Consider the following 112,307-nt stretch of genomic DNA (forward strand, 5'->3'; position numbering starts at 1 on the left):
TGCTTCGTCGAAGACAGCCTTGTTACGGGGCCAAAATGCGTAGGCGATGATCGCGAGAAAGATCGCGACGAACACCGGGGTCCAGATCGTCGTCACGAGCTCGGACGCTAGATTATGGACTGACAGGATAGCTTTCATCGTTCATGCCTTCTCAGCGAAGATTGGCTTTCTCGTTGTAGATCTTGAAGTCGACCAGCGTGCCGAGCATCTGCAGGTACGCGACCAGCGCGTCCATCTCGGTCGGCGTGCCGGCCTTGCCGTCGAAATTGCGCACGACGGCTTTGGCGTAGCGCTTGTTGAAGGCGTCGCCGCCGGAATTGTCCGGGTCGGCCTGGGCCTTCATGTCGGCGCCCGCGTTGGCGATCTGGTCGTCCGTATAAGGCGTGCCGACGGCCTTCAGCGTGCGCATGTGGTCGGCGATCGTATCCGGATCGACCTCGATCTGGCTGAGGAACGGATAGCCCGGCATCACCGACTGCGGCACGATCGCGCGCGGGTTGGTCAGATGGGTGACGTGCCAGTCGTCGGAATACTTTGCGCCGACTCGGGCAAGGTCGGGACCGGTGCGCTTCGAGCCCCACTGGAACGGATGGTCGTACATGCTCTCCGCGGCGAGCGAGAAGTGGCCGTAGCGCTCGACCTCGTCGCGCAGCGGGCGGACCATCTGCGAGTGGCAGAGATAGCAGCCCTCGCGGACATAGACGTTGCGGCCCGCCAGCTCCAGCGGCGTGTAGGGCCTGACCCCGTCGACCTTCTCGATCGTGCTCTTGAGGTAGAACAGCGGGGTGATCTCGACGAGCCCGCCGATCGCGATCACCAGCAGGATGCCGACGATCAGGATGATCGAGTTCTTTTCGAAGATTTGGTGGCGTGTCCAGAACGACATGGTGGAGCTCCTCATTCCGCCGGCTGAAGAGCGACGGGCATCTGGACTTCCGCCTCGCCGACGCGAACGGTCATCCAGAGGTTATAGGCCATGATCAACGAGCCGATCAGGAACAGCCCGCCGCCGGCGGCGCGGATGATGTAGAAGGGATGCATCGCCTCGACGGTCTCGATGAAGGAATATTCGAGGAAGCCGAGCGAGGTGTAGGCGCGCCACATCAGGCCCTGGAGGATGCCGGACACCCACATCGCCGAGATGTAGAGGACGATGCCGAGGGTCGCGACCCAGAAGTGCCAGTTGACGAGCTTCAGGCTGTAGAGCCCCTTGCGATTCCAGGCCCACGGCACCAGGCAGTAGAGCGCGCCGAAGGACACGAAGCCGACCCAGCCGAGCGCGCCGGAGTGCACGTGGCCGATGGTCCAGTCGGTGTAGTGGCTGAGCGAGTTGACCACCTTGATCGACATCATCGGGCCTTCGAAGGTCGACATGCCGTAGAAGGCGACGGAGACCACGAGCATGCGCAGCACGGGATCGGTGCGCAGCTTGTCCCAGGCACCCGACAGCGTCATCAGGCCGTTGATCATGCCGCCCCAGGAGGGCATCCACAGCATGATCGAGAAGGTCATGCCCAACGTCTGCGTCCAGTCCGGCAGCGCCGTGTAGTGCAGATGGTGGGGACCTGCCCAGATGTAGAGGAAGATCAGCGCCCAGAAGTGGATGATCGACAGCCGGTAGGAATAGATCGGCCGCTCGGCGCGCTTCGGGATGAAGTAGTACATGATGGCGAGGAAGCCGGCGGTCAGGAAGAAGCCGACCGCGTTGTGGCCGTACCACCACTGGAACATGGCGTCCTGGATGCCGCCCCAGGCGACGTAGGACTTCGAGCCGAACACCGAGACGGGAAGCGCCGGGTTGTTGCCGAGATGCAGCACCGCGATCGTCACGATGAAGGCGAGATAGAACCAGTTCGCGACGAAGATGTGCGGCTCCTTGCGCTTGATGACGGTGGCAAGGAAGACGAGCAGATAGACGACCCAGACGATGGTCAGCCACAGGTCGGCATACCATTCCGGCTCGGCATATTCCTTCGATTGAGTGACGCCGAGCAGATAGCCGGTGCCGGCGATCAGAATGAAGAAATTGTAGCCCACCACGACGAACCAGGGCGCGAGGTCGCCGGCGAGGCGCGCGCGGCAGGACTTCTGCACCACGTAGAAGGAGGTCGCGATCAGCACGTTGCCGCCGAAGGCGAAGATCACGGCGGAGGTGTGCAGCGGCCGCAGGCGGCCGAAGCTGGTCCAGGGCAGGTCGAAGTTCAGCGCAGGCCATGCCAGCTGCGAGGCGATGATGAGGCCGACGAGGAAGCCAGCAATGCCCCAGAACATCGCCATGAAGGAGGAGAATTTGATCGGGCCCATGTTGTAGTTCGGGCGCCCGTTGATCTCCTGTGGCGGCAGCGCCACCGGACGGTCGAGGTAGCGGTTGACGATGACGAACACCGCAGCAAGGCTCGCCGCCGCGCTGAGCGCGGCGTGGAAGGCGAACGGCGCATCGAGCGCCTTGGCCGAAGCGACCACGCAGAGGAAAGCGGTGACTGCGAACACGACAGCCAGGCCGCTTTCACCGATGGTCATGGATTTGGAAATGGAGGGCTGGCTCATGCGGATTCTCTCTGAAAGAACACAGCGCCAGAAACCACATTCACCCTCACTCGGAATTGATTGAAATCAAGAGCGGCACTTAAGTTCTTTCGGAGCAGGCGATGATCTTGCTGGTTCCCTTGAAATCTCGACACACGAGCACGCCGCCCGGCGTGACGCGCAAGCGGGAATAGCCTCCGTATGATCACGGAGGCGACAATGAAATCGATCAGGGATAGTGCGTCAGTCGCGCGCCGTCGCCTTCAGCGCCGCGATGACATCCTCACGGGCGATGATTCCGACCAGCTTCTGCGCACCATCGAGCACGATGATGCTCCTGATGCGGTGCTCCACCATGATCTGGAGCACGCGCGTCAGCCGCGTGTCGGGGCTGACATAGATGAACTCGGGCGTCATGACGTCGCCGATCTTGCGGCTCATCAGGTCGTGATAGCGCGGCAGCATCTGGCTCGGCGTGAAGGCGAAGCACTTCAGGATGTCGAATTTGGTGACGATGCCGACCACCTGCCCGTCGTCCTCGACCGGATAGGAGTTGAAATCGTCGGTCTCGAACATCTGGCTGAGCTCGAGCAGGTCACGGTCGCGCTGCACCGCCTTGACGTTGCGCGTCATGTAGCCGTCGACGGTCTGTTCAAGAAATCTGTACACGGCGCGTCCTCCTCGATTCGATTCTGGCCGGCCGTCAGTGCGACAGCAGCACGCTGCGGGCGGTCTGCGTGACCAGATATTGGGTGACGCCTCCCAGGATCAGTTCACGAAACCTCGAATGACCATAGGCACCCGCAACGATCAGTCCGGCATCGACGTCGCCGGCGACCTTCTCCAATTGCGCGGCGGCGGTTTCGTTCCGGGCGCCTTCGCAGATCCGCGCGGCCGCGGTGACGCCGTGGCGGGCGAGCCAGGCGGCAACGTCGGTGACGCCGGCCATCACGACCGAACGGTCGTCGTCGCGCTCCGGAATTGTGGCGATGGTGACGTCTCCTGCCTTGCGCAGCATCGGAAGCGCATCGGCCACCGCCCGCCGCGCCTCCGGCGTGTCCTTCCACGCCACCAGCACATTCCGCAGATCGAGCCAGTTGATTCGATCAGGCACCACCAGCAACGGTCGGCCGACCTGCATCACCAAGTCCCTGGGGCTTGCGAGCGAAAAGGCATCGGAGAAGGCCGGACTCTGCCCGCCGCTGACGATGATGTCGGCGCAGCGCGCCTGAGCCAGGACGAACCGCGTGGGAAAATCCGTGGCGCAGCGCCATTCCACGCGCCCGCCGCGAGTCCGGGTCGCGGCGCGGAATTCCGCCTCCAGATCGCCCAGACACCGCTTGACTGAGGCCTCCTCCTGATCGATCAGGCGCTGGGCCTCCGCACCGTCGGTGAAATAAAGCGGCGGCGTAAACCGGGCTGCAGCAACCCCGACGAGCGTGGCCTCGAATCGTTCGGCGAGTTCGCCCGCGACCTGAAGACGCGCTTCGTTGGACTGGTCGAGCGCCAGGCTGACCATCACCGTCGCGTATGTCATCGGTATTCTCCAGTGCAAAGACTTTGGGAAAATTTACGCCTGCCTCCGCACATCGGGATGAGATAGATCAAGGAGGGCGCCGGCGCCCGACTTGCCGTCAATCGGCAAGCCGACAGAACTTGCCTCCGGCCCGGCCTTAGGCGACATTAGGGGAGCGGTAACCGCGTCCGGAGCCGCCGCATCAGGATGAGGAACATCATTTGTCGCCGACCCGCGTAACGCACTCGCAGGACGACGGTGGGGGCGAACGTTTTCGCGTTCGGATCGAAGGGTTTGGCGTCGGCACCTGGGATCTCGACCTCGCGACACGGGAATTGGATTGGTCCGATACCGCCAGAGCCCTGCTCGGCGTCGAGCCGGGTCAGCCGGCGAGCTACGATCTCTTCCTGTCGCGGCTTCAACCGACGGACAGGGAGCGGGTCGAGAGCGCAATCAAGCGCGTTTCCGAGCGTGGCGGCAGCTTCGACGTGTCTTTCAAGGTCGCGAACACCTCAGGCAACGGGCAATGGATCCGCGCCCGGGCCGGACTCATTCGGGACGAAGCCGGCACGGCGCGTCATCTCAGCGGCATCTTTCTCGACATCGACGAGGAAAAGCAGGTCGAGGAGGCGCTACGCACGCGCGAGACCCACCTCCGCTCGATTCTCCATACTATTCCCGACGCCATGATCGTCATCGACGGCCACGGCATCATGCAGCTGTTCAGCACGGCCGCGGAGCGCCTGTTCGGCTGGTCCGAGCACGAGGCGATCGGTCAGAACGTCAGCATTCTGATGCCGGAGCCCGATCGCACCCGCCATGACGGCTACATCGCCCGCTACCGCTCCACGAACGATCCGCACATCATCGGCATCGGCCGCATCGTGACCGGGAAGCGCCGCGACGGCACGACCTTTCCGATGCACCTGTCGATCGGCGAGATGGAATCCGCCGGCGAGCCCTATTTCACCGGATTCGTCCGCGACCTCACCGAGCACCAGCAGACCCAGGCCCGGCTCCAGGAATTGCAATCCGAGCTGGTCCACGTCTCGCGACTGACCGCGATGGGCGAAATGGCCTCCGCGCTCGCCCACGAGCTCAACCAGCCGCTGGCCGCGATCAGCAATTACATGAAGGGATCGCGGCGGCTGCTCGCCGGCAGCACCGACGCGAACACGCCGAAGATCGAAAGCGCGCTGGATCGCGCGGCGGAGCAGGCCTTGCGCGCCGGTCAGATCATCCGGCGTCTGCGCGACTTCGTCTCGCGCGGCGAGTCGGAGAAGCGGGTCGAGAGCCTGTCCAAGCTGATCGAGGAGGCCGGCGCGCTCGGGCTCGCCGGCGCGCGCGAGCAGAACGTGCAGCTCCGCTTCAGCCTCGATCCCGACGCCGATCTCGTCCTCGCCGACCGGGTGCAGATCCAGCAGGTGCTGGTCAATCTGTTCCGCAACGCGCTGGAGGCGATGGCGCAGTCGTCGCGCCGCGAGCTCGTCGTGGCCAACACCCGCGTCGCCGACGACATGATCGAGGTGGAGGTCTCCGACACCGGCTCCGGCTTCCAGGGCGACGTCATTCCAAACCTGTTTCAGACCTTCTTCACCACCAAGGAAACCGGCATGGGCGTGGGACTGTCCATCAGCCGCTCGATCATCGAGGCTCACGGCGGCCGCATGTGGGCCGAGAGCAATGCATCGGGCGGCGCGACATTCCGCTTTACCTTGCCGGCGACCGCCGAGAACTGACTGACGAGAACCAATTCATGACCACCAAGGGACATATCTACGTCATCGACGACGATGCGGCGATGCGGGATTCGCTGAACTTCCTGCTGGATTCGGCCGGCTTCGGCGTCACGCTGTTCGACAATGCGCAGAGCTTCATCGATGCCCTGCCCGGCCTCGCCTTCGGCTGCGTCGTCTCCGACGTGCGCATGCCGGGACTCGACGGGATCGAGCTGCTCAAGCGGATGAAGGCGCAGCAGAGCCCGTTTCCGATCCTGATCATGACCGGTCATGGCGACGTGCCGCTCGCGGTCGAGGCGATGAAGCTGGGGGCGGTCGACTTCCTGGAAAAGCCGTTCGAGGACGACCGCCTCACCACCATGATCGAATCGGCGATCCGCCAGGCCGAGCCCGCCGCCAAGAGCGACGCCGTCACGCAGGACATCGCCGCCCGCGTCGCCTCCTTGAGCCCCCGGGAGCGCCAGGTCATGGAGGGGCTGATCGCGGGCCTGTCCAACAAGCTGATCGCCCGCGAATACGACATCAGCCCGCGCACCATCGAGGTCTACCGCGCCAACGTCATGACCAAGATGCAAGCCAACAGCCTGTCGGAGCTGGTCCGCCTCGCAATGCGCGCCGGCATGCTCAACGATTGAGGCATGTCGGATAGAGGCAAACGGGATTGAGCCAAGTCAAGGCCCCTTCCCGGCGCCGTGCTAGCCAAGCAGCATGATCGAGGTCGGTTCACATCACGAGCGGCCGTCGTCCTCAGCGCTCCCCACCGTCTACGTGGTCGATGATGATGCCGCCGTCCTGGGCTCTCTGCGGTTCCTGCTGGAAACCGACGGCTTTGCCGTGCGGACCTTCAGGAGCGGCACCGCGCTGCTCAACGCCGGCGGCGCGCCCGGGGCGGACTGCTACGTGATCGACTACAAGATGCCCGACATCAACGGCATCGAGCTTGCGGGCCGCCTGCGCGAGGCCGACCGCGGCGCCCCCGTGATCCTGATCACCGGCTATCCGGACGAGAACATCTCGACCCGTGCGGCTGCGGCGGGCGTCAAAGACGTGGTTTTGAAGCCGCTTCTCGACGAAACCCTGATCAAGCGCATTCGCCGCGCGATTCAGGACCGCTCCCGCGCGTGACCTACGGGATTCTACGTAGGTAGACCCCCTTAAGATATCGCTCGAAATTTTCGAAGCCCCCGATACCGCGTACCAAAGCGTCATCACAACGGAGATGGCGCAGATGCTCACCCAGACCCTCAACACCCAGGCGATCAACACCCAGATTGTTGGCAAGATCGCCCCCGGCCATCCCGTTACCGACCAGTTCGGCGCCATCACCGGCCATGTCGGCCTCGTCGCCACCGAGTTCTCCTACCGCAAGGACGAGGAGATCTATGGCGAGGACGAGCCGGCCGAATATGTCTACCAGGTCGTGTCCGGCGCAGTGAGCAGCTACAAGCTCCTGTCCGACGGCCGCCGCCAGATCGGCGCCTTCCATCTTCCCGGCGACGTGTTCGGCCTCGAATCCGGTCCCGCTCACCGCCTTGCTGCCGAAGCCATCATCGACACCACCGTGCGTCTCGTGAAGCGCGCCAGCCTCGAGAAGGCCGCAGGCACCGACGTCCAGGTCGCCCGCAAGCTCTGGGCCATGACCGCCTCCGAGCTGCGCCATGCCGAGGACCACATGCTGCTGCTGGGGCGCAAGACCGCGATGGAGCGCGTTGCGACCTTCCTGCTCGAAATGGACCGCCGCCTCGCCGTTGCCGGCATGATGGCGCTGCCGATGTGCCGCCGCGACATCGGCGACTATCTCGGCCTCACCCTCGAAACCGTGTCGCGCGCGCTGTCGCAGCTCCACGCCCAGGGCATTCTGGGCTTCTCCGGCGCCCGCCAGATCGTGTTGCGCAACCGCCAGCGCCTGCAACATCTCGACGCTTGAGCTTCGCCTGATCTTCCTCCTCCTACCCACTTGGCCGGCCGAACGCGTTTCGGCCGGCCTTTTTCTTTGGGCCGCGAATCATGCCGTGCGCCGCGTCTCCGGCATCACGAAGAGAATCAGCAAGAGCCCGGTCGCGGCCACACCCGACAGCCCGATGAAGGCGGTCGCATTGCCGAACTTGTCGCTGACATAGCCTCCGAGCACCGTGCTCAGCGACGCGCCGATGCCGGTCGCGGTGCCGACGATGCCCTGCGCCAGGTTGAAATGGCCGCTGCCAAAGGCGACGTCGGCCACGATCAGCGGAATCATCACCGCGAACACCGCCGCGGTGATGCCGTCAAACACCTGCACGGCGACCAGCAGATACGGATCGCGCACGGTCGCAAACAACAGGCCGCGAATCGCCAGCGCACCGAACCCGATCAGCAGCAGCGGCCGCCTGCCCCACGCTTGCGCCTTGCGGCCGACCGTCGGTGACAGCAGCGCCACGATCGCTTGCGGAACGACGATGCAAAAGGCGACGAGCACTGTCGCCCATTGGGCGGACCGCGCCGTCACTGCACTCGCCATCAGTGGCATCATCGCGGCATTCGCGAGTTGCAGCAGCAGCACGCTGAGCGCGAAGACGATGAGCGGACGCTGCCGGATCAGGTGCCAGATGTTGGTGTCGCCGCGATCCGCCGATTCGCGCGGCATCTCGCCATGACAGCGGGCGATGTCGACCTCATTCTCACGGATGCGCGAGAGCGCGATCAGGGTGGGGATCGCGAGCAGGAAGGTGACCAGGAAGACCGAGCGGCTCGACAACAGATAGCCCGCGGTACCCATCACCGCCGCGGCAACGCCATTGCCGAGGGAGGCAAAGCGCGCGTTGCGGCCGAGCCGCTCGCTGATCGCGAACGGGCCGACCAGACCAAGGCTGATCGCCGCAATCGCCGGCCCCAGCACGCAGCTCGCCGCCGCGTGCAAGGTGGCCGCGGCCACCACCACAGGAAAGATCGGCATCGCCGCATAGGCCAGCGCGCAAGCGCCGATGGTCGCGATCGCGAGGGCGGCGACCAGTCGCTCCGATTTCGCGGCATCGATGATCGCCCCGCCCGGCATCTGCCCGATCAACGCGACGATACCACCGATTGACAGCACGAGGCCGATCTCGACCTGGGTCCATTTCTGGGTCGTCAGATAGACCGCGATGAAGGGACCGAATCCGGTCTGCACGTCGGCGAGGAAGAAGATGAACCAGTCGAGGCCGCGCAGGCTCTGGCGCGACGGCGCAGGAATGCCCGCGGCCGATGGCGCGGCGACGTTGTCCTGCTCGGCGCGGCCGTCACGATCTGCATGGTTCGGCTTCCTCGACAACAGCACAGGCGGTCAGCCCTCCCGGCACCTCACTGGATCGCTTGCAGCGGTTGAAGGCTGCCGGATGCGCCGAGCACGACGATCGGCGTGTCTTCCTTGTATTCGGGCGCGGCCGCGACCTGCGCTTTGGTCAGTTCCAGCGTGATGCTGTCTTTCTTGTTGGCAATCTTGCCGAAGCGCAATGCGTTCCAATCCACCACGATCTTGCGGCTGCCGACGCCGAGAAATCCGCCGAAATCGATGGCTGCGGCGCGGACATGGCCGCCACGGTCGACGATGACGTCGACGATGCGGCCCATGTCTTCATCCGCGGCGCTACGCACGTCGCGGCCGAGCACGCCATGGGCCTCGCTCGCACCGATGATGGTCACCGACGGCGGCGGCGCTGCGTCCTTCGGCGTGACAGGGACGGCCGAGGTCGGCGACGGTACCGTCGGCGCTTTCGCCTCGCTCTGCCCTGCAGGCGGCTCCTCTGCGGCGCGCGACGTGGCCGCCGCCAGGCCCGCGACGATGGCTATGCCAAGGAACAACGCTCCGACCGCACGCATGACACTCTCCCCGCGCGCCGCTAGCGCGCCAGCACGATCGACACCTGGATCTGGCCTCGCGTGCGCAATACTTCCAGCGCCACGTCGTCGCCGTGGCGGCTGACGCGAAGATCGACGCTGGATTCGCCGAGTCTGAGATCGCGCAGGATCACCTCGTTGAGGAACGCCGGCAGATGCGGGTTGCGCAGGCGAATCTCGCTGCGCGCCACGTCGAACTCGATGCCGAGCGCCGCCTCCAGCAGCGTGAACGGCGTCGCGCTGGCCCAGGCCTGCGGCGCGCAGGCGACCGGATAGAGCGTCGGGCCGCGCCGCTTCTCGCGCCGGAAACCGCAGAACAATTCGGGCAACCGGCGCAAGTCCATATAGGTGGCGGCGTCGAACAGCCCCTTGAAGACATGAGCGACCGAATGCTTGAGGCCGTAGCGCGCGAGCCCGAGCGCGATCAGCGCGTTGTCGTGCGGCCAGATCGACCCGTCATGATATGACATCGGGTTGTAGCGCACTTCGCCCTGCGCGACGGTGCGGATACCCCAGCCCGAGAAGAAATGCGGCCGCATCAGATCGGCGGCGACGAGGCGGGCACGGTCCTCGCGGATCATGCCGCTGAACAGCACCTGGCCGGCGTTCGAAGTCCGCACCTTGCAGGGCCGCTTCCTGCCGTCGAGGGCGAGCGCGTAGGTGCCGAGCTCCTCGCACCAGAATGCCTTCTCGAAACGCTCGGCCAGCGTCCTGGCTTCGGCCTCGAGCTTGCGCACGCGGTCCGGCTTGCCGAGCCGCAGCGCGCAACGCGCGGCGAGCAGCTTGGCGGCGTAGACGTAGCCCTGGACTTCGGCGAGCGCGATGTTGCCTTCCGCAAGCTGGCCGTCGGCATGGAAGATCGCGTCGTAGGAATCCTTCCAACCCTGGTTGGCGAGTCCCTTCTCGGTGGCGCGCTGGTATTCGACGAAGCCGTCCTGGTCGGGATCGCCGGGACCGTTGATCCAGGCCAGCCCCGCCTCGATCGCCGGCCATAATTCGATCAAGGTCTTCTCGTCGCCGGTCCGTTCGAAATAGCTCCCGGCGAGCAGGACGAACAGCGCGGTCGAATCGACACTGCCGTAATATTGCGCGAACGGCACCTCGCGCAGCGCCGCCATCTCGCCGCCGCGCATCTCATGCAGGATCTTGCCCGGCGCGGCATCGGCGAGCGGATCTGTCGCCTTGGCCTGGAAATGCGCGAGCCGGCGCAAGACGCCCTTGGCGACGCGCGGATCGACCCACAGCATCTGGAGCGCGGTGATCAGGCCGTCGCGGCCGAACGTCGTCGAGTACCAGGGAATGCCGGCATAGGGATAACGCCCCTGCGGCGTCTCCGTCATCAGCATGTTGAGGTCGGCCATGGCCTGGCACAGCACCTCGTTGAAGATGTTATTAGAGGTCTCGATGCTGGCGGCGCCCATCGTGGACCGGCGCATCTCGCGGCGATGGGCGAGCAAGCCCCTGAAGAAGCGTGCGGGCTTCTCGGCGACCGGACGGTTGCAGGATACGGCTACGAACAGCGATTTCGATTCATGAGGGTCAAGCTCGAGCTGCCAGGTCGCGGCATTCACCGACAGCCGCGTCGGACGCGGGTCGAAATGCAGGCCCGTAGTGCGCTCGGTGTCGTCGAGGCCGCGATATTCGAACAGCACGTCGGTCGGCCCGAGCAATTTGCTCGTGCCGGTCCCGCGGCGCGGACGGCGCTCGCCGCGGACCTCGAACAGATCGGCAAAGTCGTTGTCGAACAGCAGCGTCAGCTCGAAACTGGCGCGGCCGTCGCCGTGGTTTTGCACGCCGATGCGCTGATAGGCCGTGCCGCGCCACAGGAAAATCGTGCGCACGATGTGCAGCAGGTCCTTCTGGAAGACGAGGCGGCCCTGCCGGTAGATGTCGGGATTGGTGAGATCGACGGTGAGCGCCGAATTGTCGTCGCGCAGGTTGGAGCCGAGCAACAGCGGCTGGAGATCGTCGAGCACGAGCTCCAGCCGCGCCAGATAGCGGGTGTCGTAGTGAAACAAGCCGTCCGGCCCGCCGGCCGACGCGCCGATGTCGCCATGGCTGTCGAGCACGATAAAGGTGTCGTCATGTTTCAGGGACCGCCGCGGCCGCGCGGCGGGCCCCGTCATCGGAATGTAGAACGTCTGCTCCGCGACGGCCTCCACCGTCTGCGATACGGAGATGATCTTGGTTACGGCTTCGGCTGCCATGAGCTGCTCCCCTGCGCCTTGTTTCGAAACGCAACCAACGCGAACGCGACTGTTGGGTTTACGCGGCGAACTTCGCGAGCCGGCTCATCTCCTGCGTCACCAGCTCACGGTAGGGACCGTGACCCTGCATCAGTCGGTCGGGCGCGCCGTCCTCGATGATCTTGCCGGCCCTCAGCACCACCACGCGGTCGAAATTGCGCAGCGTCGCCAGCCGATGCGCGATCGCGATCACCGTGCGGCCGCGCATCAGGCGGGACAACGCCTCGCGGATGGCCTCCTCCGATTCGCTGTCGAGCGCGGCGGTCGCCTCGTCCAGCAGCAGGATCGGCGCATCCTTCAAAAACGCGCGCGCGATGGCGATGCGCTGGCGCTGGCCGCCGGACATCTTGACGCCGCGGTCGCCGACCATGGTGTCGAGGCCATCAGGCAGGCTCTCGACGAAATCGCAGCGCGCCGCGATCGCCGCGCGCAGTACCTCGTCATCGGTCGCGTTCGGCCTACCATAGCGGATGTTCTCGCGGATGGAACGGTGGAACAGGGAAATATCCTGGGGCACCACGGAGATCGCCTCGCGCAGGCTGAGCTGCGTGACCTTCGAAATGTCCTGTCCGTCGATCGTGATGCTGCCTTCATCGGTGTCGTAGAAGCGCTGCAGCAGCGTGAACAACGTAGACTTGCCGCCGCCGGATTGACCAACCAGGCCGACGCGCTGGCCGGGCTGGAGCCGCAGGCTGAAGCGCTCGAAGATCTTCTCGCCGCCGGGATAGCCGAAGGTAACGTTATTGTACGCGATCGCCGCACCGCTCTTCACCAGCGGCTCGGCGTCGGGGTGATCGCGCAGATCGTGCGGCACCAGCAGCGTGGCGATCGCCTCGGTCAGTCGCGCAACGTGCTGGGTGACGTCGACCAGCGCCACCGCAAGGTCGCGCGTCGCGCTCAGGATGGAAATACCGAGCGTACAGACCAGCACCACGTCGCCGGTCGTCGCCTCGCCATGCTGCCAGAGCGTGACTGCCCAGGCCATCAGCGCGATCGTCAGAAGCACGGTCACTGCGGCATGCAGCAGCCGCAGCTTTTCCAGATAACGCAGGCTGCGGCTCCGCGCGGTCAGTTCCCGGTTCACCGTCGCGTCGAACCGCTCGTGCTCGTGGCCGATACCGCAGAAGGCACGGACCAGCGGCATGTTGCTGATGACGTCGATCATCTCGCCGTCGACCACGGCGGCCTTGTCGGCGAAGTCGTCGTGCAGCGGCTTGCCCGCGGCGGCGAGACGGAACATCGCAACCACCATGCCGCCGGCAATCACGATCAGGCCAAGTGCCATGTAAGGACTGACGGTTCCAATCAGGGCGATTGCCGCAATTGTGGCAATGCAGGGCGGCAACACGTTCCAGACGAACATGTTCTCGACCGTGAACACCGCGTTCGACGTCGCGGTGATGCGGCTCGTCAGCATGCCGGGCATCCGGTCCGAGAAGTAGCTGGGCGCGTGTCCGGTCAGATGACGAAATATGTCACGCCGTAAATCACCCGTGACACGAACGAAGGTGAAACTCGCCGTCCAGCTCGCGATCCGCCACAGGAAGTTGTCGGCGGCGATCAGCGACATGAGTAAAATGAATGCCAGCCATACGCCGCCGCCTTGCGAAGGACCCGCTGACAAGGCGTCGACGAGGGATTTGACCCCGTATTGGGTGCCTACGGAGCAGGCAACCGCTGCAACGACCGCGGCCAGGATCACCAGATGCGATGCGATTCGCATCCGAAGATAGCGCAAGACAAAGGCAAATGGCCTGCGCGCGTATCCAGAAAGATGATCCATATGGCTATCGCCCCGTTATGCTGATTTTCGTTTTGTTACTGATCGACTGAACATCGACCTCGTCGCCTCGGTTCCCGGGCCGGGCGATCACGACATGCGGATGCGGACGATCTGAGAAGATGTCGTGGCAGCATCGAGACACCCGCGGACGTGTCGAAGATGTAACGTTCGGAGGAAGGAACTTCGCAAGTGCGGGAACGTTCCCTTGTCTGGCATGCCGGTGCCGTACTGGCGGGGGGTTTCAACCTTTATGATCGCAAGGAGATGGTGAGATGCGCATCGCGCAGGTAGCTCCGTTGACGGAGGCTGTTCCACCCAAGCTGTATGGCGGCACCGAGCGGGTGGTGCATTGGTTGACGGAAGAGTTGGTGGCCCTTGGGCACGACGTGACTTTGTTCGCCAGCGGCGATTCACAGACCTCGGCCAAGCTGGATGCACTGTGGCCGAAGGCACTCCGTCTCGACGGTTCCGTGCGCGATCCAAACGCCCTGCACATGGTGCTGCTGGAGCGCGTGCGGCAAAAATGTGACGACGAGGAGTTCGACTTCCTCCACTTCCATCTCGACTATTATCCGTGGTCGTTGTTCCACCGCCAGCCGACGCCGTTCCTGACCACGCTGCACGGCCGGCTCGACCTGCCGGAGCATCAGCCGGTGTTCAACACCTTCTCCAAGATGCCCGTCATTTCGATCTCCAATGCGCAGCGACGGCCGGTGCCGCAGGCGAACTGGGTGACGACGATTCATCACGGTCTTCCGGAGAATTTGCTGACGCCGAAGCCGGCGAAACAGGAATATCTCGCCGTGCTCGGCCGCATCGCGCCCGAGAAGGGCGTCGACCGCGCCATCAAGATCGCGACCCATTGCGGCATTCCGCTGAAGATCGCGGCCAAGGTCGATCGTGCCGACCAGGATTACTACGACGAGTTGATCCGGCCGATGATCGAGAACAATCCGCTGGTGGAGTTCATCGGCGAGATCAGCGATCACGAGAAGTCGGACTTTTTGAGCGGCGCGCTCGGCCTTCTGCTGCCGATCGACTGGCCGGAGCCGTTCGGCCTCGTGATGATCGAAGCCATGGCCTGCGGAACGCCGGTGGTCGCCTTCAACCGCGGCTCGGTGCCGGAGATCATCGACGAGGGGCTGACCGGCTTCGTCGTCGAGGACATCCTCAGCGCAGCCGGCGTCGTCAATCGCCTTCCGCAACTCGACCGCACCGCGATCCGCAAACAGTTCGAGACACGTTTCACGGCGCGGCGAATGGCGCTGGATTACCTCGCCGCCTACCGCAGCCTCGCCGAGGAACAGTCGCCGCGGATCAAGCTGGTGAGCAGCGCGGAGTAAGCTAGCCAACCAACGGCGTCGCAGACCGACCAACAGTGTCGTCCCCGCGTTCGCGGGGACGACAGCGGAGTGTGACGTCCTCAGCGCGTCAACACGGCCTTCCCTACCTCACCACCGCCCGCTTCGGCTCCACGATCTCGAACATCCTGGGAAACTCGTCCATCAGGCCCATCAGCTCGGCGAGTTTCATCGGGTTGCCCGACAGCTTGACCCTCCCTGCAGCGACGGCTTCCGGAAAGCTCGTCAGCTTGGCGATCACCCCGTCGAGCGTTGCGCGCGTCAGCGTGAAGCTGGCATCGGCGCCCTCCACCTGCACGCCCTCGGTGTAGGTCAGCGCGCAGTTCTCCAGATTGAGCACGAAGGTCTCGCCGGTATCGGAAAAACTCCAGTTCAGCACGATGTGCTTGCCCTCGGCCTTGGGGCCGTTGAGGCGGATGCCGAGCACGTCCCAGAGCTGCGAGGTGCGCAGCGCCGCCAGCGTCTCGCGCGGCATCGGCGGGCGCGCCGGCACCTTCGGCATGCCCTGGCGCAATTCCTGCGCACCGAACAGATAGGCGTTGCGCCAGGTCGCGCTTTCGGCGACGTAGCCGAGCTGCTCCAGCGTGTCGGCGAGCAACGCGCGCGCCGCCACATGATCAGGCTCGGCGAAGACGAGATGGCCGAGCACTTGGGCGACGAAGCGGAATTCACCCTTGTCGAAATCCGCACGTGCCCGCGCCAGGATCGCATCCGCCCCGCCCATATACTCGACGTATTTCCTGCCTGACTCCACCGGCGGCAGCGGATCGAGATTGACCGGGTTGGCATCGTACCAGCCGAGATATTTCTGGTAGATCGCCTTCACATTGTGCCGGATGTGGCCGTAATAGCCGCGGCCGTGCCAGGCGCCCTCCAGGCTCTTCGGCAGCTGGATCGTCTCGGCGATCTCCGCCGCGGTGAGGCCGTGATTCATCAGGCGGATGGTCTGGTCGTGCGCGAATTTGTAGAGGTCACGCTGCTGCCGGATCATCGTGCCGATGCGCTCAGCTCCCCACACCGGCCAATGATGCTGGCCGCACATCGCCTCCGCCTTGCCGTCCCAGAGCTGCAAGGCCTCGCCCAGATATTTTGACCAGGCCAGCGCGTCGCGCACGTCGGCACCGCGGAACGGCAGCAGATTGTGGAAATTGTGCGTGCAGTTCTCGGCGAGGTTCAACAGCTTGTAGCGCGGGATGAAGAAATGCATCTCCGCCGGCGCTTCGCTGTTCGGCGCCATCTGGAATTCGAATTCGACGCCGTCGATGACGCGCCTGTCGCCGGTCGCCATGATCAAATCGGTCGGGCGCAGCAGCGCGACGGAGCCTGCCGCCATCGACTTGCCGAGCCCGCAATCGACCTGCCCCCGCGTCCCCTTGGCGAGCAGCGGCCCGAACTGGTACTGCGCCCGGCGCAGCATCGCGGGGCCCGCGATGATGTTCTCGGAGACGGCGTGCTCCATGAACAGGTTCGGCGCGATGATCGGCACGCGGCTAGTAGCGAGCGCGTCTTCCTCCAGCACGCCGCGCGCGCCGCCCCAATGATCGGTGTGGGTGTGGGTAAAGATGACGGCCGCGACGGGCTTCAGGCCGCGATGCCTAAAATAGAGATCGAGCGCGGCGCGGGCACCTTCGATCGAGGTCAGCGTGTCGACGACGATGACGCCGCTGTCGCCCTCGATCAGCGTCATGTTGGCGATGTCGAGCCCGCGCACCTGGTAGACACCGGGCACGACCTCGAACAGGCCGTGCTGCATGTTGAGACGCGACTGCCGCCACAGGCTCGGATTGACCGTGGGTGGCGCCTCTTCGGTGGACAGGAAGCCGTAAAGCGCGAGACTCCAGACCGTCCGCCCTTGCGGGTTCGTGATCGTCGCTTTCTCGATCGTGCCGAGGAAGCCGCGCGCGGCATCGTCGAAATCCCGCGTGTCGGAAAACGGCAGCGCCTTCAGCATCGCCGTTTGCTGGGCGATGACGGACGGCGTCGCGTCCTTTGGCTCGCCGCTGATGTCTGTCATGCTTGCTCCTCCCCGCCGGTTGCGCGGCATCTAACCGCATCTGGCGGGTGATTACTATCGGCGGCAGCAACACGGATGCTGTCCCCTTTTCCCCCTGTGGGAGAAGGTGGCGCGAAGCGCCGGATGAGGGGCATCTCTCCGCTCGCGAGAGCGTCCGCGAGGATAGATACCCCTCACCCGTCTCGCCGCTGCGCGACGAGCCACCCTCTCCCACAAGAAGGGGAGAGGGATTCAGAACTCGTCGCTACATCCCCAGCAGCCGCGGCAGCCACAACGACAGGCCCGGCCAGTACGTCACCACCACCAGGAATCCCAGCATCGTCAGCAGCCATGGCCACACCGCGACCGTGAGCTCGGTGATGCCCATCTTGGCGATGCCGGAGGCGACGTAAAGGTTGAGGCCGACAGGCGGATGGCAGAGGCCAACCTCCATGTTGACTGTCATCAGGATGCCGAAATGGATCGGGTCGATGCCGAGCTTGATCGCGACCGGGAACAGGATCGGAGCCATGATGAGGATGATCGAGGACGGCTCCATCACGTTACCCGCCAGCAGCAGCAGCAGGTTGACGAGGAGCAGGAAGCCGATCCACCCCAGGCCCTGGTCGATCATCCATTGCGCCAGCGCTTGCGGCACGTTCTCGTAGGTCATCAGGAACGAGAACAGGACGGCGTTGGTGATGATGTAGAGCAGCATCGCCGAGAGATTCGCCGACGACAGCAGCACCCGCGGCACGTCGCTCAGCTTCAGGTCTTTATAGATGAACACGGCCACGATGAAGGCGTAGACCGCACTGACGGCGGCAGCTTCGGTCGGCGTGAACAGGCCGCTGTAGATGCCGCCGATCACGATCACGATCAGCAGGATGCCCCAGATCGACTTGCGAAAGGCATCGAAGCGCTCGCGCAGCGTTGCCTTCGGCATCCGGGGATAGTCGTTGCGCCAGGCCCGATAGAATGTCGTGGCGCCGAGAAGCGTGGCCAGGACCAATCCCGGCACGATGCCGGCAATGAACAGCTTGCCGACCGAGCTGTTGGTGGAGACGGCGTAGAGAACCATCGGGATCGACGGCGGAATCAGAATTCCGAGCGAGCCCGACGTCGTGATCACGCCCGCGCCGAACCGCTTTGGGAAGCCCTGCGCGACCATCGCCGGCAGGATCACCGAGCCGATCGCCACCACGGTCGCCGGCGACGAGCCGGAAATCGCGGCAAACAGCGCACAGGCGACCACCCCCGACAGCGCGAGACCGCCGTACCAATGGCCGACCAGCGAGGTCGCGAAGGTGATCATCCGCCGCGCCACCCCGCCGTGGGTCAGGAAGTTGCCGGCGAGGATGAAGAACGGGATCGCCATGATCTCGAAGTTCTCGATGCCGGTGAACAGCTTCAGCGCCACCGATTCCGTTCGCACGTCGGTCAGTGTGAACATGAAGCTGAGCACGGTGAGACCGAGCGCGATCGAGATCGGCATGCCCGTCAGCATCAAGGAGAGCAGAAGCGCGAACACGATGAGGACGCGCAAGCCCTGCGGCAGCGTGATGACGTGACCCGCATGCGCGAAGCACAGCGCGACGATCAAGACCGGCAGCAGCATCAGGATCCAGCCGAGCGGGCTGCGCTCGTCCCGGACGACCTGACTATGCGTGACCGGCGCCGGATGCACCGGATCCGCCTCAACACCCTCGACGCCCGCCATGTCGTGATGCGGCAGCTCGCCGGTGCGGTGGAACGACCAGGCGACCTGCAGGAAGCGGAAGCACATCAGGCCGGAGCCGAGCGGGATGGTGAGATACACCATCCACATCGGTGCTTCCAGATCATTGGACTGCTGGCCGGTCTGCCACATCTGGCCGACGAACGCGGCCCCGAAATAGGCGACAATGGCGGTGAACAGCGCACCGCACAACAGACCGAAGGTGATGACGCGCCGGCGGGATCCGCCCGGAAGGATGTTGACGAGCACGTCGACGCCGACATGGATGCCGGTCCGCACGCCATAGGCGGCGCCGAACTTGGCCATCCAGATGAACATGTAGATGCAGAGCTCCTGCGCCCAGGACAAGTCGAGCGCAGCAAGCCAGGTGAACGTCGCCCGCGCCGGAACGGCCAGGAAGGTCAGGTTTCGGGCTTCCGCCCATTTGGCGATATCGATCGACAGCCCGGCGCCGTAACGGTGCAGCACGGCGACGAAGATGAGCGACGTCGCAGCCGCGATCATCGTCGCGATCAGCCATTCCTCGAGATGGTCGAGAAAACGATTCAGCACACGCAACAACTTGGTCCCCCAGCATCAGGTCGTCATTCAAGAGCGAAACGGCCGGGAGTGCGATCACCCCCGACCGTTGGTGTTGTTCTTATTGGGCCGCAGCCGTCAGTTCATCTTGACGTCGAGTTCCTTGGCGATGAGATCGAGCACCTCCTGCCCGACCCGTCCCTTTGCCCATTTATAAGTCGGCTGCATCGCCTCCTGCCAGGCCTTGCGATCAGCATCGGTGAGGTAATGCAGATTGGTCTTTCCCGTTTTCTTGATCTCGGCCAGCGCGTCCTCGTTCTCCTGGCGGGCGATCGAGTTGGTGTAGTCAGTCGCCTCCGCCATCGCCTTGTCGAGCTGGGTGCGGATATCGGGCGGGAGGCCCGACCAGAACTTCGAGTTGACGATCACAGCATACTGCAGGTGTGCATGATAGGAGACGGTGATGTCTTTCTGCACCTCGTAGAACTTCTGCGTCAGATAGTTGGATGGGGTGTTCTCGCAGCCGTCGACCACGCCGGTCTGCAGCGCCTGGTAAACTTCGGAGAACGCCATGATCTGCGGGATCGAGCCGACGAGGCGGAAATATTGGTCGGCAACCTTCGATCCGGAGATGCGGAACTTCAGTCCCTGGAAGTCAGTCGGCTTCATCAGCGGGCGATTCGAAGAGACCATGTGGAAACCATTGTCCCAATAGGCAAGCCCGGTGATGCCCTTGGTCTCGAGCTTCTGGAACAGCCACTTGCCGACCGTGCCCTTCATCGCGTTGGAATAGGTCTGGTCGTCCTTGAACAGCCAGGGCAGGTCGAGCGCCTCGAACTCCTTGATGCCCAGCGGCGCGAATTTCGCGGTCGAGGGCGCGAGCATCTGCACGGAGCCGAGCTGCAGCGCCTCGATCTCTTCCTTGTCCTTGTAGAGCGTGGAGTTCGGGTAGATTTCGACCTTGACCTTGCCGTCAGTGTATTTTTCGGCGAGCTCCTTGAACTTCAGCGCCCCCTTCCCCTTCGGGGTGTCGTTGGCGACGACGTGGCTGAATTTGATGACGATCGGAGTTTGGGCCAGCGCAGCGGCAGGGGCCAGAATCAGCGCGGCCGCCGCGACCGCAAGAAGCAGTTTGCGCATGAAGACCTCCCAACAACCTCGACAAACCGGGTGCTTTTTTGTTTTCCGGTTTGAGTAGTGGCAGCAATCCGCAGGCCGAACAACTAGACCTAAGCCCAATTTGCCGCAGCCAAGCTATCTTGACGAGCGCTGTCTACGCAACCCGGCACCTGCTTCTGTCCAGGGGAACGAGCGCTTATGTCGCATTGCGGCAGAGCATCAGCTCTTGCGCTGCGCAACCATGAAAAGGCGGCGGAACGGGAACAGGGTCTGCCCCGCAGCATTCTTCGGATAGGCCTTCGCAACCCGCGCGCCATAAGCGGCTTCGAATGCGATCTTCTCCTCGCCTGCGAGCACGTCGAGATAGCGCGTCAGCCAGGTCCCCTTGGTCCATTCCTTGACGGGGTTCTCGCCTTCGAGCACCTGCAGATATTCGGTCTCCCAGATGTCGATGTCGGCCGACATCGGCGCAAGAAGATCGTAATAGAAGGCCGGCCCCTCGACCGGCGTCGGCGTCACGAGATGCTCGAGCTTGGATCGCCACGGACCATCGAGCGCGGTCTCGCCGATCAGCACATGCGACGGCGCCAGAAAGTTGCGCGGCATCTGCACCGCAAGCATGCCGCTAGGCTTCACCTTCTCCATGACCGATGGAAACAGCGCCGCATGATTGGGCAGCCAGTGCAGTGCGGCATTGGAATAGATCAAGTCGTATTGCCTGGCGGGGCGCCATTGGCCGAGGTCCTCGTGGGACCATTCGACATCGGGTGCAGCCTTGCGGCCGGCGGCAACCATCTCGGCGGAGCCCTCGAGGCCGGTCACGCTCGCCTCCGGCCAGCGCTCCTTGATGAGTTTTGTCACGTTGCCGGCGCCGGCGCCGAGATCGGCAATCTCGCGCGGGCCAAAATCCGGAATCCGCATCAAGAGGTCCACGGCGGGCCGGAGCCGATGGCCGGAGAATTTTAAGTATTGCTGCGGATCCCAGGCCATCGCTCAACGCCTTTTCTTTTTCGTGTTTCCTTCAAGGTCGCTCTTGGTTACCACTGCTCGTCCCGCTCAGGCAATTCGCAAGGCCCGCGGGACGGGCAGGAAGCGGACAGCAATAAGCAAAAACCAGCAAGAGAGCGTGTCACCATGGACCTCGGGCTCAAATCGAAAACCGCTGTTGTCACCGGCGCGAGCATCGGCATCGGTCGCGCCATCGCCAAGGGCCTCGCCGCCGAAGGCGTGCGTGTGGTCGGCGTGGCGCGGCGCACCGATCTGCTCGCCGAGCTGGTGAAGGAGGAAGGCTCCGGGCTGATCACGCCGCTCGAGCAGGACGTGATGGCGAAGGACGCGGCAGAGCGGATCGCGGCGTTCGCGGTGAAGGAGCTTGGACATGTCGACATCCTCATCAACAATGCAGGCGGCAGCCGCCCCCTGCCGGTCGATGCGCCCGACAGCAAATGGGACGAGGCGATCGCGCTGAACTTCACCAGCTACCGCCGCATCGCGCATGCGCTGCTGCCGCAGATGATCGAACGCAAATGGGGCCGCATCGTCAACATCACCGGCAAGTCCGAGCCCGAAGGGCTCAACGCCGCGTTCGCAGCGAAAGCCGCCGTGCACGCCTGGGCCAAGGGCCTGTCGCGCGAGATCGGCGAGCACGGCATCACCATCAACTGCATCCCTCCCGGCCGCATCATGAGCGAACAGATCCGCCGCAACTATCCGCCGGATTATCGGGAGCGTTTTGCCGAGGAGGAAATCCCGGTCGGTTATTGGGGCGAGCCGGAAGATCTGGCCGCACTCGCGGTGTTTCTGGCGTCACCGGTGGCGCGGTACATCACCGGGACGGTGATCCCGGTGGATGGCGGGTTGCGGCGGTATCAGTTCTAGGGCTGGGCTCCTGTATCCACGACCCGCGAACGCACGCGATGTCCCAGGGCTATCGCATTTGGGAGTGATTTCGCCTGTGGCCATCCTTCGAGACGCCCGCCGTTGGCGGGCCCTCAGGATGAAGATCGAGTGCGCGGCTGCAGTTTCAACGAGCACCGATGCTGCTTAGCCTCATCCTGAGGAGACCGCGAAGCGGTCGCCTCGAAGGACGAGGCGCGCGCTCAGCTCGCGCTAAGCGCCAAATGCGATTGACCTGGGTTTGCCGCCAGACCTCACGGTTTGACGTAGCTCCAGCCCTGCTCCTGCAGCTCCATGACGCGGACGACGCCGGATTTCACGACCGTTGCCTGTGGGATCAGGTTGATGTCCTTGTTCTCCGCCTTGCGCATGTTTTCCTGCGTGTTGCCGCAGGCTTTGAACGAGATTTCGGGATGGCTCATCGCGAGCACCTCGATGCGCGGCTTTACCGGCGAGGTGTCGTCGCGCAGCATGTGAAGGCCGGGACCAAAGGTGACGACCTCGATCGACACTGGTTCACCGAGATCGCGATAATATTGCGCGACGTTGCTCGCATTGTTGAGCGTGAGGTTCATCATCGCAGGTTCGTTGGAATTGACCTGCAGCACCAGCCGGTGCGACTTTTTCGCGCTCTCGGTTTTTGTAGCCTGAGCCATCTTCGTGTTGTTCGGAGGATCCTGCCTGATCGCGTGAGTCTGCCGCGGCTTGCTCACCTGCTTCTGTCCACCCGGATGCTTCGCGTTGCTCGCTTGGCTCTTCTCGCGCGCCTGCGGGAACCACTGGTTGTCCTGCTGCGCCTGCGCGCTTGGTCCGACCAGAAGCCCTATCGTCAAGCCGCCGATGACTGCCATCGCCAATTTTGGATTGATCATCTCGTGTCTCCCATATCCTGACCATCACCTACCCGGCCTGGTGACGGCATGTGGCCATTTGCATGCGGCCGCCATTTTCTTGCGCACGTTTTCGAATCCGCTGAGCAGGAATTGTCCGTCTTGCGCCGGGCCAGTGCGGGTGAAAAGGCTCACGACGATGTGACCGTCGTCCGGTAGTGAGCTCAACAATTTTACGACGTCGCCGCCGAAAGCGACGCCGGAGCCGAATGACGGCGACGCTGCTGCGAGTTGCATTGGCGTATCCGCATTCAGCCGAAAGGAGATCACGTATTCGTTGGCGCTGCGTGACAGCGCCGGTCCGGCGACGATGACTTCCGTGCGGCCTCTGCGGCAGTGGATTGCGAGCTGCATCGCGGCACCGTCCGAGCGGCCGACAGAAGTGGCCGTGGCAGTGACGACCGGCAGATAATCGACTGGCGAAGTCGTCTCGCTGACGATCCAGCCGGCATCCCGGCTACTCCGGCTGGACGGGGGAATCTTGCGCGATAGGCCTTGCAGACATTCCAGCCGGGCTTGTCCCTCCATCGCCGAACAAGCCCTAAGTGTCTCCATGGGATCGCTCGTACTTTGCGCGTAGGCGATACCGCAGGCGACGTTGAAGGCGACAGCGAGCGGCGGAGCGGCAGTCTTCATGGCCTCGCCTGTACGCTGCGCGCTTTGCGATCCAGCCATTCCTGCGCGGCCTGGAAGCGGGTGAGACCCGGGACGGATGCCGCAAGATTGATCGACTGCCATTTCGGATCGAAGCCTGGTGCCTGCAGCCGGTCGATCCGCGAGAACAGGTACTCGACAAGGCGAGCCACGCGTTGGTAGCGATTGGAGCCTGGCGGCCAGTTGAAAGCGACCAGCGCTGTCGGGACCGCGATGGTCGAGACCCGCTCACCCTGCTTGATCAGATTGGGATACTCATTGGCGTCCAAGGTCGCGGGCAGATAATAGTCCTCGAATTTCTGGTCGTAACGGATCGGGAGGAACTTGAATCCAGCCTCCCAGCGGCCCTTTACGAAGGCGTCGACGGGTTTCGACGTGATGAACACAACGGCCGACATTTCGCCTTTGCGCATCTGCTCCAGGGCAACCTGATGTGGGATGAATGTCTTTTCGACATCGATCCCGAGGCGGCTGAAGATCAGTGGCCCTGAATAGGCGGCCGCGGTGCCCAGGGTGTTGAAGTTCACCCTCTTGCCGACAAGATCCTGCAGGCTTGTGATCTCAGGCCGCACAAAGATGTGCAGCTCGGATGGGAAGAGATTGAGCAGATAGGTGATGCGGCTCCGGATCTGCGGTACCTGAATCTTATACTCCTCGAGCGCGTCGGAGTTGATGATGGCAGTATCGACGCCGCGCAAATAGAGCAGCGCGTTCAGATTGTCGGTGGCCCCCCGGGTGACGATCGGCAGGAGATGCAGGTCTGCTCCGTCGTCGACGACGCGAGCCATTTCTGCGGCGAGGCGGATCGGCGCGCCCTCGAGCAGGCCCCCGGCGAGCCCGACCGTCCAGGCATTCATCCGGTCCTTTTCGTTCTCTTTCGGAAGCGGCCGTCGGTCGAGCTGTGCATCGGCCTTGGCATTTCTCGCCGTTTGCGCTTCCAGGCAGGCCGTTTGAAGCATCATAGCGACCGGCACCAACCAAGCGAGCAGGAGCAACGAGCGTGACTTTGGCGCATTGTTCATGTCGTTCCCTTCTGGCTCAGCCGCCGCAAGCTTTTGTCTCTCGGACACCAAGAATCCCATTCTCAGGGTCGGAGCGCATCCAGCCGTTCCTTGGCTTCGCGAATACCGCCCCTGTGTGCCTTCGCGTAGAATTCGCGCGCCTTGGCCGCTTCGCCGCGAGTTCCATAAGTACCCCAGGCGGAAAGAACCGCCGGATCATAGGTCTCGGCGAGCATGAAACTTGCCTGCGCAATGTCTTTCTCAGCTGCGAGCTCGAGTACAATGCGTGCTGCACCAATATTTCCCTGATCGAGCAGCGCCCTGGCACGCGGGAGCAAACGGGCCTCCGCCTCGTTCTGGACTGCGGCGGTCGGTGGCTCCGCTACTTCCACGCTCCGCGTCGCCGGCAGGACCGGCGCGTCATTTGCTTGCTCGGCGAGAGCGCGCTCACGGGTGGAGCGCCACCCCGATGCAAGATCTCTCTCCCTGGCCTCGGTTTTGCTCAGCTCCCGTTTCAGCGACTGTTGCAGCTCACTGATCTCTCGTTTCGCTGCCTGTCTCTGCTGCAAGGTCGCATTTTCGGCATCGCGCAATTGCGCGTTGCGGGCTTCGAGCTCCCGGCGCACTTCGGCAAGTTCGCTCTCCAGCGCGGCGGCGTGCGCCTGAGCCGCTTCGAGAGCGCGGCGTTGTTGATCGGCATCGGCAGCTGCTGCCTGCGCTGCTTTGGCTTCCGTGACCAGAATGGCGTTCTTTTCCTGCTCTTGCTGCAGGGACTGCCGCAGTTCCGCAATCTCCAGCCCCTCCGCCGGGCTTTCCTCCGCAGTCGCAGCTTCCGTCACAGGCAAGCGGCGAGGCATTCCGGCGAGTTCGCTCGCGAGCGCGGCGGCGCGCGACTGCGCCTCGTGGCGTTCCTGCTCAGCGCTCGCCGCCGCTGCCTGTGCGGCGTTCACCTGCCTTGCGCGGGCGGTGCTAGTTTCCCGCTCGCGCTGCAGAGACTGCTCTAGTTCTGCGATCTGCCGTTGCGCCGCTTCTCTCTGTTGCGCGGCCACATCCTCCGCCTTCCGCGATTCTGCGTCGCGGGCATCGACCTGCCGGCGGAATTCGGCAACTTCGTTCGCAAGCGCAGCGTTGCGCGCCTGCTCCTGTTGCAGCGACTGCCGCAACTCGTCCGCCGCAATTTTTGCCGCGTGCGCCTGCTGAACCGCCTCCTCAAGTTCCCTGCGCGCCCCGTCCGGTTCACTGGCGCGCGCATGACTGTGCAAAGCATCTCGATCGGGCCATGGCTCAGGCTGCACCATGCCCGCCGGCACCGTGTACGTCAGGGCTCCGCTCGCTTCGCGCTGAAGGAGCGCTTGCGACCCCGCCCCTATTTCCGGCCGTCGGTCGAAGCGGAGGGCATTCTCGCCGCCGATTTGCGCCATTTCCGGCATCGTTCGTGCGCTGAAAGCGTCGAACACACCCAGCAAGGCCGCTCCAACCAGGATCGCGGGAAGCAAAATGACAGCCGCTGCCAGCGGATTGCCCGATGGTTCGCCCTCTGGGTCAATGTCCTCAGTTTCGGGATACCAATGGGTCGGCTCGGCGTTGATTGGAGCACCGTCTTTGGAGACCCATTTGCCTGCTTGAGGCGACCAGCGAGCGACGTCAACGACCCCGGTCGCATCTTCCACCCAGATGTCTTCTCCGTCCCTGGGTGCAGTATCAATCGGTCGGCGCATCGATCACGCCTCTTTAGATAAAGGCTAGAGCGGAGCGATTGCTCCGCCTGTTTCGCGGTTCGGCATGGAAGAAAATCCCGAGATCGAAAGGACTTGGCAGGCACCAGCCTCACAATTAAATAATTAAATAAATTATATATTTTGAACCAAATGCGGAGTCAAATTAAATCAGCCGGGTCCGGCCTGAAAGGGGCGTCAAATCAGGCACGTCTGCTTCCTGTTGGCATCGTCTTCATTGCGCGGTCGGGTACGTTGTCGTCCACGGCAAACCAACCCTCGTACATCGTATGGAATATGGGCAGTGCACGGCGAACATGCGAAGCTGACGGCGTTTTCGCGTCTCGGAGCTGAGGAGTGACCGATGCGCCTTGCATTGCCCTATTTGGGAATTGGCGTCTGTTTGTCTCTTGCGACCTGGTTGGCGTTGGGGCTTGCGTTCGAGTGACGGTTTTCCACCCCGAGCGTTGACCTCCACGTCGCTTATTCCGCCGATTTCTTACCAGCCGTCTTGTCGCGACCTAGCGCAATTCATCATTCGGAACTACCCGATCTCCCGGCCCCCTAGTCGTCAGCCTGGGCGAGCCTGCTAAGGCAATACAGTGCGGGGGTGCGTGCAGGAGGCACCGACAACAATGTCGGCGACAGCGCGCCGAGCATCTTCCTTGCCTTCAAAAGCGGCCGATGATGCTCGTGAGAGGCGCGCGCACGATCACTGATCCGCCGCCGGCTTCTTCAACCACCACCTGCGGATCAACAGCCACTGCATGGCGCAAATCGTCACTCCCATGGCAGCAACCACTCCGTGGACGATGAAGAGCGAAACGAAATTGAACGGATGGCTCTCATGAGCTGCCATCTGATGACGTGATCCGTGCAGCGGAAATAAGTGAGCAGTGCGCCTGTCGTGCGCCAGCGCCACAGCTCGGAAAGTCCGAGCTACGCCATCAATGCGCAGCGACACCGATCGACGAACGTTCAGCACTCAGCACGATGAGTTTCGCAAGCGCTCTACCATTCTGCGCGTTCGAAGGCACTACTAGGTTCCCCGCAAATCTGCTCTGTTCTAATGCCGGAACGCCAAGTCCACCAACGCGTTATCGCCTGTATGGAAGGAGAAGATCATGAGCGTTGAAGGCAAGATCAAGGAAGGCGCCGGTTACATCAAGGAAGAGATGAACGAGCACGGCAAGGATCCCGAGAGCCAGCGCAAGGCTCAAGAGGGACGCGATCTTCGCAATGAGGGCCGCATGGAAGACGGCAAGCCCCCGAAGACCACCAAGCCTGGCACCGGCCACTGATCCGATTCAATTCGAAACCGCCTCCGACTGATGTCGGGGGCGGTTTTGCGTTTCCAACGAGTAGAACGCGAGGAACGCGTAGCCTCATCCCGCCGTTGCTCCAGCCCCGCTGGAGGAAAATTCATGTCCAAGACATCGCTCGCCGAGATCGCGAAGGAAATGGCCGACATCGACATCGCCATTCTTTCGACCCACACCGAGAACGGCGAAATCGCCAACCGCCCCATGAGCAACAACGGCGATGTCACCTACGACGGCACGTCTTACTACTTTGCCCATGACCGGACCCGCACCGTCTCGGACATCAGGCGAAATCCGAAAGTCGCGCTCGGCTTTTCGTCGGAAGCGGGCCTGTTCTCGAAGGGGATCTATGTCGCCGTCGAGGGGACGGCCGAACTGATCCGGGACAAGGCGGCATTCCAACAGCATTGGACGAGCGATCTCGACAAATGGTTCGACCACGGCATTGATACGCCGGGCATCGTGCTGATCAAGGTCAAAGCCAACCGCATCACTTATTGGAAGGGCCGTGAAGAGGGTGAGGTTGCACTCTGATTGGCTCGGTACGGCGATTCGCTGATTGGTTCTTCCGGAGCCGCGAAACAGGTGCCATCACCATCGCGCAGTGGCCGAATCTTCTTCTTTGGATCGTCCTCGTTGCCGGCGTTCTGCTTTGGATCTGGCCCGCCGCAGGCAAGGTCAGCGTCGGCTTGACGATCGTCATGAAGGGCGGACTCGTCGTCTGGGGCGCCGACGAGGTCTTCCGCGGCGTGAATCCCTGGCGGCGCTGTCTCGGCGCTGCCGTAGTCGTCTATGAGTTCATGACGCTTCTGCCGTGAACCCAACTACTTCAGTCCATCACCTGATCGGCACCGGTCAGAAAACTTTCGGAGATCACGAGGTCAAGAGCCTTGCCGGGCCGGCCCGGGCAGCGGCACCGCGATCGGCGCGCGATATCGTAGGTCAGCACTTGCCAAGCCGATACGTGGCCCGCCTTGATAGGCGGCGTCGCACGTTCACCGGCGTCGCTGGCACGTTAGCATCCTGCCAGTGTTTTGCCCGACGGGTCAACTTGATCGCAGCCGCGACTGCCGTCGCAAGGCGTTTCGAAAATCCCTTATCAATCAAGGCGACTTCTACTGTGCATGGGGTTGTTTTTCGACTTTTTGTCTTGGGCCCCGAGGAAAGTGTGCAAGCACCGCTCACTTTGCCTGCAGAATCTCCGCAATCGCCGCCCCTGCCGCGATCGTGCCGAGCTTGCCGCCGATGTCCCGCGTCGCCCTGCCCTCGCCAATCGCCTTCGCCACCGCCGCCTCGATCGCGTGCCTGGCCTCTTCATAGCGGACCGCACCAGTCTTCTCGCCGTGCCAGGCCAGCAGCAGCGCGGTCGACAGGATCAACGAGACGGGATTGGCGACGTCCTGTCCGGCAATGTCGGGCGCCGAGCCGTGCGCGGCCTGCGCCATCGCGTAGCGCCCGCCGACATTCAGCGAGCCGCCGAGGCCGAGGCTCCCCGAAAGTTCGGCGGTAAGATCGGACAGAATGTCGCCGAACATGTTGGTGGACACGATGACGTCGAAACGATCGGGACTGCGCACCACATGCGCCATCATGGCATCGACCAGGATGTCGTCGACGCTCAGTCCTGGATAGGCCTTCGCCGCCGCGCGGCAGATCTCGAGAAACATGCCGTCACCGATCTTGAGCACATTGGCCTTGTGCACGATGGTGAGGTGCCTGCGCCGCTTGATCGCGAGGCGGCATGCGGCATGCGCGATGCGCTCACAGCAGAGGCGTGTGATCCTTCGCAGCGAGATCACCACGTCGGGCGTGACCAGCATCTCGCCGTTGCCCTGCTCCAGGTTGCGGTCGGCGTAGAACCCCTCGGTGTTCTCGCGGACCACGACGAGGTCGAAATCACCGAGGCGGCCGGGCAGCCCCGCATAGGTGCGCGCGGGCCTGATATTGGCGTAGAGGTCGAGGTTCTTGCGGAAATACCTCGACGGATTGATCTCGCCATGCGCCTCGTCCTTGAAGTCGAAGGTCGCGGTCGGACCCAGGATCAGGCCGTCGGCGGCGCGGACGATGTCGAGCAGCTCGGGGCGCACGGTCGTGCCTGATAGCTTCAGGCTCGCATGCCCGACCGCGTGCTCCTCCAGACGCAAATTGAGCTGGAAGCGCTCTGAGGCCGCGCGCAGCACGCCCGATGTCGCGGTCGTGATCTCGGGTCCGATGCCGTCACCGGGCAGAACGACGATTTGCATGGCGATCCCCTGACTCTTGCAGCCGCGGCGCGATCATACGCCAGCGCGAGCCGTCATCGCCCTACCTTCGCGCATACACAGCATGCAAGCATATGCCTGTGGAAGGCGGCCCCGCCGTAGTACATGCGAAATGACCGATTTGAGCCGCGCCGCGGGAGCCACGCGCCAACGCAATGACGATCACGTTACCTGCCGCCGCGCGCGAGCCCGACCACACCATCTCTGATGGCCTCCCCGCCGCGCAGCGGCGCTGGGCGATCGCCGCGATCTTCACCGCGCTGGCGATGGCCTCGCTCGACACCGCGATCGCCAACATCGCCCTGCCCGCCATTGCTGCCGATCTGCATGTCTCGCCGGAGCAGTCGGTCTGGGTGGTCAACGTCTACCAGATCGCGCTGGTGGCGACGCTCTTGCCGCTGGGTGCGCTCGGCGAGATCGTCGGACACCAGCGCATCTATCTCGGCGGCCTCATCCTGTTCACCATCGCCTCGCTCCTCTGCGCGGTGGCGTGGTCGCTGGAGAGCCTGCTGGTCGCGCGCATGCTGCAGGGGCTGGGTGCCAGCGGCATCATGAGCGTCAACACCGCGCTGGTGCGCTTCGTCTATCCCGGCCGGATGCTGGGCCGCGGTTTTGGCCACAACGCGCTTGTGGTCGCGACCGCCTTCACCTTCGGGCCAACGATCGCCTCCGCCATCCTGGCCATCGGCCCGTGGCCGTGGCTGTTCGCCGTCAACATCCCGTTCGGCCTCGTCGCGATCGGCATCGGCGTTGCGATGCTGCCGAAGACGCCGCGCGCCGATCACGGGTTCGACTTTCTCGGCGCAATCCTGGCGTCGGCCTGCCTCGGCCTGTTCATCACCGGCATCGGCAGTGCCGCGCATAATCTGTCGCCGGTGATCGTGATCATCGAGCTGGTCACGGCCCTCGCGCTCGGCTTTATCCTGACGCGCCGGCACGCCGACCATCCGGCGCCGATGCTGCCGATCGACCTGTTCAGCCGGCCGATGTTCGCGTTGTCGGCCGCGACTGCGGTGTGCTCCTTCGCCGTGCAGGGCCTCGCCTTCGTCTCGCTACCGTTCTATTTCGAGGACGTGCTCGGCCGCTCGCAGGTCGAGACCGGCTTCTTCATGACACCGTGGCCGCTGGTGGTCGGCATCATGGCGCCGATCGCGGGACGCCTGTCCGACCGGCACGCGGTCGGCCTGCTCGGCGGCGTCGGCCTGGTGCTGCTCGGCCTCGGCATGGCGCTGCTTGCGACGCTTCCGGCCAACCCCGCCATTGCCGACATCATCTGGCGGATGGTGATCTGCGGCATGGGCTTCGGCTTCTTCCAGGCGCCGAACATGAAGGCGGTGATGTCAAGCGCGCCGCCGCATCGCAGCGGCAGCGCCTCGGGCATCGTCGCGACCGCGCGCCTGACGGGACAGACGACGGGGGCGGCCCTCGCGGCGCTCTGCTTCGCGCTCGCCGGTCACGACGGCGCAACCGTCGCGCTGGCGCTCGGCGCCGGCTTTGCCGCACTCGGCAGCGTGATGAGCTTCCTGCGGCTGGCGGTGAAGTAGACCGAACGCGTTGGCGCGCCTCATTGGCCGGCCCGCCTTCACGGAGCCTTCTGCGCGATGGGACGGCTCACGATTGCCGTGGCATCGAGCGGCTCGCATTTGATCGTCCGTGTCAGCTTTGGCGGGCCTTTCCAGCCCGCGGTCTCGCTCAGGGGCGCAAACGTGCCTCCTTGCGGCGTCAGGATGATCGGCTCCGACTTCAGGCAGAGATCGGGAAATGCGAGGCCATGGCCGCCGCCTTGGCTGAACCGCCCAACCAGCGTCTGGGAGGCCTGCATCCGCGTCGCTGGCGAGGCTCGCATCGCGCGGTCGGGGTCGAAGGCGCGATAGCACGGCCAATCGGTGTGGTTCGCTTCGAACTCATAGACGACCCGGCAAGCAGCTCCGGCCGATTTCACGAACGGCGCATCCGACGGCGCGGCGGCATCGCGTTCGAAAACCAGGGTCTGCAGCGTCAGCACTTCGGTCGTCGCGCGGGACACGTCGGGCTTGCCCGGTTCGATCGCTATTTTCCCACGGGAGAACACCAGCTTGGTCCTCGGTCGCTCCTCCCTGGTCTCCAGCACCAGCATGGGTCTCTCCGCCCACGAGCGATCCAGGTCCACGTCCCCGTCGCCCATCGTCAGCCGCGCATTGCCAACGGAAGGGTTGTCCTTGGCGAAATCGATCGTGCGAAGGTGCACACTCGACTTCGACGCCTCGAGGCTCAGGAATCGCAAATCGTCCACCTTGCGCGTGATCGGCATCATCGGATCGAAACGATCGTCGATGTTGAACCGGACGATCTTCTTCAGCTTGGCCGAGAGAGGCCCTTTGGCGGCGAGCGGCGGTGCAACGTCGATCACAAGCAGGGCACCGTCGGGCGAGAAGCTGTTGCCGAAGGCCCGCTGCCAGGCGGCGGTCAACAGCGAATCCGTCCGCTGATCGATGTCCCGCGCGAAATAGATCTGCTGTCCGGCGCGAACCAGCGGAAAGTTCTGGAATGCACCGAGCGCCGCGCCCTTGCGAACCTCCGGTTCGGGGAAGGTGACGCATTTGGACCGGTCGTCGCCTCCGGACTCCTCGACCTTCCTGGATGCAGAGCGGGAACAGAAGCTCAGATGCTGCTCCTTTGTCTTCTGTGTGCTGATCGACGTCGCGTAGACGAGATCCGGACTTCCGGGCACTTCCATCGGAAGCGGAGAGGTCGCGAACATGTCGACCTCAACCCTGCTGAGCGACGGGCCCGCATCGACGGAGCAGAGATCCCGGGCCGGCAGGGTATTGGTGAGGAGGCGCGCCGGATCGGCGCCGACGATACAGGACATGCTGTCCTGCGGGTTGTTCCGGCTCATCCAGATCAGATGGTCCTTGCCCGCTCCGTCGACGAGGAGATGCGGCGCCGCGTGTCGACGGCGCGGCGGCAGCCAGACCGGCATGGTTTCGGACAGCATGGGCTCGCGCTTGAGCAGCGCTTCCGGCAACCGCGTCACGCCGACCGAGCGCAACTCGGCGCTGACGGCGTTGGGATCGGTCGTCCACTCGAGAACGGGAACACTCGCGCAGGTGATGCAGGTCACCGCAAGATTGGAGCGGACGTTCTCGAACATGAGAATGACCTGATCGGGGTCGCTGCCGTATTTGGCCGGCGCGGCCGCCTTGAACGGATGATCCACCACACGGCTGACCAGAAATCCGTTCGACCGCGACGGGTCCGAATCGAACTCGAAATAGGTCGATCGGTCCCAGCCGCGATAGGCGTCGTATCCGCCTATGCTCACGCCGGCCAGAACCATCTTGGAGTCGGTCTGACAGCGCGCCGCGCTGCTCTCCTGGCTGCCGTTTCGTATGTAGAGACAGAGTCGAAAAGCTGCGTTCTGCAGAATGCGGTCGCAATCGTTCTGGTTATAGCCATAGGTCGCAAGGCCGTGGCGATAGCAAAGGTCGTGAAAGACGCACGCCTGCCTGAAGCGCTGCAGGACGAGATGGCGCTTCTGGTTGGAATCCCTGCCGCCGTCGAAGAATATGTTGGCCCAAGGCGGCAGGCTGCAGTTCAGGCCCTCGCCACTGCCACCGATGGTACTGACGACGTCCGGCCCCGATTGAAAGGCCGTGACGGTGGCGGGCATCTCGCCATCGGTGATGTCGTCGACATTCTTGTAGATGGAATCGGCGATGAAGGAAGGCAGATATGCGAAGACCAGCACCGCCACGACAATCAGCGCAACCGACCAGCGGATCACCTTCCTGAACATGGCCCAACCCCGCTAGAGCTTTTCCGGCAATGACGTCGGTCGCAATGGCAGACGAGCACTGAGCCTCGCGGGCCAACTCAAAATGCCCGCGCGGAACGTCCAGACGCCGAAATCGCGGCGGGCCCGGTGTCGTCCTGACGACGATCAGCTTGAGGTTGTCCTGCTGTCAAGCCGGGATCTCACACATGACAGCCAGTTTGATTGCCGACGGCACGCCGGGCAGCACATCAAAGCGTCGTGGGCGGTTCCATCGCTCTCCGGATGTCAGGCCAGATGTCGAGCCTCGGTCGCGCCCACAGCCACGGCCGGACTCGGGATTTGCTCGTCCAGCGCCGCCAGGCGCGCGTCAATGGCGGCGATGACCTTGCGCGAGAACGGTCCGAGATGGGCATAGGCTGCGATCATCTGCACGGCAATGCGCGCGGATGTCGTGTCGCGCTTGGCGCAGTTCATGAAAGTTTGCCACAACGGTCCACGCGCCTCGGGAAGGGCGGTGACCACCTTGTGCACCGTCTCCATCGCACCGAGCTTGGCGCGGATATCGCCTTCGGCGAGCTCGTGGCGCTGCCGGGACCGGTCGAGCAGCGTCATGAGGCGGTCGACGCGTCCTGAATAGGCAGCCGGGCTGTAGACGTGCTCCAGCACCCGCTTGTAGTCCGTCAGGATGTCGCGGAGCGGGCGCACCGGATCGAAATTGATTCCAGCCGTGCACTGATCAGCGCCGATGGTCGGCGCCACATCGTGGCCCGCGTGGAGCCGGCCTTCGCGCTCCAGGCGGCGCGTCAGCTGCGTGTTCGGCAAGGCATAGAGCAGCCCGACCATGCTGACGGGAATCGCCGCTTCCTCGATGAAATCGATCATGGCGTCCGCCATGGAGACCTTCTCATTGTCGAAACCGACGATGAAGCCAGCGGTGACGAGCATGCCGGCGGCGTAGATCTTGTGGATGCTCTCGGCGATGTTGCGCCGCGTATTCTGCTTCTTCCGCATCGCGACCAGCGTTGCCGGATCCGGACTCTCGATACCGACGAAGATGGCGAAGAAATTCGCCGCCCCCATCAACTCCAACAGCTCGGGATCATCGGCCAGGTTGACCGAGGCTTCGGTCGACAATTCGAACGGATAGCCGTGGGTCCGCTGCCATTCGGCGAGCTTAGGCAGGAATTGCCGCAGCGACTTCTTGTTGCCGATGAAATTATCGTCGACGAAGTCGAGATGGCCGCGGTAGCCCATCTGATAGAGCCTATCGAGCTCGACGAACATCTGCTCGATCGTCTTGGTCCGCGGCACGCGGCCGTAGAGCTCGATGATGTCGCAGAACTCGCAGGTGAACGGACAACCGCGCGAATACTGCACACCGAGATAGAGATAGTCCTCGAACTTGAGCAAGTCGAAACGCGGCACCGGCGTCTTGGTCACGTCCGCCTGGAATTTCGGTGCGGTGAAGGTGCCGCTCCGCGCGCCCCCCTCCCAGGCCGCAATGAATTCGTCGATGACGCTCTCGGCCTCACCGAGCACCCGGAAGTCGGCCCGCTCATAGATGTGCGGGCTCGAAGTCGGGTCGGGGCCGCCCACGACCACGGGCTTGCCGGCCGCGCGGCAGAGCTCGATCAGGCGCAGCGTGTCGGCCTGCTGCGGCATCATCCCGCCGGTGAAGACGACATCGGCCCAGGCGAGATCCTCGTCGTTGAAGGGCGCCGTGTTGCAATCGATCAGCCGGACCGTCCAGCTTTCGGGCAGCATCGCGGCAACGGTGATCAGGCCCAAAGGAGCGGCCGGGCGCTTTACGCCCAATACCTTGCAGGATTCGCCAAAGGTCCAGAAGGACTCTGCCGAGAACAGCGGGTACAGCATCAGTACGTTGGGACTCGGCACGTTCATGGAACTCCTTCTGGCGTCGGCGCAGTGTACCAAAGCGCCCGCCTCTTGCACCCCGGCAAAAGGGACAAACTGTCGCCGTGGCCTCGACCGGGCCTGGAACCGACGTTCACAGCTGGCGTCGCCTCAGACCCATGGATTGGCGCCCGCGGAAGGACGACCGAATCAACCATGATGAAGGGCGAGACAAAACACCACCCTCCCCACAATCTTCCCTCAGCGGCGTAATTCTTCGCATTTCACCCTCGGACTGTTGATTTGAACAGTTCCAGTTTGCCGGACACATTGCGCCCCTGAGTTCAATCGGTGGATTGGGCCAATCAGGGGACTTGCGATGGCAAACCTAACAATCAACGGAAAAACCTTCACTCTCGACGTCGAGCCGGATACGCCGCTGCTCTGGGCGATTCGCGAGAATGCCGGCCTGACGGGCACCAAATACGGTTGCGGCATTGCACAATGCGGCGCCTGCACGGTTCACATCGAAGGCGTCGCCACCCGCTCCTGCGGCGTCTCGGTCAGCGAAGCCGAGGGCAAGAAGATCACCACCATCGAGGGGCTCGCCTCCGGCGATGCGCTGCACAAAGTGCAGGAGGCCTGGATCGCCCAGGACGTGCCGCAATGCGGCTATTGCCAGAGCGGCATGATCATGGCGGTGGCGGCGCTGCTGAGCGAGAAGCCGAAGCCCACCGACGCCGATATCGACGAGGCCATCACCAATATCTGCCGCTGCGGCACCTTCCAGCAGGTGCGCGAAGCGATCCACACGATCGCAAGCGCGTAAGGAAATCCCCACATGAATAAGCATATCTCGCCGCGGCTCAACCGCCGCGCCTTCGTCATCGGCACGGCCGCGGTCGGTGCCGGCCTCGCCATCGGCCTCGACCTCCCCTTCGGCGGGCCCGCCGTGGTCCGTGCCGCCGACGGCTCGCCGGAGATCGGCGCCTGGGTCGTGGTCAGGCCCGACGACACCGTCGTGATCCGCATCGCCCGCTCCGAGATGGGTCAGGGCTCGCTGACCGGCCTTGCCCAACTCGTCGCCGAGGAGCTCGAATGCGACTGGACCAAGGTCACGACCGAATATCCGACACCCGGCCAGAGCGTCGCTCGCAAGCGCGTCTGGGGTGATTTTTCGACCGGCGGCAGCCGCGGCATCCGCTCCTCGCAGGACTATGTCCGCAAGGGCGGCGCCACCGCGCGCGTGATGCTGATCCAGGCCGCCGCCGATGCATGGAAGGTGCCGGCCTCCGAATGCGCGGCCGCGAACAGCGTCATCACCCACACGCCATCGGGCAGGACCACGACCTACGGCAAGGTCGCCGAAGCCGCCGCCAAGCTGACGCCGCCGGCGGACGTCAAGCTGAAGGATCCGAAGGACTGGAAGCTGATCGGCAAGGGCGTGAAGCGGCTCGACACCGTCGACAAGACCAACGGCGCCATGATCTACGGCGCCGACATCAAGCTGCCGGGCATGCTGAATGCGGCGATCAAGGATTGCCCCGTGTTCGGCGGCAAGCTGAAGAGCTTTGACGAAGCCAAGATCGCCAGCATGAAAGGCGTCAAGAAAGTCGTCAAGGTCGGCGATACCGCGGTCGCGGTCGTTGCCGACACCTGGTGGCACGCCAAGACCGCGCTGGAGGCGTTGCCGATCGTCTGGGACGAGGGCGACAACGCAAAAGTCTCCAGCGAGTCGATTGCCAAGTGGCTGGCCGAAGGCCTCAACAACGACCAGCCGGCCTATGTCGGCAACAAGAACGGCGACGCGAAAGCGGCGATTGCGAGCGCGGCGAAGAAGGTCGAGGCCGTCTACTCCTATCCCTATCAGAACCACGCCACCATGGAGCCGATGAACGCCACCGCGCTCTACACCGCGGACAAATGCGAGGTCTGGTGCGGCACGCAGAATGGCGAGGCGGCGTTCGCGGCGGTGCTGGAGGCGTCTGGCCTGCCGGCGGACAAGTGCGACGTGCACAAGGTGATGTTAGGCGGCGGTTTCGGCCGGCGCGGCCAGACCGACTATGTCCGCCAGGCCGTCATGATCGCCAAAGAGATGCGGGGAACGCCGGTCAAGCTGTTGTGGTCGCGCGAAGAGGACATGGCGCACGGCCGGTACCACCCGATCACCCAGTGCAAGATGACCGGCGCGTTCGATGCCAACAACAATCTGGTCGCGCTGCACTACCGCCTGTCCGGCCAATCGATCCTGTTCTCGCTGCGCCCCGAAGCGCTGCAGAATGGCATGGATCCGGCCGCCTTCCAGGGCGTCGCCCAATCCGGCGAAGCCGCGTTCGGCTATTCGGTGCCGAACCTGCTGGTCGAGCATGCGATGCGCAACCCGCACGTTCCGCCGGGCTTCTGGCGCGGCGTCAACGTCAATCACAACGCCATCTACATGGAATGCTTCATGGACGAGCTGGCCCAGGCCGCAGGCCAGGACCCGCTCGAATTCCGTCGCAAGCTGATGGGCAACCATCCCAAGCATCTGGCGGTGCTCAATGCCGTTGCCGAGAAGATCGGCTGGACGACGCCGGCGCCGCAGGGCGTCTATCGCGGCATCGCCCAGGTCATGGGCTATGGCAGCTATGTCGCCGGCGCCGCCGAAATCTCGGTGACTGACGGCAGCAAGATCAAGGTGCATCGCATCGTCGCCTCCACCGATCCCGGCTACGTCGTCAATCCGGCGCAGGTGGAGCGGCAGATCGCGGGGTCCTTCGTCTATGGCCTCTCGGCGCTGTTCTACGGCGGCTGCACCGTCAAGGACGGCAAGATCGAGCAAACCAACTTCGACACCTACAACTCGATGCGCATCAACGAGATGCCGAAGGTTGAATCGGTGATGGTGCCAAGCGGCGGGTTCTGGGGCGGCGTCGGCGAGCCCACCATCGGCGTCGCAGCGCCGGCGGTGCTCAATGCGTACTTCGCCGCGACCGGCAAGCGCATCCGCTCCGTGCCGCTGCGGGACCAGAACATCACCTTCGCCTAAGCACAGCCGCGGCGGCCACGACGGCCGCCGCGGCATTTTGCGGACAAGATTCATGAATGCGCTGGTGACGCGGCGGAATGCCGTTCTCGGCATCACCGCCGCGGCCACATCGTTCGTCGTCCCCTCGATCCTGCGCGCGCAATCCGCAGGCCGCATCGTCGTGGTCGGCGGCGGCTTTGGTGGAGCGGCCTGCGCGCGGGCGCTCAAGCGCGCGCAGGCGGGCTTGCAGGTGACGCTGATCGAGCCGAACAAGACCTTCACTTCGTGCCCCTTCAGCAACGAGGTGATCGCCGGCCTGCGCGAGATGGACGCGCAGCAGTTCGGCTATGACAGGCTCGCCGCCGAGGGCGTCACCGTCGCTGCTCAGGCCGCGACGGCCGTCGACGCGCAAAAGCGCAGCGTGAAGGCCGCCGATGGCGCCACGTTTGCCTATGACCGCCTCGTGCTCTCGCCCGGCATCGACTTCCACTTTGAAGCCCTGCCCGGCTATGACGACGCCGCATCGGAGAAGATGCCGCACGCCTGGAAGGCCGGCGCGCAGACCCTGCTGCTGCGCAGGCAGGTGGAAGCAATGGCTGACGGCGGCACGGTCGCGATCGCAATCCCCGCTAATCCCTTGCGTTGCCCGCCGGCGCCTTACGAGCGTGCCAGCCTGATTGCGCATTACCTGAAGACGAACAAGCCACGCTCGAAAGTTCTGATCCTCGACGCCAAGGACAATTTCTCCCAGCAGCGGCTGTTCGAGAGGGCGTGGAAGGAGCTCTATGGCGACATGATCGAGCGCATCGCGCTGTCACAAGGCGGCCGCGTCACCTCAGTCGATCCGGCGACCATGACCATCGTCACCGAGTTCGGCAACTACACGCCAGATGTCGCCAATGTCATTCCGCCGCAACGCGCGGGACGCATTGCCGAGATCGCTGGCGTGGCGGACCACACCGGCTGGTGTCCGATCGATCCCGTGACCTTCGAGTCGAAGCTCGTCAAGAACATCCACGTCATCGGCGACGCCTGCCTCGGCGGCGGCATTCCCAAATCGGCATCGGCTGCAAGCGGGCAAGGCAAGGCGTGCGCCGCTGCCATCGTCGCTTTGCTCGCGGGCCGAGCACCCGAGACGCCACGGCTGACCGGCGTCTGCTACAACACCGTCGCGCCAGGCTATGGATTTTTGCTTGCAGGCAATTATCAGCCGAAAGGCGACATCTTTGCCGAGGTCGAGGGCGGCGCGACGAGCCCAGTCGATGCCCCGCGCGAATTGCGCGCCCGCGAGGCGACCGAAGCCGAGCGCTGGTTTCAAATCATCACGGCGGACGTCTTTGGTTAGAGCGATGATGGGACCAAGTTGCCGCCACGAGCTAGGTGCGCTCCCTCCCCCGCTTGCGGGGGAGGGTTGGGGAGAGGGTGTCTCCACTCGCGAGACTCCCCAAGAGGAAAAAGCCCTCACCCGCCGCTGCGCGGCGACCTCTCCCGCAAGCGGGAGAGGTAAGCGGAGTTCGCGGCGGCACCGTGCACCCAGTCCGATTTCTGCGGTTGCTGCGTTCATCGCGGCGATCCTCGCCCTGTCCTCGCTTGCCAAGGCAGACGAACTCGCGCCCTACAAGATCGTAGGCGAAGGCATCCCGGCTTCTCTCACGGGCGCGCCAGGCGATGCCGTGCGCGGCCGCGCGCTGGTGCTGGCGCGCACCACGACCTGCATCCTCTGCCATTCCGGCCCTTTCCCGGAAACGCGGTTCCAGGGAGATCTCGCGCCTGACCTCACAGGCGCCGGGAACCGATGGTCGGTGAGTCAGTTGCGGCTTCGGCTGGTCGATGCGGCGCGCTTCAACCCGGACACCATCATGCCGTCCTATTATCGCAACGGCGACCTCGTGCGAGTCGGACGCAATTTCACCGGCAAGCCGATCTTGTCGGCGGCGGAGATCGAGGACATCGTGGCTTTTCTTGCAACGCTTCGCGACTAGGACTGTTCATGCCAACCACGCGACGACAATTTCTGAGCCTCGCCGGAGGCGTGGCGGCCGCCGGGACGATCCCGATCGTCACCCTGCGTCCGCTTCACGCGACGCCCGCGATGCTCAACACCGCAATCCGCAATGTCGTCGGCGAAGCACCAATTCGCACCGGCAGGGTGAAGCTCGACATTCCGCCGCTGGTCGAGAACGGCAACACCGTGCCGATGACGGTGAGCGTTGCAAGCCCGATGACGGCGGACGACCACGTCAAGAGCATCCACGTCTTCAACGAGAAGAACCCGCAGCCGAACATCGGCAATTTCTATTTCGGCCCCTCCACCGGCCGCGCTCAGGTCGCGACACGCATCCGCCTCGCCGACACCCAGAAGGTGGTGGCGATCACCCGCCTGTCCGACGACACGTTCTGGCAGGTCGCCGCCGACGTGGTCGTTACGCTGGCCGCCTGCACCGAGGAGATGAACTGATGGCCGCGCTCATCAACGTTCCCGCGAAGGCGAAGCGCGGCGACGTCATCGAGATCCGCACGCTGACCTCGCACATCATGGAAACAGGCTTCCGCCATACCACAGACGGCAAGCTGGTGCCGCGAGACATCATCACGAGCTTCACCTGCCGCTACAACGGCGCCGAGATCTTCCGCGCCGATCTGTTTCCGGCGATCGCGGCCAATCCTTATCTGTCGTTCTTCACGGTCGCCAGGGAAAGCGGCAAGTTCGAGTTCGAGTGGATCGGCGACAACGGCTATTCCTCCACCGCGTCGGCATCGATCATTGTCGAATGAGCGTTTGGCGCGCGATAGCAGCGGCCGCATTGTTCGCCGCAGCGCCTGCCCTGCTCGCTGGTGAAGTCCCGCACGATGCGCGCCGGTCCGGCTACTCCTTCATGGGCCCGGACACGCGCGCCATGCAGGACGACGACACCTCCAATCCCGGCATGCTGTTCGTGCTCGATGGCGAACAGCTATGGGACAAGAAGACCGGCAGAGCCGAGAAAGCCTGCGCGGATTGCCATGGCGATGCACGCACCAGCATGAAGGGTGTTGCCGCACGCTACCCGGCCTTCGACAAGGCGCTCAGTCGCCCCGTCACGCTCGACCAGCGCATCAATCTCTGCCGCTCCAATCATCAGCAGGCGTCGCCACTGCCCTACGAGAGCCGCGAGCTCCTGGCGCTGTCCGCCTTCGTCGCCCATCAATCGCGCGGTGTCGCGATCACTGCCGGCGACGATCCGCAAGCAAAGCCCTTCGTGGAGCAAGGCCGCGACCTCTTCATGCAGCGGCAGGGCCAGCTCAACCTCGCCTGCACCAATTGCCACGACGACAATTTCGACAAGCGCCTTGCGGGCGCGCCGATCACGCAGGGACAGCCGACCGGCTATCCGCTCTACCGCCTGGAATGGCAAACGCTGGGATCGCTGGAGCGACGGCTGCGCAGCTGCATGAGCGGCGTCCGCGCCCAGGCCTATGATTACGGCTCGCCCGAGCTGGTCGCGCTCGAGCTTTATCTGATGTCGCGGGCGCGCGGCTTGCCGATGGAGACGCCGGCTGTCCGGCCCTGAGACTAGTGCTTTGAGGCTTCCGCTTGCGGCGAGGTGGCTTCGGCCGCAGCCGCGGGTGTCGCGACCGATAGTCCATGGAGCCTCCAGCTACCGCCGACATCCTGAAACATCAGATCGAAATCGATCTGCAACGGCCTCGTCGGAATGGTGCCGCTGAGCCGCAGCATGCCGCGGCCATTGACGTTGGGTGCCGCCGACAATCGCGGGGCGAGAAGTGCGGCTCCAAACAGGTCGAACTTGCGGGCCCGCAGGTCGGAGAACGCAAGCGCGAGATCGGCGGCGCTATTCCTGGCCTGGAATTCAGGTGCGGCAAGGTCGCGCAACACCGAATAATTGCCGGAGCGATTGGCGTCATTCAACGTCAGGAGCGAGGAGCGGATCAGATAGAGTGCCTGCTCGACGGTGACCTGCGGCCCGCCCTGTCGTGTCGGGGCCGCGGCGGGCTGAACCGCCCAACGATCCGCAAAGCCGGAAGGCGGTGATTGCATCTCCGCACGCATGGGTGCGCAGGCTACGATGAGGATCGTGCCTACGATCAATCGTGGCGATACGACCATGCACTCACCAGCCCATGCGCAAGCCGACGCGTCCGCCGGCGACCCGCTGGTCGGGCCCGTAACCTATTCCGCCGTTGAACTGCATGTTCTGATTGAGACGTAGTGCCGCGTTGAACGCGAGACCGTTGGCCCGCTCGAAGGTCCCGTAGTTCATGGTCACGGCAAAACTCTCATTCGGCAGCAGCGTCGGCACGCCGGCCATGGCAAAGGCCATGGCGACGCCGCTGGTCACCTTGCTGGTCCTGCTGCTGAGGTCGTCGAGGCGGCCGTTGATGTTGGCGAGCTGGCCATTGATGGCGCTGAGATCGCTGGCCGAGGCGATGCCGAGATTGGCAAGCGTCGTGGTCGCGAGATTGCCGGCGCCATCGGAGGTGACAAGCTGGGTCGTGCCGCTCTGCGCAGCCTTGCTGGCCGAAGAGGTGATGCCGGCCATAGTGTAGGTGTTGCCGGTCGTCCCGAACGTCTGCTGGTTGGCGCGGGTCACTGTAGCGCCATTGCCGAAGGCGGCGGAATTGGCAAAGCCGGCGCTGGAATTGTTGCCGACAGCGAGGGCATTGGCCCCAGTGACCGAAACGGTGTTGCCGATTGCGATGCCGCCCGCGCCGGTTACGGTCCCCGCGTTCGCCATCACCAGCGCATTGGACGCATTGACGGTGTTGCCGGAGCCGAACACGGAGGATCCGGCAGCGCTCGCCGTGCCGGCCACCGCGTTGTTGGAGCCGACCACATTGACGTTGTCGCCCCGGCCGGTCTGGTTGGTGCCGTTGACGGTGTTGTTGTCGCCGAGCACGAAGCTGCCATTGCCGTTCAGCGTATTGGGGTCGCCGATGGCGTAGCTGCCATTGCCGCGCACGGTTTGACCCGTGCCGAATGCACCGCTGTTGGTGCCGGTGACGGTGTTGAACGCACCGACCGCGGTGCTGTTGACGCCGGTCACCGTGGTGTTGTTGCCGACAGCCGTTCCGCTCGTGCTGCCGGCGTTGACGACCGCCCACGATCCGACCGCCACCGAACTGTCGGCATACGCGTAGCTGTCCGCGCCGTAAGCTGAGCTGGCGAGGCCAGTCGCGGTGCTCCGGCCACCGGTCGCAGTTGCGAAGTCGCCGGACGCCCGGGAGGCGGCACCCACCGCCGTCGAGTACCAGCCGGGTGCACTGCTGTTGGCGCCAACGGCCACGGTTTGATTGCCGGTCGCACTGCTCACATAGCCGTAGGCGGTACTCTCGTAGCCGGTCGCCGCGCTCTGCGCGCCGGCGGCGGAGGCGTGCTGACCGATCGCGAGGGCGCCAAATCCCATCGCGGTGGTCTGCACGTTGGTCGCCTGACTAGAAGCGCCGACGGCGAGAGCATTATAGCCAGAGGCAGTGCTGGAGGCGCCATAGGCCGTGCCGGATGCACCGCCCGCCGTGCTGCTGGCACCGCACGCCGTGCTTCCGGCGGCAACGGCGACAGCGCCGCCGGTGCTGTTGCTGGCGTCGGTACAGACGAACTGTGCCTGCGCGGATGACACGTCGACGACCGCGGCCAGCGCGAGCGCCACCACGACACAGATCGCAGCCGGCCACATTTGCCGCCGCGTCGCTTCCCCCCGCGTTCGTCCCGCTGTCTCGCCGGTCCGCCCTTCGGCCAACCGCACCGCAAGACCCGCCCCTCGCCTATCCATCGCTCACCTTCACGTCATTGCAAATTGCTCGGGCCGGCAAACACTCACGTCTGGCCCGCGCGCGATAATATGAATATTCATGCCCGGAGACTGCGGTTCGACGGCGTGGAAACTTGCCTGATCGTCCCAATTTGCAGACCAACTGCCGGAGGGAGCGGCCTGGCATGACGAAAATTCCGTATCTGCGGTTCGATACAGCGGAGCTACCCGCCGCCGAGCGGCTCGATCGCTACCGCGCGATTCTCACCCATTACGAGGTGTCGGTCCCCGAAGGCACGTCCAGCGACGACTTCGAGGTTCTGGCCGAGGCCTGGCTGCTGGGCGGCCTGGTGACCGCATCCACCAAGATGGGGCCCGTGCGCTTCACCCGCACCGCCGCGCTGGCAAAGGCCGATGGCCGCAACTCATTCGCGCTGCTGTTGCTCCGTCGCGGCGCCTGGAGCGGCGAGGTCGACGGCGAGCCGATCTCGGCCGGCCCCGGCCAGGTGCTAGTGCTCGACCTGACCCGGCGCTTCGACGGCATCGCCACGGCGACCGACACGATCAGCCTCGACGTCGAGCGCGATGCAATCGTCAACGCCGCGCCCGATGGTCTCGACCTGCACGGGCTCGTCCTCGACGGCGCCGCCGGCCGCGTGCTCGCCGATCAGATGGGACTGCTGCGACGACGGCTTCCGGCGATGGACGGGAACGAGGCGCCCGAGGCGATCCAGACGACGCTCGGGCTGCTGCGCGGATGTTTCGGCATGGCCGCGCGGCCGCGCGAGCAAGGGCTCGCCCGGCGCGACATCGCCATCCTTCATCGCGCCAGCCGTTTCATCGATCAGAACCTCGGTCACCCCGATCTCTCGGTGGCAACCATCTGCCGCGAGATCGGCGTGTCGCGCTCGGTGCTCTATCGGGTCTTCACGCCGCTGGCGGGCGTCGCCGATTACATCCGCGGACGGCGGCTCGAGGCGATCCATGTGCTGCTGGATGACGCCGACGAAGACCGCTGGAATGCGGAGATCGCAGCTGAATTCGGCTTCGTGAGCCAGGCCCATTTCAGCCGCAGCTTCCGGCAACGCTTCGGCTACTCGCCGCGCGCAGCGCGCGACTCCCGCGATCTCGCAGCTGCCGTCGACGCTGGCCCGGAGCTATTCCGCGAGTGGATCAACCAGCTCGGTTGACTTGCCTTGTCGTGCGGCTTGAAAGGAAACGGCCGGGCAGCATATCGCCGCCCGGCCGCAATCTCCGCTTCGCTTCTCCTATTCCGCCGGCGCGGCCGACAGCTCCGGATGGGCGGCATAGTGTCCGCCGGCGCCAAGCTTGCTGGCCGCGAACAGGCCGGCGGCCATCGCGGCGTAGGCCAGCGCAACGGCGGGCGTGACACCGAATCCGCCGCCGATGCCGACGGCCTCGCCATGCATGAAGCCGAAATAGGTCAGGACCGCACCGACCAGCGCGAAGCCTGATGCCTTCTCGAAGTCGCGCTCGATGATGAAGACGCCGATCGCGCCCAGGATGAGGCCGCCGAGGATGGAGCCGCCGCCCATCACCTCCAGTCCGTGGTAGAACACGCCCTGCTGCGGCAGCGCGGCGATCGCGGCAGCCTTCACCGCGTCGGCCTTGTCGGCGGCCATGCCGCCGACGGTTGCCGCCGCATTCATGGTCGAGCCCAGCATCGTGTCGATCTGCAGCTTGGCCCAGGCGGCCAGATGCGGCGTCAGCGCCAGCACGATCGCGGGCGCGTGCTTGACCGGCGTGGTCTGGAACGCCTGGGCGCCGATCAGCATGCCGATGTAGAGCAGGATCGGCGAGATCGCGACCACGGGCACGAGGGCCAGCAGCACCGAGATGATGCCGAACCAGGCCAGCACGATCACCATGATGCCGGTTGCGGCGGAGTAACCGATGCGGCCGCCCATCGCCTTCCAGCCGGGATGGCCTATATAGACGGCGTTGATGAAAGGGTTGCCCATCAGGCAGCCGATCAGGCTGACGACGCCGTCCGCCGTGAGGACTCGCGTGGTCGGATATTCGTCGCCCGCTGCCTCCGCGCTCTCGACATTGTCCATGGCTTCGACGAGGTCATAGATGCCGAACGGAATGGCGGTGACCAGGATGATGCCGAGGAATTCGAAGCCGGAGAACACGTAGCCCACGGCGGGAATCGGCACCGAGAAGCCGAAATTGGCGAAGGCATCGCCGACACCTTTGACGCTAAGTCCACCGAGGCCAAGACCGAACAGGTTCGAGCCCCAGGCGATGATCATGCCGGCGGCGATGGCTACGAGGCCCGCGGGAATGCCGCGAGGATATTTCACGCCGCCGAACCAGCTCACCAGGATGATGGCGAAACAGACGAGACCAATCTGCGGCGTCATATACATCTCAAGCGCCGGCCGCATCGAGATGAAGGTGACCGAGACGCCGGCGAGCGTACCGAGCAGCGCCGCGCGCGGCGTGATCTTGCGGATGAATGGCGCTATGAAGCCGCCGATCATGAGAATGAAGCTCTGGAAGAACACCCAGACCAGGCCGGCCGACCAGCCCTTGAGCGGGTCACCGGTCTTCAGCGTGATCGGCAGCATGATGACGAAGGTGACGATGAACATATGCGGCACGCTGACGCCTGAGGGCAGCGCGCAGACGTCGTTGCGGCCGGTCTTCTGCGCCAAACGGTAGGCGAGGTAGGCGTAGTAGAAGGTCGAGAGGCACATCATCAGCCCGAGTGCGGGCAGGATGCGGCCGAACACCAGGCTGTCCGGCATCTTCAAGACGAAGCGCAGGAGCCCCGTGAGCACCAGCATGTTGACGAGGATGTTGGTGCCGAAGCCGAAGAACGCATTCCAGTCGCCCGATGTCCATAGTGCCGGCTTGAACTCGGACTTGTTCAAGTCAGATTTGCCGGCCGTCCCCGTCAACGTGCTCATGACAATACCCCTATGTGGTCGAAACCTTCATTGCCTCCAGGACTGCGGCTGAGGTTGCGACCCAGCCGAAGATGCCGCCCTGGGCCTTGATCATCTTCAGGCCCATCTCGTGAAACTCGGGGAAGTAGGATGCGCAGCCGTCCGACATGACGACGCAGCGATAGCCGCGGTCATTGGCCTCGCGCACTGTGGTGTTGACGCACACTTCGGTGGTGACGCCGCACACCAGCAAATTCTCGATGCCGTATTTCTCCAGCACGTCGCCGAGCTCGGTGGCGTAGAACGCGCCCTTCCCCGGCTTGTCGATCACGATCTCGCTGTCGAGCGGATAGAGCTCGGGAATGATGTCGTGACCGGCCTCGCCGCGAATGAGGATGCGGCCCATCGGACCGGGGTCGCCAATGCGCAAAGACGGCGCGCCGCGTTCGACTTTCGCCGGCGGCGCGTCGGAGAGATCGGGCAGATGGCCCTCGCGGGTGTGGATCACCAGCATGCCGGTGTCGCGCGCCGCCGTCAGCACGGTGCCGATCGGCTTCACCGCGCGCGCAAGCTGGCTGACGTCGTTGCCGAGCGTCTCGCCGAAGCCGCCGGGCTCCATGAAGTCGCGCTGCATGTCGATGATGAGAAGCGCGGTGCTCGGCCAGTCGAGCTTGATCGGCTCGGGCTCGGCGCTGATGACGCCCAATGTCGACTTGCTTGAGTCCAGCATGACGCCCGTCCCTCGCGAGAACTCTCTTTGCCGGAGTTCTGCAAGCGCCGTGCCATTGTGTACAATTGCGGTGGAGCGCCGGACGCGAGGGAATTCGTTGTGTAGTCAGAAGGTTACGCAAGCGATCGGCGCCTGCATATTACCTGTGCGACGGCTTCCCCGCGTGCATCTGCTTAAAGGATGGGCGGCCGATTGGCAGCATTCTTCCCTTCTCCCCTCACAAGGGGAGAGGGTGCAGCCATCGCTCTTACGCCCCATACAGCTGCCGATACTCTTCCTCGTACGGCGCATAGGAGTCCTTCATCGTCGCCATGTTCAGCAGCATGGTGGCCACCATGGTGCCCGCCTTGTCGAACACGCGTGTCCTGACCCAGGCGCTTTCGGTGCGGCGGCTGCCGGAGAGCGCGACCACCTCGCGCTCGACTTCGTACTCCTCGCCCTCGAAGAGCGGGCCCTTGATCAGCCGGATCTCCTGATCGGCGAACAGGCCGACGGCCGGGCCCTTGGCCGGGAGCGGATCGTCCTTCGAGCGATACTGGAACAGCACGCTCAGCATCTCCATCGGGATGATCGGTCTGCCCCAGGGGTTGTCGGCGCCGGAATAGTAAGGCGAATTCTCGGTGATGACGGCGAGCTTCTGCCGCAGCGAGAACGGATAGAGGTCGCCCATGGTCTGATCGAACGCCATGCGGACCGTCTGTCGCTTGCCGGTCTGCGCCACCTTGACGTCGCGCAGGATGACGGGATCGGCGAGCGGCTTGAGCTCGGCGAGGCGCGCCTCCAGCGCAGTCGCTGCGTGCGGTTCACCGACCGAAGCCGTGCCGCGCAGCACCTCGGTGCCGTCGCGCTTGACCATCTGGATCTGGCACTGGCTTGTCCCGGGCAGTGGCTTCGACAGAATCGCCTGCACCTCCTCGCCCTCATAGCAGACGCTGCGATAATGCGCGGACAGGCAGCCGGTTTCGAACCAGGTGTGTCCCCACAGCTGCGCGCAGAGCGGAGCGAACTGGCTGAAATGCGTCGGGCCTTCGATGGTGCCGCCCTTGAAGCCGAGCTTCTGCGCGGTGGCGTCGTCGTGAATGGACGCGTGCGCATCATAGGTTTGCGCTTGCAGCATCTGACGCGGCTGGCGCCACGGTCCAATCAGGGCCTCGGCCGTCGCTGTGATCTCGGTGTCGAATGCGTTTGCAGCCATGATGTTCTCCACTGGAAGCCATGACTAGCAGGAGCGCCACGGATGCGGCCAGCGATATTGACTTCGCCGGCCCATGCTCTTGACTGGCATCTCTCGCTTCGCAAAGCCGCAAGCCTCCCGCGGCGCAAAATCCCTCGCCGGACTACCACACAAGGACTGCCGAAATGACGCTGTTGCAGGTCGAGCTGGACGACAAATACCGGCTCGAATCGAAGCGGATCTTCCTGTCCGGCACACAGGCTCTGGTTCGCTTGCCCATGTTGCAGCGCGAACGCGACCGGCTCCAGGGCCTCAACACCGGCGGCTTCATCTCCGGCTATCGCGGTTCCCCGCTCGGCATGTACGACCACGCGCTGTGGCGCGCGAAGTCGCACCTCCAGCAGCATGACATCGCCTTCGTCCCTGGCCTGAACGAGGATCTGGCGGCGACTGCGGTCTGGGGCAGCCAGCAGGTCGGCTTGTTTCCGGGCGCCAAGGTCGATGGCGTTTTCGGCATCTGGTACGGCAAGGGCCCCGGCGTCGATCGCTCGGTCGATGCCCTCAAGCATGCCAATGCGGCCGGCACCGCGCTCAATGGCGGCGTGCTGGCGCTGGCCGGCGACGACCACGGCTGCCAGTCCTCGACGCTGGCGCATCAGAGCGAGCAGGTGTTTGCAGCTGCGCTGATCCCCGTGATCAATCCGGCGACGCTGCAGGACTATCTCGATCTCGGCCTCTACGGTTTTGCGCTGTCGCGCTTCTCCGGCTGCTGGGTCGGCTTCAAGGCGATCAGCGAAACCGTGGAGAGTTCGGCGTCGATCGACAGCGACCCTGAACGCATCAAGATCGTGCTCCCTGACGATTTCGAGATGCCGCCCGGCGGCCTCAACATCCGCTGGCCCGATCCGCCGCTGGAAGCGGAGCGGCGCCTGTTCGGCCCGAAGATGGCGGCGGTGCAGGCCTTCGCCCGCGCCAACCAGCTCGACCGCATCGTGCTCGATTCGAAGCCTGCGCGGCTCGGCATCGTCGCGACCGGCAAGGCCTATCTCGATCTGCGCCAGGCGCTGGCTGATCTCGGCATCACCGACAAGGACGCGCAGGACCTCGGTCTTCGCATCTACAAGGTTGCCCTGACTTGGCCGCTGGAAGAAAGCGGCGCCAAGCGTTTCGCCGATGGTCTTCAGGACGTGCTCGTGGTCGAGGAGAAGCGCGGCTTCATCGAAGACCAGCTGATGCGCATCCTCTACAACATCGATGCATCGCGGCGCCCGACGATCACGGGCAAGCGCGACGAAAGCGGCACGCCGCTGCTCCCGAGCGAGGGCGAGCTGACGCCGACCATCGTCGCCGGCGCGCTGGTGGCGCGCTTGCGCAAGCTCGGCCATCACAGTCCGGTGCTGGAGCAGCGCCTCGCGCGGCTCGAGGCCTTTGACAATCCGGTCACCACCGGCACGCAGATCAAGCTGGCTCGCACGCCGTTCTTCTGCTCGGGTTGTCCGCACAACACCTCGACCCGCGTGCCTGAAGGCAGCCGCGCCATGGCCGGCATTGGCTGCCACGGCATGGCCCTGAGCATGCCGACCCGCCGCACCGATCTGATCTCGCATATGGGCGCCGAGGGCGTGAACTGGATCGGCCAGTCGCCCTTCACGAGCGAGACGCACATCTTCCAGAATCTCGGCGACGGCACCTACACCCATTCCGGGCTGTTGGCGCTCCGCGCGGCATCGGCCGCCGGAATCAACATCACCTACAAGATCCTTTATAACGACGCCGTCGCGATGACCGGCGGCCAGCCCGCCGAAGGCGCCTTTAACGTCGCGCAGATCGCGCATCAGGTCTGGGCCGAGGGCGTCAAGCGCCTGGCAATCGTCTCGGACGATCCGGACAAGTATCCGCAAGGAAACTACTTCCCGCAAGGCGCGACCATCCATCACCGCCGCGAGCTCGATGCTGTTCAGCGCGAGCTGCGCGACATCAAGGGTCTTACAGTGGTGATCTACGACCAGACTTGTGCCGCGGAAAAGCGCCGACGCCGCAAGCGCGGGCTTTATCCCGATCCCGCCAAGCGCGCCTTCATCAACGAGCTGGTCTGCGAAGGTTGCGGCGACTGCTCGCAGGCCTCCAACTGCGTCTCGGTGCAGCCGCTGGAGACCGAGTTCGGCCGCAAGCGCCAGATCGACCAGTCGAACTGCAACAAGGACTTTTCCTGCGTCGAGGGTTTTTGCCCGAGTTTTGTGACCGTCCATGGCGGTTCGCTCAAGCGCATGAAGACTTCGGCCGTCGATTCCGGCCAGCTGTTCGCCGATTTGCCGCTGCCGCCCGCACGCGAGCTGGACGCGCCCTACAACATCCTCGTCACCGGCATCGGCGGCACCGGCGTCATCACCATCGGCGCCCTGCTCGGCATGGCGGCCCATGTCGACGGCCGCGGCTGCTCGGCGCTCGACTTCACCGGCCTGTCGCAGAAGAACGGCGCCGTGATGAGCCATGTCCGCATCTCACGGAGGCCTGAAGACATCTCCGCGGTCCGCATCACCACGGGCGGCGCCGACGTCATTCTCGGTTGCGACATGATCGTCTCGGCCGGCCCCACCGCGCTCAGCCGCGCCGAACGTGGCGTGACCAAAGCCTACATCAACGCCGATCTGCAGCCGACCGCGAGCTTTGTGCAAAACCCCGATCTCGACTTCGAGATGGGCACGATGCAGACCGTGCTGCGCGACGCCGTCGGCGACAAGAACCTCGACATCATCGACGCCACGGGCATTGCCGCCGCGCTGATGGGCGACAGCATCGCGACCAACCCCTTCATGCTCGGTTTTGCCTTCCAGAAGGGCGCGATCCCGCTGTCGCTGGAAGCGCTGCTGCGCGCCATCGAAATCAACGGCGCCGCGATCGAGATGAACAAGCTCGCCTTCACCTGGGGCCGCCTGGCCGCCCACGACATGTCGCGGGTGCGCAGCGTGCTGCAGTTCAAGAGCCGAGCGTCGGCGCCGACCAAGTCGCTCGACGACATCGTCGCGACGCGCGCGGAATTCCTGACTGGCTATCAGGACAAGACCTATGCCGACCGCTACCTCGCGGGCGTTGCAAAAGTGCGCAAGGCGGAAACGGCCGCCTCGCCCGCATCAACCGAGCTGGCCGAGGCCGTCGCCAAAAATCTGTTCAAGCTGATGTCCTACAAGGACGAGTACGAGGTCGCCCGGCTCTACACCGACGGCAGCTTCGCGAAGAAGGTCTCGGAGAGATTCGACGGCGACTTCACCCTGAAATACCATTTGGCACCACCGATCTTCGCACAGCGCGACAAGTCGACGGGCCGGCTGCAGAAGCAGGAGTTCGGCGGCTGGATGATCCATGCCTTCCGCGTTCTCGCCAAGCTCAAGTTCCTGCGCGGCAGCGCGCTCGATCCGTTCGGCCGCACCGAGGAGCGCCGGACCGAGCGCAAGCTGGTTGAGGATTATCTGGCGATGATCGATCAGCGGATGGCCGGGCTGAAGGCAGAGCAGATCCCGCTGCTGGCACGCCTCGCGCGCGTGCCCGAGACGATCCGAGGCTTCGGCCACGTCAAGGAGACCAACATCAAGCTGGCGGCGGCCGAGACGGTACGGCTGGAGGCGGAGCTGGAGAACAGCCGTTTTGCGGCGGCGGCGGAGTAGCGGCTAAGAACGCAGGTTCTCTCCACGTCATTGCGAGGAGCCCTTGCGACGAAGCAATCCAGAGTCTCGCCACATACTCAGTGTCATCGCCCGGCTTGCCGCCTTCGCTGAAGCTTCGGCGTGCCAAGCGCTCGTGTGGGCCGCGGCGTAGCCTTGGCGGAGCCGGGACCGGGCGATCCAGTACTCCGAGGCGGTTGTGATTGAACCGATGGGCCGCGGCGTACTGGATGCCCCACTTTCGCGGAGCATGGCAGCGGTGGAAATAGCTAAACCGACGCCGACACGCCTGCAGCGGTCTCACGTGTGACGCTTCCCTCCGCCAGATGCCTTCCTGCGATATATCCAAACACCAGTGCCGGCCCCAGCGTGATGCCCGGTCCCGGATAATTCCCGTTCATGATCGAGCCCATGTCATTGCCGCAGGCATAAAGGCCCGCAATCGGCGTGCCGTCCGCGCGCAGCACCCGGGCTTGCGGATCGACCTTCATGCCGACGGCCGTGCCGAGATCGGCCGGATGGATGCGCATCGCGAAGTACGGCGCGCGGAGGATGGGCGCGACGCAGGGATTAGGCTTGCGGCTGATATCGCCGAGGTGGCGCTGATAGATGGTGCTGCCGCGGCCGAATTCGCCATCGCGCCCCTCCTTCGCGCCTTGGTTGTAGCTCGCGATCGTCGCCGCCAGCACCCGCGGCTTGATGCCGATCTTCGCCGCGAGCCCCGCGATATCAGGCGCCTCGACCAACTCGCCGCTCGCCACATAGCGCCGATAGCTCCGCGTGAACGGCCTGATCCGGCCGAGGCCGTAAGCCCACAGGAACCGGCGATCGCAAATCAAATAGAACCGCCGGTCCGGCTCGCCATTGCTGTCGCGCAGCATGGCCAGCACGAATTCGTGGTAAGATAGCGCCTCGTTGACGAAACGTCGGCCCGCTGTGTTGACGGCGATCACGCCGGGCTTGGCGCGGTCGGCCACAAGGTGCGGGAACACGCCACGGCTGCCGTCGGCGCGGCGGAATAGCGAGGCCGGCACCCAATAGGCCGGGCTGGTCGCATCCGCATTGAGCGCGGCACCAGTCGCTGCCGCCAGCCGAAGTCCGTCGCCGGTGCTGGAAGGGCTGGTCGCCGAGACGAATCCAGCCGCCGCCGGGAAAAAGCGCTTGCGCAATACGGCGTCGTGCGAGAACCCGCCGGTTGCCAGCACCACGCCGCGGCGCGCTGCGATCGGCCGGTCGCGCGAGCCGTGACGGATCACCACGCCACTGACGCGGTCGCCCTGCATCGAGAGGTCTTCGACATCGGCGCTGAAGAGAACTTCAACCTGCCGCGCCAGCACCGAAGCATAGAGCTGCGCGGCAAGTGCGTTGCCGAGATACAGCGACGTGCCGCGCGGGCTCCGCAGCCGCTGCAGCGCATATCGAGAGATCAGCCGCGCCGCACGCAGGGTCGAGCGCAGCGATTTTCCAACACTGCGCAAATGCGGAACGTCGCGAGGATCGACCATCATCCCGCCGAACAGCGTGAACTCCGGCAACGGTGGCCGCAATCGCGCAAAAGCGCCGCCGAGCCGCGTGCCGTCGAAACCGACCGGCTCCAACACGCGGCCGCCGGGCGTCGCGCCGAGCCGCTCCGGATAACAATCCGGACAGGCCTTCACTGGCTGGAGGCGTACCTCCGTGTTGGCTTCGAGATAGGCGATCGCCTCGGGCCCGCGCGCGAGGAAGGCGGCGCGCAGACCGGCATTGGCGGGCTCGGGCACCGTGCTCGACAGATATTGGACGGCATCCGCGACGCTGTCGGAGAGCCCGGCCTCCCTCATTCTGGCATTGGCGGGAATCCAGACCATGCCGCCGGACCAGGCGGTGGTGCCGCCGACGAACGCGGTCTTCTCGATCACCAGCACGCGCAGGCCTTGCGCAGCGGCCACGGCCGCCGCCGTCATGCCGCCGACACCGGCGCCGATAACAATGACGTCGTAGGTCTCGTGTGCCGGCATCATGCGGGTTTCCGAAGGCGAGGCATGACACCGTCATACCCCGCCTCGCCCGTCCCACGCTAGCGCTGCGGCTTGCGCTCGATCGGGTCGATATCGATCGCCCGCAGGCGGCCGAGCCGCAGCACGTCCATGGCGAGCCGCCGGCCGATGCGGTCGCGGTCGAGCACGCGGATCAAATCGTCGACGCCGTTCATCTCAACGCCGTCGAGCCTGATGACGACGTCGCCAGGCAACAGGCCCGCCTTCGCCGCCGGACCATCCGGCTCGATCTGCGCGAGCAATGCGCCCATCTTGTTTTCGATGCCGGCCAGCACCGCATGCCGCCGTGGGATCGGCGCGGTCTGTCCGGCGACGCCGATATAGGCGCGACGGACATAGCCGTGACGGATGATCTCCGACAGCACGAATTGCGCGGTGTTGCTGGCAACCGCGAAGCAGATGCCTTGAGCGCCGTTGATGATGGCGGTGTTGATGCCGATCACCTCGGCATTCGACGACAGCAGCGGGCCGCCGGAATTGCCAGGGTTGAGCGCGGCGTCGGTCTGGATCACGTCCTCGATGGTGCGCCCGCTCACCGAGCGGATCGAGCGGCCGAGCGCCGAGACCACGCCGGCGGTCACGGTCGATTCGAAACCGAGCGGATTGCCGATCGCGATCACGAGTTGGCCGCGGCGCAGCGTCTTGGAATTGCCGAGCGCGGCATAGGGCAAATGGCGCACGCCGTTGGCGCGCAGCAGCGCAAGGTCGGTATCGGGATCGACGCCGAGCACCTGGGCGTCGCCGACATGGCCCTCGACGTCGCGCAGCCGGATCTCCTTCGACGTGCCGACCACGTGGCTGTTGGTGAGGACGAGGCCATCAGGCGAGATCACGATGCCCGAGCCGAGCCCGCCGCGCTCACGGCCGTTCGGCACTTTTGGCCCGGTCTCGACACGCACGACCGCGGGGCCGACCCGGTCGGTCACATCGATCACGGCATTGGAATAGGCGTCCAGCAACGCCCGGTCATCGGCCGGCGCAGATGCTGTCGTTCGCGATGACGCGCCGTCATCGACGATATCTGAGGTGAAATCCAGCATGGCAAGAGTCCTTGAAGGCTCACACAGATGGTGGCCTGTGCCCGGCCGCGCAAGGTGCCCGTCGGGCGCGCAGGGCTGGACTGCCCAGATGGCTAGGGCGCCCGCCGCAGCGTGCCTGCCCTCGCCTTCACCGGATCGAGCAGCGACCAGTCCCCATCCGGAAGCACATGGCCCTTCGGGAATGGCGCCCGCAGCTCGATCCCCAGCGAACCCAGCACGCGGTCGTCGCGGTAGTAGCATTGCAGCACGACACGGACGAGCGTCGCGGCGGCGACGCCGCCGTGCTTGCGAAACTCCTGCGCCACCGCATCGCGTCTGGTGGCATCGAGCTCGGCGAGCGGCGCTCCTGCCAGCCGCGCCAGATCATCCAGCGCGGCCGCGACCAATTTGGTATCGCGGCCAAGCGTTGCGAGCATATCTGCCTGGATCGCGGGATCGTCGGCGCCGGGCACCTTGTACTCGTCGCTGGCGGGAACGATCATCGCGGCGATGCTGCGGAGGTCGTCGCGTTGGGTGCGCGTGAGATTGTCTGCGGACATGGCGGCCTTAATCAAACAAATTGGCGAGGCGCTGCTTCATCTGGTCGGCGATGTAGAGCGCGAGGGCCTGGATGGTGGAGGTCGGGTTCACGCCGCCCGACGTGACGAAGATGCTGCCGTCGACGATGAAGAGGTTCTTCACGTCGTGCGTGCGGCCCCATTCATTGACCACGGAGCGCTCTGGGTCGGTGCCCATCCGCGCGGTACCGAGCAGGTGCCAGCCGCCCCAGGGGATCGGCGAATTGATGCAGATATCGGTGGCGCCCGCGGTCTCCAAAATCTCCCGGCCGCGCGCCAGCGCATGCTCCATCATCTTCCGGCTGTTCTCGCTGATGGTGTAGTCGATCTTCGGCGCGGGAATGCCGTGACTGTCCTTGAGCACGGGATCGAGCGTGACGCGATTATGCTCCTCCGGCAGATCCTCGCAGATCGCGGAAAATCCGAGCCGGTGGCCGTTCAGCTTGCGGAAGACGCGGTGATGATCCTCGCCCCAGGGCAGAATGCCCTTCTGCTCGCTGACGACAGCCTCGAACACCGGTCCGGCCCCGCGCACGAACTGAACGCCATAGCCGCGCACGAAACCGCGCGACAGGTCGGTGTCGTACCACTGCTTGCTCCACAGGCAGGTCGGCGGCGCGCGGTTGCTATCGGTCGGCTCCTTCACATAGCCGTAGATCTGCGCATAGGGATGGAACATCAAATTCTTGCCGACGAGGCCCGACGAATTGGCAAGGCCGTTCGGAAAGCGGTTTGACGCCGAGTTCAGCAATAGCCGCGGCGTGCCGACGCCGTTGCAGGCGATGATGACGACATGCGCGGGCTGGAACTGCTCGACGCCGTCCTTGTCGTAATAGACCACGCCGGAGGCCATGCCACTCTCGTCGGTGGTGATCTCGCGTACCCGGCAATGGGTGCGCAGCTCGACGCCGGCGCGGATCGCCTGTGGCCAATAGGTGATGTCGGTGGAGGATTTGGCGCCTTGCGCGCAGGCCGGCGTGCAATGGCCGAGATTGATGCAGCGCGCCCGGCCCTCATAGTCCATCGTCGCGACCGTCGTATCCGACGGCCACCAGTGCCAGCCGAGCTTGTTCATGGCCTTGCCGATGATGGCGCCGGACAATCCGAGCGGCTGTTGCGGCATCGGCGGATGCGTCAGCGGCGAGAGCGGATCGCCTGACAAGCCCGACGTGCCCATGATCCGATCGTTCTCCTCGAAGAACGGGGTCAGCGCGTCGTAATCGATCGGCCAGTCGTCGGCGACGCCGTCCAGCGTCCTCACCTTGAAATCGGAGGGATGCAGCCGCGGCCAGTGCGCGGTGTACATCACCGTGGAGCCGCCGACCGCGTTGTAGTTCACGACCTTGATCGGCGAATTGTCGTCGTTGATCGGATAGTCCTCGGGCCGGCCGCGCACGTTCGGGCTCGACGACCACTCGCCGTAGAACTTGGCCTCCCAGTCCCGGCCCGTGCTGGGATATTCCGCCGGGTTCATCCAGCCGCCCTGCTCCAGGCAGAGAATGTGCATCTTGGTCTCGGCCAGCGACCACGCCACCGCCGCGCCCGAAGCGCCGGCGCCGATGATCAGGACGTCCACGGGGTCTTTCATCGCAACCTTTTCCTCCCGCCCTCGCCGCTTCCCGGGCGATTCAGCCTGCACGGTCCGCAAGGCCTGCGAACGATAGGGTCAGAGCGGGCGGGGAGTAAAGCCGCGGGGCCGGAATGTCGCACTTCGCAGGGTGCAGACCATTGGTATCGCCACATCCGGATGCTAGGAACAGGCGCACGAGCAATCGATAGCGAGACCGCATGTCCTTCCGAAATGTCTTTGCCGCCGCCCGCGCTTTTGCGCTCGTTTTGTTTTTCGCCTTGTCCGGAGTCCTGGCGTCTTCCGAGCCGGCTTCCGCGCTGACCGCCGCCGCGATAGTCCGCGACGGCAACTCCATCCAGCTTGGCGACGTCACCTACCGGCTCGACGGCGTCGACGCGCCCGAGCTCGACCAGGTCTGCATCGACGACCACGCCGATTCCTGGACCTGCGGCATCGAGGCTCGCGACCAGCTGGCGAAGCTGATCAACAAGCGCTCCGTGCGCTGTGACGATGTCGGGCCGGAGAAGAGCTTTGGCAAGCGGCACCGGGCGATCTGCACGGCCGAGGGCGACAAGGCCAGCCTGAACGAACAGCTGGTCAAGCTCGGCTTTGCCGTCGCGCGGGAGCCGATCAAGGCGAACGTCAAGCCGGCCGTGGCCGAGGCCAAGTCGGCCGCCGCCGGGATCTGGAAGGGGTGTTTTGTTGCGCCGCAAGACTTCCGCGCGGGCAAGAAGGACGGCGCACTGCTGGGTGCCGCCTGCCGTCCGGACCGCGACAAGGAAATTCGCGCCGTGCTGTTCCCGGAGGAGCTGACGATGCCGCCGAGTTGCAGCATCAAGGGAAAGCTCGCGGTGCGCGCACGCGTCACCGGCAACATCGGCATCTATCATCTGCGGGGTTGCCCGAGCTACCCGGCGACCACCAAGCCGGACCGCTGGTTCTGCTCGGAGGACGACGCCCAGGCGGCCGGCTTCCGCAAGGCCTACAATTGCCGCCGGCCGAAGTGAAAAATTCCCTCACGCATCCGTGAGTAGTAGTCCATGACCGTATTGATCCGGAATTGAACCCCTTCGCGAGTTGCTGCACTCATAAAGGTACGCAAGCGCTTGCGCGGGCGTTTCCTTGGCAGCAATCCGGCTCCGGCCTGATTGCCCTGCTTGGGCGTTTCCTCCCTAGACTTGGGCCGCTTGTCACAACAAGCGGCTCTTCTTTTTTGGGCGGTGCTATCACTGCATCCGCATGATCTGGTCCATCGGCGGCATGTTCGCATTCAGATGCGCCATGATCCAGACCGTGCCGCCCACCACCAGGAAGACCACCAGCAGGCCGAAGGCCAGCGCCAGCACGTTGTTGGTGTTGTCGGGACCGGTCGTGATGTGCAGGAAGAACACCAGATGCACCCCCATCTGCGCGATCGCCAGCACGATCAACGCAACCGGGATGGAGGGCTGCCAGACCAGATCGGTGCCGGCGATGAAGAACGACGTCGCCGTGAGCAGCAGAGCCAGGACAAGGCCGACGACGTAGCCGAGAATACGGGTGCCGACACTGTGTTGCTCTTCCTCGCCCGGCGCGAGGTCGTGGTCGCTCCGCGCGTGGCTCTGATCGCTCATGCGGCACTCCCAAGCAAATAGACGACGGAGAATACCCCGACCCAGACGATGTCGAGCGCGTGCCAGAACAGCGCAAAGCACATCATCCGGCGCAGGACGTCGGCGCGGAAGCCCTTGGCAAACACCTGGGCCATCATGGTGAGGAGCCACAGCACGCCGGCCGAGACATGCAGGCCGTGGCAGCCGACGAGCGAGAAGAACGCGGTCAGGAAGGCGCTGCGCGACGGGCCATAGCCGCGCGCGACGAGGTCGGCGAATTCGCGGAACTCGATGACGAGGAAGATCAGCCCGAGCACGCAGGTCACGGTCATCCCGAGATAGAACCAGAACCGGTTGCGCACATCGGCCGCGATGCTGGCCATGCCGCAGGTAAAGCTCGACAACAGCAGGCACACGGTCTCGATCGCGACGTTCCTCTGCTCGAAAATCTCCGAGCCCTTCGGGCCGCCGGCCGTCTGCCCGGACAGCACCGCGTAGGCCGCGAAGAAGCAGGAGAACATCACGATGTCGGAGAGCAGGAAAATCCAGAAGCCGTAGGCGGTCACGATCCGCTTCGAAGCGGGTCCGGGGTGCTCGATGACGAGCCCGATGTGATGGGGATCGGCATGCGCGTGGCCGGCGGTCGCAGTCATCGCCATCAGACCGTCCCCGCCATGCTGACGAGGCTGCGTCGTTCCTCGAGATTGATGCGGTCGATCGCTGCGACCTCCTCCGCGGGAATGACGTATTCGTCATGGTCGCGCCAGGCGAAAACGACGAAGGTCGCGAACGCGCCGAGACCGCCCAAAATCACCATCCACCAGATGTGCCAGATCAGTGCAAAGCCCATGACGGTGGCGAAGAACGCGCAGACGAAGCCGGTCGGGGAATTCCGGGGCATCTCGATGTCCTGATATTCCGGCCTGTCGCGTTCGAGCGATTGCTGCTGGGCATGGATTTTCATGTCCCAATAGGCGTCCTCGCCGCGCACATCGGGATTGAAGGCGAAGTTGAACACCGGCGGCGGCGACGAGGTCGCCCATTCCAGCGAGCGGCCGTCCCAGGGATCGCCGGTACGGTCGCGCAGCGCCTCGCGGTTGCGGATGCTGACCACGAGCTGCATGATCTGGCAGATCACCCCGATCGTGAGCACGGCCATGCCAATTGCTGCAACGATCATCCAGGGCCGCCACGCCGCGACGTCATAATGCTGCATGCGCCGGGTCATGCCGAGCATGCCGGCGATGTAGAGCGGGATGAAGGTGATGAAGAAGCCGAGAAAGGTGAACCAGAACGCCAGCTTGCCCCAGCGCTCGTCGAGGCGGAAACCAAACGCCTTGGGAAACCAATATTCGAAGCCGGCGAAGGCGCCGAACAACACGCCGCCGATGATGACGTTGTGGAAGTGCGCCACCAGGAACATGCTGTTGTGAAGCATGAAGTCTGCGGGCGGCACCGCGAGCAGGACGCCGGTCAATCCACCGATGATGAATGTCACCATGAAGCCGACCGCCCACAGCATCGGCGTCGCGAAGCGGATGCGGCCGCCATACATCGTGAACAGCCAATTGTAGATCTTCACACCGGTCGGCACCGCGATGATCATGCTGGCGATGCCGAAGATGGCGTTGACGTCCGGCCCTGCCCCCATCGTGAAGAAATGATGCAGCCAGACCATGAAGGAGATGACGCAGATCGCCATGGTCGCAAGCACCATCGAGCGATAACCGAACAGCGCCTTGCCGGAGAAGGTCGAGACCACCTCGGAGAAGATGCCGAACGCCGGCAGCACCAGGATGTAGACCTCCGGATGTCCCCAGGCCCAGATCAGGTTCATGAACATCATGACGTTGCCGCCGGCCTCGTTGGTGAAGAAGTGGAAGCCGAGGTAGCGGTCGAGCAGCAGCATCGCGAGCGTGGCGGTGAGGATCGGGAAGGCCGCGACGATGAGGAGGTTCGAGGCCAGCGTGGTCCAGCAGAACATCGGCATGCGCAAATAATTCATGCCCCTGGTGCGCAGCTTCAGCACCGTGGTGACAAGGTTGATGCCGGCGACCAGCGTGCCGACGCCGGATATCTGCAGCGACCAGGCGTAATAGTCGACGCCGACGCCCGGCGAATAGGACAGCTCCGACAGCGGCGGAAAGGCGAGCCAGCCGGTGCGCGCGAACTCGCCGATCACGAGCGAGAGATTGACCAGCAGCGCACCGGTCGCGGTCAGCCAGAACCCGACCGAGTTGAGCGTCGGGAAAGCGACGTCGCGCACGCCGAGCTGCAGCGGCACGATCAGGTTCATCAGCCCGATCACGAACGGCATCGCCACGAAGAAGATCATGATGGTGCCGTGCGCCGAGAAGATCTGGTTGTAGTGCTCCGGCGGCAGGTAGCCCTGCGACTGGTAGGCGACGGCCTGCTGGATCCGCATCATGATGGCGTCGCTGCCACCGCGCAGCAGCATCACCGAGGCCAGCAGAATATACATGACGCCGATGCGCTTGTGATCGACGCTGGTGATCCATTCGCTCCAGAGATAGGGCAGATGCCCCTTCACCACGACCCAGGTCAGCACGCCGAGGATCGCGACCAGCACCACTGCGCCCGCGACCAGCGGGATGGGCTGATCGAACGGAATGGCCGACCAATCGAGCTTACCGAGCATCGTGGCCTCCACTGTGCGGACGGCCTGCATCGGAGAGCAGTTCCGGCCCCGGTCCCGGCGGGATGTGCTGGGTCGCGATCAGGTCGAACAGGCGGGGATCTTCCAGGCGATAGATCGGCCTGCCCTTCTCGACGCCCTGCTGCATCAGCTTCTTGTAGCTGTCCTCATTCAGCACGGCATCGGTCTTCGCCGTGGTCGCCACCCATTCAGGAAAGGCGAGCGGCGAGACCACGTTGACGTCGAACATCATGTCGGGAAAGCCGTCGCCGGAGAAATGCGCGGACAACCCCTGCAGCTTGCCTTCGTTGTCGGCGCGCAGGTTCAGCTTCGTCACCATGCCGTTCATGGTGTAGATCATGCTGCCGAGCTGCGGGATGAAGAACGTGTTCATCACGCCCGACGACGTCAGCTGAAAGTTCAGCTCGGCGCCGGCCGGCACGGTCAGCGTGTTGACGGTGGCGATGCGCTGGTCCGGATAGATGAACAGCCATTTCCAGTCGAGCGAAACCGCTTGGATCCGCACCGGGCTTCCGGTCCCCCGCACCGGTGCTGCGGGATCGAGTTGATGCGAGCCGATCCAGGCGACGCCGCCGAGCAGGATGACGGTGAGCGCAGGGATCGCCCACACCACCATCTCGACGCGGCCGGAATAGACGAAGTCGGGCTGGTAGCGCGCTTTTGGGTTCGAGGCGCGAAACCAGAACGCAAAGCCGAGAATCGCGAAAATGGTCGGCACCACGATCACGAGCATGATGAAGACGGAATCGACCAGAATGGTGCTGTTGGCCGCAGCCACGGGCCCTTGTGGGTCGAGCAGATTCATCGGCAAGCCACTGGCGGTTGGGAAGCCCCGGGACAGAGCCTAGCGCGGGAAAGGCTCCGCAACAAACGCGGCGGCCTCAGAACGGTTCCTGAACCGCAAGGGCCAGCCATGCGCGTTGGGCCGGCGCAACATGCAATTCCATGCGATGTCAATGACATGAACGCAAAAGCCGCGCCCTTCTCCCCGGTCGGGCCGATTGCTAATCTGCACGAAAATAATGAGAAATACGGGATCAGGGAGTGAACCGAGATGCGCTTGAAGGACAAGGTCGCCATCGTCGTCGGAGCCGGGCAAAGCCCCGGCGAAGGCATGGGCAATGGCCGCGCCACCGCGCTGACCTTCGCGCGCGAGGGCGCAAAGGTCTTGTGCGTCGATCATCATCTGGAATCGGCGCAGGAAACGGTGGCGATGATCACCGCGAAACATGGCACCGCCGCGGCCTTCAAGGCCGACGTCACGAAGTCGGCCGACATCAAGGCGATGGTCAAGGACGCGCAGTCGCGCTGGGGCCGGATCGACGTGCTGCACAACAATGTCGGCGTCAGCCTGTCCGGCGGCGATGCCGAGCTGCTGCAACTGACCGAGGAAGCGTTCGACCGCGTCGTCGCCATCAATCTGAAAAGCTGCATCCTGGCGGCAAAAGAAGTGATCCCGATCATGCGCGCGCAAGGAAGCGGCGCCATCATCAACATCTCCTCGATGGCGGCGATCACGAACTATCCTTATGTCGCCTACAAGGCGACGAAGTCGGCGATGATCGCCTTCACCGAACAGCTCGCCTACCAGAACGCCGAATACGGCATCCGCGCCAACGTCATCCTGCCCGGCCTGATGAACACGCCGATGGCCGTCGACACCCGCGCCCGCGAATGGCACAAGACCCGCGCCGAGGTCGAGGCCGAACGCGACAGCAAGGTGCCGCTGCGCAAGAAAATGGGCACCGGATGGGACGTCGCGAACGCTGCCCTGTTTTTGGCGTCGGATGAGGCAAACTTCATTACGGGCGTGACGCTGCCGGTGGATGGTGGAGCCAGCGTGAGACGGGGGTAGGTCTTCTCCCTCTCCGTTCTTACGGGGCCGCGACCAGCTTCGCTCGCGCTGAGAGCGCCGGGGTGAGGGGCCACCTCCGCAAACTCAATAGAAGGACTCGCGGAGACTCCCCCTCACCCGCCGCGCTCTGGCGCGCAATTGCGCTGCCGAGCGCGTCGGCCTCCCCCCGCACGCGGGGAGAGGCTTAGAGAGCTCGCTCAGCGCGAATACGTCACCCGCCAGATCGTGCCGTTGCCATCCTCCGAGATCAGCAGCGATCCATCCTTCGCCACCGCGACTCCCACCGGCCGCCCCCACACTTCCGTGTCGCTGACGACAAAACCCGTGACGAAATCCTCGTACTCACCCGTCGGCTTGCCGTCCTTCATCCGGATGCGGATCACCTTGTAGCCGGTGCGCTTCGACCGGTTCCAGGAGCCGTGCTCCGCGGCGAACGCGTCGCTCTGATACTCGGGCGGAAACTGCGTGCCCTGATAGAAAATCATGCCGAGCGAGGCCGAGTGCGGCTGCACCAGCACATCGGGGACCGTCACCTTGTCCTTGATATCCGGCCGCGCACCGGCGTGGCGTGGGTCTTCGTTGGCGCCGATATAGAACCAGGGCCAGCCGTAGAACGCGCCTTCCTTCACGCTGGTCACGTAGTCGGGCACGAGATCGTCGCCGAGGCCATCGCGCTCGTTGGTCGAGCACCAGGGCAGACCGGTCTGCGGCTGGATCGCAAGGCCGACGCAATTGCGGATGCCGGTGGCGTAGATCTTCCGCTCCTTGCCATCGGGATTGAAAGCCAGCACCGCCGCGCGTTCGGTCTCGCTGGCCCAGGCTGCGCCGAGCGGTTGCGTTTTCGCCCACGCCTCCATCCCGCCCGGGGGCGTGCCCATGCCTTCCGCAACGTTGCTGAGCGAACCGACGGAGACCAGCATGCGCTTGTTGTCGGGCGTGAAGACGATGTCGCGGGTGGAATGACCGCCGTCATGCGGCAGGCTCGGCACGATCGTCTCGGCCTTGCCGCGCGCCTTGAGATCGCCGGCCTGATAGGGAAAGCGGACGACGCTATCGGTGTTGGCGACATAGACCCATTGCGGATTGTCCCCGTTCGGGAAGAAGGCGATGCCGAACGGCTGCCTCAGGCCGCTAGCAAACACCTCGTTGGTCGCGAGCTTGTTGCCCTCCCCGGCCCGCAACACACGGATGGTGCCGGCCCGCGTCTCCGCGACGAAGACGTCGCCATTCGGCGCAACCCTGATGATGCGTGGCGCGCGCAGTCCTTCGGCGAACAGCTCGATCTTGAAGCCCGCCGGCACCCGAAGCGCAGCCTCGGCCGGGCGCGGCACCACGCGCGACGAGCTCGCAACCGACCGCGTGGCGCCGGGCCTGACCAGATCCCGCGGCCGGATCAGCCTGACCGTGCCGGGCTTGTCGGCCCGCCAATCGCCATAAGCGTCCTTGCCCTGCAACACCGGCTCGGCCTGCGCACCGGTAGCAATCAGTAGCCCCGCGAATATCGCGACGGACAAAATTCTGCTCTTCAAATTGTCCTCCCGGCCTGCAATCTCGACCATCGATACCACCGCGGCAGGTCGAAGCTCTGCCGCATCCCACGTCAGCTGATGCCCGCACGATGTGCATCAGCTGCGCCCATCGTACTGGAAAACACCGCGGATAGGTGCGACACATTGTATGGGCGGGGGTTGCGGTCATCAAAGCTGCGGCATCGCTGTCGCAATCGACGGGATGATCATGTGGGGATCCATCATATCGGAATGGGCGAGCCTGCTGCTGCGCTGGCTTCACGTGGTGGCGGCGATCGCCTGGATCGGCAGTTCCTTCTATTTCATCGCCCTCGACCTCAGCCTCAGGCCCAAGGGCAACCGAACGAGTGACCTGCCCGACGGCGTCCAGGGCGAAGCCTGGCAGGTCCATGGCGGCGGCTTCTACCGGATCATGAAATATCTGGTGGCTCCAAAGCAAATGCCGGACGAGCTGACCTGGTTCAAATGGGAGGCCTACACCACCTGGCTGTCCGGCTTCGCGCTGATGGTGGTGGTGTATTATCTCGAGGCCGATCTGTTCCTGGTCGACAAGTCGATCCTCGATCTCACGCCGTTCCAGGCCGGCCTGTTCAGCCTCGCGAGCCTGGCTCTGGCGTGGCTGCTCTATGAAGCCGCCTGCCGCACCGGGCTCGCCCAGCGCGAGCTGCCCTTCGCCATCGGCGGCTATCTGTTCCTGGTCGCGCTGACCTATGCCTTCACCCATGTGCTGAGCGGCCGTGGCGCCTTCAACCAGATCGGCGCCATCATCGGCACCATCATGGTGGCCAATGTCTTTGCGCTGATCATCCCCAACCAGAAGAAGATCGTGGCCAGCCTGATCGCGGGACAGGCGCCGGATCCGAAGCTCGGCAAGGCCAGCAAGGAGCGCTCGGTCCACAACAACTATCTGACGCTGCCCGTGGTCGTGCTGATGATCAGCAACCACTATCCCCTGCTCTATGCCACGCGCTTCAACTGGATCATCGTCGCCATCATCCTGGCGCTGGGGCCGGTGATCCGCCACTTCTTCAACGAGCGCCACGCGGGACGGAAATCGCCATGGTGGGTGTGGGGCGTCGCGGCAATCGGCGTGATTGCGATCCTCTTCCTCTCCGCCGCCGGACCGCGCGAGGTCAAGTCCGGCGCACTGCCGACACAGCCGACCCTTGCCGCTGTCGAGGAGATCGTGACGTCCCGTTGCAGCATGTGCCACGCCGCCGAGCCGGTCTGGGCCGGCATCGTGACCGCACCGAAGGGCATCCTGCTCGATGCGCCCGAGCACATCCATCGCAACATCCGCCTGATCGGCCGTGTCGCGGCCTGGTCGAGCGCGATGCCGCCCGGCAACATCACCGAAATGACCGGCGAGGAGCGCGCGATCCTCGCCGCCTATCTTGAGCAGGCCCGCTGATGCTGCCCGCGCGGCGACAGATCATTTCGCGGAATGAAATTCCGCATCTCCTCCTGAATTGAAAATGACTTGACCGCCTATCCGGCGTAGACAGGACCAGCGGCCGCCGACGCGGCCCAAAGTCATTTGCATGCACGGGGAAAGAACAGTGGCCCTCAAGAACGTCATCGGTATCGACCACGCTGTGGTCATGGTTCAGGACCTCGACAAGGCTGCCGAGAACTATCGGCAGCTTGGCTTCACCGTGTCGCCGCGCGGCACCCACAGCGCGCATATGGGCACCGGCAATTACACCATCATGTTCGACCCCGATTATATGGAGCTGCTCGGCGTGCTCGTCGCGACCGAGCACAACGCACCGGCGCGCGCCTTCCTCGACAAGCGCGGCGAAGGCATCGAGCGCATCGCCTTCACCGCGGTCGATTCCGCCGCCGGCGCGGAAGAGATCCGCGCGCGCGGCCTGGCGCCGATCGGCCCGACCGATTTCGAACGGCCGGTGACGCTGCCTGATGGCACCGTCTCGGCGGCCAAATTCCGCACCTTCATGTGGCCGACCGCGGAAGCGCCCGGCGGGGTGCGCATCTTCGCCTGCCAGCACAAGACGCGCGAGACCGTGTGGATTCCCGAATTGATGAGGCACGCCAATGCGGCAAAGCGGATCAGGCAGACGCTGATCGCAACCCCGGAGCCGGCAAAGGACGCCGCGCATCTCGGCCGGCTGATCGACCGCGAACCGGCCGCCGAGGCCGACGGCGCAGTCACGGTGCCCTCCGGCGGCGATCGTGCCGACTTCATCTATCTGACGCTGGACCAGCTCGCCAAACGCTATCCGGGCGTGCCGCTCGCGGGCCTCTCCGAGCGCGGCGGCGCGGCGCTGGTGCTCGTCAGCGGAGATCTGGCTTCGACCGAAAAAGCGCTGGGTTCAGCAGCGATGCGCAGCGGGCCGGCGATCTGTGTGCCGCCGGCCAAGGCGAACGGCACCCTGCTCGCCTTCATTGCCGGCTGATTTGAACTAATTCTTCAACGCGTGTTTACCCGGCGGCTCTAGGATTCCCTGCAATCCAAGCCACCGGGGCCAAACGCATGTTCAAAGAGGGATCGCCGATCGCCTATGACGCGCCGGCCGAACTGAAGAAGTGGCCGTCGCTGAAGGGCGAGAGGCAGAAGGACCGAGGTCCGCCTTATCTCGTCTACAACGGCACGCTCGCCGACTGCGTCCGCGAGCTCATGGGCAAGCCGATCAAGGGCATCTCGCTCTACGACATCATGACGAAGCCGCAAGCGGCCTTCGATCAGACCGTGCTGTCGCCGGGCGATGCCGCCGAGATGGCGATGCGCAAGGATTTCCCCAAGGACTAGCAAGGACTAATTCGCGGCGCGCTTGCCGGCCGTCTTGCCCTTCTGCTTCGACGACGATTCCGTCGGCGCATCGAGGAAGACGACGGGCGTACCGCGCTTGGTGTTTTCGCCGAGCACACGGGCGTCCCAATTCGTGAGCCTGATGCAGCCGTGTGACGCCGACTTGCTGACCCTGTCGGGCTCCGCCGTCCCGTGAATGCCATAACCCTGCGCCGACAGCCCGATCCAGTACGATCCCACCGGATTGTTGGGACCCGGCTTGATGTCGAAGGGTCTTTTGGATTTCACACTCTTGAACTTGTACTCCGGATTGTAGTGATAGGTCGGCTGCTCGTTGGTGCCGGTGACCTTCAGCGTCCCCGTCGGCGTCGGGCGATCCGGACTGCCGATTGATGCCGGGTAGAACGCGACCAGACGACCAGAGCCCTCGTAAGCCTTCAGCGTCGCGCGCGTCTTGTCGATCTCGATCCGAGCGATGCGCGGCAGCTCCCGCCGCGCCGGCACGTTGGCCACGGCAATCGCCTCGCCAGCCTTGTCGAATGACTTGCCCGGATTGAGCGCCTTCAACAGCTCTCCGCTCATGTGGAATTTTTCCGCGAGCCCTTCGAGCGGGCTGGTGTAGCTCAGCGCCTCCAGCGACTTCATGTCATCGAGCTTGGCCGGTAGCTTCTTGAGGAACGGCCCCTTCACGTCCGCGTCGGTGATCTTATAGTCGACAACGACAGGCCCCTCACTCGCTGCGGTCAGCTTGTCCCAGAGTTCAGGGGCAACGACCTTGTCGAAGGCCATTCCGTTCTGCTCAGCGAACGCCTTCATCGCCTTCTGCGCGTTCTCGCCGAACTTGCCGTCGATCTGGCCAGGAGAGAATTGCGCACGATCGAGCAGAATCTGCAGCTTCGTCACCGGCGCGTCGACCTTGTCCGCGGCCGGCTGCTTTTCCGGCCGCGCAGCCTCGTTCACCGCTTTCGCATCGAGATGGCCCGCGAGCACCGGGCAGACGAACCACATCGACATCACCGCGCCAAGCAGCCACCGCCTCATGATCGCTCGTCCCATTCTAAAAATAATGATCCGCAAAAACCGCGGGGAGTTTCTGTTCGGGAACACCGTAGTAACACCGAAGGAACCAACGAGACCGCAGCTTTGCCGCAATCAGACGGTTAAGAACTTCTTATCGCCGGCGCACCGCTGGCCGTTCATCCCACAGTTCGAGGTTGTCTCCGCAAATGCGATTTGTCATCGCGGCTTGCGCCGCGTTCATGATTCTGATGTGCGACCTCGATCCGTCGGCGTCCCGGCAAACATCAACTTTCGACCGCGCCGTTATTCAGAACAATCGGGCCTCCCCACTTGTTCCGGTGGTCGAGCTCTTCCTCGCAAGTGTGCAGGCCATCGAGCTCGCCAACGCGCGCGCCGCCTATGAGCAGGTGATCGAGCCGCCCCGGGCGGACGAGCCAGCCCTACAGGCACCGGTTTCCCCGACCGAGCGATTTTGCCACGCGCTTCGCGAGGCCGCCGAGGCCAGCGGCATTCCCGTGCCATTCTTTGCCCGCCTGCTCTGGCAGGAGAGCCGCTTCAGGTCCAACGAGGTGAGCCAGGCCGGCGCCCAGGGCGTGGCGCAGTTCATGCCCGGGACGGCCGCCGAAGTCGGGCTCGACGATCCCTTCGATCCCATGAAGGCGCTGCCCGCATCGGCAAAATTCCTGCGCAAGCTTCGCGACGATTTCGGCAATCTCGGCCTCGCCGCGGCTGCGTATAATGCCGGTCCCGGCCGCGTTCAGAAGTGGCTCGCCAAGGAGAGCGAGCTGCCGCGTGAGACGCGCGACTATGTCCGCATCATCACCGGTACCAAGGCTGAGGACTGGACCGAGCGGTCCGAGGCGCTCGCGATCAGGATCGACCTGCCGCGCGAGGCGCCATGCGAGGGCATCGGCAGCCTCTCCAAGGCGAAGGATATCGCCTGGGTCCCGGTCAACCTGACACCCTCGGTCGCGACCATCATTCGCAAGGCCGAACAGCTTGCGGCGCGCCTGTCGACAAACCGGGCGCGCAAGCGGTTCGTATCCCTGCTCCACAAGAACGCCTCGGCCCGTGGCAAGGCGAGGGGCATGATTGCAGCGCGCGCGGCGAAGGGCACCAAGGCTCGCGCCATCCGCATCGCGGCGCGCGAACGTTCGGCGATCTGACGCACAAATCGAGAAGCCGCCCGATGGGCGGCTTCCGACGGCTGTGAACTAATCGATCTCCTCGATCACGCGTCGTTCGCGAGGCTCGATGACATAAGTCCGGGTATCGCGATGGATGTAGCGGTACTCCCGCAGGTCGGGCGCATCCCGATAAACCGTGCTCGGAAATTCCTCGACCTCGACGCTATCAGGGACGCGATCGCCGACATGGATCTCGGTGCGAGCTGTGCTTCCGGTGGTCTGCCGTTCGCTCCTGCTCTCGGGACGCGCTTTCGCATGCTTGCGGATCGCATCGCGATCGCGGTCGGAGAACTTGCTTGCGCTGCGCTCGCGGGTGGTCGACGTCGTCGTTGCCGTGGATTTCCCCGAATACGGCAGCACCGTCACGATCTTGTAGGTCGCCGGATCGACCACGACGATCTCATCCTTCACTAGCGCGAAGCTGTAGCCGCGATATTGCGGCACGATCTCGACGACATCAGGCGGAAGAGTCGAGAGGTGCACGTCGCGCGGAACGACCGTGCCGACATTCAGCGAGAAATTGACGCTGGTCAGCGGCCGGACGTTCAGATGCGAGATCGAGGTGCTGATCTTCGTCTCCTGCTGGCGGTTCAGATTGACGTTGGTCTGCGCGGCCGCCTGAGAGTTGGTTCCGGACCGCTCGCCCTGCGCCTGATTGCTGGCTGGCGCCGTCGGCGCCTGCTGAGCCTGGTTGGTCCCGGATGCAGCGGGCTGCGCCTGATTGCTATTGGCCGGTGGCGGATTGGACCGATCCTGCGCCTGGTTCGTGTTTGCCGGCGGCGGGTTGGCGCCCTGCTGGGTGGCGGGCTGGTTACCGGTCGTGTTCGAGCTTGCCGTGCCGCTCTGCGGCCGCGAAGTGTCCGTGCTGTTCGCAGCATTGTTGGATGTGCCGGAATTGGCGGCCCCGGAGGATGGCGCGGTGCTCTGCGTCGTCTGTGCCGAGGTTCCTGTCGACGGTGATTGCTGCGGCTGCGATGTGGTCTGCTGCGTGCCGGCCGCGCCGGATTGCGAGGTCGTCGCAGGCGCTGTGGAATTGGATTGGGATTGCGGCGTCTGCTCGGACTTGGTGGGCGATTGCGCGAAGGCGGCGTTCGCCAGCACCAGCCCTAATGCGGTGGTTGCCAACAGGCGGATCATGGTTCACTCCCTTTTATCAAATGAACGTTGGTGACTAACCTGCGCTAAAACGGCCGGTTCCACTTTTTCCCGAGACAAAGCGGACCGCTTCTGCACGGAACCTGCGATGCCATCGAAGAGTGCGGGGATCATTGCCTATCGCAAACGCCGGGCGATTGAGATCCTCCTCGTTCATCCCGGCGGGCCGTTCTGGCGCAACAAGGATCTCGGCGCGTGGTCGATTCCCAAGGGCGAATATGCGGACGAAGACGATGCGGAGGCCGCCGCGCGACGGGAATTTTCCGAGGAGCTGGGATTGGAGCTGTCCGTGCCGCTGGTCTCGCTTGGCGAGGTCAAGCAGCGCGGCGGCAAGGTCGTCACCGCGTTCGCCGCCGAGCTCGATATCGACGTGCGCAGCATCCGCAGCAACACGTTCGAGATGGAATGGCCGCCGCGCAGCGGCAAACGGCAAGTCTTCCCGGAGGTCGACCGTGCCGAATGGTTCACGCTCGAGGAGGCGCGGGGGAAGATCAACGCAGGACAACGCCCGCTGCTCGATCGGCTGGCGCAGCTGGCCGGCGGCGAATAGCGATGGAAGCAGGTGCGCTCCCTACTCCGCCTTGATGTCCGCGGCTGCGACGACCTCGGCGAGCTCTTTCGTCTCCTTCACGATCTTCGCGGCGTACTCGGCGGGGGTCAGCACGCTGACCACGCCCTGCGAGCCGAGCTTCTCCGCGACCGCCGGATCCTTGGCCGCCGCGGCGATCTCCCGGTGCAGCGTCTCCAGGATCGGCGCCGGGGTCGACTTCGGCATGAAGAAGCCGACCCAGAACGAGATGTCGAAGCCGGGGAAGCCGGCTTCCGCGACGGTCGGCACATCGGGCAGTGACGGCAGCCGCTCGGCCGACGACACCGCGAGCGCGCGCAGCTTGCCGGCCTTGACCAGCGGCACGGCGGAGAGCGGATCGAACACCGCCAGCACCTCCTGCGCGAGGATGCCGACCTCGGCGGCCGAACCGCCGCGATAGGGCACGTGGATCAGCTTGATGCCGGCCTTCTGGCTCAGCAGCTCCATGGCGAGATGGGCAAGATTGCCGTTGCCGCCCGAACCGTAAGCCAGCGCGCCGGGTGCCGCCTTCGCCGCGGCGACGAGATCGGCGACGGTCTTGATACTAGCCGTCTTTGGATTCTCCGGATTGACCACCAGCACCAACGGCGCCGACACGACGGTGGTCAGCGGCGCGAAGTCCTTTTCCGGATCGTAGCGGATATCCTTGAATAGCGTCTTGTTGAGCGTGATGGTGGACGAGTTGCAGGCGAGCATGGTGTAGCCGTCGCCTTCCGCATGGGCGACGCCTTCGGCCGCGATCATGCCGTTGGCCCCGGCGCGGTTCTCGACCACGAAGGGCTGCCCGAGCTTGTTGCCCAGGCGATCGCCGACGATGCGCGCGACGACGTCGACCGGCCCGCCGGCGCTGAAGCCGACCATGACCTTGACCGGCCGCACCGGATATTTCTGCGCCATGGTCTCCGTCGACAGTACAGACGCACACAATCCGGCGACGACGGCGAGCAGGCGGGCGGTTCGTTGCATTGGTTCTCTCCCCAGACATCAGCAGCGCCGCTTGTGCAGGCTTGTTGGTGCGACGCATGTGAAGATCATGAATAGCGGCCATCCCGGATTTCGCAATCGCGTTTGGTCGCCGGCATTCCGCCCCACGGCACGTGTTGCATCGCCTACAGACAAAAAATGCGAAAACAACCCCATGCACAGTAGACGGCCCTTGTCCGAACAACGACTTACGCCAGGCAGAGACCTTCGGATGTTGCGAAATCGATTTTGACTCGTCGGGCAAAACAGGGGCATAATGCCATCATCGCGATCCGCGTGAGCAATCGGCCTCCACAGCCATGTGGGCCTCGCTTCGATCGCGAACAAGCCCAGCATCGACATTTGAATACGCAACCGCCGCACGGCAACTGAGAGGTCTTCTCGCACCAGAGAGGCCTGCTCGCGCGTGCCGTGGGCTCAAGGGAGACATCGACATGACAACAGCCATGACACGCAACAGCACGACGCCAGTCGTCAGGTACGGCAGCAGGCCCGCCCCGCGGGTCAAGCTCACCGGACAACGGATCGCAATTCAACATCCCGACGCGGAGACCGGCGAGCATTTGCTGGGCGAGGCGCTCGGTGCCGTCGATCAAGACGCTCTGCATGGCATCCTCAAGCAATTGATGAAAGCCAGCGTGATCCTGCAGAAGCCCGATGAGGACAATCTCGCCTTCATGATCTCGATGATGAAAAGCATCGCCCCGCGGGATTCCCTCGAAACCATGCTGACGGCGCAGATGGTGTCCGTCCACGTCGCGACCATGCGCTTTGCCTGCCGCCTCGCCTTCGCCGAAGGCATCCCGCAGCAGGAAGGCGTCGCCCGCACATTGACCCGGCTGGCTCGCACGTTCGCAGCCCAGATGGAGGCCCTCAACCGCCATCGCGGCAACGGTGAACGTCCGATCACGGTGCAGAATCTGTCGGTGCAGGACGGCGGCAGCGCGATCGTGGGGAATGTCACGCAACAGGCACATCTGATCGCTGCCGAGCCGGGCACCGCGACAGAGGCAGGGCTGGTCCCGCCCCGCGACGCCGGCGAACGCGACCGGACCGAGGCGTTGCGAGGCACCACCGCATGAGGGCCGGTCACATCCGCAACACGCGCGCGATGGCGGCGAGCCCGCGCTGCGGCGCCCGTACCCGCAGCGGCCTCCCCTGCCGCGCGCCGGCCATGCGCGGCAAGCTCCGCTGCCGTATGCACGGTGCCGCGCCCGGATCGGGCGCGCCACCTGGAAACCGCAATGCGCAGAAGCATGGCGCCTTCACACAGGAGCGGATCGCGGAGCGAAGGGCGATCCGGGAGCTGCTCGATGAGGCGGGAAAGCTGCTGGAGGAGATGGCGTCAGACGATCGGAGGGATCAAACCGCTTAGTCCAAAAGCGTGCCGTCAATGGACAATCATTGCCTGCGGCACTGCATCATGACTTCATGAATTCGTCGCCCATTTGCGACCTGTTCCTGAGGAACGACCGCCGGCGCATTTTGTTGGCGGCCTATCAGCGATGGAGATTTCCATGAGAGTCAGCGATGTTATGACTCCCGACGTGCAGCTTTGCACCCCACAGGACACCATCAAGGACGCAGCCGAGGCGATGGCGGCGCTCAATGTCGGCCTGCTGCCCGTGGCTGAATATGACCACCTTGTCGGTATGATCTCGGACCGCGATATCGCAACGCGAGGGGTCGCGATGGGCCTGGGGCCGGACGCGCCAGTGCGGAACGTCATGACCACAGACGTCAAATACTGCTACGAGGACCAGGACATCGAAGAGGTCACCCGTAACATGGCCGACATTCAGGTGCGGCGCCTGCCGGTGCTCAATCGAGACAAGCGGCTGGTCGGCATCATCGCGCTCGGCGATATCGCCGGGTGCAGGCCCGGCGACGGTGCGGCGAAGGCGCTGCACGGAATTTCGCGAGCAGGCGGACAGCACGCAGGCGCGATCTCCGGCTGAAGCAGGCCGTCGCGCCTTGGAATGCCGGCGCCCCGAGCCGTACGTAGGCCGCAGCAAGATCAACCGCAATCGGACTGTGTCGCAAAGGAACTGCACAGGCCGCCCGGCTGCGCGCCGAGCCAAATCGACGAGCGTAGGAGAACCGACATGACCTGGGTCGGCGATTGGCGAAATCAATTCGGCTCCATCTTACGCATCACCGATGATGCGAACGGCCGCATCGAGGGGAATTTCGAGACCGCGCTCGACGACAGCGGCTTCTACGGCCAAGCAGTGCCCATCACCGGGTTTCATAAAGGCAATTGCATCGCCTTTGTCGCAGTGGGCTCGTCTGTGACGGGCGACCGCGCCGTCTCCTATACCGGATTGCTGCGTCACGGAAAGATGGAGACCGCCTGGTTCGTGATCGCAGACCAAGCGCTGAGCGCGTCCAGAGAGGGCGACCCGGCGAAGCTCAAACCAGTGAACTGGTGGCGCGCCGTGACAACGAACGTCGATACGTTCGAACGGACCTGAAGCACGAGGAAGCGGGTCCCGTTGCCGCCATTGCCGCCCGTCCTTGGGCGCCCGTCCTTGCCGTCGACAACAATTGCGCGAGGCGTTCACCCCGCACATCACCGGTTGCCAGCCGAAAAGCTAGCGCGGCGCGCTTGTCGGATCGACTGGGGAAATCTGCAGCCCTGCCTCATCCAGCGCCTGGGCAATCTGCTTCGCCAGCAGCTTTGCCTCTTCGGTCCCGATCTGCGCGTCGGGATGTCCCTTGAAGAACGCGCAAATGGTCGTGGCGATGATGGTATTCACCTGGTGCAAATCATCCATTTGATGCACGCGAAGTTACCAAATGCTTCACCCAGACAGGGTGGCGCGTCGGCTAGTAGAAAAGAAAGCGGTCAACGCAAGCCAAAGAATGACAGAATGGCCGCGATCACGACGACTAATCCTATGAGGTAAATCAGGCCGTTCATTGCAGTTCTCCTTTTCTATGGAATGACTGAATCTATCCTGGGAACGTGAGGCCACTCTTGGCGCTGCACTGCTCCACCAGTTCGAGCTTTTCGAGCTGAACTTCCTTCTCTATCGCCGTCAGAGAGTTGCCGATCTTTTCGACGATCCTGATCAGGTCGGCATCGGAGATCTTGAGGCGCCTTCGAACGGACTTGACCTGCTTTGCGTCCGCAAGATCAAGCGTCGTGCGAATGACCCGTGGCGGCCTTGAGCACAGCATGAGCAGCTCTCCTTGCTAGAGTAAGAGCGATGATGTCCGTTTTGTTCCGATTCTTCCCGAACAGCGCCGGCACCGAATGATGGAATAAGCGAAACGGCGACGAGAGCGTCACGATCGACAGAAGGATGTGTAGTCGGGGCGGAGAACTTCGACCGCGCCGGAAGCCCATGCACACAAGCAGAAGTTGATCCAGGCGGCTCCTCCCCTCGATCCGTTGGCATTTGCGGGCCGATGCGTCGCACAGATCGACAGCGGCAGCTTCAGAGGGCGCCTCATCCTCGCGGCGCGCTCGCCGCGCCTCGAACGGTTTCGAAATTGGCACGCTGCAGCGCGGCTCGTCTCTCCGCGATGGCGCTGCTCAACAGGCCAAGCACCAGACCGAATGCTGCGAGTTCCTCCTCCTCGATAGCGCCGTCGTCGTAGCATTCGAGCGTTTCAGCTATGATGGCGTCGGCCTCGCGCTGCAGAACCAGAAGCTCCTGGCTCGATCCCGCGGTTCGCGCGCTGGACACCATGGCCAGGATTCTCTTGCGATGGTCGTTGGTTTCCTCTCTTTCGTCGCGATTCAAATAGCGACGCAACCAGGCGGCGGCCGAGCCGATCCCGGAAAGAAGCAGCAGCCCGAACCAGAAGTAATCGCCGTATCGGTCGAGGAAGGTACGTTCGTTGCCGTCGATGACAGCCGCCGCTCCCCGATGCACCGGTAGCTCCGTGTCCTTGTCGACATCAGGCTTGATAATATGCGCAGCACCCGGGACCTGTCTTGCAATCGCCTGGCGAACGGCAAAGAGCTGGCGGAAAAAGGCGGCGACTGTCGTTTCAGGCAGGGACTTTCTCGCGACGATGAGGTGGCTGACGCTGACGGTCTCGACCTTGTCACCCGGCCAGGCCGGATCCGCCTTGAAGACGCTGGGCGGAATTTCCTCCGATTCATACCGCGGATGCTTCAGGGCGATCGCTTCCGATGTCTCGATGGCGAGAAACCTCGGCTCGCCGCGCAGGCGCGCCGTTGCAGCCACGGCATCGGACGTGATTTTGCTGTCGAGCGGCCCGACCGCCATGAAGGCATCGATGGTAAGATCGCGTGCCAGCTCCTCGGTCTGGTCCGTGCCGAAGTGTGTCACGACGACCTTGTCCGCCTCCACTCCGGAGGCGCTCAGGATGACGCGTAGCAATGCGGCATTTGCCGGGGTCCGGCCGATCACGCCGACGCGGCGCCCTGCGAGATCGGCGACCTCCTTGATTCTCGGCGCGGGCTTTCTTTTCGAGCTCTTGCCGGCAGCTCCAGACGGAGTCCACAGCACGACGAAGTTCTTGCGCACGACGGCGACGGTCTGTGCCTCGGCGGGCATGTCCAGATCGCCGCGGCCGACGGCAAGGTCGGCCTTGCCCGCCCCAAGCAGGGCGAGAGACTCCACCGCCCCGTCGGTTTTGACGGGAAGCAGCCTGACAGTACGGCTTTCGCTCGCGAAGGCATCGGCCATCGCCTGAATGACTTTGTCGTCATCGCTGCCGGGCGGTCCAACGGCGATCCGGAGGACGTCCGGCCGCAACGCATAATAGAGCGCGCCCGCTGCGGCGGCAAAAATGAGAAATCCAACCGCGAGGACCAACAGTAAGGAATTGCTTCTTCTCCGCTCGCGGCGGGCCGCCTCACTGGTCGTTTTACTCGGACTCTCGGACGAAGACATGGCCGCCGCCAACCGCAGATCGGGGTTCTCCCTGTTCCGCAGGATACCACGTTTTCCCGGGAACAATCTCTGGCGTCCGGCCTGGTCCGTACGCGCGAACGATGACGAGGAGCGCAATTGCGTTGGTTCGGCCCAGGGTGTCGCTTCAGTTCATGGCGTTGCCTTTCAATCGCGTGAAGTTTCCGTGCCTTTGCGGCTCCCGCAGCGGCGTGCGGGTCGAAAAGCCGGCAGCCCCGGAACTTCCCGAGCCGGCACCACTTTGAATTCAGCAAACGGAAGAATTCGCCATGACCTCCGAAACGGAACTGAAATTCCGCGTTGCGCCGCGAAAATTGTCGTCAGTGTTGCGGACGAGCGGTTTGAGCGGGCGGCGCGGCGACCAGTCCGAGCAGTCGCTCGTGTCGACCTACTACGATACGACCAAGCACAAGCTCAGGCGCCATGGCCTGACGCTGCGCGTCCGCAAGATCGAGGGGCGCTACGTGCAGACCGTGAAAGCCGGCGGCACGGATGGCGTGAAGCGGGGCGAATGGGAGCACGAGGTTTCCGGTGCACGTCCCGACCTGAAGAAGACGGGACACACGCCGCTCCGGGATCTTGCGACGCGAAAGCTTCCTCGCAAGCTGAAGCCGGTCTTCCAGACCGACATTCATCGCCTGGCGCAGGCGCGACGCGTCCGGAAGAGCCAGATCGAACTGGCGGTCGACCGTGGCCGCATCAGCGCCGGTCACCGGTCGCGGCCCGTCGCCGAGTTGGAGCTGGAACTGAAGTCCGGGCATGTCGCGGACCTGTTCCGCCTTGCCCGCGATCTCGAACGCAAAACCGGGGCGGAGCTCGATCTGCGTTCGAAATCCGAGCGCGGCTACCTGCTCGTCGCCGGCAGTGGCGGCGGCGCACAGCACGCCGAGCCAATCGCGCTGGAGGACGGACTCTCACCGCGCGAGGCGTTCCGCGTCATCGCGCATTCGACGTTGCGTCAGGTCACCGCGAATGCCGATCCGGTGCGTGAGATGGACGCCGAAGGGGTTCATCAGATGCGGGTCGGCTTGCGGCGTCTGCGTGCGGCCATCTCGCTGTTCGCTGATATCCTTCCACGGGCGAGCACCGCGCGGATCAAGGCCGAGCTGAAATGGCTCACGAGCGAGCTGGCGCCGGCGCGTGAAATCGACGTATTCCTGAACGAGAGCATCCGGCCGATCACCGAACGGGACGTGCCGCGACGCGGCGCCCGCGCGATCCGCAAGAGGTTCTCCCGGCAACGGGTGGCGGCATTCGAGCGGGCACGCGATGCGGTCATGTCGGCGCCTTACCGCCGCCTGCTGATCGACGTGATCGAGTGGATCGGAAGCGGACGGCCTCACGGCGATGATGACCGTTCGATCGCCGCTTACGCCGCGGCGTTGCTCGACCGGCGCATCAGGAAGGCGCGAAAGGAGGGCAAGCGCCTGCACGACCTGGATCCGATGCAGCGCCACAAGCTGCGGATCAAGGTCAAGAAGATCCGCTACGCCGTCGATTTCTTCGAAAGCCTCTACGCAGATCGCGACCGCAAGGAGCTTGCAGCCCTGTCCGACCGCCTGAAGCAGATTCAATCCGCGCTCGGATCGCTGAACGACTTCATGGCGCACCGCGAGCTGGCAACGGAGGCGGCACTGACGGCGCCACCTGCGCACCGCCGCGCCCAGGCTTTCGCATCGGGCGTCGTCGTCGGCCAGGAACGCGAGGCCGCTGACGGCCTGATGAAGGACGCAACGAAGGAGCTGAGCAGGTTGCGCCGGCTGCGCGCGATGCCGAGTGCGCGAGCGTAGGAGGGCCGGCATGGCAACTGACATCGCTTGGGTCGGCAAGTGGCGAAATCAGTTCGGCTCCATCTTGCCCATCACTGACGATGCGAACCGTCGGCTGCCTGTATCTCGTCCTTCCGCGCGCTGATCCGGAGACGCCACAATCCGGAATGAGGGGGTCGCGCTGCCGCCATTGGCGCCCGCCTCGTCATCATGTACGCCCATCCAAACCTTCCGGGACGGGACGCTCATGGCCACCACCGACGACGCGGGCACCGCCACCCGCACGCTGATCTTTGCACTTCTCGCGCTCGCCTGCGGCCATATGCTCTCGACCTTGTTGCGCACTATTCCCGCCGTCAGCCTCGACCTCATGGCCGCGGATTTCCACATCGAGCCGCAAGCTCTCGCCAGCCTCACCTCGATCTATCCTTTCGCCTTTGCCGCAGCGCAGATCCCCGTCGGCGCGGCGATGGATCGCTTCGGCGTGCGGCCGGTGTCGCTCAGCCTGCTCGCGGGAACCGTACTCGGCGCGGTGGCGTCGGGCTTTGCCACGGGGGCTGCGAGCTTTGCGGTCGGGCAGTTCATGCTGGGCGTTGCCACGTCCGGCATGCTGATGTGCCCGATGACGCTGGCGGCCAAGCAATTGTCGACGGGCCGCTTCGGGCTGTGGTCGGGCGCGATCCTCTCGATCGGCAATATCGGCATGCTGCTGTCGTCGAGCCCGCTCGCCTTCGTGGTCGACGCTTACGGCTGGCGCGCCGGGTTCTGGATATCCGCGGCTGGCGGCGTTGCAGTCGCGCTCGCCGTGTTCGCGCTGGTGCCGCAGCAGCCGGCCGAGCACAAGGACGATTCCTCGCCGTTGTCGCAGATGATCGAGGTGCTCAGGCTCGGCCTCTCACGTCCGTTGCGCGGGCTGATTGCGCTCGCGCTGGTGTCGCTGGCAACCTCGCTGGTGCTGCGCGGCCTGTGGGGCGGACCGTGGCTGATGGACGTCAAGGGCTTGTCGCGGGTCGAGGCCGGCAATCAGCTCGGCGCATTCACTCTGGCGATGATCGCGGGGCCCCTGTGCATCGGCATGATCGATCGCAGGCTCGGCCGCCGCCGCGCGCTGGTGGCAGGCTCGCATATGGCCGGGGCGCTGTTGCTGGCGCTGATGGCGCTCGGGGCGCCGCATTACCCCGTGTCCGTTCTGTTCGGCGTGCCCGTGATGCCGCCGCAATACGACCTCGTTCTGTTTGTGCTGATCGGCCTTGCGACCTCCGCCCAGCCGCTGCTATTCGGCATGTCGCGGCAGCTGGTCGACGCGCAGACTACCGGCAAAGCGCTGGCGGCCGTGAACCTCGCCTTCTTCCTCGGCGCGGCGCTGGTGCAGTCGGTGACCGGCGCGGTGGCGGCGCTCGCGGGATTGCCGGCGGTGCTGCTGTTCATGGCAGCAATGCTGGCAATCGGCGTGCTGGTCTTCCTGGCCTACACGCTGCCGCTTCGCGGGACCGGCTGAGCGCTTCGCTCAACCCCATCCTTGCACGCTCTCAGAGCATCCCCGCGACCAAGCTCAGTACCTGGCGACCACCGGCCCGCCGAAGCGATAATTGACCCTGAGGGTCGCTTGCTCGACGGTCAGCCGCGAGCTTGACGTCCCCGTCGCGAAAACGCCGCCGAACCCATCGGGAACGGTGAAGGCGACGCTGCGGCGACCGAAGTCGGTGTAGCGATATTCGCCGGCCAGGCTCCAGTTCGGGGTGAACGCCCACTCGATGCCTCCGCCGACGGTCCAGCCCCAGCGCGTGGTCGAGCCGTTCGTTGCCGTGAACGTTCCCGCCGGAATGCCGATGCCCGGGCCGTTGACAACGGTGGTCCTGGAACCGCCGATCTCGGCGACGGCGGCGCCGCCGGTGACGTAGAACAGTGCACGGTCCACCGTGACGCCGGCGCGGCCGCGGAAGGTGGCCATCCAGTCGATATGACCGAAATCGACCGTCACGGTCTGCGTCACCGGCGGCGCAAATGTCGGGGCGCCGAAGGTACGCGAAGCGCTGCCGCTGCTTCCGTTCAAGCCGGTGCCGACCGCGTCGGCTTCCACGCCGAGCACGAACTGCTGGACCTGCCAATTGTATCCGATCTGGCCGCCGCCGATGACACCGCTGTGGCGGCCGTCGCCGGGAATGATGCCCCTCTGTTCGGGAACAATCGTCAGCACGGGTGCGACCGGGGGCGGCACGCCGAAAGCGGGAAACAGCGGTCCGAAATCGCTGTCACCGCTGCCGGGAGTCCAGGCGCCGCCGACATTGGCGCCGACATAGAAGCCGGTCCAGCTGAAGATCTGCGCAGCGACCGGCACGGGTCTCGCCTTGACCGCCATATCCGCGGCATTTGCCGCCACGACACCGAACAATAAGGCACTTCCGGCAATGGCCGCGATCCGCATCGTCGTCCCCAACATTTTCGGCAAGTATCGGCGTGCCGCGGCGCCAAGAAACACCCTTAAGTTAGAAGCGAATCGCAGCCGACGCTGTCACCGGACAGCAACATCCGGACACATTGTGTTCGCGCGACGCTGCGGGACCATGCGCGCATGGCAACGCAGCGCCGTCCCTCATGCGTCGAGCCCGCCTTGCACAACGGCGCGCTGCAAGGGATGCTGACAAGCATCGCGCATCAAGGGAATGAACTCATGCCTGTCGACACCAAAGCCGCCACCGACCGCCTCATGCGCTTCCTCGCCGTCGAGGGCGTGACCGGACAGGAGGCGGCGATCGGGCGTGAGATCACCGCCGCATTGAAGGAGAGCGGCGTAGCGGCGAAGGCGATCCGGCTCGACGATGCCAATACCCGCATTCCCGTGCCGACCGAGACCGGCAACCTGATCGTCGACCTGCCCGGCCGTGGCGCGCTGCACAACCAGCCGCGCATCATGTTCATGACCCATATGGACACCGTGCCGCTGTGTGCTGGGGCCAAGCCGAAGAAATCGGGCCGCAAGATCGTCAACTCCGCCAAGACTGCGCTCGGCGGCGACAATCGCTGCGGCTGTGGCGTGCTGGTGACGCTGGCGGCCGAGCTCGAGAAGCACAAGCTCGACCATCCGCCGATCACGCTGTTGTTCTGCGTGCGCGAGGAGAGCGGGCTCTATGGCGCGCGCCACGTCAAGCTGGACGAGCTCGGCTCGCCCGTGATGGCCTTCAACTATGACGGCGGCTCGGCCTCCAACGTCGTGATCGGCGCGGTCGGCGCCGACCGCTGGACCGTCGAGATCATGGGGCGCGCCTCGCATGCCGGCGTCGCGCCGGAGCGCGGCATTTCCTCGACCATGATCATGGCGCTCGCTCTTGCAGATGTGAAGGCCGGCGGCTGGTTCGGCAAGGTGGTGAAGGGCAAGCGGCAAGGCACCAGCAATGTCGGCCCCGTCACCGGCGGCGAGGGCCGCCCCGCGGGCGATGCCACCAATGTCGTCACCGACTACGTGCATGTCCGCGGCGAAAGCCGCAGCCATGACGGAAAGTTCTTCAAGGAGATCACCAAGGCCTACAAGGCCGCGTTCGAGAAGGCGGCCAAGAAGGTGACGAACGCGCAAGGCAAGTCCGGCAAGGTCAAGTTCAAGGCCGAGACCGACTATTATCCGTTCCGCATGAAGGACAGCCAGCCCGTCATCAAGCGCGCGGTCGAGGCCGTATCCGCGGTCGGCGGCACGCCGAACGTCCGCACCGCCAATGGCGGCCTCGATGCCAACTGGATGGTCCGTCACGGCATTCCGACGGTGACCTTTGGCGCCGGCCAGAACGAGGCGCACACCATCGACGAATGGATCAATCTCGACGAATACGACCGTGCGTGTGCGCTGGCCGTGCAGCTTGCGACGATGCGGTGAGTTCGGTCTGTACGGTGGGTTAGCCCTGGGCTGCGCGAAGCGCAGTCCGCTGGCGTAACCCACCCTACGAAACAAGAACAAGAAGGGAGGCCACATGCCGCACATCGCAAATATCGAGACCGGGCTCTACCGGATCCCCCTCCCCGTCACGCTGTCCGACTCCACCCATGGCGAGATCGCGGCGTTCGAGCTGATCACCTGCCGCATCCGCGATGCCGACGGCGCCGAGGGCGTCGGCTACACTTACACGGTCGGGCGCAATGGCGGCGCTGTCGCCGACATCCTCAAGCGCGAGATCCCCGCGCTGATCGAAGGACGCGAGGCCAACGACACCGAGGCGATCTGGCATCACGTCTGGTGGGCGCTGCATTATGGCGGCCGTGGCGGGCCGGTGGTGCTGGCGCTCTCCGCGCTCGACATCGCGCTGTGGGATTTGAAGGCGCGGCGCGCCAAGCTGCCGCTGTACCAATTGCTCGGTGGGTTCGACGCGCGCGTGCCGTGCTATGCCGGCGGCATCGACCTCGATCTCTCCGTGGAGGCGCTGCTCAAGCAGACCGACGGCAATCTCGCCAAGGGCTTTCGCGCCATCAAGATGAAGGTCGGCCGGCCCGATCTCAAATCCGACGTCGCGAAGGTCTCCGCGATGCGCCAGCATCTCGGCGACGGTTTCCCGCTGATGGTGGACGCCAACATGAAATGGACGGTCGAAGAGGCGATCCGCGCCGCCCGGGCGTTCGTTCCTTACGACCTCACCTGGCTCGAGGAGCCGATCATCCCCGACGACGTCGCCGGCCACGCGCGCATCTTACAAGCAGGCGGCGTGCCGATCGCGGCGGGCGAGAATTTGCGCTCGCTGTGGGAGTTCAAGAGCTACATCGCCAGTGGCGCGGTGTCCTATCCCGAGCCTGACGTCACCAATTGCGGCGGCGTTTCCGCCTTCATGAAGATCGCACGGCTGGCGGAAGCGTTCAACCTGCCCGTCACCAGCCACGGCGCGCACGACATCACCGTGCACCTGCTCGCGGCCTGCTCGAACCGATCCTATCTGGAGGCGCACGGCTTCGGGCTCGACAAGTACATCGAGCACCCGCTGGTGCTGCAGGAGGGCAAGGCGCTGGCGCCGGACCGGCCCGGGCACGGCATCAGCTTCGACTGGTCGGGGCTGGCGAAGCTGGCGCCTTAGACTCGGTGTCCTAATCTCTCCCGCTTGCGGGAGAGGTCGCGCCGAAGGGCGCGGGTGAGGGCTTTCTCCTCGTTGGGAATCCCACCGCGGAGGCACCCCCACCCCGACCCTCCCCCGCAAGCGGGAGAGGGGCGCACCTTTCCCCCGGCACCGTCGAACCTGATCTCACGCCGACGAAGCGCGTTGCTGCACGCGAGGCATTCCAACGCGCTTGATGCGGGCCACGGATAATCCGCTATGGTGGCGGCAACCAACACCTTGCGAAAGATCCCCTGCCTTGACACCCGAGCTGCACCAGAAACTGACCGCGTGGCGCCGGCACCTTCACGCGCACCCGGAGCTGTCGCTCCAGGAGAAGGAGACCGCAGCCTTCGTGCAGGACAAGCTCACCGAGCTCGGGATTCCCTTCGAGGCGGGAATCGGTGGCCACGGCATCGTCGCGACCTTGACCCGCGGACATGCGCGCAGCCGCGTCGGCTTGCGCGCCGACATGGATGCACTGCCGATCACCGAAGATACCGGGCTTGCCTACGCCTCCAGGACATCAGGCGTGATGCATGCCTGCGGCCACGACGGGCACACCGCCTCGCTGCTCGGCGCCGCTGCGCTGCTCGCCGCTGATACCAGTTGGAGCGGCACGGTCGATTTCATCTTCCAGCCGGCGGAGGAAGGTTTCGGCGGCTCGCGCGCGATGGTCGCGGCCGGGCTGTTCGACCGCTTTCCGATGGAACGCGTGTTCGGCTTTCATAATTGGCCGGGCCTTGCCGCCGGCACCATCGCCGTGCACGACGGCGTCGTCATGGCCTCCGGCGGACGCATCACCATCACCATCGAGGGCCATGCCGGCCACGCCGGCATGCCGCATCTGACGCGCGATCCGGTGATGGCGGCGGGCCATCTGATCGTGGCGCTGCAATCGGTCGTCTCGCGCGGCGTCGATCCGCTCGACACCGCCGTGCTGTCGCTCTGCACCATCGAGGGCGGCACCGCGCCGAACCAGATCGCCGGACGTGTCACCATCCGCGGCACGCTGCGGTACCATCGCGAGGCGGTCAAGCACGTCATCCTCGACGGCATCGAACGAACCTGCGCCGGCATCGCGACCAGCTTTGGCGTCAAGGTGACACCCGAGATCGTGATGGGCGTCGGCGTCGTGATCAACACGCCTGATGAGGCCGCGCTTGCGCGCATCGCCGCCGAGAAGGTGAAGGCCGAGGTACGGCGCGATCTCGCGCCCAGCATGGCCGGCGAGGATTTTGCTCACTATCTCCAGCAGCGGCCGGGCGCCTTCGTCTGGATCGGCAACGGCGAGTTGCGCGACGGCGCCGAGCTGCACGGCCCGCGCTACGATTTCAACGACGCGATCCTGCCGGTGGCGTCGAGCTGGATGGCGGAAGTCGCCAAGGCGGCGCTGGCGTCGAACTAGTTCACGAGATCTCGCGCGGCAGCTTCCAATCCGACCGCGGCGCGAACGTCTCCTCGACGGGCGCCACATGATATCCGGCAGGGAGAAGCCGGCCGCCCTCCTCGTCTGCGACCGGAACGTCGGTCACGAGGCCTTCGATCAAGGCGGCTTCCCACACCTCCTTTTCGGTCGGAAAGGGATCGCCGATCTGCTTGTTGCCTTCGAACAGCGCGTACATCGGTTCCGGTCCTTGCGTTGGCGGGTTCACCAGCAACGTATCGTCTGCCTGGACGTTCCTCTCCGGCAAAGGGAACGGAGGGCACGGAAACCATGGCGCGCGTTCTGATCGGAACTTCGGGCTGGCATTATGATTCCTGGCGCGGCCCGTTCTTTCCTGAAGGCGTGACGCTGAAGCAGCAGCTTAGCTACTACGCCGGACAGTTCGACACGACGGAGCTGAACGGCGTGTTCTACCGCACGCCGACGCCTGACGCGGTGAAAGGCTGGCGCGAGCAGACCGGCCGCGATTTCGTCTTCGCCTGGAAGGCGTCGAAATTCATCACGCACTGGAAGCGCCTGTCGGAGCGCTCGGTCAACAGCCTCGAGCTGCTGGAGGACCGTATCTCACGGCTTGGCGGCAAGGCCGGCCCGATCCTGTTCCAGCTGCCGCCGCAATTCCAGGCGGATGCGGACCGCCTCGCCTCCTTCTTCAAGCTGCTGTCGCGGAAACGGCGTTACAGCTTCGAATTCCGGCATCCGAGCTGGTATCAGCCGCGCATCCTCAAAATGCTGGCCGACGAGAACATGTCGCTTTGCCTGTCCGACCATCACGATGCGCCCGCGCCCTGGAAGCGCACTGCGGATTTCGTCTATGTGCGCGGGCACGGGCCGGGCGGGCGCTATCACGGGCACTATACCAGGGCGGCACTGGCGCAATGGGCGAAGCGCATCAAGTCGTGGAAGCGGCAGGGCTGCGACGTCTATGTCTACTTCGACAACGACCAGAAGAGCGCGGCACCCGCGGACGCCAAGGCGTTGAAGCAACTGCTCTAGATGACACCGCTTTGCCGAAGCGCCGCGATCGCGGCCGCATCATAGCCGAGTTCGGCGAGAACCAGATCAGTGTGCTCGCCGAGCGTCGGCGGGCGGCTCGCGATCTCGCCCGGCGTTTCCGACAGCCTGACGGCGGCACGCGTCACCGGGGCGGGCTTCGGCAGGCCGGGATAATCGACGTCCTGCATGAAGCCGGCGGCGCAGATGTGCGGGTGATCCAGCGCCTGTTGCGGTGAGAGGACGGGCCCGGTCGGGATCATGGCCTGGCCCAGCGCATCGACGGCTTCCTGCGTGGTGCGCTCGGCGCACCAGCGCGCCATCCGCTCGCTGATGACAGCGCCGTTATTGCCGCGGCTGATGTCGTCGGCAAAGCGCGGATCGTTCAACCACACCTCCTCCTCGCCCATCAGCCTCGCCCAGCGCTTGAACAGCGGATGCCCGGTGACCTGGCACAGCACCCAGCCGTCCCGGGTGCGGTAGATGTCGGCGGGCGCTGCGGTCTGGCCGAGATTGCCCGTCGGCACGCGATTGACGTTGATCACAGCCTGCTCGATCAGCGTCGCGTTGGTGAAGGACAGCGCGGTTGCGAGCAGCGCGCCCTCGACGATCTGCCCGCGCCCGGATTTGCCGCGCTCGATCAGCGCGGCGAGCGTGCCGAACGCGCAGTGCAGGGCGGTGCCGAAATCGACCCAGTTCACCGCGGCCCGGTAAGGCGGATCGCCAGTGCCGGTCATGTAGACCGATCCCGACATCACCTGCCCGACGCCGTCGAAGCCGACCCGGTCGGACCAGGGGCCCGGCCCGCCGAACGCGGTTGCGGTCGTCAGGATGATGTCGGGCTTGATCGCCTTCAGGGACTCGTAGTCGAGCTTCATCGCGCGCAGGGTCTGCGGCGGCAGGTTGGCGACGACGACGTCCGCGGTCGCAACCAGGCGGCGCATCACCTCCTGTCCTTCCGGCTTCATCGGATCGAGCGTGATGCACTTCTTGTTGCGGTTGACCTGGAGGAACAACGCGCCCTCGCCGCCTTCGCCGACCGGCGCGACGAACCGATCCTCGCTGCCCTCGCGCTTCTCCACGCGAATGACCTCGGCGCCGAATTCGGCCAGCAATGTCGCGCAATAGGGCCCTGCGATATAGCGCCCGAAATCGAGCACGCGCACGCCCTCCAGAACACCTCCCATCGATTCCTTCCCTGTTGTTTTCCGCAGATTACAGGGACTGGCTGCCAGGGCAAGTTGGGAAGCGGGATGCACGCGCGACTTTCATCATCGCATCGCGAACAGTTCCTGATGAAACGCTTCTCGACAGGGAAACCGTGCGCGCTGAGGTCTCGTCTGAGCGCTTCCCCGAAACCCCGCCGGACCGCAGCGCAAGGATCATCGCCATGCTCATTCAACCGATCGCCAGGACCAGCCGCAGCAAGACGAGAGCCTAAGGTGCGCCGTAACATCGTGAGGGAAGGACGGCATGCAAAAGCTCAAACGGGCATTTTGGCGCACTCTGGCCACCGATGGAGCTGCGTTGCATTGAGCTGACTCAAGCCTGCTCGTGATGAGCTGCACGGGCTCATCTAAGCAGCCGCCTGACGACTGCCCGATGGCTGGCTCGACGCATCCTGCGTCGCGGGGCCGCAGCTCATTCCGTCCACGACTTTGCTCCAGCGCAAACTCCTGGATGTCGCAATCTCCCACTTGAAGGCAAAGAGCTCTTCGGAGGAAGTCCCGTGATCATCTCAACCAAGTCACTCCTGATGGCAGTCCTCGCGCTCTGTTTCGTGCTGGGGCAGCCTGCTCTCGCCGCCGGACCCCACAGCCATGAAGGACCAACCACGACCGCCCGGCCGGAGCTCGACCACGGCAAAAAGTGGCCGACTGATGATGTCTTGCGCCGCGGCATGGACGACATCGGTCTCGCGATGAGGCAGTCGCTGGCACCCATTCACAGCAACGTGTTTACGCCTGTGCAATACGAGGCTTTGGCGACGCGAATCCAGGCGCAGGTCGATGACGTGGTCGGAAACTGCAAGCTGCCCGAGCAGGCCGATCAGCAGCTTCACCTCGTCCTCGAGCAGATCATCGATGGCGCGGCGACGATGAAGACCGGGACCAGCCGCGATCAGGGAGCCATGAAGATCGTGCGGGCGCTCGCTCAATACGGCAAGTATTTTGACCACGCCGGCTGGCAACCGCTGCAGCATTGAGGTCGATTGCCGCTGCGTCCTATGCCGCCACGGCCTCGTAGATGTCCTCTTCCTGGGCCGTGTGCATGCGCACCAGCGTCTCGATCGCCTCGATCACGCGCTGGGCGTCGCGAATGAGGTAGCGGTCGATCTTCTCTGACGGCAGATCCTCCGCGATCCGGGCGAGCAGCCGCGCGAGATGCAGTATCTCGCGATGCGCACGGCTCATGGCGGAGAGTCCGTGGCGGTCGCGCAGAACCTCCGTGAGCTTCGGATAGACGCTGTCTTCATCCTCGCGTTCGTGCATCACGACGCTGCTTTGGACCAGTCGATGGGCCTCGCCAATCAAGGCAGCGACCGCTTCGGGCACCGCGTCGTCGAGCGCATCGACGATCTGGCGCAAGCCGTCGAGATCCCTGAGCAGGGCCTGATGATCGTGATGCAACGTCAGCCCCTGCTCTGCGGTGAGGCGCGGACCACTCCTGACGAGAGGCGGATTGAGCGCTCGCAGCGCGTTCAGAATGACGGCAACATCGATCACCTCCTGGACGATGGCGGCGGGCACGGGATCGAGCCAGCCAACGGTGGCAGCGACCATGGCTACCAATGACAATCCCATACCGGCGAAGATGCTCTGTAGGGCGATGCGTCGCGCCCGCTGCGCGATGATGATCGCTTCGCCGACCCGATCCAGCCGGTCCGTGAGGATCACCACATCTGCCGCCTCGGAGGAGGCGCTTGCACCACGCGCGCCGAGCGCGATCCCGGTGTCAGCCACGGCCAGCGCCGGGGCGTCATTGATACCGTCGCCGACCATGATGGTCGGATGCAGCCGCTGTTCGCTACGCACCGCTTCGACCTTATCTGCGGGAACGCGGTCGGCCAGCACGGCATCGAGATCGAGCGCAGCTCCGATGGCCTGCGCCGCCGCGGCGCGATCACCCGTGACCATCACCATCCGCGCGATGCCGGCATCGCGCAGCAGCCGGATCGCGCGTGGCGTGTCGGCCCGCAATTCGTCGGCCAGCAGCAGCGCGCCGATCAGACGGCCGTCCACCGCGACAAAGACGATCAGCGCCGAGCGCCACGAGGCACGTCGTATCGCTCGCAACTCCCATGACGACAGATCGGCATGCGAGAGAAGCATTTCCCGCGAGCCCGCCACAACGTGGCGTCCGTCGATCTGGCCGCTGAGGCCGGATCCCATGATCTCTTTGACATGTTCCGGCGGTCTCAGCTCGAGCCCCTGGGCGAGCGCCGCAGCGACGACGGCCTTCGCGAGCACATGATGCGACGCTTGCTCGAGCGACGCTCCGAGCCTGAGGACCTCGTCCGGATCCTCGCCCGGCGCGACCTCTACGGACAGCAGCCGCGCCCCGCCCACCGTCAGGGTACCGGTCTTGTCGAATAGCACGGTGTGCGCGCGGGCCAGCGCCTCCAGCGCCCTTCCGCCCTTGGCCAGGATGCCGCGGCGGGCCGCTTGCGCCACCCCGGCGATGAAGGCGACGGGTGCGGCCAGAATCAGGGGGCAAGGCGTCGCCGCCACCAGCACGGCAAGGCTGCGGGTCAGGTCGCCGGAGATGTGCCATGCCACAAAGGCGATGACGAGTGTGACCGGCAGGAAGATCAGCGCATAGCGGTCGGCCAACCGCACAAAGGGAGCTCTCGCAGTCTGCGCCGCAGTCACCATGCGCACGATGCCCGCGTAAGTACTCTCGCTGGCCATCGCCGTCACGGTCAATTGGAAGGTCTCACCCGCATTCAGAGAACCGGAGAGAACGGCACTTCCGCGTGTCTTGTCCGCCGGAATCGGCTCGCCAGTCACAGCGGACTCGTCGATGGTGGCAGAGGCCGACGCAACCACACCGTCGACCGGCACGATTTCGCCGGCCTTAACCAGAAGCTCCTCGCCGACCGCGACGTCTTCAACCGGAGCATCCTCGATCCGCTCGCCGGATCTGCGATGGACCTGGCGCGGTGCCCGATCAACCAGGGATCGCAGATCATGCTCCGCCCGTGCGACCGCGATCTCCTCCAGCACGTTGCCGCCGGAATACATCAGCGCGACGACAGCGCCTGCGAGCGGCTGTCCGAGCGCTAACGCCGCACTCATCGACAGCAGCGCGATCGCGTCCACGCCGACGCGGCCGCTCAAGAGATCCTTGACGATCGAGACCGCCAATCCCGCAATCACGGGCGCCGTGCCGAGCGCCCAGGCGAAGTTGGCTACATCAGGCCGGCCCGCGGCTCGCGCGAGAATACCTGCGATCAATCCTGCGATTGCGATCGCAACCAGAGCCCATCGCAGGACCCGATCAAACGACATGGCTTGGCGCGCCCGCCCTTCGGCTTCCACTCGCTATTGCTGCGGGACGGCGCTCTTGTTCCCGTGCATGAACGCCATCATCTCGTCCGGAGTGAGCTTCCCGTCCTTGTCGCGATCCATGGCCTTGAAAATTCGTTCGTGCGCGACCTGAAACTCGGGCAACGAGACGGTTCCGTCGCCATCGGCATCCATCAGCGCGAAGATGATGCGAAAGGCGACCGGCGGTCCCATGGCGTCACCGCCTGTCGCACCATGCCCCTTCATTCCCTGTGCCATCATTCCGCGCCCCATCATTCCCATCATATCTCCACCGCGCATCGGGCTCTGCCGCTCGGCGGATGGGTTTGCAGAAAAACTCGACTGCGGCGAGGCCGGCGCCTGCTCCTGTCCGGGATGGTGGCTCTGATGGTCCGCTGGCGATTGAGCCCAAGCCGGCTGGCCCAAAGTGGCGAGCAGCAACGCTGCAGCAATGGTTCGACCTGGCATGGCGCTTCCTCCGTCCTTGGGGTGGGCCTACAAGGTGTCGAACTTCACCGAGTTTACGTTGAGCCAAATCAAAAAGCGGCTTTTGCTCCAGCTTGGCCCCTATGGCTTTTCGACGCTGCCGCCGGTGCGGGCGCAGCCGATCGCCTCCGTGAGCACCTTGCGGTCGCCGATGTGATTGGCGAGCAACAGGATCAGCCGTGCGTTCATCCGCAGCGCCTGCTCCTCGTCGAGATCTCGCTGGCTGTCGATCAGCTCGGCGTAGAAGTCGTCGGGATCGGCGATGTTGGGTGACAAATTGAGCGTCATGCTGCCAGCTCCTTCCGTCCGGCGGTGTCGTGCCCGGAGGCCCGCAACATCGCATCCGCGATCTCAGCCTCGTCGAATCCGGTCCAGCGTGCCGCGACGTATTGATCGGGCCGGAACAGGTAGGTGGTCCCGGCCGAAGCGTCGTAGCGCTCGGCAAGCAGGCCGGAGGGATCGGCGATGTCGCGGCCGACGACAATGAGTTTCGCTTTGAGGGGACCCATCGCGATCTCGGTCTTGTCGGTCTCCTTGCCGAAGGCCACGACCGTGAAGCCATCGCCGAGACAATGGAGGAACCAGGCGGGCTTGCCATCCACCGTGATCGGCGCATCGGCCGCATTGGTGCCGGGCCGCACGCCGCCCATCATCGCGTCGTCATCGGGGGTATTGAGCGCCGACGTCACATAGGGCGTCGGCGTCGAGAGACGGCCGCTGTTGACCAGAGGCCGCGCAAAGGCGTGATGGCGGGCGAGCTCCAGCACCGCGTCACGGAAATAGCGGCTCGCTTTCGTCTTCGGCGTGATGAAGTCGGTGGCGCGCGTCGAGTTCAGGATGTTGTCGTCGGCGGCATAGGCGCGCTCCTCGTGATAGCTGTCGAGCAGTGCTTCCGACGCCTCGCCGCGCAGCACCATCGCGAGCTTCCAGGCGAGATTGTCGATGTCCTGGACGCCGGTATTGGCACCGCGCGCGCCGAACGGCGAGACCTGGTGCGCGGCATCGCCGGCGAACAACACCCGGCCCTGGCGGAAATTGTCGATGCGCCGGCAGGCGAACTGATAGATCGAGACCCATTCGAGCACGAACTCGGTGTCCTCGCCGAGCATGGCACGAATGCGCGGTATCACCCGCTCGGGCCTCTTTTCCTCATCGGGATCAGCTTCCCAGCCGAGCTGGAAGTCGATGCGCCAGATCTTGTCCGCCTGCCGGTGCAGCAGCACGGACTGGCCGCGGTGGAACGGCGGATCGAACCAGAACCAGCGCTCGGTCGGGAAATCCGCCTTCATGGCGACGTCGGCGATCAGGAAGCGGTCCTGGAAGTACTGTCCCGTGAACTCGGCCCCCACCATCTTGCGCACGTCGGAGTTGGCCCCGTCGCAGGCGATCACCCATTGCGCCTCCATGGGGAAGATGCCGTCGGGCGTTTCGACCGCCAGCGTGGCGTGGTCGGCGGCCTGCTTGAGGCTGAGGAGCCGGTGCTTCCAGCGCAGCTCGATCAGCGGATTGGCCCGGCATTTGGCAACCAGCATCTCTTCCAGATGATATTGCTGCAGATTGATCATGGCCGGCCATTGGTGGTCGGCCTCGGGCAACAGATCGAACTGGTAGGACAGCTGGTCCTGGAAGAAGACCCTCCCGACGTTCCAGCTCACGCCGCGCTCGACCATGGGCGCCGCGCAGTCGAGGCGGTCCCAGATTTCGAGCGGTCGCTTGGCGTAGCAGACCGCGCGCGAGCCGATCGAGACGGTGTCGTTGTCGTCGAGCACCACGACCGGCTGGCCGCGCGCCGCGCAATCGAGCGCCGCGGTCAGGCCGATGGGACCTGCGCCGATCACCACGATCGGATGCCGCTTCACGATCCCCTCGGCCTGCTCTTGGGAACGCCGATAGCCGAACTTCGGATAGATGTAGCTCGTCATGTTCGCTTCCTGATGCGCGTGCCGGGATCAATGCGCGTCCGCGAATTCCTTCTCGTGCATCCAGGCGGTGTGGCGCGGCGGGCGCTTGGTGCGCGACCATTCCTCGACCATCTCGTGCGCGACCGACTTCATGCGGTCGATCTGCTCTGGCGTCGCGGTCCAGACCGCGATCTCCAGGCGATGGCCGCTCGGGTCTCGGAAATAGATCGACTTGAAGATGGTGTGGTCGGTAATGCCGACGACGTCGAGGCCGACGGCCTCCGCGCGCGCCTTGGCCTCTTCGAGCTCGGCGAGGTCCTTGACCTGGAAGGCGATGTGCTGGGTCCATTCCGGCGTGTTGGGATCGCGGCCCATAGGCGGCGAGTTCGGCAGCTCGAAGAAGGCGAGGATGTTGCCGTTCCCGGCATCGAGGAAGATGTGCATGTAGGGATCGGGCGCCTTGATCGAAGGCACCCGATCCTCGGCAATGGCGCCGAGAAGATCCATGTTCATGACGGTCTTGTAGAACTCGACAGTCGCCTTGGCATCGACGCAGCGATAGGCGACGTGATGGATCTTCTCGATTTTCATGGCGTTTCGCTCCCTGGATTTGCGGTTGCGAAATTAGTATCAGATGTTACTATTTCCTGAATTTGATCTGGATCAATCCACTCCGAAGAATTTTTCGAGTGGGTCGGCGACGGGAATCGCGTGATGGGACGTTCAAGCGTGGCGCGCGGCGAAGCGGCCAAAGCCGCCACGGCGCAGGATGGCGTCGAGCTGGACCTGCAGCGATATTTTCCGTACCGGCTGGCACGCCTTGCCGAGCAGGTGTCGCTGGCGGTTGCCGAGGTCTATTCCGAACGTTTTGCGCTGACACGGCAGGAATGGCGCGTGCTCGCCATTCTCGGCGTGCGCCCGGAGATTGCGACCAAGGAGATCGGCCCGCGGACGACGCTCGACAAGATGCAGGTCAGCCGCGCCGTGCAGGGCCTGGAGTCGCGCGGCATCGCCGGCCGCAAGCACCATCCCGACGATCGGCGCGAGCTGATCGTCTCGCTGACCCCAGCCGGTCGCGCGCTTTATCGCAAGATCGTGCCCTACGCGCTGGCGCGGGAGACGAAGCTGCTTGGGGCGCTGACCGCCGAGGAAGTGGCGGTGCTCGACCGGGTAATGCGCAAATTGTCGGCCGCGTTGGCGTAGCTTCTCCCCTCAGCCCCACTTCATCTCGCCCTTGGCGACCTTGGAGCCGATATCGAGCGCGACGCCCATGCCGAGATTCGGGAAGCGCGCTTCCATGGCAGCCTTCAGCGCAGCGCTGTCAGCGGCCTTGGCCAGCTCTTCGTCGAACGCGAGCAGATATTTCCTGGTGTGATCGACAGCGGAAAGATCGACGGCGACGCCCGCTGCCATGTGGCCCGGCACGACGAGAGACGGCTTGCGGGCCGCGATCTTGTCGAGGTTGGCGACCCAGGCTGCGCGCTGCTCCTTGGTCGGCGTATCGGCGGTCCAGACATGCACGCCGGAGAAGATCATCACGCCGCCGAACACGGCATTCAAGGACGGAACGAAGAGATAGCGGCGGTTGGCGAGACCTTCGGCGTTGACGATTTCGATCGCCTCGCCGTCAACCGCAAGAGAAGCCCCATCGAACGCGTCCGGCAGCACGACATCGGCGAGCGTCTGCGGACCGTTCTCCTTGAGCTGCGGTCCCCAGACGGCGAGCTTCTTCTCCACATTCGCCTTGATGGCCGCGAGCGTCGCGGACGCCGCCAGCACCTTGGCATTCGGGAACGCCTCGCGCACCGGCTTCAGGCTGAAATAATAGTCCGGATCCGATTGGCTGACATAGATGGTGGTGAGCTTCTTGCCGCTCGCCTTGATCGCCTCGACGAGCGCGCGTCCGTCCGGATAGGAGAAGCCGCCGTCGATCAGCACCGCCTCGGTCGGACCGGAAAGCAGGACGGGCGCACGGAAAAATCCATTGGGGCCTGCGGGAAAATGTTTCCAGCTCAGCTTGCCCTCCGCGGCATGACCGACTTCGGCGGGTGCGAATAATGCGGCGGCACCCGCGGCAAGGCTGGTCTTCATGATCTGTCTCCTCGACAACATGGCTCTCTCCATTGAACTCTGCAGGGAAAATCGGTTTGGATGATCAGGCGGCACGGAGTTGTGCGGCCAGCAGATCGAACCGCCCGAACAGCATGCTGCCGTCCAGCAGCCTCCGCCCGGCGCCCTCGCCGACCACCAGGGCCGGCACGCCACCGGCCCCAAATCGCGTCATGTCGGCGCGCGCGGCCGCGGTCCGCGCCTGGTAAGCCGCGATCAATGCATCGTCAGGCGCCCGCACGCGGCGCGCTGCATCGGTCAGTTGCGCGCCGTCGAGCAAATCGGCGACGATTTGAAGGTTGGAATTGTCGCGGCCATCAACATAGCGGGCGCGCTGCAAGAGCTTGAGCGCCTCGAACTCACGAGCCGGATCAACCAGGCCTACGGCGACGACGCCAAGGGTCGCCGGCGCCGAGTCGAACAGGCTGCCGGTATTGCCGAGAATGCCGGTGCGATAGGCCTCACTGAACGGCTGGCCGGTCAACCGTGCGATGCGCTGGTCGTTCTGCCAGGCATAGGCGGCAAAATGCTGGTCCATGGTCCGCGCCGCGGGGCCCGCAAACAGGCCGGTCGGTGCCAGCACCAGCGTCACATCGCCGTGCGCGGCAAGCTGCTCCAGCACTGGCGATGCGCCGTAGCACCAGCCGCAGAGAGGGTCGAAGAGATAGGTGATTTGCATGATTATCGGGCCGCCAATGTTCGATGCGGAGAACCTAGCGGCCGATCATTATTTGATAAATATCAGATAATGGTACATATTGTTTGTTATTAGCTGACAATGGCGACCGCATGGAAGCGATCAATCTCAACCGCCTCGCCTATTTCGCAGCCGTGGTCGATGCCGGCTCGTTCACACGCGCTGCCGAGCGCCTCGGCATCACCAAGACCGTCGTCAGCCAGCAGGTGGCACGGCTCGAAGCAGAATTGAAAACGGCTTTGCTGCTGCGGACCACCAGGAGGGTCGAGCCGACCGAAGCCGGCCGGTTGCTGCATGCCCGCTGCGTCATGATCCTGCGCACGGCGGAAGATGCCGTGGACGAGCTCGCCCAGACCAATGCCGAGCCGATGGGCATGCTGCGGATCGCCGCGCCGAACGACTATGGCGCAACGATGATCGCGCCGCTGGCAGCGAAGTTTGCGCGCAAATATCCCGCTTGCGGCGTCGAGCTGATCCTGTCGGACACGCGAACGGACCTCCTCGCCAACCAGATCGACCTGTCGATCCGGGTCGGCTGGCTGAACGATTCAAGTCAGCAGGCCAGGCGGATCGGATCGTTTCGGCAATTGCTGGTGGCCGCGCCAGACGTGGCCGCGGCGTTCCGGAGCAAGACGCCCGACGAGCTTGCGGCTCTGCCATTCATCGCCAACGGCGCGCTCGACGAGCCACTGGTCTGGCGCTTCACCAGACGCGATATCGACAGCCGCACGATCCGCATGCGGCAGTCGATCTCGATCAACACGACGCCTGCGGTGCTGGGCGCAGCCCTCGCCGGCGGCGGACTCTGCGTGCTGCCCGACTATTTGGTCGCGGAGCATTTGAAGTCCCGCCGGCTGGTCCATGTCCTGCCGTCCTGGAGCCTGCCGACCGGCGGCATCCATGCCGTGTATCCCGCGGCCCGGTTCCGGCCGCCGAAGATCACGGCGTTCGTGGCCATGCTGGTGCAGGAAGGCCGCACGCTCGCCAGCAAATTTCCGGAATGACAGGTGCCCGCTGGTTCATGCCGCGGATCGATCCGGCAGGCCGCCCCGCAGGGCGTCAAGCAGACGCTGCTCGCGCTCGATCCGGGCGCGATAGAGCTCGCGTTCGCTCTCGCTTCTGGCACCGGCCAGCAACAGGCGGTAGTGCCCGATCACCTTCTCGCTGCCGCTGATGAGGAGGTTGCGGACGTCACTCATCGTTCCGCTCCGGTCGTGGCAATCGCCGATGGTGTATTCGGAACGGTGATTGCGGCCGGGAAGGCATCGGCGGCGAGAGCCTCAAGGGCGGTCTGCTCCTCGGCGAGGCGCCGTTCGATAAACTGGCGCTCAATGTCCGACAGTTCGGTCTTCAGTAGGCGTCGATAACGAGAGAGGTTGTTGCGGTGCGCGCGGATGCGGGCGAAATCCTGATCGAGCATCGTCGTCACTCCTGACGGTCTTTCACGGTCCTTTTCGAATTTGCGGTGCGGGAAGAAACATCTTCCGGCGCAAAAAATATTCAGGCTTGTTTTGCTGTCAAGATCCTCTTTCGCCGCTTGCTTGACACAGTTGGGGGTGCCCGAAAAAAATTTTGCGCATCCCTCTTGCAAGGGCCTTGCGGCGCTCTAAGTCGTTTTTCGCCGCGAGAGCGGTGTGCCGGATGCCCGATCGGGTCCGGCGCGGGCGCCGGGCCGGGGTCTTCGGATCCGTTCCCGATTCCTTAACGGCGCTCCTTCGTATCCTCTTGCTCTTTGGAGGACTTGGTATGAGGACCACCTTTGACTTCGCGCCGCTGTGGCGCTCCACCATCGGCTTCGACCATCTGGCCGACCTCGTCGACAGCACGCTGCGCCAGGCGGGCGAGGACAATTATCCCCCCTACAACATCGAGCGCTCCGGCGAAGACCAATACCGGATCACGCTGGCCGTGGCGGGCTTTGGCGTCAACGACATCAGCGTGACCGCCGAACAGAACGCGCTCACCATCGAGGGCCGGAAGCCGGACAGCGCCACGCGTGAATATCTCTATCAGGGTATCGCCGCGCGTCCGTTCCGCCGCGTGTTCAATCTCGCCGACTACGTCCAGGTCAAGCAGGCCGCTTTCCAGGACGGTCTCCTGGTCATCGATCTGCTGCGCGAGATTCCGGAAGCCATGAAGCCGCGCCGGATCCAGATCGCGGGTGCTGCGTCACCGCAGATCGAGCAGAAGAAAGCGGCTTAGGCCGGTCGAACGCGTTCGACAGCGACCACCCTGGCGGATGGCGACCGGATCGCCATCCGCCGATCGGACCATCCCTTCGAAAGGAGTGTAGAGGGAGACGAGTGATGACCAATGCCAATGCGACCACCGGCGGTCTCGGCGCGCTGTTCCATCCCGCTGCGCATTATGCATCGCCAAGCGCCGTCCTCGACGATGGCAAGCTCTCGACAGCGGAGAAGCGGATCATATTGTCGTCCTGGGCCTCGGACATGTACGCGGTCGAATCCCATCCAGCGCTGCGCGAGATTCCCGGCATGGATCAGCCGATCCGGCTCGCGGACATTCTCGCCGCGCTGCGGAAGCTCGATGATGATGACGACGACCCGCCGCCCGGCGGCGGCGTCCCGATGCGGCTGCGGCGGCCCTGGGCCGCCGCAACGCCGTAACGAGGACCAGCCAAAGGGTCTGAACAAGGCCGGCTTCACCTTCCAGTATCAAACCGACACGAGATCTCCGGTTTCCGCTGCAACGCCTCCGGCCGCGCGAGAATGTGTTCGATGTGTCGCTCGCCGATGAGACCCGCTCCCATCACTGACAGGCGGACGGGTGCACTCATGCGATACTAGCCCTTCTTCTCATCGAGCAGCTTGGCCACGCGACGCAAGCCGAGCAGATAACCTTGCGTGCCGAAGCCCGCGATGATCCCATCAGCTCGTTTGGAGACAAACGAGTGGTGGCGGAATTCCTCGCGTTTGTGCACGTTGGAAATATGCACCTCGATCACTGTCCCCTCGAACGTGTTCAAGGCATCCAGGATGGCGACCGACGTATGGGTGAAGGCCGCGGGATTCATCACGATACCGGCAGCCGTCTCGCGCGCCTCGTGGATCCAGTCGATCAGCTCGTATTCTCTGTTCGATTGGTAAAAGCGCATCTCCAGGCCGAGCTCCGCGGCCAGCGCCCGGCAATCCCGCTCCACGTCCGCAAGCGTCTCGTGACCGTAGATGTGAGGCTGGCGTTTGCCAAGCAAATTGAGATTTGGCCCGTTGAGGACGTAGACAAGACGACTCATGGAAGAACTCCGTTCAGTGATGGGCAAGGATCTCGCCGAGGAACTGCCTGGTGCGGGCGTGCTGTGGATTGCGGAAGAAGACGTCGGGCGCGCCTTCCTCGATGATGTGCCCTTCGGCCATGAAGATGACACGATCGGCAACCTGGCGGGCAAAGCCCATCTCGTGGGTGACGCAAATCATGGTCATGCCGTCGTTGGCGAGGCCAATCATCGTATCGAGCACCTCCTTGACCATTTCAGGATCGAGAGCCGAGGTCGGCTCGTCAAACAGCATCACCTTGGGCTGCATACAGAGAGCACGCGCGATCGCGACACGTTGCTGCTGGCCGCCCGAAAGCTGAGCCGGATATTTGTCGGCCTGGTCACCAATGCGTACCCGCTCCAGGTATTTTCGCGCGGTCGCCTCTGCCTCGGCCTTGCCGATGCGGCGCGCGCGAATGGGGGCGAGCATGCAGTTCTGCAACACCGTCATATGCGGAAAAAGGTTGAAGCTCTGAAAAACCATGCCGACGTCCTGACGTACGACATCGATCGCCTTGATGCTGTCGTCCAGCCGATGACCGTTCACCACGATACTGCCCTGCTGGATCGCCTCCAGGCGGTTGATACAGCGGATCAGCGTCGACTTGCCCGAACCGGACGGACCGCAGAGCACGATCTTCTCGCCCTTGCGCACGGTGAGATCGACATCGCGGAGAGCTTGGTACCCGCCGTACCACTTCTGCACACGCTTCATTTCGATTAGGATCTGGTCCTGCATGCTGGCCTCCGCTGTCGGGCGGCGGCCAACGCGGATCGCGCGTCGGCCGCTCGCAGGGACTACTGAACGGTGAAAGGGACGCCGGGGACCGAGTCGGGGAAAACCGGGACCGGCACCTTCATCCATTTGGCGTAGAAGGCGGCCAGCTTGCCGTTCGACTTGATCTGGTCGATGAACTTGTTGACCGTCTCGTTCCACTCCTTGTCTCCCAGGCGCGTACATGCGCCGTTGTACAGAGCGGAGAAATGAAGCTTCGGTTCGAACCCGAGCTCCGGTTTCGCGGCGTTCAGACGCTGCGGGTAAAACAAGTTCGCACCCACGGCCTGGACTTGGCCAGAGAGCAGTGCCTGTATCGTGGCCGCGTCATCGTCGAATCTGCGGATCTCGGTCCCGGACGGGGCGTTGTTGGTGACCTGCGTATCTTGCGTCGAGGAGCGCGGGACACCGATGACATATTTGCCCATATCGGCATTGCTGCTGATCGGCGTTGCCTGGGCCGCGACGAGCGTGATCTCATTGGCGACGTACGGCTTGGAATACTGCACCGCCTTCGCACGCTCCGGCAGCATAGCCATGGTCGCGAACAGGATGTCCACACGGCCCGTGGTCAATGCCGGGATACGATTGGCCACGGCCAGAGGAGAGAACTCGGCCTTCACGCCGAGGAATTCAGCGAAGGCACGCCCCATGTCGGCATCGATGCCTTCCTGCTTTCCCGAGCTGTCGACAAAGCCCCAAGGCGCATTATCGCCCTGAATGCCGATGACGACGACGCCCTTCTTCTTCACGTCTTCCAACGTAGCGGCCTGCAATTTGCCCGCCGTGGCGACAGCCGCCAGTGCGAGTACCGCGATGCCGAGCTGGCGGCGAGTGATCGAAAATAGCATTTAGTGTTCTCCTCCTGGTGATGGCTGTATTTGATTGGGTAGGTGCGCCGTTCCTACCTTTGATTGGCCAGGGCGAGCCTGGCCTCCATCCGGCTGCCCCACCATGAGAGTGGCCAGCAGAGGATGAAATACATCGCGCCAACCACGCCGAAGACCAGCAACGGCTGGTAGGTCTGGTTCGATACGATTTGGCCGGCGCGGGCGAGTTCGATGAATCCGACAATGGCGGCGAGCGAGGTGCCCTTGATGAGTTGCACGAGATAGCCGATGGTCGCCGGCAGCGAGATGCGGATCGCCTGCGGCAGCACGATGTCGCGCATGCGGGAGGAATAATGCAGGCCGAGCGCCATTGCCGCCTCGGACTGGCCGCGCGGAACGGCCTGGATTGCGCCGCGCCAGATCTCGCCGAGGAAGGCGGAAGCGTTGACGGTGAAACCAATCGCTACCGCGACGAAGGCATCGAGCTTCAGCCCGGTTAGCGCCAATCCGTAATACACGACGAAAAGCTGCAGCAGCAGCGGAGTGCCCTGGAATATCCCGATGTAGACGCTGGTGATCCATTCCACGCCCTTGTGACCACAGGTCCGCATCAATGCGACGGCAAGCCCCGCCGTGCAGCCGCCTGCGAATGCGACCAGCGTCAGCAGCACGGTCCATTGCAGACCACGTAACAGGAAGCCGAACTCCGGAAGGCCAAAATGCGGTGTCATGAACTCTCCTCAGCGTGTCGGATAAGAGAAGAAACGGCGGGAGATGACTGCAAAGCCCAGCATCAGCAGCCAGGAGATCGCGAGATAGAGGAAGGTGACGGAGAAATAGACTTCGAAGCTGCGGAATGTGTCGCTTTCGATGCGCTGCGCAACCGATGTCAGTTCATAGGCGGAGACGGCTGAACAGATCGACGAGGTCAGCGTCAGCATGATGAACTGCCCCGTGAGCGACGGGTAGATCGCGCGAAGCGCGGGCTTGAGTACAATGAAGCGGAACACGTGTCCTTTGTGCAAACCGAGCGCGTAGCCGGCCTCAACCTGTCCTTGGTGAATGGACTGCACGCCGCCACGGATGATCTCGATGGCGTAGGCGCCTCCATTCACGCCGAGTGCGATAATGGCGGTGGCGGTCGGATTGAGCTTCAATCCGATGAGCGGCAGTGCAAAGAACAGAAAGAAGATCTGCACCAGGAAAGGCGTATTGCGCACGATCTCGACGAAGCCGATCACGATGGCACGTAACCAGGCCGCCTTCGAATCGCGTGCCGCGACGCCGGCGACGCCGATGATCATCGCCAGTGTCATGCCGGCAAGCGCCAGCCCCAGCGTCCCCAGGCACCCCCACAACAAGGCTGGGAGCGCCTGCCAGACCACCGAGAAATCGAGCGTATAGCCCATCTTGCGTTTCCTCTCGGGCGTTGTGCGTGCCGCTCGCCCATCGGCCGGGTGTCACCCTCCCAGGGATGCAAAAGTCGCGAAGAAGACGTCCGGATCAGGTGAGATGCCCGTGAACAGGCGGAAAGCTTCGGTGCCCTGGAAGATCGCCATGCCGCCACCGTCGACGGTGCGGCAGCCGAGCGCGCGGGCCTCGCGCAGCAGTGCGGTTTCCAGCGGGAAATAGACGATCTCGGCGACCCATAGATCGGGACGCAGCAAGGCCGTCGGCAGCGGCGTGCCCGGATACTTCTCCATGCCGATCGGCGTTGCGTTGACGATGCCGTCCGCGGCAGCCACGGCCGCTGCGACATCCCGGCCGACCCTGAAGTGCGCTTCTGCAAACCGAGGGGACAACGCGTCGACCACACCCTGTGCCTTGGCCAAATCGAGATCTATGATCGTCAGTTCCTGCACGCCGAGCTTCATGAGCGCGAAAGCAACTGCCGCGCCTGCGCCGCCCGCGCCGAGCTGGACGACCCGACCGAGCGATGCGCCCTGCATGTTGCGGCGGAAGTTCTCGGCGAAGCCGAACCAGTCGGTGTTGTGGCCGGTCATTCGGCCATTCCTGATGACCACGGTGTTCACGGCGCCAAGCGCCTCCGCGTCGGGCGAGAGCTCGTCCAGAAGTGAAATAATCGCCTGCTTGCAGGGATGGGTCACATTCAGCCCGTCAAAGCCCATCCGCCTCGCGGCCATGAGCAATTCCGGCAATGCCTCCGCACCGAGCTTCAAGTCGGACAGATCGATCTTCTTGTAGAGATAGCGGATGCCCGCAGCGTCAGCGGCCGCTTCATGCATGGGCGGGGTGCGGGACGCAGCAATGCCGCTGCCGATCAGGCCGACGAGGAAGCTGGGTTTGGGTTGCATGCTCGGCACCGCCGGTCAGCGCAATGGGACGGTCAGCTCGGCGATGACCTGAGCCGTGCTCGGTCGAACGCCGCGCCACCAGGCAAAAGCTTCGGCCGCCTGTTCCACCAGCATGCCGACGCCGTCGGCGAGCTTGGCGACGCCTTCGGCGCGGGCCGTGTGCAGAAAGGGCGTGAGCCCCTTGCCGTAGGCGAGTTCGTAGGCCAGCTCCGCCCCCCAGAAGACATTGCCTGGAAGCGGCGGCATTTCACCGCGCAGACTGGCAGACGTCGCGTTGACGACGACGTCGTAGCCCTCCGCGAGATCGGCCAGCTCGGCGTAGCCGCTGACGATCAGGGGACCACAGCCGGCAAACTCGTCGGCCAAAGCCACGGCTTTCGACAGCGTTCGGTTGACGAGAACCAGCTCCGAGGGGTCCTGGCGCAGGAACGGCAGCATCGCGCCGCGGGCCGCTCCTCCAGCGCCGAGCATCAGGACGCGGCGGCCGGCCATTTTGACGCCGAGATTGACGGTGATGTCACGGACGAGGCCGATCCCGTCGAAATTCTCGGCAATGATCCGATCGCCGACGAACTTCAGGCAGTTTGCGGCGCCAGCTCGCTCGGCGCTCTCCGAAAGCTCATTTGCGTACTCGAAGGCATCGAGCTTGAACGGGGCGGTGATGTTCAGCCCCTTGGCGCCCTCGGTCCGGAATTGATCAACCCGCTCGTTGAAACCATCGAGGGGTCCCTCGATTGCCTCATAGATAAGGTCCTGTCCCGTCATTCTGGCGAAAGTGCCATGGATAAGGGGTGACTTGCTGAAGCCGATCGGATTGCCAATCACCGCATAACGATCGCTCATCGCTCACTCCTGCACTGCGACTTCGTTGTACAGCACGCCGTCGCGCACCATTGCGTCGACGGTTTCAGGCGACAGCCCCAGTGACGCGGCAATGCGCCGATTGTCCTGACCGAGTAGTGGCGCCGGCATGCGTATCGTGGTGTCGCAGTCGGAGAAGCGGAAAGGCAGGTTCGGCAGTGTCACCTTGCCGAGCACGGGATGCTCCTGCTCGACCAGCATTCCGCGCGCGCGGATCTGCGGGTCTTTCACGACTTCTCCGATGGTCTGCACGGGAGCGGACGGCACACCTGCTTGCTCGAGTGCCGCCAGACACGCATCCCGAGACGGCTGCGACAGCGTCCAGTTACGCACAATCTCCATGGCTTCGGCATAATGGGCGTTGCGTGCGGCAGGTTGGGCGAAGCGCTGGTCGGATGCCAACGCGTTCCCTCCGATCAGCGTCGCCAATCGCCGCCACGCATCATCGACTTGCGCGGCGATGACGAGATTACCGTCCTTGGCAGGGAAGACGCCGTAGACGGTCGAGTCCGGCTGTCCGCTGCCGGTCTGCTTCGGCATGTCGGCGCCGTCGGAGAGGAAGTAACGCTGAACCGCATAGTCGTGCATCGAGACCATGCAGTCGTACAGCGCCAGATCGATGTGTTGGCCACGGCCGGACGATACGCGACCGACCAGCGCCCCGTTGACGGCTGCTACGCCGTGGATGCCGGTATACATGTCTGCCAGCGGCATCCGCAGCAACGGCGGAGCTTCACCGGGAGTGCCCAGTTGCGCCAGGGCGCCCGACATCGCCTCTGCGATCAGGCCGAAGCCCGGACGGTCGGCATAGGGACCGGTGTGGCCATAGGCTGAGACCGAGCAGTAGATAAGTCTGGGATTCCGTGCCGACAGCGCCTTGTAACCGAGCCCGAGGCGCTCGAGTGCGCCGGGGCGGTAGTTCTCGATGAAGACATCGGCCGTGTCGACGAGCTTCATCATCATGTCGAGACCGCGCGTGTCGCGCAGGTCGATGCACAGCCCCTGCTTGCCCATGTTCTGCTGCAGGAAATAGCCGGATTGCCCGTCCTTGAAATATCCGTGGGCGCGTCCCGCATCGCCTTCCCTAGGGCGCTCCACCTTGATGACCTCCGCGCCCATCGCGGCGAGGCAACGGCCCATAAACGGGCCTGCCAGGAAATGGCTGTAGTCGATGACGCGAATGCCTTTGAGCGGCAGATCTTGGAGCGGCAGTTCTTGCGCGGTCATGCCTGCTCTCCTGCGGCGTTGTTCTTCGGGCGCATCGGAATCATCAACCGATGCTCGCCTAGCTGCACCACTTCGCCGCGCTGATTGATCAGCTCCGAGGGCAGCACAACGATGCCCCACCCATCACGCTTCGTGGCGCGCATCGAGCCGACACGGAACTTCACGTGCACGGTGTCGCCGAGCTTGATCGGCAGCTTGAAATCCCACGTCCAGCCCAATGACATTCCCGGAAGAAAACGGTAGTCGGCACGGGTCTTCAAACCGTCGGCCAGCGACAGACCAAACAGCCCGTGCGCGACGCGCGTGCCGAATGGTGTGGTCTTGGCGTATTCCTCGTCGACGTGGACCGGGGTGAAATCACCCGTCAACTCGGCATAGGCATTGACCATCGCCTCGGTGACCGTCACCGAGGGGGTGACGCATTCGTCACCGACCTTGGCATCGTCCCAGTAGCGCTCATCGATCATGTCGCGTTTTCCTCAGGCCCGTGGATTGATCGCCAGGGCGGCTTCCACAGCGCCTGCGCTGGCTTGCAAGATTTCGACGTTGAGCCCGCCCGGCAGTTCGAGCCAGTTCGGCCCCGCGGGCAACGCCCTGACGCCCCAGGCGGCAGCGCGGACCAGCACGCCTTCGTAGTCGTCGACCATGATGCCGAGATGGGCGAGACGCCCCTCCGGTCCGACAAAATTCGGATCTTCGATGAGTTGCACGCTTCCGAGCACCCACACCTGGCGCGGGCGCGCACCATCGGCGGGTTGCTCGTCGCGAATGGCGAGACCAAGCACCTCGCGAAAGAAGTCAACGTGACGATCAATGTCCGGCACACGGATCGCGACGTGCTCGATATAAGCGCGAGGCAACGACATCGTCTCAGCTCTTTCCAGGATAGTCGCTGCGGGCGTATTCGAGCCCTTTGACCAACGCGACGAGGGTAGAATTGACCGGGGTCGGCACGTTGAGCTTTGCGCCCCAACGCACGACGGAGCCGTGAATGTAGTCAACCTCGGTCGGATTGCCGGACTGCAAGCTCTGCAACATCGACGTCTTGAACTCGGGCGGCAGACCGGCGGATGCCATTGTCCAGGCGCGGAGTGGGTCGGTAATCGAGATCTTCACGCCGGCCGCCTGCGCTACCGCGATGCCCTCTGAAATCGATGCCAGCGCACAATCCTTCAGGATGGGGAGCGAATAGAGGCCGCCATAGGTCAGGCCGGTAATGGCAGTAACGCCGCCGCCGGCGACGTTGATAAAAAGCTTGTCCCACATCGTGCCCAGGATGTTGTCGCTGAGCAGCGTGAGAATGCCGGCACGATTGAAAGCCTCGGAGATTCTCTGCGCGCGCTCGGTCAAGCGTCCGTCAAGTTCACCGATGATGGTTTCCTTGCCGACGACCCCGGAGCGTACATGACCGGGGCCAAGCAGCACGCCACCAACGTAGGTCTTGCCCGCCATCACCCGCTCACGACCAACTTCCTCCGAAAGGATGTCCTCGTGACCAAGACCGTTCTGAAGTGACATCACAACCGTCTGCGGCCCGATGATCGGCGCTGCAGCGCGGATCGCATCCCGCGTGTAGTAGGATTTGACAAGGACGATGACGAGGTCGGCCTCTACGCCGACTTGGGCCGCGGAGGTGCAAGCGGCGACCTTCACGATGGTTTCGGCGTCGCCTTCGAGCATCCGAAGGCCCGTGGCATTGATGGCGTCGACATGAGCCTGGAACGGATCGATCAACCACACCTCGGCACCGCCGCGCGCCAGCGTGCCGCCGATGGTCGAGCCCAAGGCTCCCGCTCCAATAAAGCAGATCCTCATCCAACGCTTCCCCGCGCGCCCTTCTTGGCGCTGGAAGTGTGGTAGCAGGCCGATCGATATTAAGATATGATATGATCATTATATCCGATATTGTGAATCGCAATGAAGCACCTGGATAATGTCGAGACCAATCTGCTGGACCCGCGCCTGCTGAGGCTCTTCGACGCGTTATTCGCCACGGGCAGCGTCACCAAGGCCGCAGAAAAGCTCGGTCAAAGTCAGCCGACCATCTCGATCTGGCTGGCGCGACTGCGTAAGGAACTGGACGATCCGCTCTTCATCCGGTCGGCGGAGGGAATGCTGCCAACGCCGCGCGCCGAGGCTCTCATCGGCACGGCGAGGCAGGCGCTGGAAACGCTGCGTCGTCTGGCTGAGCTTCGCACCGACTTCGATCCCTCAACCGCAAAGCGCCGTTTTGCGATCTGCATGACGGATGGAAGCCACGTCACGCTGCTTCCGTCCATCCTCGCTCACATCCGCCGCGTCGCCCCGGGCGTTCGTATCGAGGCGACACAGATCGGCGCGGACACCCCACGGATGCTGCAATCCGGTGAAGCCGATCTGGCCCTCGGCTACATCTCGGGTCTCGACGCCGGACATTTCCAACAGGCACTTTTTCCGCAGGATTGGGTCTGTTTGGCGAACGCCAAACATGCCCGGATCCGCGACCGCATCACCGCAAAGGATTTCAGGCGGGAGGCCCACGTCCTCATTCGCTCCGGCACTGGACATCAGTTGCTCGCGACCGCGCTACAGGAGCAGCGGATAGTCCTTGACGTGGCGCTTGAGCTACCCGGCTTTTTGGGACTGCCCGCAATCGTGGGGACGACCGACCTGATCGCCACCCTGCCAAGGCACATTGGCGAAACGCTGGCTCACTATTACGGACTGCGCGTGCTTGATTGCCCGCTGGCGATCGCCGGCTTTACGGTGAAGCAATATTGGCACGCCCGCTTCCACCACGACCCGGCAAGCCAATGGCTGCGTGGCATCTGCGCGGAACTTTTTCAACAACAGGAGGTGCGGGGTCTGCATCCTTCCAGTCGGCCAAAGAAACGAGGGCCACGCAAAATGCGGTCGCAGTGAAGCGCTTATTGAAGCGGTTTTCGGCTCTTCGTGGCCAAACGATCGAAGCTAACGTCCGCCTTGCGCAAGACAGCAGCCTAAGCTTCTGGCTGGGGCGGGAGGGATCGAACCTCCGAATGGCGGAATCAAAATCCGCTGCCTTACCGCTTGGCTACGCCCCAACAGGCGACCTGGGGGCCGGCGGAAGAACTGGCTACCGCAGATTCCCTTGGTCGCAGCCGGTCTATAGGGAGCGGCGCAGCATTTCAACCGCCTGAAGGGCCAAAATACCACAGCCCCGGGTTCGGCGCCGCTACACTCTCTTTATGGGCCCGCGACGGCCCCGTTCTGACCGCCACCGTCCGGCCCCTCCCGCCCCATTGAGACCTCCCCCATTTCATGGGAATAGGGCGCCAAGACCTGTCCACGGGAGTGAGCCATGACCTACCGCGCGCCGATTTCTGACATGCTGCTGTCGCTCAATCACGGCGCCGGCCTCAAGGCTGCCGTGGAGGCCGGTCATTACGGCGATTTCGACGCCGACATCGCCGCGGCCGTGCTGGAGGAGGCCGGCAAGTTCGCAACCGACGTGCTGGCCCCGCTCAACAAGGTTGGCGACGAGCACGGCATCAAGCTCAGCGACGGCAAGGTGACGACCGCGCCGGGCTGGCCGGACGCCTACAAGCGCTGGACCGAGGGCGGCTGGAACGCGGTGTCCGGCCCCGAAGATTTCGGCGGCCAGGGCCTGCCGATCGCGATCAATGCGGCCTGCACCGAGATCTGGAGCGCCTCGAACCTCGCCTTCGGCCTCTGCCCGCTGCTGACGGCGTCGGCGATGGAGGCGCTGGACGCGCATGGCAGCAGTGAGCTGAAGACAATCTATCTCGAGAAGCTCGTCTCCGGCGAATGGACCGGCACGATGCAGCTGACCGAGCCGCAGGCCGGCTCCGACGTCGGCGCGCTGCGAACCCGCGCCGAGAAGCAGGCCGACGGCACCTATCGCATCAAGGGGACGAAGATCTTCATCACCTATGGCGAGCACGACATGACCGACAACATCGTGCATTTCGTGCTGGCGCGCCTGCCCGATGCGCCCGCCGGCACCAAAGGGATCTCGCTGTTCCTCGTGCCCAAGTTCATGGTCAATGCAGACGGCTCGCTCGGGCAGCGCAACGACATCTATGCGAGCGGCGTCGAGCACAAGCTCGGCATGCACGCTTCCCCGACCTGCACCATGACGATGGGCGATCATGGCGGCGCCATCGGCTTCCTCGTCGGCGAAGAGAACCAGGGCATGCGCTGCATGTTCACGATGATGAATCAGGCCCGTCTCGGCGTCGGCCTCGAGGGCGTCGGCGTCGCCGATCGCGCCTACCAGCAGGCTTTGTCGTATGCGCAGGAGCGCAAGCAGGGCCGCGCCGTCGGCAGCAAGAGCGAAGGCTCGGACGCGATCTTCGTGCATCCCGACGTCAAGCGCATGCTGATGCGGATGCGGGCGCAGACCGCCGCCGCGCGCACCATCTGCTATGCGACCGCGGTCGCGATCGACGTCTCGACGCGCGCCAGGGATCCCAAGGTGCGTGCCGATGCCGCCGCGCGCGCGGCGCTGCTGACGCCGATGGCCAAGGGCTATTCCACCGACATCGGCAACGAGGTCGCCTATCTCGGCGTGCAGGTGCATGGCGGCATGGGCTTCATCGAGGAGACCGGTGCGGCCCAGCATTATCGCGATGCCCGCATCACCGCGATCTACGAGGGCACCAACGGCATCCAGGCGATCGACCTCGTCACGCGCAAGCTCGCGGCCAATGGCGGCGCTGCCGTCTGGGCGCTGCTCGACGAGCTCGCAGCGACGGTCAAGAAAGTCGAAGCGTCGAACGATCCGGCTTTTGGCACCACGGGCGTCAAGCTGCGCGAATCGCTGGAGGCCTTGACCCGCACCAGCAAATGGCTGCTGGAGCGCGTGACGTCCGCGCCGAACGAGGCGCTTGCCGGCGCGACACCCTATCTGCAGCAGTTCGGCTCGACGCTCGGCGGCTGCCTGCTCGCCTCCGAAGCACTCGCCGCCAAGGCCGACGGCCTCACCGATGCGCCACGCTACGTCTCGCTCGCACGCTTCTTCGCCGAGAACATCAGTGTGCAGGCCGGCGCGCTCGAGCGCACCGTGACCGAGAGCGCGGAGTCCGTCGCAGCGGCGGATGCGGTGTTGCTGGGGTAAGGAGGCCTTGTAGCCCGGATGGAGCGCAGCGCAATCCGGGGCCGACGTCGCTCATGGCACGAATCCCGGATTACGCTTCGCTCCATCCGGGCTACGAGGCCACGGCCTTCGCGCTTCTCCCCGGCCGCCACAACACGATGCCCGCCGCCACGAGATCCAGCACGACGCACATCGCAAACGCCATCGTGTAGTTGCCCGTCAAGCTCCGCGCGAGGCCGACGATGCCCGGTCCGAAGGCGCTGACGACGCCGCTGATCGAGGTGCCCAATCCCATTGCGGCGGCGAAGGCGGCGGCGCCGATCTCGCGTTGGATGATCAAGGGCGGGAACGTGATCATGTTGCCGATCGAGAAGCCGTAGACGGCGCAGCACACCAGCAGCACCGTCGGGCTCGTGCTCTGCACGAGAACGAACAGCGCCGCCGCCTGGCTCGTCATCGACGCCGCGCAGGCGAGCCGGGGATCGAGCCGGTCGACGAACAGGCCGAGCGACAGGCGGCCGACC

The 112,307-nt window shown here is 64.3% G+C and carries 108 protein-coding genes, 1 tRNA gene and 1 pseudogene (2 of these 110 running past the window's edge); 43 read left to right on the top strand and 67 right to left on the bottom strand.

All coding sequences use genetic code 11. The features are described 5' to 3' along the window. The 5 genes from BM190_RS24240 to BM190_RS24260 form a co-directional block, all read right to left on the bottom strand. Positions 1-138: the 5' portion of a cbb3-type cytochrome oxidase subunit 3 gene (locus tag BM190_RS24240; protein WP_018322742.1), read on the bottom strand. The gene continues 27 nt to the left of window position 1, outside the view; only the first 138 of its 165 coding nucleotides appear in the window; it begins with the start codon at positions 136-138; its stop codon lies off the left edge, out of view. A gap of 13 nt (positions 139-151) precedes the next feature. After that, positions 152-886 carry a cytochrome-c oxidase, cbb3-type subunit II gene (gene ccoO / locus BM190_RS24245; protein WP_092259744.1) on the bottom strand — a complete coding sequence of 245 codons (735 nt, stop codon included), beginning with the start codon at positions 884-886 and terminating at the stop codon, positions 152-154. A gap of 11 nt (positions 887-897) precedes the next feature. Then, a complete protein-coding gene (ccoN, locus tag BM190_RS24250; RefSeq protein ID WP_018322740.1) occupies positions 898-2,547 on the bottom strand; it encodes a cytochrome-c oxidase, cbb3-type subunit I in 1,650 nt (549 codons plus the stop codon). 222 nt (positions 2,548-2,769) lie between these two features. Next, entirely contained in the window at positions 2,770-3,195 is a 426-nt protein-coding gene (locus tag BM190_RS24255) for a CBS domain-containing protein (protein WP_092259746.1), read from the bottom strand. Positions 3,196-3,229: 34 nt separating this feature from the next. Next, positions 3,230-4,063 (bottom strand): universal stress protein, encoded by an 834-nt coding sequence (locus tag BM190_RS24260; RefSeq protein WP_092259748.1) that lies wholly within the window; start codon positions 4,061-4,063, stop codon positions 3,230-3,232. A 200-nt stretch (positions 4,064-4,263) separates the two neighbouring features. Between BM190_RS24260 and fixL the strand changes: the two genes are divergently transcribed. The 4 genes from fixL (at position 4,264) to BM190_RS24280 (ending at position 7,708) form a co-directional block, all read left to right on the top strand. Beyond that, complete coding sequence (fixL, locus tag BM190_RS24265) at positions 4,264-5,781, top strand: sensor protein FixL (protein ID WP_018322737.1); 1,518 nt, start codon at positions 4,264-4,266, stop codon at positions 5,779-5,781. A gap of 17 nt (positions 5,782-5,798) precedes the next feature. Next, positions 5,799-6,416: a response regulator FixJ gene (fixJ, locus tag BM190_RS24270; RefSeq protein WP_018322736.1), complete on the top strand. Its 618-nt coding sequence runs from the start codon at positions 5,799-5,801 to the stop codon at positions 6,414-6,416. A gap of 73 nt (positions 6,417-6,489) precedes the next feature. Next, a complete protein-coding gene (locus BM190_RS24275) occupies positions 6,490-6,906 on the top strand; it encodes a response regulator transcription factor (RefSeq protein ID WP_092259750.1) in 417 nt (138 codons plus the stop codon). A 103-nt stretch (positions 6,907-7,009) separates the two neighbouring features. Next, on the top strand, positions 7,010-7,708 hold the full coding sequence (locus tag BM190_RS24280; RefSeq protein ID WP_026202804.1) for a helix-turn-helix domain-containing protein: 699 nt from the start codon (positions 7,010-7,012) through the stop codon (positions 7,706-7,708). 78 nt (positions 7,709-7,786) lie between these two features. On the opposite strand, the gene BM190_RS24285 is transcribed toward BM190_RS24280, so the two are convergent. From BM190_RS24285 to BM190_RS24300, 4 genes are read right to left on the bottom strand one after another with little or no spacing between them, the layout of a single operon-like run. Beyond that, positions 7,787-9,073: an MFS transporter gene (locus BM190_RS24285; protein WP_092259752.1), complete on the bottom strand. Its 1,287-nt coding sequence runs from the start codon at positions 9,071-9,073 to the stop codon at positions 7,787-7,789. 23 nt (positions 9,074-9,096) lie between these two features. Then, positions 9,097-9,615: a PRC-barrel domain-containing protein gene (locus BM190_RS24290; protein WP_177237263.1), complete on the bottom strand. Its 519-nt coding sequence runs from the start codon at positions 9,613-9,615 to the stop codon at positions 9,097-9,099. Positions 9,616-9,635: 20 nt separating this feature from the next. Beyond that, positions 9,636-11,840 carry an amylo-alpha-1,6-glucosidase gene (locus BM190_RS24295; protein ID WP_092259754.1) on the bottom strand — a complete coding sequence of 735 codons (2,205 nt, stop codon included), beginning with the start codon at positions 11,838-11,840 and terminating at the stop codon, positions 9,636-9,638. Positions 11,841-11,898: 58 nt separating this feature from the next. Next, on the bottom strand, positions 11,899-13,662 hold the full coding sequence (locus BM190_RS24300; RefSeq protein WP_092259756.1) for an ABC transporter ATP-binding protein: 1,764 nt from the start codon (positions 13,660-13,662) through the stop codon (positions 11,899-11,901). Between the two features lie 272 nt (positions 13,663-13,934). On the opposite strand from BM190_RS24300, the gene BM190_RS24305 reads away from it, so the two are divergent. Continuing rightward, entirely contained in the window at positions 13,935-15,005 is a 1,071-nt protein-coding gene (locus BM190_RS24305) for a glycosyltransferase family 4 protein (protein WP_092259758.1), read from the top strand. 103 nt (positions 15,006-15,108) lie between these two features. Here BM190_RS24305 and BM190_RS24310 read toward each other — a convergent pair whose 3' ends face one another. The 5 genes and pseudogenes from BM190_RS24310 to BM190_RS24325 form a co-directional block, all read right to left on the bottom strand. Then, a complete protein-coding gene (locus tag BM190_RS24310; protein ID WP_092259760.1) occupies positions 15,109-17,037 on the bottom strand; it encodes an alkyl/aryl-sulfatase in 1,929 nt (642 codons plus the stop codon). Positions 17,038-17,281: 244 nt separating this feature from the next. Further along, positions 17,282-18,562: a TRAP transporter large permease gene (locus BM190_RS41200; RefSeq protein WP_244550726.1), complete on the bottom strand. Its 1,281-nt coding sequence runs from the start codon at positions 18,560-18,562 to the stop codon at positions 17,282-17,284. Positions 18,563-18,781: 219 nt separating this feature from the next. After that, positions 18,782-19,258: pseudogene (locus BM190_RS41205) on the bottom strand (TRAP transporter small permease); the annotation flags it as partial. Positions 19,259-19,411: 153 nt separating this feature from the next. Beyond that, positions 19,412-20,413, bottom strand: a complete 1,002-nt coding sequence (locus BM190_RS24320; RefSeq protein WP_092259764.1) for a DctP family TRAP transporter solute-binding subunit — start codon at positions 20,411-20,413, stop codon at positions 19,412-19,414. 198 nt (positions 20,414-20,611) lie between these two features. Then, positions 20,612-21,382, bottom strand: a complete 771-nt coding sequence (locus BM190_RS24325; RefSeq protein WP_092259766.1) for a methyltransferase domain-containing protein — start codon at positions 21,380-21,382, stop codon at positions 20,612-20,614. A 144-nt stretch (positions 21,383-21,526) separates the two neighbouring features. Between BM190_RS24325 and BM190_RS24330 the strand changes: the two genes are divergently transcribed. Beyond that, the gene (locus BM190_RS24330; protein ID WP_092259768.1) at positions 21,527-22,270 is read left to right on the top strand and encodes an SDR family NAD(P)-dependent oxidoreductase; all 744 of its coding nucleotides are present in this window, start codon (positions 21,527-21,529) and stop codon (positions 22,268-22,270) included. Positions 22,271-22,542: 272 nt separating this feature from the next. Here BM190_RS24330 and BM190_RS24335 read toward each other — a convergent pair whose 3' ends face one another. From BM190_RS24335 to BM190_RS39730, 5 genes are all read right to left on the bottom strand, one after another. Further along, a complete protein-coding gene (locus BM190_RS24335) occupies positions 22,543-23,160 on the bottom strand; it encodes a DsrE family protein (RefSeq protein WP_244550717.1) in 618 nt (205 codons plus the stop codon). Between the two features lie 24 nt (positions 23,161-23,184). Further along, the gene (locus BM190_RS24340; protein WP_026202803.1) at positions 23,185-23,814 is read right to left on the bottom strand and encodes a hypothetical protein; all 630 of its coding nucleotides are present in this window, start codon (positions 23,812-23,814) and stop codon (positions 23,185-23,187) included. Continuing rightward, positions 23,811-24,794, bottom strand: a complete 984-nt coding sequence (locus tag BM190_RS24345; protein ID WP_244550718.1) for a TAXI family TRAP transporter solute-binding subunit — start codon at positions 24,792-24,794, stop codon at positions 23,811-23,813. The genes BM190_RS24340 and BM190_RS24345 overlap by 4 nt, the downstream gene beginning before the upstream one ends. A 122-nt stretch (positions 24,795-24,916) precedes the next feature. Next, positions 24,917-26,503, bottom strand: coding sequence for a coiled-coil domain-containing protein (locus BM190_RS24350; protein ID WP_143109076.1), 1,587 nt, complete (start codon positions 26,501-26,503; stop codon positions 24,917-24,919). Between the two features lie 757 nt (positions 26,504-27,260). After that, entirely contained in the window at positions 27,261-27,533 is a 273-nt protein-coding gene (locus BM190_RS39730) for a hypothetical protein (protein ID WP_143109077.1), read from the bottom strand. A 139-nt stretch (positions 27,534-27,672) separates the two neighbouring features. Between BM190_RS39730 and BM190_RS40635 the strand changes: the two genes are divergently transcribed. The 3 genes from BM190_RS40635 to BM190_RS41925 all read left to right on the top strand — a co-directional run bounded on the left by BM190_RS40635 (position 27,673) and on the right by BM190_RS41925 (position 28,688). Further along, on the top strand, positions 27,673-27,849 hold the full coding sequence (locus BM190_RS40635; protein ID WP_018322718.1) for a hypothetical protein: 177 nt from the start codon (positions 27,673-27,675) through the stop codon (positions 27,847-27,849). 123 nt (positions 27,850-27,972) lie between these two features. Further along, positions 27,973-28,404, top strand: a complete 432-nt coding sequence (locus tag BM190_RS24355; RefSeq protein WP_092259776.1) for a pyridoxamine 5'-phosphate oxidase family protein — start codon at positions 27,973-27,975, stop codon at positions 28,402-28,404. Next, positions 28,404-28,688, top strand: a complete 285-nt coding sequence (locus BM190_RS41925; protein WP_092259778.1) for a hypothetical protein — start codon at positions 28,404-28,406, stop codon at positions 28,686-28,688. The genes BM190_RS24355 and BM190_RS41925 overlap by 1 nt, the downstream gene beginning before the upstream one ends. A gap of 363 nt (positions 28,689-29,051) precedes the next feature. On the opposite strand, the gene BM190_RS24365 is transcribed toward BM190_RS41925, so the two are convergent. Further along, entirely contained in the window at positions 29,052-30,113 is a 1,062-nt protein-coding gene (locus BM190_RS24365; protein ID WP_092259780.1) for an isocitrate/isopropylmalate dehydrogenase family protein, read from the bottom strand. 173 nt (positions 30,114-30,286) lie between these two features. On the opposite strand from BM190_RS24365, the gene BM190_RS24370 reads away from it, so the two are divergent. Further along, the gene (locus BM190_RS24370) at positions 30,287-31,675 is read left to right on the top strand and encodes an MFS transporter (RefSeq protein ID WP_092259782.1); all 1,389 of its coding nucleotides are present in this window, start codon (positions 30,287-30,289) and stop codon (positions 31,673-31,675) included. Positions 31,676-31,713: 38 nt separating this feature from the next. Here the strand turns inward: BM190_RS24370 and BM190_RS24375 are convergent, their stop codons facing one another. Together BM190_RS24375 and BM190_RS24380 are read right to left on the bottom strand one after the other, a co-directional pair. Then, positions 31,714-33,909 carry a hypothetical protein gene (locus tag BM190_RS24375; protein WP_092259784.1) on the bottom strand — a complete coding sequence of 732 codons (2,196 nt, stop codon included), beginning with the start codon at positions 33,907-33,909 and terminating at the stop codon, positions 31,714-31,716. A 264-nt stretch (positions 33,910-34,173) separates the two neighbouring features. Further along, the gene (locus BM190_RS24380; RefSeq protein WP_018322713.1) at positions 34,174-35,790 is read right to left on the bottom strand and encodes a B12-binding domain-containing radical SAM protein; all 1,617 of its coding nucleotides are present in this window, start codon (positions 35,788-35,790) and stop codon (positions 34,174-34,176) included. A gap of 331 nt (positions 35,791-36,121) precedes the next feature. Between BM190_RS24380 and BM190_RS24385 the strand changes: the two genes are divergently transcribed. The 7 genes from BM190_RS24385 (at position 36,122) to soxA (ending at position 42,300) form a co-directional block, all read left to right on the top strand. Further along, complete coding sequence (locus BM190_RS24385) at positions 36,122-36,571, top strand: (2Fe-2S)-binding protein (protein ID WP_026202799.1); 450 nt, start codon at positions 36,122-36,124, stop codon at positions 36,569-36,571. A 12-nt stretch (positions 36,572-36,583) separates the two neighbouring features. Continuing rightward, positions 36,584-38,770, top strand: coding sequence for a xanthine dehydrogenase family protein molybdopterin-binding subunit (locus tag BM190_RS24390; protein WP_092259786.1), 2,187 nt, complete (start codon positions 36,584-36,586; stop codon positions 38,768-38,770). Positions 38,771-38,822: 52 nt separating this feature from the next. Beyond that, a complete protein-coding gene (locus tag BM190_RS24395; RefSeq protein WP_092259788.1) occupies positions 38,823-40,094 on the top strand; it encodes an NAD(P)/FAD-dependent oxidoreductase in 1,272 nt (423 codons plus the stop codon). Positions 40,095-40,290: 196 nt separating this feature from the next. Then, positions 40,291-40,731, top strand: a complete 441-nt coding sequence (soxX, locus tag BM190_RS24400; protein WP_092259971.1) for a sulfur oxidation c-type cytochrome SoxX — start codon at positions 40,291-40,293, stop codon at positions 40,729-40,731. An 8-nt stretch (positions 40,732-40,739) separates the two neighbouring features. Then, entirely contained in the window at positions 40,740-41,207 is a 468-nt protein-coding gene (locus BM190_RS24405) for a SoxY-related AACIE arm protein (protein ID WP_092259790.1), read from the top strand. After that, the gene (gene soxZ / locus BM190_RS24410) at positions 41,207-41,524 is read left to right on the top strand and encodes a thiosulfate oxidation carrier complex protein SoxZ (protein WP_092259792.1); all 318 of its coding nucleotides are present in this window, start codon (positions 41,207-41,209) and stop codon (positions 41,522-41,524) included. The genes BM190_RS24405 and soxZ overlap by 1 nt, the downstream gene beginning before the upstream one ends. Beyond that, positions 41,521-42,300, top strand: a complete 780-nt coding sequence (gene soxA, locus BM190_RS24415; RefSeq protein ID WP_177237264.1) for a sulfur oxidation c-type cytochrome SoxA — start codon at positions 41,521-41,523, stop codon at positions 42,298-42,300. Before soxZ ends, soxA begins: the two co-directional genes overlap by 4 nt. A gap of 2 nt (positions 42,301-42,302) precedes the next feature. On the opposite strand, the gene BM190_RS24420 is transcribed toward soxA, so the two are convergent. Further along, the gene (locus BM190_RS24420; RefSeq protein ID WP_244550719.1) at positions 42,303-42,788 is read right to left on the bottom strand and encodes a hypothetical protein; all 486 of its coding nucleotides are present in this window, start codon (positions 42,786-42,788) and stop codon (positions 42,303-42,305) included. A 73-nt stretch (positions 42,789-42,861) separates the two neighbouring features. Then, complete coding sequence (locus tag BM190_RS24425; RefSeq protein ID WP_092259798.1) at positions 42,862-44,424, bottom strand: YadA family autotransporter adhesin; 1,563 nt, start codon at positions 44,422-44,424, stop codon at positions 42,862-42,864. A gap of 260 nt (positions 44,425-44,684) precedes the next feature. Here BM190_RS24425 and BM190_RS24430 point away from each other — a divergent pair, with 260 nt between their 5' ends. After that, positions 44,685-45,689 (top strand): helix-turn-helix domain-containing protein, encoded by a 1,005-nt coding sequence (locus BM190_RS24430; protein WP_092259800.1) that lies wholly within the window; start codon positions 44,685-44,687, stop codon positions 45,687-45,689. Positions 45,690-45,767: 78 nt separating this feature from the next. On the opposite strand, the gene BM190_RS24435 is transcribed toward BM190_RS24430, so the two are convergent. The 3 genes from BM190_RS24435 to BM190_RS24445 all read right to left on the bottom strand — a co-directional run bounded on the left by BM190_RS24435 (position 45,768) and on the right by BM190_RS24445 (position 49,339). Next, the gene (locus BM190_RS24435) at positions 45,768-47,435 is read right to left on the bottom strand and encodes a regulator (RefSeq protein ID WP_092259802.1); all 1,668 of its coding nucleotides are present in this window, start codon (positions 47,433-47,435) and stop codon (positions 45,768-45,770) included. A 10-nt stretch (positions 47,436-47,445) separates the two neighbouring features. Continuing rightward, a complete protein-coding gene (locus tag BM190_RS24440) occupies positions 47,446-48,144 on the bottom strand; it encodes a cysteine hydrolase family protein (RefSeq protein ID WP_092259804.1) in 699 nt (232 codons plus the stop codon). A gap of 247 nt (positions 48,145-48,391) precedes the next feature. Beyond that, positions 48,392-49,339, bottom strand: a complete 948-nt coding sequence (locus tag BM190_RS24445) for a hypothetical protein (protein ID WP_177237265.1) — start codon at positions 49,337-49,339, stop codon at positions 48,392-48,394. A gap of 164 nt (positions 49,340-49,503) precedes the next feature. On the opposite strand from BM190_RS24445, the gene BM190_RS24450 reads away from it, so the two are divergent. Next, on the top strand, positions 49,504-52,980 hold the full coding sequence (locus BM190_RS24450; RefSeq protein WP_092259808.1) for an indolepyruvate ferredoxin oxidoreductase family protein: 3,477 nt from the start codon (positions 49,504-49,506) through the stop codon (positions 52,978-52,980). A 266-nt stretch (positions 52,981-53,246) separates the two neighbouring features. Here BM190_RS24450 and BM190_RS24455 read toward each other — a convergent pair whose 3' ends face one another. The 4 genes from BM190_RS24455 to BM190_RS24470 all read right to left on the bottom strand — a co-directional run bounded on the left by BM190_RS24455 (position 53,247) and on the right by BM190_RS24470 (position 58,198). Beyond that, the gene (locus tag BM190_RS24455) at positions 53,247-54,977 is read right to left on the bottom strand and encodes an FAD-dependent oxidoreductase (RefSeq protein ID WP_092259810.1); all 1,731 of its coding nucleotides are present in this window, start codon (positions 54,975-54,977) and stop codon (positions 53,247-53,249) included. A gap of 56 nt (positions 54,978-55,033) precedes the next feature. Then, the gene (locus tag BM190_RS24460; RefSeq protein ID WP_092259812.1) at positions 55,034-56,053 is read right to left on the bottom strand and encodes a S1C family serine protease; all 1,020 of its coding nucleotides are present in this window, start codon (positions 56,051-56,053) and stop codon (positions 55,034-55,036) included. 92 nt (positions 56,054-56,145) lie between these two features. After that, a complete protein-coding gene (locus BM190_RS24465) occupies positions 56,146-56,592 on the bottom strand; it encodes a hypothetical protein (RefSeq protein WP_092259814.1) in 447 nt (148 codons plus the stop codon). Between the two features lie 7 nt (positions 56,593-56,599). After that, on the bottom strand, positions 56,600-58,198 hold the full coding sequence (locus tag BM190_RS24470; RefSeq protein WP_092259816.1) for a GMC family oxidoreductase: 1,599 nt from the start codon (positions 58,196-58,198) through the stop codon (positions 56,600-56,602). A gap of 200 nt (positions 58,199-58,398) precedes the next feature. Between BM190_RS24470 and BM190_RS24475 the strand changes: the two genes are divergently transcribed. Beyond that, the gene (locus BM190_RS24475) at positions 58,399-59,187 is read left to right on the top strand and encodes a thermonuclease family protein (RefSeq protein ID WP_092259818.1); all 789 of its coding nucleotides are present in this window, start codon (positions 58,399-58,401) and stop codon (positions 59,185-59,187) included. Positions 59,188-59,406: 219 nt separating this feature from the next. Here the strand turns inward: BM190_RS24475 and cyoD are convergent, their stop codons facing one another. Genes cyoD through BM190_RS24495 form a run of 4 tightly spaced genes read right to left on the bottom strand, consistent with a single transcriptional unit; the run spans position 59,407 to position 63,254 of the window. After that, the gene (gene cyoD / locus BM190_RS24480) at positions 59,407-59,793 is read right to left on the bottom strand and encodes a cytochrome o ubiquinol oxidase subunit IV (protein WP_018322693.1); all 387 of its coding nucleotides are present in this window, start codon (positions 59,791-59,793) and stop codon (positions 59,407-59,409) included. Continuing rightward, positions 59,790-60,431, bottom strand: a complete 642-nt coding sequence (locus tag BM190_RS24485) for a cytochrome (ubi)quinol oxidase subunit III (RefSeq protein WP_092259820.1) — start codon at positions 60,429-60,431, stop codon at positions 59,790-59,792. Before BM190_RS24485 ends, cyoD begins: the two co-directional genes overlap by 4 nt. Next, on the bottom strand, positions 60,431-62,431 hold the full coding sequence (gene cyoB, locus BM190_RS24490; RefSeq protein WP_092259973.1) for a cytochrome o ubiquinol oxidase subunit I: 2,001 nt from the start codon (positions 62,429-62,431) through the stop codon (positions 60,431-60,433). The genes BM190_RS24485 and cyoB overlap by 1 nt, the downstream gene beginning before the upstream one ends. Beyond that, positions 62,421-63,254 carry a cytochrome ubiquinol oxidase subunit II family protein gene (locus BM190_RS24495; protein WP_092259822.1) on the bottom strand — a complete coding sequence of 278 codons (834 nt, stop codon included), beginning with the start codon at positions 63,252-63,254 and terminating at the stop codon, positions 62,421-62,423. The genes cyoB and BM190_RS24495 overlap by 11 nt, the downstream gene beginning before the upstream one ends. A gap of 249 nt (positions 63,255-63,503) precedes the next feature. On the opposite strand from BM190_RS24495, the gene BM190_RS24500 reads away from it, so the two are divergent. After that, positions 63,504-64,304: an SDR family NAD(P)-dependent oxidoreductase gene (locus tag BM190_RS24500; protein WP_018322689.1), complete on the top strand. Its 801-nt coding sequence runs from the start codon at positions 63,504-63,506 to the stop codon at positions 64,302-64,304. A 197-nt stretch (positions 64,305-64,501) separates the two neighbouring features. On the opposite strand, the gene BM190_RS24505 is transcribed toward BM190_RS24500, so the two are convergent. After that, positions 64,502-65,863 carry a PQQ-dependent sugar dehydrogenase gene (locus BM190_RS24505; RefSeq protein WP_244550720.1) on the bottom strand — a complete coding sequence of 454 codons (1,362 nt, stop codon included), beginning with the start codon at positions 65,861-65,863 and terminating at the stop codon, positions 64,502-64,504. 178 nt (positions 65,864-66,041) lie between these two features. Between BM190_RS24505 and BM190_RS24510 the strand changes: the two genes are divergently transcribed. The 3 genes from BM190_RS24510 to BM190_RS24520 all read left to right on the top strand — a co-directional run bounded on the left by BM190_RS24510 (position 66,042) and on the right by BM190_RS24520 (position 68,603). Further along, positions 66,042-67,244, top strand: a complete 1,203-nt coding sequence (locus BM190_RS24510; RefSeq protein ID WP_177237266.1) for a urate hydroxylase PuuD — start codon at positions 66,042-66,044, stop codon at positions 67,242-67,244. Positions 67,245-67,392: 148 nt separating this feature from the next. Continuing rightward, complete coding sequence (locus BM190_RS24515) at positions 67,393-68,250, top strand: VOC family protein (protein WP_092259826.1); 858 nt, start codon at positions 67,393-67,395, stop codon at positions 68,248-68,250. 77 nt (positions 68,251-68,327) lie between these two features. Continuing rightward, positions 68,328-68,603 (top strand): hypothetical protein, encoded by a 276-nt coding sequence (locus BM190_RS24520; RefSeq protein ID WP_018322685.1) that lies wholly within the window; start codon positions 68,328-68,330, stop codon positions 68,601-68,603. A 6-nt stretch (positions 68,604-68,609) separates the two neighbouring features. Here the strand turns inward: BM190_RS24520 and BM190_RS24525 are convergent, their stop codons facing one another. Continuing rightward, on the bottom strand, positions 68,610-69,644 hold the full coding sequence (locus tag BM190_RS24525) for a L,D-transpeptidase family protein (RefSeq protein ID WP_092259828.1): 1,035 nt from the start codon (positions 69,642-69,644) through the stop codon (positions 68,610-68,612). A 185-nt stretch (positions 69,645-69,829) separates the two neighbouring features. Between BM190_RS24525 and BM190_RS24530 the strand changes: the two genes are divergently transcribed. Further along, positions 69,830-70,789 (top strand): lytic transglycosylase domain-containing protein, encoded by a 960-nt coding sequence (locus BM190_RS24530; protein ID WP_092259830.1) that lies wholly within the window; start codon positions 69,830-69,832, stop codon positions 70,787-70,789. A gap of 48 nt (positions 70,790-70,837) precedes the next feature. Here the strand turns inward: BM190_RS24530 and BM190_RS24535 are convergent, their stop codons facing one another. After that, entirely contained in the window at positions 70,838-71,947 is a 1,110-nt protein-coding gene (locus BM190_RS24535; RefSeq protein ID WP_092259831.1) for a DUF1236 domain-containing protein, read from the bottom strand. 106 nt (positions 71,948-72,053) lie between these two features. Between BM190_RS24535 and BM190_RS24540 the strand changes: the two genes are divergently transcribed. Continuing rightward, positions 72,054-72,515 (top strand): NUDIX hydrolase, encoded by a 462-nt coding sequence (locus tag BM190_RS24540; RefSeq protein WP_092259833.1) that lies wholly within the window; start codon positions 72,054-72,056, stop codon positions 72,513-72,515. 21 nt (positions 72,516-72,536) lie between these two features. Here the strand turns inward: BM190_RS24540 and BM190_RS24545 are convergent, their stop codons facing one another. Then, a complete protein-coding gene (locus BM190_RS24545; RefSeq protein ID WP_092259835.1) occupies positions 72,537-73,520 on the bottom strand; it encodes a Bug family tripartite tricarboxylate transporter substrate binding protein in 984 nt (327 codons plus the stop codon). 452 nt (positions 73,521-73,972) lie between these two features. On the opposite strand from BM190_RS24545, the gene BM190_RS24550 reads away from it, so the two are divergent. From BM190_RS24550 to BM190_RS24565, 4 genes are all read left to right on the top strand, one after another. Next, a complete protein-coding gene (locus BM190_RS24550; RefSeq protein WP_177237267.1) occupies positions 73,973-74,620 on the top strand; it encodes a hypothetical protein in 648 nt (215 codons plus the stop codon). Further along, positions 74,617-74,913: an HGGxSTG domain-containing protein gene (locus BM190_RS24555; RefSeq protein ID WP_092259839.1), complete on the top strand. Its 297-nt coding sequence runs from the start codon at positions 74,617-74,619 to the stop codon at positions 74,911-74,913. Before BM190_RS24550 ends, BM190_RS24555 begins: the two co-directional genes overlap by 4 nt. A gap of 142 nt (positions 74,914-75,055) precedes the next feature. Next, on the top strand, positions 75,056-75,496 hold the full coding sequence (locus tag BM190_RS24560) for a CBS domain-containing protein (protein ID WP_026202791.1): 441 nt from the start codon (positions 75,056-75,058) through the stop codon (positions 75,494-75,496). 147 nt (positions 75,497-75,643) lie between these two features. Beyond that, entirely contained in the window at positions 75,644-76,012 is a 369-nt protein-coding gene (locus BM190_RS24565) for an avidin/streptavidin family protein (RefSeq protein ID WP_092259841.1), read from the top strand. 120 nt (positions 76,013-76,132) lie between these two features. Here the strand turns inward: BM190_RS24565 and BM190_RS24570 are convergent, their stop codons facing one another. The 3 genes from BM190_RS24570 to BM190_RS24580 form a co-directional block, all read right to left on the bottom strand. After that, positions 76,133-76,315: a hypothetical protein gene (locus BM190_RS24570; RefSeq protein ID WP_018322675.1), complete on the bottom strand. Its 183-nt coding sequence runs from the start codon at positions 76,313-76,315 to the stop codon at positions 76,133-76,135. Between the two features lie 178 nt (positions 76,316-76,493). Further along, a complete protein-coding gene (locus tag BM190_RS24575; protein WP_092259843.1) occupies positions 76,494-76,721 on the bottom strand; it encodes a DUF3606 domain-containing protein in 228 nt (75 codons plus the stop codon). A 272-nt stretch (positions 76,722-76,993) separates the two neighbouring features. After that, entirely contained in the window at positions 76,994-78,412 is a 1,419-nt protein-coding gene (locus tag BM190_RS24580) for a TAXI family TRAP transporter solute-binding subunit (RefSeq protein WP_177237268.1), read from the bottom strand. 287 nt (positions 78,413-78,699) lie between these two features. Between BM190_RS24580 and BM190_RS24585 the strand changes: the two genes are divergently transcribed. Both BM190_RS24585 and BM190_RS24590 read left to right on the top strand, forming a co-directional pair. Next, entirely contained in the window at positions 78,700-80,220 is a 1,521-nt protein-coding gene (locus BM190_RS24585; RefSeq protein ID WP_092259847.1) for a CYTH and CHAD domain-containing protein, read from the top strand. A gap of 226 nt (positions 80,221-80,446) precedes the next feature. After that, a complete protein-coding gene (locus tag BM190_RS24590; RefSeq protein ID WP_092259849.1) occupies positions 80,447-81,697 on the top strand; it encodes an MFS transporter in 1,251 nt (416 codons plus the stop codon). Between the two features lie 54 nt (positions 81,698-81,751). Here the strand turns inward: BM190_RS24590 and BM190_RS24595 are convergent, their stop codons facing one another. Then, the gene (locus BM190_RS24595) at positions 81,752-82,624 is read right to left on the bottom strand and encodes an outer membrane protein (RefSeq protein WP_244550721.1); all 873 of its coding nucleotides are present in this window, start codon (positions 82,622-82,624) and stop codon (positions 81,752-81,754) included. 246 nt (positions 82,625-82,870) lie between these two features. On the opposite strand from BM190_RS24595, the gene BM190_RS24600 reads away from it, so the two are divergent. The 3 genes from BM190_RS24600 (at position 82,871) to BM190_RS24610 (ending at position 86,673) form a co-directional block, all read left to right on the top strand. Further along, entirely contained in the window at positions 82,871-84,064 is a 1,194-nt protein-coding gene (locus BM190_RS24600; protein ID WP_092259977.1) for a M20/M25/M40 family metallo-hydrolase, read from the top strand. A gap of 94 nt (positions 84,065-84,158) precedes the next feature. After that, positions 84,159-85,247 (top strand): mandelate racemase/muconate lactonizing enzyme family protein, encoded by a 1,089-nt coding sequence (locus tag BM190_RS24605; protein ID WP_092259853.1) that lies wholly within the window; start codon positions 84,159-84,161, stop codon positions 85,245-85,247. Positions 85,248-85,524: 277 nt separating this feature from the next. Continuing rightward, the gene (locus BM190_RS24610; RefSeq protein ID WP_092259855.1) at positions 85,525-86,673 is read left to right on the top strand and encodes an amidohydrolase; all 1,149 of its coding nucleotides are present in this window, start codon (positions 85,525-85,527) and stop codon (positions 86,671-86,673) included. Position 86,674: 1 nt separating this feature from the next. Here BM190_RS24610 and BM190_RS24615 read toward each other — a convergent pair whose 3' ends face one another. Continuing rightward, complete coding sequence (locus BM190_RS24615; RefSeq protein WP_018322666.1) at positions 86,675-86,890, bottom strand: hypothetical protein; 216 nt, start codon at positions 86,888-86,890, stop codon at positions 86,675-86,677. A gap of 92 nt (positions 86,891-86,982) precedes the next feature. Between BM190_RS24615 and BM190_RS24620 the strand changes: the two genes are divergently transcribed. Then, entirely contained in the window at positions 86,983-87,705 is a 723-nt protein-coding gene (locus tag BM190_RS24620; protein WP_092259857.1) for a DUF72 domain-containing protein, read from the top strand. On the opposite strand, the gene BM190_RS24625 is transcribed toward BM190_RS24620, so the two are convergent. After that, positions 87,702-88,889 carry a CaiB/BaiF CoA transferase family protein gene (locus BM190_RS24625; protein WP_092259859.1) on the bottom strand — a complete coding sequence of 396 codons (1,188 nt, stop codon included), beginning with the start codon at positions 88,887-88,889 and terminating at the stop codon, positions 87,702-87,704. The two genes, BM190_RS24620 and BM190_RS24625, sit on opposite strands and share 4 nt — an antisense overlap. 569 nt (positions 88,890-89,458) lie before the next feature. Here BM190_RS24625 and BM190_RS24635 point away from each other — a divergent pair. Continuing rightward, positions 89,459-89,908: a hypothetical protein gene (locus BM190_RS24635; protein ID WP_092259863.1), complete on the top strand. Its 450-nt coding sequence runs from the start codon at positions 89,459-89,461 to the stop codon at positions 89,906-89,908. Between the two features lie 19 nt (positions 89,909-89,927). On the opposite strand, the gene BM190_RS24640 is transcribed toward BM190_RS24635, so the two are convergent. From BM190_RS24640 to BM190_RS24660, 5 genes are all read right to left on the bottom strand, one after another. Continuing rightward, complete coding sequence (locus tag BM190_RS24640) at positions 89,928-92,213, bottom strand: heavy metal translocating P-type ATPase (protein ID WP_092259865.1); 2,286 nt, start codon at positions 92,211-92,213, stop codon at positions 89,928-89,930. A 33-nt stretch (positions 92,214-92,246) separates the two neighbouring features. Then, on the bottom strand, positions 92,247-92,672 hold the full coding sequence (locus BM190_RS24645) for an EF-hand domain-containing protein (RefSeq protein WP_502687008.1): 426 nt from the start codon (positions 92,670-92,672) through the stop codon (positions 92,247-92,249). Positions 92,673-92,798: 126 nt separating this feature from the next. After that, positions 92,799-93,005, bottom strand: a complete 207-nt coding sequence (locus tag BM190_RS24650; protein WP_092259868.1) for a DUF2783 domain-containing protein — start codon at positions 93,003-93,005, stop codon at positions 92,799-92,801. Next, complete coding sequence (locus tag BM190_RS24655) at positions 93,002-94,639, bottom strand: FAD-dependent oxidoreductase (RefSeq protein WP_092259870.1); 1,638 nt, start codon at positions 94,637-94,639, stop codon at positions 93,002-93,004. The genes BM190_RS24650 and BM190_RS24655 overlap by 4 nt, the downstream gene beginning before the upstream one ends. A gap of 27 nt (positions 94,640-94,666) precedes the next feature. Continuing rightward, positions 94,667-95,209 (bottom strand): VOC family protein, encoded by a 543-nt coding sequence (locus BM190_RS24660; RefSeq protein WP_092259872.1) that lies wholly within the window; start codon positions 95,207-95,209, stop codon positions 94,667-94,669. 123 nt (positions 95,210-95,332) lie between these two features. On the opposite strand from BM190_RS24660, the gene BM190_RS24665 reads away from it, so the two are divergent. Beyond that, entirely contained in the window at positions 95,333-95,821 is a 489-nt protein-coding gene (locus tag BM190_RS24665) for a MarR family winged helix-turn-helix transcriptional regulator (RefSeq protein WP_092259874.1), read from the top strand. Positions 95,822-95,830: 9 nt separating this feature from the next. Here the strand turns inward: BM190_RS24665 and BM190_RS24670 are convergent, their stop codons facing one another. Further along, positions 95,831-96,730, bottom strand: coding sequence for an MBL fold metallo-hydrolase (locus tag BM190_RS24670; protein ID WP_092259876.1), 900 nt, complete (start codon positions 96,728-96,730; stop codon positions 95,831-95,833). A 43-nt stretch (positions 96,731-96,773) separates the two neighbouring features. Continuing rightward, the gene (locus BM190_RS24675; RefSeq protein ID WP_092259878.1) at positions 96,774-97,406 is read right to left on the bottom strand and encodes a DsbA family protein; all 633 of its coding nucleotides are present in this window, start codon (positions 97,404-97,406) and stop codon (positions 96,774-96,776) included. A gap of 110 nt (positions 97,407-97,516) precedes the next feature. Here BM190_RS24675 and BM190_RS24680 point away from each other — a divergent pair, with 110 nt between their 5' ends. Next, positions 97,517-98,428, top strand: coding sequence for a LysR family transcriptional regulator (locus tag BM190_RS24680; RefSeq protein ID WP_092259880.1), 912 nt, complete (start codon positions 97,517-97,519; stop codon positions 98,426-98,428). 15 nt (positions 98,429-98,443) lie between these two features. On the opposite strand, the gene BM190_RS24685 is transcribed toward BM190_RS24680, so the two are convergent. Continuing rightward, positions 98,444-98,623: a hypothetical protein gene (locus tag BM190_RS24685; RefSeq protein ID WP_092259882.1), complete on the bottom strand. Its 180-nt coding sequence runs from the start codon at positions 98,621-98,623 to the stop codon at positions 98,444-98,446. Then, positions 98,620-98,844 (bottom strand): hypothetical protein, encoded by a 225-nt coding sequence (locus BM190_RS24690; protein WP_092259979.1) that lies wholly within the window; start codon positions 98,842-98,844, stop codon positions 98,620-98,622. The genes BM190_RS24685 and BM190_RS24690 overlap by 4 nt, the downstream gene beginning before the upstream one ends. A 326-nt stretch (positions 98,845-99,170) precedes the next feature. Here BM190_RS24690 and BM190_RS24695 point away from each other — a divergent pair, with 326 nt between their 5' ends. After that, positions 99,171-99,626 (top strand): Hsp20 family protein, encoded by a 456-nt coding sequence (locus BM190_RS24695; protein WP_018322651.1) that lies wholly within the window; start codon positions 99,171-99,173, stop codon positions 99,624-99,626. A 104-nt stretch (positions 99,627-99,730) separates the two neighbouring features. Beyond that, the gene (locus BM190_RS24700) at positions 99,731-100,051 is read left to right on the top strand and encodes a hypothetical protein (RefSeq protein WP_092259884.1); all 321 of its coding nucleotides are present in this window, start codon (positions 99,731-99,733) and stop codon (positions 100,049-100,051) included. Between the two features lie 176 nt (positions 100,052-100,227). On the opposite strand, the gene aroQ is transcribed toward BM190_RS24700, so the two are convergent. The 11 genes from aroQ to BM190_RS24755 are packed head-to-tail and all read right to left on the bottom strand — an operon-like array spanning position 100,228 to position 108,521. Further along, a complete protein-coding gene (gene aroQ, locus BM190_RS24705) occupies positions 100,228-100,677 on the bottom strand; it encodes a type II 3-dehydroquinate dehydratase (protein ID WP_092259886.1) in 450 nt (149 codons plus the stop codon). 13 nt (positions 100,678-100,690) lie between these two features. Beyond that, positions 100,691-101,437, bottom strand: coding sequence for an amino acid ABC transporter ATP-binding protein (locus BM190_RS24710; RefSeq protein WP_092259887.1), 747 nt, complete (start codon positions 101,435-101,437; stop codon positions 100,691-100,693). Positions 101,438-101,496: 59 nt separating this feature from the next. Further along, positions 101,497-102,324, bottom strand: coding sequence for a transporter substrate-binding domain-containing protein (locus BM190_RS24715; RefSeq protein ID WP_092259889.1), 828 nt, complete (start codon positions 102,322-102,324; stop codon positions 101,497-101,499). Positions 102,325-102,377: 53 nt separating this feature from the next. Next, positions 102,378-103,034, bottom strand: a complete 657-nt coding sequence (locus BM190_RS24720; RefSeq protein ID WP_092259891.1) for an amino acid ABC transporter permease — start codon at positions 103,032-103,034, stop codon at positions 102,378-102,380. 9 nt (positions 103,035-103,043) lie between these two features. Further along, a complete protein-coding gene (locus BM190_RS24725) occupies positions 103,044-103,712 on the bottom strand; it encodes an amino acid ABC transporter permease (RefSeq protein WP_092259893.1) in 669 nt (222 codons plus the stop codon). Between the two features lie 51 nt (positions 103,713-103,763). Next, on the bottom strand, positions 103,764-104,618 hold the full coding sequence (locus BM190_RS24730) for a shikimate dehydrogenase (protein ID WP_092259895.1): 855 nt from the start codon (positions 104,616-104,618) through the stop codon (positions 103,764-103,766). A 15-nt stretch (positions 104,619-104,633) separates the two neighbouring features. Next, positions 104,634-105,461, bottom strand: a complete 828-nt coding sequence (aroE, locus tag BM190_RS24735; RefSeq protein WP_092259897.1) for a shikimate dehydrogenase — start codon at positions 105,459-105,461, stop codon at positions 104,634-104,636. 3 nt (positions 105,462-105,464) lie between these two features. Then, on the bottom strand, positions 105,465-106,706 hold the full coding sequence (locus tag BM190_RS24740; protein ID WP_177237269.1) for a CaiB/BaiF CoA transferase family protein: 1,242 nt from the start codon (positions 106,704-106,706) through the stop codon (positions 105,465-105,467). After that, on the bottom strand, positions 106,703-107,173 hold the full coding sequence (locus BM190_RS24745) for a MaoC family dehydratase (protein ID WP_092259899.1): 471 nt from the start codon (positions 107,171-107,173) through the stop codon (positions 106,703-106,705). The genes BM190_RS24740 and BM190_RS24745 overlap by 4 nt, the downstream gene beginning before the upstream one ends. A gap of 12 nt (positions 107,174-107,185) precedes the next feature. After that, complete coding sequence (locus tag BM190_RS24750) at positions 107,186-107,572, bottom strand: VOC family protein (RefSeq protein ID WP_092259901.1); 387 nt, start codon at positions 107,570-107,572, stop codon at positions 107,186-107,188. 4 nt (positions 107,573-107,576) lie between these two features. Continuing rightward, on the bottom strand, positions 107,577-108,521 hold the full coding sequence (locus BM190_RS24755) for a ketopantoate reductase family protein (protein WP_092259903.1): 945 nt from the start codon (positions 108,519-108,521) through the stop codon (positions 107,577-107,579). 102 nt (positions 108,522-108,623) lie between these two features. Here BM190_RS24755 and BM190_RS24760 point away from each other — a divergent pair, with 102 nt between their 5' ends. Next, positions 108,624-109,607, top strand: a complete 984-nt coding sequence (locus BM190_RS24760; protein WP_092259905.1) for a LysR family transcriptional regulator — start codon at positions 108,624-108,626, stop codon at positions 109,605-109,607. Between the two features lie 86 nt (positions 109,608-109,693). Here BM190_RS24760 and BM190_RS24765 read toward each other — a convergent pair. Continuing rightward, positions 109,694-109,768 (bottom strand) — tRNA-Gln (locus tag BM190_RS24765). A 257-nt stretch (positions 109,769-110,025) separates the two neighbouring features. Between BM190_RS24765 and BM190_RS24770 the strand changes: the two genes are divergently transcribed. Beyond that, complete coding sequence (locus tag BM190_RS24770) at positions 110,026-111,804, top strand: acyl-CoA dehydrogenase family protein (RefSeq protein ID WP_092259907.1); 1,779 nt, start codon at positions 110,026-110,028, stop codon at positions 111,802-111,804. A gap of 91 nt (positions 111,805-111,895) precedes the next feature. Here the strand turns inward: BM190_RS24770 and BM190_RS24775 are convergent, their stop codons facing one another. Next, positions 111,896-112,307: the final stretch of an MFS transporter gene (locus tag BM190_RS24775; RefSeq protein WP_092259909.1), read on the bottom strand. The gene runs 827 nt beyond the window's last position; 412 of the gene's 1,239 nt are visible here — the last part of the coding sequence; its start codon lies beyond the right edge, outside the window; its stop codon occupies positions 111,896-111,898.

The sequence above is a fragment of the Bradyrhizobium sp. Rc3b genome (assembly GCF_900114915.1).
Lineage (GTDB): Bacteria > Pseudomonadota > Alphaproteobacteria > Rhizobiales > Xanthobacteraceae > Bradyrhizobium.

What these genes read in the sequence shown, in the direction of transcription:
- ccoO (WP_092259744.1), bottom strand. Translation starts at nt 886, where the DNA reads ATGTCGTTCTGGACACGCCACCAAATCTTCGAAAAGAACTCGATCATC.
- ccoN (WP_018322740.1), bottom strand. Translation starts at nt 2,547, where the DNA reads ATGAGCCAGCCCTCCATTTCCAAATCCATGACCATCGGTGAAAGCGGC.
- BM190_RS24260 (WP_092259748.1), bottom strand. Translation starts at nt 4,063, where the DNA reads ATGACATACGCGACGGTGATGGTCAGCCTGGCGCTCGACCAGTCCAAC.
- fixJ (WP_018322736.1), top strand. Translation starts at nt 5,799, where the DNA reads ATGACCACCAAGGGACATATCTACGTCATCGACGACGATGCGGCGATG.
- BM190_RS24275 (WP_092259750.1), top strand. Translation starts at nt 6,490, where the DNA reads ATGATCGAGGTCGGTTCACATCACGAGCGGCCGTCGTCCTCAGCGCTC.
- BM190_RS24280 (WP_026202804.1), top strand. Translation starts at nt 7,010, where the DNA reads ATGCTCACCCAGACCCTCAACACCCAGGCGATCAACACCCAGATTGTT.
- BM190_RS24290 (WP_177237263.1), bottom strand. Translation starts at nt 9,615, where the DNA reads ATGCGTGCGGTCGGAGCGTTGTTCCTTGGCATAGCCATCGTCGCGGGC.
- BM190_RS24295 (WP_092259754.1), bottom strand. Translation starts at nt 11,840, where the DNA reads ATGGCAGCCGAAGCCGTAACCAAGATCATCTCCGTATCGCAGACGGTG.
- BM190_RS24300 (WP_092259756.1), bottom strand. Translation starts at nt 13,662, where the DNA reads ATGGATCATCTTTCTGGATACGCGCGCAGGCCATTTGCCTTTGTCTTG.
- BM190_RS24305 (WP_092259758.1), top strand. Translation starts at nt 13,935, where the DNA reads ATGCGCATCGCGCAGGTAGCTCCGTTGACGGAGGCTGTTCCACCCAAG.
- BM190_RS24310 (WP_092259760.1), bottom strand. Translation starts at nt 17,037, where the DNA reads ATGACAGACATCAGCGGCGAGCCAAAGGACGCGACGCCGTCCGTCATC.
- BM190_RS24320 (WP_092259764.1), bottom strand. Translation starts at nt 20,413, where the DNA reads ATGCGCAAACTGCTTCTTGCGGTCGCGGCGGCCGCGCTGATTCTGGCC.
- BM190_RS24325 (WP_092259766.1), bottom strand. Translation starts at nt 21,382, where the DNA reads ATGGCCTGGGATCCGCAGCAATACTTAAAATTCTCCGGCCATCGGCTC.
- BM190_RS24330 (WP_092259768.1), top strand. Translation starts at nt 21,527, where the DNA reads ATGGACCTCGGGCTCAAATCGAAAACCGCTGTTGTCACCGGCGCGAGC.
- BM190_RS24335 (WP_244550717.1), bottom strand. Translation starts at nt 23,160, where the DNA reads ATGATCAATCCAAAATTGGCGATGGCAGTCATCGGCGGCTTGACGATA.
- BM190_RS24340 (WP_026202803.1), bottom strand. Translation starts at nt 23,814, where the DNA reads ATGAAGACTGCCGCTCCGCCGCTCGCTGTCGCCTTCAACGTCGCCTGC.
- BM190_RS24345 (WP_244550718.1), bottom strand. Translation starts at nt 24,794, where the DNA reads ATGATGCTTCAAACGGCCTGCCTGGAAGCGCAAACGGCGAGAAATGCC.
- BM190_RS40635 (WP_018322718.1), top strand. Translation starts at nt 27,673, where the DNA reads ATGAGCGTTGAAGGCAAGATCAAGGAAGGCGCCGGTTACATCAAGGAA.
- BM190_RS24355 (WP_092259776.1), top strand. Translation starts at nt 27,973, where the DNA reads ATGTCCAAGACATCGCTCGCCGAGATCGCGAAGGAAATGGCCGACATC.
- BM190_RS24365 (WP_092259780.1), bottom strand. Translation starts at nt 30,113, where the DNA reads ATGCAAATCGTCGTTCTGCCCGGTGACGGCATCGGACCCGAGATCACG.
- BM190_RS24370 (WP_092259782.1), top strand. Translation starts at nt 30,287, where the DNA reads ATGACGATCACGTTACCTGCCGCCGCGCGCGAGCCCGACCACACCATC.
- BM190_RS24375 (WP_092259784.1), bottom strand. Translation starts at nt 33,909, where the DNA reads ATGTTCAGGAAGGTGATCCGCTGGTCGGTTGCGCTGATTGTCGTGGCG.
- BM190_RS24380 (WP_018322713.1), bottom strand. Translation starts at nt 35,790, where the DNA reads ATGAACGTGCCGAGTCCCAACGTACTGATGCTGTACCCGCTGTTCTCG.
- BM190_RS24385 (WP_026202799.1), top strand. Translation starts at nt 36,122, where the DNA reads ATGGCAAACCTAACAATCAACGGAAAAACCTTCACTCTCGACGTCGAG.
- BM190_RS24390 (WP_092259786.1), top strand. Translation starts at nt 36,584, where the DNA reads ATGAATAAGCATATCTCGCCGCGGCTCAACCGCCGCGCCTTCGTCATC.
- BM190_RS24395 (WP_092259788.1), top strand. Translation starts at nt 38,823, where the DNA reads ATGAATGCGCTGGTGACGCGGCGGAATGCCGTTCTCGGCATCACCGCC.
- BM190_RS24405 (WP_092259790.1), top strand. Translation starts at nt 40,740, where the DNA reads ATGCCAACCACGCGACGACAATTTCTGAGCCTCGCCGGAGGCGTGGCG.
- soxZ (WP_092259792.1), top strand. Translation starts at nt 41,207, where the DNA reads ATGGCCGCGCTCATCAACGTTCCCGCGAAGGCGAAGCGCGGCGACGTC.
- soxA (WP_177237264.1), top strand. Translation starts at nt 41,521, where the DNA reads ATGAGCGTTTGGCGCGCGATAGCAGCGGCCGCATTGTTCGCCGCAGCG.
- BM190_RS24420 (WP_244550719.1), bottom strand. Translation starts at nt 42,788, where the DNA reads ATGCAATCACCGCCTTCCGGCTTTGCGGATCGTTGGGCGGTTCAGCCC.
- BM190_RS24425 (WP_092259798.1), bottom strand. Translation starts at nt 44,424, where the DNA reads ATGTGGCCGGCTGCGATCTGTGTCGTGGTGGCGCTCGCGCTGGCCGCG.
- BM190_RS24430 (WP_092259800.1), top strand. Translation starts at nt 44,685, where the DNA reads ATGACGAAAATTCCGTATCTGCGGTTCGATACAGCGGAGCTACCCGCC.
- BM190_RS24435 (WP_092259802.1), bottom strand. Translation starts at nt 47,435, where the DNA reads ATGAGCACGTTGACGGGGACGGCCGGCAAATCTGACTTGAACAAGTCC.
- BM190_RS24440 (WP_092259804.1), bottom strand. Translation starts at nt 48,144, where the DNA reads ATGCTGGACTCAAGCAAGTCGACATTGGGCGTCATCAGCGCCGAGCCC.
- BM190_RS24445 (WP_177237265.1), bottom strand. Translation starts at nt 49,339, where the DNA reads ATGGCTGCAAACGCATTCGACACCGAGATCACAGCGACGGCCGAGGCC.
- BM190_RS24450 (WP_092259808.1), top strand. Translation starts at nt 49,504, where the DNA reads ATGACGCTGTTGCAGGTCGAGCTGGACGACAAATACCGGCTCGAATCG.
- BM190_RS24455 (WP_092259810.1), bottom strand. Translation starts at nt 54,977, where the DNA reads ATGATGCCGGCACACGAGACCTACGACGTCATTGTTATCGGCGCCGGT.
- BM190_RS24460 (WP_092259812.1), bottom strand. Translation starts at nt 56,053, where the DNA reads ATGCTGGATTTCACCTCAGATATCGTCGATGACGGCGCGTCATCGCGA.
- BM190_RS24465 (WP_092259814.1), bottom strand. Translation starts at nt 56,592, where the DNA reads ATGTCCGCAGACAATCTCACGCGCACCCAACGCGACGACCTCCGCAGC.
- BM190_RS24470 (WP_092259816.1), bottom strand. Translation starts at nt 58,198, where the DNA reads ATGAAAGACCCCGTGGACGTCCTGATCATCGGCGCCGGCGCTTCGGGC.
- BM190_RS24475 (WP_092259818.1), top strand. Translation starts at nt 58,399, where the DNA reads ATGTCCTTCCGAAATGTCTTTGCCGCCGCCCGCGCTTTTGCGCTCGTT.
- cyoD (WP_018322693.1), bottom strand. Translation starts at nt 59,793, where the DNA reads ATGAGCGATCAGAGCCACGCGCGGAGCGACCACGACCTCGCGCCGGGC.
- BM190_RS24485 (WP_092259820.1), bottom strand. Translation starts at nt 60,431, where the DNA reads ATGGCGATGACTGCGACCGCCGGCCACGCGCATGCCGATCCCCATCAC.
- cyoB (WP_092259973.1), bottom strand. Translation starts at nt 62,431, where the DNA reads ATGCTCGGTAAGCTCGATTGGTCGGCCATTCCGTTCGATCAGCCCATC.
- BM190_RS24495 (WP_092259822.1), bottom strand. Translation starts at nt 63,254, where the DNA reads ATGAATCTGCTCGACCCACAAGGGCCCGTGGCTGCGGCCAACAGCACC.
- BM190_RS24500 (WP_018322689.1), top strand. Translation starts at nt 63,504, where the DNA reads ATGCGCTTGAAGGACAAGGTCGCCATCGTCGTCGGAGCCGGGCAAAGC.
- BM190_RS24505 (WP_244550720.1), bottom strand. Translation starts at nt 65,863, where the DNA reads ATGGTCGAGATTGCAGGCCGGGAGGACAATTTGAAGAGCAGAATTTTG.
- BM190_RS24510 (WP_177237266.1), top strand. Translation starts at nt 66,042, where the DNA reads ATGTGGGGATCCATCATATCGGAATGGGCGAGCCTGCTGCTGCGCTGG.
- BM190_RS24520 (WP_018322685.1), top strand. Translation starts at nt 68,328, where the DNA reads ATGTTCAAAGAGGGATCGCCGATCGCCTATGACGCGCCGGCCGAACTG.
- BM190_RS24525 (WP_092259828.1), bottom strand. Translation starts at nt 69,644, where the DNA reads ATGAGGCGGTGGCTGCTTGGCGCGGTGATGTCGATGTGGTTCGTCTGC.
- BM190_RS24530 (WP_092259830.1), top strand. Translation starts at nt 69,830, where the DNA reads ATGCGATTTGTCATCGCGGCTTGCGCCGCGTTCATGATTCTGATGTGC.
- BM190_RS24535 (WP_092259831.1), bottom strand. Translation starts at nt 71,947, where the DNA reads ATGATCCGCCTGTTGGCAACCACCGCATTAGGGCTGGTGCTGGCGAAC.
- BM190_RS24540 (WP_092259833.1), top strand. Translation starts at nt 72,054, where the DNA reads ATGCCATCGAAGAGTGCGGGGATCATTGCCTATCGCAAACGCCGGGCG.
- BM190_RS24545 (WP_092259835.1), bottom strand. Translation starts at nt 73,520, where the DNA reads ATGCAACGAACCGCCCGCCTGCTCGCCGTCGTCGCCGGATTGTGTGCG.
- BM190_RS24550 (WP_177237267.1), top strand. Translation starts at nt 73,973, where the DNA reads ATGACAACAGCCATGACACGCAACAGCACGACGCCAGTCGTCAGGTAC.
- BM190_RS24555 (WP_092259839.1), top strand. Translation starts at nt 74,617, where the DNA reads ATGAGGGCCGGTCACATCCGCAACACGCGCGCGATGGCGGCGAGCCCG.
- BM190_RS24560 (WP_026202791.1), top strand. Translation starts at nt 75,056, where the DNA reads ATGAGAGTCAGCGATGTTATGACTCCCGACGTGCAGCTTTGCACCCCA.
- BM190_RS24565 (WP_092259841.1), top strand. Translation starts at nt 75,644, where the DNA reads ATGACCTGGGTCGGCGATTGGCGAAATCAATTCGGCTCCATCTTACGC.
- BM190_RS24570 (WP_018322675.1), bottom strand. Translation starts at nt 76,315, where the DNA reads ATGGATGATTTGCACCAGGTGAATACCATCATCGCCACGACCATTTGC.
- BM190_RS24575 (WP_092259843.1), bottom strand. Translation starts at nt 76,721, where the DNA reads ATGCTGTGCTCAAGGCCGCCACGGGTCATTCGCACGACGCTTGATCTT.
- BM190_RS24580 (WP_177237268.1), bottom strand. Translation starts at nt 78,412, where the DNA reads ATGTCTTCGTCCGAGAGTCCGAGTAAAACGACCAGTGAGGCGGCCCGC.
- BM190_RS24585 (WP_092259847.1), top strand. Translation starts at nt 78,700, where the DNA reads ATGACCTCCGAAACGGAACTGAAATTCCGCGTTGCGCCGCGAAAATTG.
- BM190_RS24590 (WP_092259849.1), top strand. Translation starts at nt 80,447, where the DNA reads ATGGCCACCACCGACGACGCGGGCACCGCCACCCGCACGCTGATCTTT.
- BM190_RS24595 (WP_244550721.1), bottom strand. Translation starts at nt 82,624, where the DNA reads ATGCGGATCGCGGCCATTGCCGGAAGTGCCTTATTGTTCGGTGTCGTG.
- BM190_RS24600 (WP_092259977.1), top strand. Translation starts at nt 82,871, where the DNA reads ATGCCTGTCGACACCAAAGCCGCCACCGACCGCCTCATGCGCTTCCTC.
- BM190_RS24605 (WP_092259853.1), top strand. Translation starts at nt 84,159, where the DNA reads ATGCCGCACATCGCAAATATCGAGACCGGGCTCTACCGGATCCCCCTC.
- BM190_RS24615 (WP_018322666.1), bottom strand. Translation starts at nt 86,890, where the DNA reads ATGTACGCGCTGTTCGAAGGCAACAAGCAGATCGGCGATCCCTTTCCG.
- BM190_RS24620 (WP_092259857.1), top strand. Translation starts at nt 86,983, where the DNA reads ATGGCGCGCGTTCTGATCGGAACTTCGGGCTGGCATTATGATTCCTGG.
- BM190_RS24625 (WP_092259859.1), bottom strand. Translation starts at nt 88,889, where the DNA reads ATGGGAGGTGTTCTGGAGGGCGTGCGCGTGCTCGATTTCGGGCGCTAT.
- BM190_RS24635 (WP_092259863.1), top strand. Translation starts at nt 89,459, where the DNA reads ATGGCAGTCCTCGCGCTCTGTTTCGTGCTGGGGCAGCCTGCTCTCGCC.
- BM190_RS24640 (WP_092259865.1), bottom strand. Translation starts at nt 92,213, where the DNA reads ATGTCGTTTGATCGGGTCCTGCGATGGGCTCTGGTTGCGATCGCAATC.
- BM190_RS24650 (WP_092259868.1), bottom strand. Translation starts at nt 93,005, where the DNA reads ATGACGCTCAATTTGTCACCCAACATCGCCGATCCCGACGACTTCTAC.
- BM190_RS24655 (WP_092259870.1), bottom strand. Translation starts at nt 94,639, where the DNA reads ATGACGAGCTACATCTATCCGAAGTTCGGCTATCGGCGTTCCCAAGAG.
- BM190_RS24660 (WP_092259872.1), bottom strand. Translation starts at nt 95,209, where the DNA reads ATGAAAATCGAGAAGATCCATCACGTCGCCTATCGCTGCGTCGATGCC.
- BM190_RS24665 (WP_092259874.1), top strand. Translation starts at nt 95,333, where the DNA reads ATGGGACGTTCAAGCGTGGCGCGCGGCGAAGCGGCCAAAGCCGCCACG.
- BM190_RS24670 (WP_092259876.1), bottom strand. Translation starts at nt 96,730, where the DNA reads ATGTTGTCGAGGAGACAGATCATGAAGACCAGCCTTGCCGCGGGTGCC.
- BM190_RS24675 (WP_092259878.1), bottom strand. Translation starts at nt 97,406, where the DNA reads ATGCAAATCACCTATCTCTTCGACCCTCTCTGCGGCTGGTGCTACGGC.
- BM190_RS24680 (WP_092259880.1), top strand. Translation starts at nt 97,517, where the DNA reads ATGGAAGCGATCAATCTCAACCGCCTCGCCTATTTCGCAGCCGTGGTC.
- BM190_RS24685 (WP_092259882.1), bottom strand. Translation starts at nt 98,623, where the DNA reads ATGAGTGACGTCCGCAACCTCCTCATCAGCGGCAGCGAGAAGGTGATC.
- BM190_RS24690 (WP_092259979.1), bottom strand. Translation starts at nt 98,844, where the DNA reads ATGCTCGATCAGGATTTCGCCCGCATCCGCGCGCACCGCAACAACCTC.
- BM190_RS24695 (WP_018322651.1), top strand. Translation starts at nt 99,171, where the DNA reads ATGAGGACCACCTTTGACTTCGCGCCGCTGTGGCGCTCCACCATCGGC.
- BM190_RS24700 (WP_092259884.1), top strand. Translation starts at nt 99,731, where the DNA reads ATGACCAATGCCAATGCGACCACCGGCGGTCTCGGCGCGCTGTTCCAT.
- aroQ (WP_092259886.1), bottom strand. Translation starts at nt 100,677, where the DNA reads ATGAGTCGTCTTGTCTACGTCCTCAACGGGCCAAATCTCAATTTGCTT.
- BM190_RS24710 (WP_092259887.1), bottom strand. Translation starts at nt 101,437, where the DNA reads ATGCAGGACCAGATCCTAATCGAAATGAAGCGTGTGCAGAAGTGGTAC.
- BM190_RS24715 (WP_092259889.1), bottom strand. Translation starts at nt 102,324, where the DNA reads ATGCTATTTTCGATCACTCGCCGCCAGCTCGGCATCGCGGTACTCGCA.
- BM190_RS24720 (WP_092259891.1), bottom strand. Translation starts at nt 103,034, where the DNA reads ATGACACCGCATTTTGGCCTTCCGGAGTTCGGCTTCCTGTTACGTGGT.
- BM190_RS24725 (WP_092259893.1), bottom strand. Translation starts at nt 103,712, where the DNA reads ATGGGCTATACGCTCGATTTCTCGGTGGTCTGGCAGGCGCTCCCAGCC.
- BM190_RS24730 (WP_092259895.1), bottom strand. Translation starts at nt 104,618, where the DNA reads ATGCAACCCAAACCCAGCTTCCTCGTCGGCCTGATCGGCAGCGGCATT.
- aroE (WP_092259897.1), bottom strand. Translation starts at nt 105,461, where the DNA reads ATGAGCGATCGTTATGCGGTGATTGGCAATCCGATCGGCTTCAGCAAG.
- BM190_RS24740 (WP_177237269.1), bottom strand. Translation starts at nt 106,706, where the DNA reads ATGACCGCGCAAGAACTGCCGCTCCAAGATCTGCCGCTCAAAGGCATT.
- BM190_RS24745 (WP_092259899.1), bottom strand. Translation starts at nt 107,173, where the DNA reads ATGATCGATGAGCGCTACTGGGACGATGCCAAGGTCGGTGACGAATGC.
- BM190_RS24750 (WP_092259901.1), bottom strand. Translation starts at nt 107,572, where the DNA reads ATGTCGTTGCCTCGCGCTTATATCGAGCACGTCGCGATCCGTGTGCCG.
- BM190_RS24755 (WP_092259903.1), bottom strand. Translation starts at nt 108,521, where the DNA reads ATGAGGATCTGCTTTATTGGAGCGGGAGCCTTGGGCTCGACCATCGGC.
- BM190_RS24760 (WP_092259905.1), top strand. Translation starts at nt 108,624, where the DNA reads ATGAAGCACCTGGATAATGTCGAGACCAATCTGCTGGACCCGCGCCTG.
- BM190_RS24770 (WP_092259907.1), top strand. Translation starts at nt 110,026, where the DNA reads ATGACCTACCGCGCGCCGATTTCTGACATGCTGCTGTCGCTCAATCAC.